This is a genomic window from Kushneria aurantia DSM 21353, from assembly GCF_000382245.1.
Classification (GTDB): Bacteria; Pseudomonadota; Gammaproteobacteria; order Pseudomonadales; family Halomonadaceae; genus Kushneria; species Kushneria aurantia.
The window spans coordinates 11,770-101,765 of record NZ_KB907875.1 but is presented as its reverse complement, the minus strand read 5'-3'; the positions used below and the strand labels follow the sequence as shown (position 1 = coordinate 101,765).

Here is an 89,996-nt window from a genome sequence, read left to right as displayed (position 1 = left end):
GATGAAAATTCTTGTAACCGGCGGTGCCGGCTTTATCGGTTCGGCGGTCATTCGCTATCTGATCAATGAGACCGAACACAGCGTGGTCAACGTCGACAAGCTGACCTACGCCGGCAACCTGGCCTCATTGGGTCAGTCGGCCGAGAGCCCGCGCTACGCCTTCGAGCGGCTCGATATCGCCGATGCCGATGGCCTCAATGCGACTTTCGAGCGCCATCGGCCCGATGCGGTCATGCATCTGGCCGCGGAGAGCCACGTGGACCGCTCGATTCACGGCCCCGCCGATTTCATTCATACCAACCTGGTCGGCACCGGCGTGCTGCTGGAGGCGGCGCGGCGCTACTTCGAGGCGCTGCCCGCCGCGCGCCGCGCGGCGTTTCGCTTCCATCATGTGTCCACCGATGAGGTCTACGGCGATCTCGACGGCCCCGAGGGGCTTTTCACCGAAGAGACCCCCTATGCGCCCAGCTCGCCCTATTCGGCCAGCAAGGCGGGCTCCGACCACCTGGTGCGCGCCTGGCACCGCACCTATGGGCTGCCGGTGCTGGTCACCAACTGCTCCAATAATTACGGCCCCTTCCATTTCCCCGAAAAGCTGATCCCGCTGATCATCCTCAACGCCCGCGCCGGCCGGCCATTGCCGGTATATGGCGACGGTGGCCAGGTGCGCGACTGGCTCTATGTGGAGGACCATGCCCGGGCGCTGGTGCGCGTGCTGGAAGCCGGCGAGGTGGGGGAGACCTATAACATCGGCGGCCACAACGAGCACCGTAATCTCGAGGTGGTCGAGCGCATCTGCGCGCTGCTGGAGGAGTTGGCGCCCACTCACCCCGAGGGCGTGGCGCGCTACGCTGACCTGATCACCTACGTCACCGACCGGCCCGGCCATGACAGACGCTACGCCATCGACGCGGAAAAGATCGAGCGTGAGCTGGGCTGGCGCCCGCAGGAGTCCTTCGACTCCGGCCTGCGCAAAACGGTTGCCTGGTATCTAAACAACGACGACTGGATTGCCGGTGTGACCAGCGGCGCCTACCGCGAATGGACCGAGCGCCAATATGGGGCGCCGCCGGGCAGCGGTACACCATAAGGGCAGCAGGCATCCAAAAGGACGGATCTTCCGATATGAAACGAAAAGGCATTATTCTGGCCGGCGGCTCCGGCACCCGGCTGCATCCGGTAACCCTGGCAACCTCCAAGCAGCTGCTGCCGGTGTATGACAAGCCGATGATCTACTATCCGCTCTCCACCCTGATGCTGGCGGGCATTGACGAGATTCTGATTATCTCCACCCCCCGCGACACGCCGCGCTTCGAGGAGCTGCTGGGCGACGGCCGCCAGTGGGGCATTCGCATCGAGTACGCCGTGCAGCCCTCGCCTGATGGTCTGGCGCAGGCGTTCATTATTGCCGAGGATTTCCTCGCCGGCGCGCCGAGCTGCCTGGTGCTGGGCGACAACGTTTTTTACGGCCACGACTTCCAGCCGCTGCTGGAGCGCGCCATGGCGCAGGAAAGCGGTGCCAGCGTGTTCGCCTATCATGTTAACGATCCGGAGCGCTACGGCGTGGTCGATTTCGATGAGAACGGCCGCGCTACGTCGCTGGAAGAGAAACCGGCGGTGCCGAAATCGTCCTATGCGGTCACCGGGCTCTACTTCTACGACAGCGACGTGGTCGAGATGGCGAAAAATCTCGAACCCTCCGACCGCGGCGAGCTGGAGATCACCGACATCAACCGGCTCTATATGGCGCGCGGCGATCTGCAGGTCGAGATGATGGGGCGCGGCTTTGCCTGGCTGGATACCGGCACCCACGATTCGCTGCTGGAGGCCTCGCACTTCGTCGCCACCCTCGAACATCGCCAGGGGCTCAAGCTCTGCTGCCCGGAAGAGATCGCCTGGCGCCGGGGCTGGATCGATACCGAGGCGCTGCTGGCGCTCGCCGCGCCGCTGGCCAAGAGCGGCTACGGCCGGTATCTGCAACAAACCGTCAAGGCGGAGCGACGCTGATATGCAGGCTATCGAGACCGAACTGCCGGAAGTCGTGATTCTGGCGCCGAAGGTGTTCGGCGACGAGCGCGGCTTTTTCATGGAGAGCTTCAACCGCCGCGCCTTCGAGGCGGCCACCGGCTGTCGGCGCGAGTTCGTGCAGGACAACCACTCGCGCTCGCGCGGTGGCGTGCTGCGCGGCATTCACTACCAGCTGGAACAGACCCAGGGCAAGCTGGTGCGGGTGACCCACGGCCGGGTGTTCGACGTGGCGGTCGATCTGCGCCGCGCCTCGCCCCGTTTCGGGCAGTGGACCGGAGTCGAGCTTAGCGGCGACAACCACCGCCAGCTGTGGGTACCGGAAGGCTTCGGCCACGCCTTTCTGGTGCTCTCCGAGCAGGCCGATTTTCTCTACAAGGCGACCGATTTCTATCATCCCGCCTCGGAGCGCTCGATTCGCTTTGACGACCCGCAGATCGGCATTGTATGGCCCGAGGCGCAGGCCGCTGAGATGGCCCTTTCCGACAAGGATCGCGCCGCACCGCTGCTGGCCGATGCCGAGGTATTCGAATGAGCAATGGCATGGAAACCGGTGAACCTCTCGACTATCTGATTCTGGGCGCCAACGGCCAGGTGGGGCGCGAGCTGAGCCGGGCACTGCAGCCCTTCGGCCACGGCCGCGCGCTGGGCCGCGCCGAGTGCGACCTGGCACACCCCGGGGCAGTGGCCGAGACGGTGCACCGGCTGAAGCCGAAGGTGGTGGTCAATGCCGCCGCCTGGACGGCGGTGGACCGCGCCGAAGAGGAGCCCGACCGGGCGCACCGCCTCAACGCCGGCGCGGTGGCGGAGCTGGCCGGCGCCTGTGCCGAAAGCGGCGCCGCACTGGTGCACTACTCGACCGATTACGTGTTCGAGGGCAGCGGCGAGACGCCGCACGGCATCGACGCGCCGCTGGCGCCGCGCTCGGTGTATGGCCGTACCAAGCTGGAGGGTGAGCGGGCGATCGCCGCCGCCGCTGCCAAAGCGATGGTGCTGCGCACCAGCTGGGTATACGCCGCCCATGGCCACAACTTCGTGCGCACCATGCTGCGGGTCGGGCGCGAGCGCGATCAGCTGAAGGTGATCGATGACCAGATCGGTGCGCCTACCTGGGCGGCCACCATCGCCGACACCACGGCGCTGGCACTGCACGACTGGCGCCGCAGCGGCTGGGCCGACGACCGCGCCGGTAGCTGGCACCTGACTGCCGCCGGCGCGGTAAGCTGGCACGGCTTTGCGGTAGCGATTTTCGAGGAAGCGGTGGCGCTCGGGATCATGGGCGCCGACGAGGTGCCGCAGGTGGTCGCGATTCCTTCCGGCGAATACCCACAGCCGGCGCCGCGTCCGGCCAATTCGCGGCTGGATATCGCGCCGCTGGAGCAGCGTTTCGAACTTCGCATGCCGCACTGGCGCGACGCGCTGCGCCAGTGTATGAGAGCGCTTGAGCATGGCTGACCGATAACGCCGGAGTGAATCAATGCGTGCACCACTTGTTCCCGTTATTCTCTCCGGCGGCGCCGGTACCCGCCTATGGCCGGCGTCGCGTAGCCACTACCCCAAGCAGTTTCTGCCGCTTCTGGACCCGCAGCGTTCGCTGTTACAGCAGACGCTGGGGCGGCTGACTGGATTCGATCGGCCCGAGGCGCCGATTGTGGTCTGCAACGAGGTGCATCGTTTTCTGGTCGCCGAGCAACTGCGCCAGGCCGGCATCGAGGGCGCCGATATCGTGCTGGAGTCGGCGCCGCGCAATACTGCGCCGGCAATTGCGCTGGCGGCGCTGCAGGCGCTTTCCCGATACGACAGCGCCCGGTTGCTGATAATGCCGGCGGATCACCTGCTGGAAGACGAAGCGGCACTGGCGATGGCCGTCGAGCAGGGCAGGGCGCTGCTCGATGAGGGGTATCTGGTCACCTTCGGTATTACGCCGCGCTCGGCTCATACCGGTTATGGTTACATCCGTTCGGGGCAAGCGCTCACTCACGGTATGGCGGTGAGCGAATTCGTCGAGAAACCGGATGCCGCGACCGCCGAGGGCTATCTGCAGGCCGGTGGCTATTTCTGGAACAGCGGCATGTTCCTTGTCGATGCCCGCGCGCTGCTCGATGCGCTGGCGCAGCACGCTGCCGCCGTGCTGGAAGCGGCGACGCTGGCCTGGCAGGGTGGTTGCCGGGATCTCGATTTTATTCGCCCCGATGCGACGGCCTTCGAAAGTGGGCCGTCGATCTCTCTCGACTACGCCGTCATGGAGCACACCGAGCGTGCCGCCGTGCTGCCATTGAGCTGTGGCTGGAGCGATATCGGCGCCTGGGACGCCGTATTCGAGGCCAGAAGCGGCCAGCGCGATGCGGCGGGCAATGTCACCGAGGGCGATGTGCTGCTGGAAGGCACGCGCGATAGTCTGGTCATCAGTCAGTCGCGGCTGGTGGCGACGCTGGGGCTTGCCAGTGTGATTGCGGTGGAGACCGAGGACGCCGTGCTGCTGGCGTCTCGCGACCGCATGCAGGACCTGAAGCAGATCGTGGCGCGCCTGGAGCAGGCAGAGCGCCCGGAGAGCCGCACGCACTCGCGCGTCTATCGGCCCTGGGGCTGGTACCGTTCGATGGTTCGCGGTGAGGGCTTTCAGGTCAAGGAGATCATGGTGCAGCCGGGCGAGGCGCTGTCGCTGCAGAAACATCATCATCGCGCCGAGCACTGGGTGGTGGTGCAGGGCACGGCCAGAGTGACCCGAGGCGACCGCGATGATCACTCCATGACGTCGTTGACGACCACTATGGTCGCCGAGGACGAGTCGATCTATCTGCCGCTGGGTACCGTTCATCGGCTGGAAAATCCCGGCCGCATCGCGCTGCGCCTGATCGAGGTGCAGACCGGGCGCTATCTGGAAGAGGACGATATCGTGCGTTTCGAGGATCGCTACCGACGCGACTCATGAGCCGCGCGCTTTTTACACAAAACGCTTTTTTACACAAAAACGGCGCCCCGCGGGGCGCCGTTTTGCGTGGCATGGGCCCGAAAGATTCGGGCTCCTGTCCCGGCTTCAGGGGTTGGCGCTCTCCTGACGCTCGCTGACGTCGGCGTTTTCGACATCACCTACCGGACCATCCACGGGGCCGTCGACATCGACGGCTTCGTCTGTCGGGTTGGTTGCTTCACCCACGTTGGCGCTGCTGCTGTCGCTCGGCGCGCTGTCGTCACCGCCGGGCAGGTTGGCGCGGATGAATTCCGCCTGGCCTTCAAGCTGCAGCATGTTGGCGGTATCGATGCGAACCTGGCGCAGCATTTCCGGGTTGTCGGCAAGCTGCATGCCCAGTGAGGGAATGATGTCGCGCAGGGTCGACTGCCACGCGTCGCTCTCGAAGCGGTCGGGGAAGACGCGGGTCATCAGGTTGAGCATGATCGGCGGTGCGGTGGAGGCACCCGGTGAGGCACCCAGCAGTGCCGACATGGTGCCATCCTCGGAGACCACCACTTCGGTACCGAACTGCAGGCGGCTGCCATCTTCGGTTTTCTTGATGATCTGTACGCGCTGACCGGCATTCCACAGCTGCCAATCGTCCGGGTTGAGGTCGGGGTAATACTGGCGCAGTGCTGCCAGGCGGTCCTCGCGGTCCTGCAGGACCTGGCCGACCAGGTAGCGCACCAGATTGAAGTTGTTCAGGCCCACCTTCATCATCGGCAGGGTGTTGCTGAAAGTCATCGACGAGAACAGGTCGGTCCAGGAGCCGTTTTTCAGAAACTTCGTCGAGAAGGTCGCGAAGGGGCCGAAGAACAGCGCTGGCTGGCCGTCGAGGAAGCGGCGGTCGAGGTGCGGTACCGACATCGGCGGCGAGCCCTCGGCGGCCAGACCGTAGGCCTTGACGTCGTGACGCGACACCACGTCCTGGTTGGTGGTGTAGAGGAAGGAGCCGCCCACCGGGAAGCCGGCGTACTGCTCGGCCTCGGGAATGCCGGACTCCTGCAGCAGCAGCAGCGCCGCACCGCCGGCGCCGTTGAAGACGTAGCGGCTGTTGACGGTGTGGGTATCACCGCTCTCCAGGTCGGCGATGGTGACGCGCCAGGTGCCGTCGTCGTTGCGGTCCAGCCCGCGCACTTCACTGTTCATGGTCAGCGAGACGTTGTTCTGCCGGGCTAGGTTATCGGCCATCTGACGGGTCATGGCGCCCCAGTTGACCTCGGTGCCGAGCTGCATGCGGGTGGCGGCCATCGGCGTGCCATCCTCGCGGCCATCCATTACCAGCGGCATCCACTCGGCCATGGTGGCGTTGTCTTCGGTGTACTCCATGCCGGCGTAGAGCGGGTTCTCCGACATGCGGCTGTAGCGCTCGCGCAGGAAGTCGATATTGTCCTGCCCCCACACCACGCTGACGTGCGGCACGTTGGAGATAAAGTCGTTGGGGTCGGGCAGAATGCCGCGCTCGACCTGGTGGGCCCAGAACTGACGCGAGATTTCGAACTGCTCGGTGACGCCGATGGCGCGTGAAATGTCCACGCCGCCGTCATCGGTAGGCGGGGTATAGTTCATTTCGCAGAAGGCGGAGTGCCCGGTGCCGGCATTGTTCCAGCCGTCGGAGCTCTCCTGGGCGATGCTGTCCAGCCGCTCGTAGAGATGGATGTTCCAGCCCGGCTCGAGTTCGTTGAGCCAGGTGCCCAGGGTGACACTCATGGTGCCGCCACCGATCAGTACGACGTCGACGACATCGTCGTCGCTGGACGTGTTCTGCTCGCCGGCGAGCGCGAAGCCCGGCAGCATGCAGAGATGCAGCCCCAGGGCTGCGGTGAGCTGTTTTCTCATGTCTCTCTCGGCTTGCTGTTCGATGTTATGTCGGGAAAGCGGGGCGTGCCACGTTGTCCCGAAAGCTGTTTGGCTGCGACATTTTAGCGCAGCGGCAGAGAGAGGGTCTGTGCAGTTAAATATAAAAATAGGTAGCGATACTTTTTTTAATAAAAAAACACACTTGAAGTAAAAAAGCCCGCTCAAGGCGGGTCTTGTTATTACACACGAGGATGTGGCGATGTGGCGTTTGTTGTGATGTGCTAACGAATCTCTACCCCGGGCTCGCGCGGCCTGGCGGCGCCCAGCGTCACCAGCTGGTGTTCGTCGTCACTCACCTCGGGGCGGCTGTCGAACACCCTGAAGCTCAGCAGCACGACGCTCAGCAGCATGATGGTCGCGATGGCAATCAGTGTCAGCATGGACAACATTGGCGTTCTCCTCGGTGGGCAATGCCGCCATGATGGGGGCGCCGGATGAACAGGGGATGTCCGCTGCGTGAAGTCTGCATGACAGCCATGAGAGACTTTTCCAGCAGCCGGTCAGCGTTAAGTCCGACAGGCTGCTGGGCGTCATTTCAGGCTATTCTGGAGGTTTACCCGGCCATGAGTTCGACCATGTCAGATACCCGCTCGCCGCTTTTGATTTTCACCGACCTTGACGGCTCTCTGCTCGACCACGCCAGCTATGACCACGCGCCGGCCGACGGCTGGCTGGCGCGGCTTTCCCGCGCGCAGGTGCCGGTCATCATCAACAGCAGCAAGACCGCCGCCGAAATCGCGCCGCTGCAGCTCGAGCTGGCGCTGACGGGGCCCTTTATCGCCGAAAACGGCGGGTCGATCCATCTGCCGCCTCACTGGCGCAACGACGGAGATGACGGTCAGCGCGTTGACCGCCACGGCTGGGGGCTGGAGCTGACCGGTGCTTCATATCAGCGTATTGGCGAGGTGCTGGAGCAACTGCGGGCCAGTGAGGGGCTTGCCTTTCGCGGTTTCAATGACATGGCGCTCGAGGAGGTGATGTCGCTGACCGGGCTGGGTGAGCAGGGCGCCAGCCTGGCGCGCCGGCGCGAGGCCACCGAACCACTGGTGTGGGAAGATAGCGACGAGGCGCTAAAGCGTTTTACGACGCTGCTGGGTGAGGCCGGGTTGGCACTGACCCGCGGCGGGCGCTTTTATCATGTCATGGGGGAAGGCAGCGGCAAGGGGCAGGCGATCGACTGGCTGGTGGCGCGCTATCAACAGCTTTACGGCGTGCGACCGCGCACGATCGGGCTTGGCGATGGCCCCAACGACCTGCCCATGTTGCAGGCAGTGGACGAAGCTGTTCTGATCCGGGGGGAGCATGATATCGAGATTGACGTTGAGGGTATCGGTTCGCTCTATACAACAAAGACGAAGGGGCCTGAAGGCTGGTCGGAAGGGCTGGACCACTGGCTGGCGGCCTGGCAGGGAGATGCGCCATGAGTGATTTCTATCAGAACGGTATTATCACCAATTTTCACAATCTGACGCGCCGTCCGCTGGAGGATATGGAGGGGGAGCTGCTCGGCTTCTCGAAGCGTCGGCCGATGGGGCTGATCCTGCCGTCGCTGTTTTCCGAGCTGGAGGGGCCGGCGCTGAGTCGTATCGTCGATGAGCTGTCGAAGGTGGCGTATCTCGGCGAGATTATCATCGGCCTTGATCGCGCCAGCCGCGATCAGTTTCTCTACGCTCGCGACTTTTTCTCGCGCCTGCCGCAGCGCCACCGTATTCTGTGGAACGACGGACCGCGCCTGCGGGAACTGGATGCCGAGCTGGCTTCCGAAGAGCTGGCTCCCCAGGAGCCCGGTAAGGGCCGCAATGTGTGGTTCTGCTCGGGCTACGCGCTGGCCTCGGGAAGCGCCGAGGCGATTGCGCTGCACGACTGCGATATTCTCACCTATGACCGTTCGATGCTGGCACGGCTGCTGTATCCGGTCGCCAATCCGAACTTCAACTACGAGTTCTGCAAGGGCTATTACGCCCGTATTGCCGACGGCAAGCTCAACGGAAGGGTCGGGCGGCTGATGGTGACGCCGCTTTTGCGCGCGCTGAAAAAGATTCACGGGCCGCTCGATTACCTTAAATACCTCGACAGCTACCGCTATCCGCTGTCGGGTGAGTTCGCCATGCGCTCCGACGTGCTCAACGACATTCGCATTCCCAGCGACTGGGGCCTGGAGATCGGCGTGCTCTCCGAAGTGCACCGCAACTACTCCACCAAGCGCCTGTGTCAGGTGGATATCGCCGACAATTACGACCATAAGCATCAGCCGCTGTCAGCGGAGGACGCCTCCAACGGGCTCTATCGCATGAGCACCGATATCGCCAAGGCGCTTTATCGCAAGCTGGCAACGCTGGGCGTGACGATGAGCGAGGCGCACTTCCGCACGCTCAAGGCGACCTACTACCGTACCGCGCTGGATATCATCGAGAACTACTACCACGACGCTACCATGAACGGCCTGCAGCTTGACCGGCACAGCGAGGAGCAGGCGGTCGAGTTGTTCGCCCAGAGCATCATGGAGGCGGGCACGACCTTCCTCGAAAGCCCGCGCGACAAGCCCTTCATTCCCAGCTGGAGCCGCGTGCAATCCGCCTTCCCGCGGATGCTGGAGCGCCTTTACGACGCTGTCGAGGCCGATAACAACGGGGATGTGTAGACAGGAAGGGCTGAAAGCATGCGTGGTGCGTTGTATATTATGGAAATATACATTTGGCGCCGGATATTCCTGACTCCTCGGCGCTGCCTTCGGGCGCGAGCGTCGGTTTTGCGTCCCACCCAAGCCCCACCACCACAGGATCGTGATCCGAGGCGCGGTAGGGGCTGTCGTCGTAGAGCGCCTTGATCTGTCGGTCGCTTTTGTTCTCGGTGTTGTAGTCGAGCGCCACCGGTTCGTCGGCATTAATGTGCCAGATGGTGGCACCGGTCACCTGCCCGAGCAGCGAGGGGCTGGCCAGCGCATGATCGAGTGAGCCCCACTGGCCGTTATAGCGCCAGGAGTAGCCATCATCGAGGAGGGTGTAGCCCTCGGCCTGCAGGGTGGTGATGGGATCTTCCATGGCGTAGCTGTTGAGATCGCCGATGATCAGGACGTCGCTGTCGCCGCTGTGGGTGGGGTCGCTGGCCAGCCAGTCGGCCAACTGCTGCGCGGCCTCGACCCGGGTGGGATTGTTGTTGCCCTGGCCGTCGCCGATGGCCGTCTCGCCGTTGACCACGCTGCCCTTCGATTTGAAGTGATTGACCGCTACCGAGAAGACCTCGCCACTGCCCGTGGGATCGTTGTAACGAAAGCTCTGTACCAGCGGGGCGCGGTTGGCAGTGGCGAAGGCGCCGCTGCTGTTGACGGCGGCGCTGCCCACCGGCGTAACGCTTGCCGCGCGATAGATCAGTCCGACGGCGATGGCGTCGTTGCCGGGGGAGATAACCGCGCCCTCGGCGTCGCGCGGGGTGATGTAGCGCCAGTCGGCTTCAGGGGCGGCGCCATTGAGCGCTGCCACCAGGGTGGCGATCGCGCTGCTGTCACCGTAGCCGTCGTTGGCGATCTCGTTGAGGCCGACGATATCGGCGCCGCTGGCGTTGATCGCCGCTACCAGTTTGCGCTGCTGGCGCGCCAGCTCCCGGGCGCTGTTGGCGCCGCGCGGCGTGTGCTGATAGCCGCTCGGGGTGGTGATCTCGTTGCCGGCGCGGTCGAGGGTGGTGAAGTAGTTGAGCAGGTTGAAGGAGGCGATCCGCAGGTCGGCATCGCCCAGCGCCTCGGCGTCGGGCTGCGCCGGTCGCGGGTTGGCGGGTTGGAAATCGAGCCCGCCGTCGTTCTGGATGCGCCACTGCTGAAAGGCGAAGTCGAGTACGCCGGTGGCGATTTCGAGGGTGTCGCCGCCGCGCAGGGTATTGTCGGCGGCGAGCGCGTCGCCGCCGCGGCCGTACTGAATCTGTTGCGGGTAGCGCGCGCTGCTGGCGTCGTCGAGGATGATCGAGCGGCTCGCGAGGCGGTCGAGCCAACGCTGATAGCGCGCCCGGTGTGGGGCGTGCTGCTGGGTGAACGGCGCAAGACGCCCGCCGGTGGAGAGGGTGACGCTGCCGTAGCGTGCCAGCTCGAAGGTGTCGGTAACGCTCAGGGGCATGCCGTCCATACCACCCACCTGCACGCGCATGCTCTCGAAGGCGGCGAGGTGTGATTTGTCGTCGATCGGCAGGCTGATCCCGGCAGCGGTGGGCAGCGGCTGGCGGCGGCCGGTAACCGCCAGTGCCTCGATATCGCCCAGCTGCGTCTTGCCGCGGAACTCTTCGACGCTGCCGGAGAGCCGCACGCGATCGCCCGTGGTGACGTCGGCGAAGTCGGTGTCATCGGGCAGGTAGACGAAGAGGCCCTCCGAGGTGGTGGCGTCGCCGTCGCTGTCGGTGTCCTCCTCCTGCAGGAAGAAGCCGTCGAGGCCGGCGCGCGCGTCCAGCGTGACGATCGCCTCGACGCTGACCCGTTCACCGACCATGGCGCTCTGCATACCGCTGCCCTGAAGGGTGGAGATCAACGCCACCGGGGGAAGATCCATAATTGCTCCCTGCGTCCTGCTGTCACTTTCCATGCAGCTGATGCGGCCCGCCGGTTCGAGTCTGCGAGCCGCATCGGTTATCGAACCCGGCGTAATGTAGTCGCGGAGACACGCCGATCACAGCAGCCGGGTTTTGCCCCGCCTTTCAGCGCGGCTGGGCGTCGTTGACCAGCCAGCAGCTGCGGTAGGGTTTGAGCACCGGATTTTCGCCGTAGGGTTCGAAGCGTCCCAGCAGGTCGCGCCACTCTTCGCTGGCGTAGCCGTCCGGCAGTTCGAGGCGCTGCGGCTTGTCGGTGACGTTATGAATCGCCAACAGGCGGCGGCCATCGGCCAGCGGCCCGCGCATGAAGGCGAAAAACTGCGGGCCGAGATGGAGAATTTTCTGTGCGGTGTCGGGGTGGAAGCAGGGCTCCTCGCGGCGCACGCGCAGACGACCGGTGAGCGCTTCGAAAACGATATGGGTGGGCGTGCTGTAGGCCTCAAGCTGCAGTTCCAGCGGCTCGCGCTGCCAGTGCTTGCGGTTGATGGCGCGCAGATGACCGGTGCGGGTGACGTTTTCGTGGTCGTTGAGAGTGCCCAGCAGGCTGTGGATGTAGACCGCCGGTACACCCTGAAGCCCCAGCATGATGGTCTGCGAGCAGATGAAGCGGGCGCTCTGCCAGGGGTCGGGGCCCTTGCGGGTGCCCTTGAGCGCATCGTAATAGGTGATGTTGATCTCGTAGGGCGAGTCCTTGCCGTCGGCACCGGTTTTCATGCTCACGAAACCGCCGAAGCGCTGCATCAGCTCCAGCAGCGCCTCGACATCGTGCTGCGGCAGCAGCCCCTCCAGAGCGCGCACGCCAACGCCGTCGTGGCTGGCGGTGAAGTTGAAGTAGGTGCAGCCGTCGGGCAGCGGCGGCAGCGTCGCGGCCCACTCGGTGAGCTGCTCGGCGTTGCCGGTGGTCAGGGTGTGCAGCACCAGTGGCGGCAGGGTGAACTGATACACCATGTGCGCCTCGTCGCCGTCGCCGAAGTAGCTCAGGTTTTCGTGATGCGGCACGTTGGTTTCGGTCAGCAGCAGGGCGCCGGGGGCGACGTGGTCGATCAGCGCGCGGATCAGACGCACGATGGCATGGGTCTGCGGCAGGTGAATGCAGCGGGTGCCCAGCTCCTTCCACAAGTAGGCGATGGCATCAAGGCGGATCAGCCGCGCTCCCTGGCGAATGTAGAACAGCAGCACGCCGAGCATCTCGATCAACACGTCGGGGTTGGCGTAGTTGAGGTCGATCTGGTCGTCGGAGAAGGTGGCCCACACGTGGCGCTGGCCGCGGCGGGTGTTGACCGGGACCAGCAGCGGCGTATTGCGCGGCCGGGTAACCGCGCTGACATCGGTATTGGGGTCCATCTCGATGAAGTAGTCGCGCCCGGGCTGGCTGCCGGCGAGGTAGTCGGTAAACCACAGCGATTCGCGCGAGACGTGGTTGATCACCAGATCAAACATCAGGTTGTAGCGCTCGCCGAGGTGGCGAATCTGCGGCCAGTCGCCCAGCCCCGGGCTGACCTCGCGGTAGTGAATGACAGCGAAACCGTCGTCGCTGCTCCAGGGGTAGAAGGGCAGGATATGAATGGCGCTGAAGGTGTCGCCCAGGTGGGTGCGCATGAAGTCGTCCAGCGCATCCAGCGGTTCGGTGCCATCTTCCTGCACCACGCTGTCGCCGTAGGTGATCAGCAGCTGTGTGCGCTCGCTCCATAGCGGTTTCGGGGCGCTCGCAAGCGCCTCGCGCTGGTTGTCGATCAGCGTCTGCAGGCGACGCAGAATTTCGCGGCTGCGCTCGCCGTAGACGAACTCGAGCTCGCTGGCGGCGCGTTCGGCAAATTGCTCCCTGGTCAGCGCGGTGACGGGGTGATGATCCGATGACATGGCGGGCTCCGGCTTGTTGTTGTCACGATGCGGTTGGCATAACACAAGCGAAGCGCGGCGCGAAATGAATTGCAACGCATGGCGGTAAAATAATCGGTTTTGCCCAGCGCCGGGCAAAAATAAATTGCGCCGCGACATCCCGTGAACGACACTTCTGGCCGACAACAGGAGGGGAGTATTCCCCCGCAGCGGTGTCGTCATCACGGTGTCTGCGCGTGCAGCACCCGGTGCCGCGGGCCTCGCCTTTGCCCTGCCGCTTTTTTCTGCGGCAGCGAAGGCCGGGGCGGAAGAGACCTCCGGTAAATCTACGGCCAGCGCAGGCAGTTTCACTCCGGTGAAGCCAGCTCGACCGCTGCTGGCCCTTGCCGGAGCGCTTATCATGAGTGTGCCCTTCTGGGTCTGGGGTGTCACGATCGCGGCCTTCGCCGCCATCTTCGTTTTCGATTTTTTCTCGCATGTGCGCAAGCCGCACGCGCCCTCCATGAAGGAGTCGGCGCTGTGGTCGGTGTTCTATATCACCCTGGCGCTTCTTTTCGGCGGCGGCCTGTGGCTCGTCTGGGGCCATCAGCACGGCGTGGAGTATTTCGCCGGCTTCATCACCGAGAAGAGCCTGTCGGTGGATAATCTCTTCGTTTTCGCCATCATCATGGCGAAGTTTTCAGTGCCCAGTATCTATCAGCAGAAAGCGCTGCTGATCGGCATTGTGATGGCGCTGATCATGCGCGGCATCTTCATCGCCGTGGGTGCGGCGGCGATCAATGAGTTCAGTTGGGTATTCTATATCTTTGGCCTCTTTCTGCTCTATACCGCCTTCAAGCTGGGCGTGGAGAGCCTGCGCGGCCATGGCCCCAACGAGGATGAGTTCGAGCCCAACGCACTGGTGAAGTTCGCCGAGCGTCATCTGCCGGTAACCCAGCAGTTCCACGAGCAGAAGCTTTTCGCCCGCGAGAACGGCAAGAGGGTAGTGACGCCGCTCTTTCTGGTGGTATTGACGTTGGGGATGACCGACCTGCTGTTTGCGCTCGACTCCATCCCCGCGATCTATGGCCTGACGCAGGAGCCCTATATCGTCTTTACCGCCAACGCCTTTGCGCTATTGGGCCTGCTCCAGCTCTACTTCCTGCTCGGCGGACTGCTTGATCGGCTGGTCTATCTGGGTATCGGGCTGTCGCTGGTGCTGGGCTTTATCGGCGTCAAACTGGTGATGCACGCTATGGTCGAGAACAACCTGGCGTTCATCAACGGCGGTCAGCCGCTGGAGTGGGTGCCGCACGTGTCGATCGTCTTCTCGCTGTCGGTGATCGTCGCCATCCTGGTGGTGACCACACTGGCCAGCCTGATCAGGAGCCGGCGTGGCAAGGCAGCACCGACTGAAAAGTCGTAGCGTGGGTCTGTCGTGCCACGTCAAAAAGCCGTCGACTGACGTCAAATAGCGGCGGCGGCGCGCGCCGATACTGGGTGTTTACCACAGCCCGGAGGTGCGCCTTGAACCCCAACGTTATTCTCACCTGTGCGGTGACCGGCGCCGGCGATACGCCGCAGCGCAACAGTGCGGTGCCCGTCACGCCCGAGCAGATCGCCCGCAGCGCCATCGAGGCGGCAAAGGCGGGCGCCAGTATCGCCCATATTCACGTGCGTGATCCCGATACCGGCGGCGTCAGCCATGACAGCGCCCATTTTCGCGAGGTGGTCGAGCGGGTGCGCGCCGCCGATACGGATATCGTGCTCAACCTGACCGCCGGCGGTGGCGGCGATCTTTTCCCCCAACTGACCGGCGGTGAGCTGCGTGCCGGGCCCGGCAGCGATCTGCAGACCCCCGCCGAGCGCCATGCGCCGGTGGGCGAGCTGCTGCCGGAGATCTGTACGCTGGACTGCGGCAGTCTCAACTTCGGCGATATGGTCTATCTCAACAGCGCCGACTGGCTGCGCGAGCAGGCGGCGCTGGTGCGTGATGCCGGCGTCAAGCCGGAGCTGGAGTGCTTCGATACCGGCCATGTTCGCTTCGCCCGTCAGCTGATCGAGGAGGGGCTGATCGACGACGAGCCGCTGTTTCAGCTCTGTCTCGGTATTCCCTGGGGCGCCGAGGCGGACACTCAGACCATGCTCACCATGCGCGATCGGCTGCCGGCCAACGCCCACTGGGCGGCCTTCGGTATCGGCCGCATGCAGATGCCGATGGTGGCCCAGGCGGTGTTGCTGGGCGGCCATGTACGGGTCGGGCTGGAGGACAATCTCTATCTCTCGAAGGGAGTGAAGGCGGACAACGCCGGGCTGGTAGAGAAGGCTGCCGGTATCGTCGAGGCGCTCGGCGCGAGGGTCATGACGCCTGCCGAAACCCGTGCTCGGCTGGGGCTGCGCACCCCGGGAGGTAAGTTATGAGCGGGCAGGAGAAGGCCCTGAAGACCCTGGCCGTGGTGGGCTGTGGGGTGATCGGTAACGGCTGGGCGGCGCGTGCGCTGGCGGCGGGTCTCGATGTGCGTGCGTGGGATCCCGATCCGGCAGCGGGTGAGCGGCTGTATGCTGCCATCGATACCGCCTGGCCGGCGCTCCAGCGGCGCGGACTGGCCGAAGGCGCCAGCCGCGATCGGCTCCATTTCACGACCGACCTCGAACAGGCGCTGGAAGGCGCCGATCTGGTGCAGGAGAACGCCCCCGAGCGTCTCGAACTCAAGCAGACGCTGCTGGCGCGCCTTGATGCCGAACTGCCGACATCGGTGCCGATCGGCTCCTCGACTTCGGGTATCAAACCCGGCGAGCTGCGTGCGAAATGCCAGCGCGCACCACAGCGCGTACTGGTGGCGCATCCTTTCAATCCGGTCTATCTGCTGCCACTGGTCGAGCTGGTCGGCGGTGAGCAGGGTGCCGACGCAGCGCTGCAGAAAGCCGAGACCTGCTATCGGCAGCTGGGTATGCGTCCGCTGCGGGTGCGTCGCGAGATCGAGGGGCATATCGCCGACCGCCTGATGGAGGCGCTGTGGCGCGAGGCGCTGCACCTGGTCAACGACGGTGTGGCGACCACCGAGGAGGTCGATGCCGCCGTGGTCTACGGTGCCGGGTTGCGCTGGTCGCTGATGGGCACCTTTCTGACCTTTCACCTGGCCGGCGGCGAGGGGGGCATGCGCCATATGCTCGAACAGTTCGGTCCGGCGCTGCAGCTGCCCTGGACGCGACTGCAGGCGCCCGAGCTGACCCCCGAGCTGATCGAGCGGGTCGCCGAGGGCTGCGAGTTTCAGGCCGCAGGTCGCCCGGTCGCCGAACTGGAGGCGCGTCGCGACCGCTTTCTCACCGAGCTGCTGGCGGTGGTCGAGCGCTACTGGCCGGAAGCCGAAGGGCTGGAGGGGCGTATCTGATGGCGATAACGCTCATGAGCCGGCCGGTTCTGCCGGCCTGGGTCGACTACAACGGCCACATGAACGATGCCGCCTACGCGCTGCTGTTCTCGTATGGCGTCGAGGCACTGATGACGGAAATTGGCCTCGATGACAGCGGCCGCGCGCAGCACGGCTACACCCTCTACACCCTCTACACGCTGGAGACCCATCTGTGCTACCTGAAGGAGGCGTATGAAGGCCAGCAGGTGACGATCGGGATGACGCTTCTGGACCTTGATGCCAGGCGGCTGCAGCCCTTTTTCACCCTGCATGATAGCGAGGGTGAGGTTCTGGCCACCAGCGAGCAGATGCTGATGGGAATCGATACCGCCAGTGGCCGCCCGGCGCCCTTTCCCGACGCGGTGGCCGCGGCCATCGAGCGGCTGCCGCGCTGCGCGGTGGAGGAGTGGCCGAAGCAGGCCGGGCGACGTATCGGCATACGTCGCTGACGGGGTAGAGGAGCCGCTACGCCGCCCGGGGCCGAGTGGCTTCTCGATGCGTTGGCGTGTCGGCAGTCTGTGCGATAGCGCCTGGTGAACCCGAGGTGTCTCCCTGGATGGACGTTTTTAATGGACGTTGAAACCTTTATCGAGCACCTCTGCGACCCCGCCGATGCGGTGGATAACTCCCTTGCGCTGCGTCGTGAGCGCTATGAGCAACTGCATCGGCGCTTTCGTCCGTCCGGGCCATCCGCGGTTGAGGTGGTCGATAGCCGGGTGGCCGGCGTTGCGGTGCGCCGCTTTTGTCCGGTCGGTTGCCCGGCCGGGGGTGTGGTCTATCTGCACGGCGGCGGCTGGAATCTCGGCTCGGTGGAGAGTCACCATGGCATTACGCTGGATCTGGCCGTGCGATTGAATCGGGAGGTGGTCAGTGTCGATTATCGACGCCTCCCCGAGGTGGGCTATGCGACGGCGCTGCAGGACTGCCGTCGTGTGGTGTCCGATCTTGACCCGCTTGCCATTGCAGGGGACAGCGCCGGGGGCCGATTGGCGATCGATGTGGCCTGTACCGGCTTCTGGCGGGGCGTGCTGGGGCTGGTCTATCCGCTGGTGGGAACGCCTTCAACCACGACACTGGGAGATGATGCGCCGCTATTGACGCGCCGCGAGGTGCTGACGCTGTGGGAGACCGTGTGCGACGAAGTACCTGCCTTCCCCGCCGAACGGCCGCCGGCCGAGGCTATCGAGGTGCTGGCCGTCGAGCACGACCCGCTGACACCTTCGATCGAGCGTGCGGTAGCGCTGTGGCGTTGTGCCTCTGCAGCCGTTGGCTACCGCTGCGCGCCGAACATGGTGCATTCATCTCTGCATGCCCACGCTGAACTGGCGGAAATGAACGCGGCCTGGCAGGACTTCTGCCACTCCCTTGGCCGTCGTCTGGGCGATAAATGAATCGATAAAGGCTCCCCGGCGAAGTCAGGGAGCCCGCGGCGGTCAGTCCATCATCTTTTCTCTGACGACATCGATCGCGGCTTCGCCGCTGCGGCTTGTCACCCCATCCAGCCACTGGGCAACGGTGTCGGGATGGTTGCGAATCCACTCGCTGGCGACCTCGTCTGCGGGGCGCTCCCTGTAGTTGTATTCGTAGACCCAGTCATTTTGATCCTCGATGGCAACCCTGTACTGCGACAGAAAGCGATAGAGGTTGGGCGCTTCGGCTTCCAGACCACGGCGTGCCAGTGTCCAGACGGTGCTGGTGATGCTGGCAATACCGCTGTCGTCGGCGTCCTTCAGGTAGTAGAGATCGTAGCTGACGTTCATCCAGTGAGGTTCCCAGCCCACGAAGGTGATCCACTCCCGGTTGCTTATTTTCTGTTGAGCCAGCGCGAGCATGGCGGCTGTAGAGCTTTCGTTCAGCTGCCAGTCGCCCAGCCCCGCCCTGTTGTTGTCGATGGCGGCGAGAATGGCATCGTTAATACCGGTGCCGGCTTCGATACCCTGAATCTCGGCGTTGAAGCGGTCACGATAGCGGTTCAGGTCGGCGACACTGTCGACGCCGGCCTCATGGACATACTGCGGTACTACCAGTCCCGATTCGGCATCGCTGATGTTTTTGGCCACCTGGACCAGTGTTCCCTCGTCAAGATGTGGCCGGGTCATCTCTTCCTGAACCGGATACCAGTTACCCAGATAGACATCCAGCTGATCGTTGGATAGGGCATTGATAATCACGCTGACTGCCAGTTCGTTTTTCTGTGTCCGATAGCCCAGGGCCTGCAGCAGTTGAGAGGCGATCTCGGTCTTGACCGTGACCCCCGGCCAGGGCGATACCCCGAAACGCAGGGTATCGATATCGGCTTTTGCCGGGGCTATAGCAACGAAAAAAAGCGCAAGCGCGCTCAGTAGTTGCCGGATGCGCGAGTATCGAGTCATGTCAGGGGTTCCCTCATTGATGTTGGGTGTTGTTGGCTTGCACCGATGGGTTGCAAGGGTTGAGGGTATTCAGGCTAGCGCTTTGCCGAGAGAGGGCCTGACGCAGGGCGACGTGCAATTGACGCCAGATGACGTATTGGCCATGTAGATTGATGCGGCGCGGTGTTATCGAGGGGCTTTTGACGTGTCCGGGTGTTGTTGGCGCCGAAAGTCCCTGGGCGATATGTCGTGTTGACGCCGAAAAGCGTGTGAAAAGGCCGCCGTCGAGGTGAAGCCACAGGCCAGTGCAATATCGGTGATGTTCATGGTGCCCTCCGCGAGCAGGCCGCGTGCGTGGGCCAGCCGCAGCGCCAGATACCAGGCGCCCGGCGTGCTATTCAGCCGCTCGGCAAACAGGCGTTGCTGCTGGCGCCGTGAAATGCTGGCCCGCTGCGCCAGTGTGTCCAGTGGCAGGGGCTGTTCGATGTGACGCTCCATCAGAGCGATTGTGTCGACCAGGGGGCGGTCGTGCAGGTTGAGACGTCGTGCAATCGACAGGCGCTGCTGATCGTCCTGACTGCGCAGTCGGTCGTGAATCAACTGCTCCGCTACTGCGTGAGCAAGCGCTTCGCCATGATGGCGGGCAATAGCGGCCAGGCTCATGTCCATGGCTGCTGCGCCACCGGCACAGAAAAAGCGCCGTTCGCCCAGTTCGTAGAGCGCTTCACCAGCCTGCAGGTGCGGCCAGCGCTCGCGGAAGGCGGGCAGGCTTTCCCAGTGCAGGGTGACGTGATCATCGGCGCTGATCAGCCCGGCTTCGGCAAGCAGGAAAGCGCCGGTATCGATACCGCCCAGCCGGCAACCGGCACGGTCGAGCCGATACAGCCAGCGTACCAGGCGATGCGGGAGCGTCGGCAATGGCGCGAAGCCGGCACAAAGCGCCAGCGCTGTCGGTGTCTCGCCGCTACCGGCCGCAGCATCCACCATCAGGCGCATCTGGTTCGAGGCGGTCACCGGCGTGCCGTCGATGCTGGCAAGCGTCCACCCATAGAGGGAAGCAGCGGCGATACGATTGGCGATACGCAGGGGTTCGACGGCGGAGAAAAAAGCCATCATCGAGAAGCGTTCGATGAGCAGGAAGGTAATATGTCGCTCTGCCGGATCAGGGATGGGCATGATGGTGTCCTGTAAACCGCCCCGCAGAGGGGACGGTCGTATCGGCGGGTTCTCTGATCACCAGCAGGGTGAGCGCGCCCGGCATGGCGGTCGTGAAGCTGCCGAAGTGGAAGCCGCGGATGCGCGTTACTGCTCGAAATCCGCCGCGATGCGGCGCAGCATGCGCAGTTCGGCTTCGCCGGCGGCTCTGTGGCTATCGCTCTCCGCTGTCATTGCAACGCTTCCTCGACGGCCGGCAGGCCGGGCTGGCCGTCGCGGGTCTCGACGCCCTGCAGAAATTCGGCGACCCGTTCGGGATTGGCCTCGATCCAGTTGTGGGCGACGACCTCGACCGCCTGCTCCTTGAGGCCGTAGTCGCGAATGAAGGCGCTCTGTTCGTCGGCGCTGAAGGTGACCTGGTCGAGGAAGTGGGTCAGGTTGGGATTGGCGTCGCTGAAGGTGCGCGCGAGGATGGTGCGCACGTCGCTGCGCCCCTGGTTGGGGCCGTAGACCTCTTCGGGATCGGCGAGGATATGCATGTCGTATTTCAACGCCATCCAGTGCGGCGTCCAGCCGTAGAACACCACCCACTCCTCGCGGTTCCAGGCGGCGTCGACCGCCGACAGCATGCCGGGCGTCGAGGATTCGATCAGATTCCAGTCGCCCAGTCCGTAGGTGTCGTTGGCGATCGCATTGCGAATGAAGTCGCTGGTCGTGGAGCCGCTCTCGATGGCGTAGAAGTTGGCGCCGAAACGCTCGCGGTTTTCCGGGTCGTCAATCTGTGTGGCGCTGGTCACGCCGGCGTCGTAAACGTAGCCGGGTACCGCGAAGCCCATTCTCGCGCCGTCGACGTTGTTGCCCAGATCGACGATCTGATTGTCCGCCATGGCAGCGTCATAGCTCTCCTGCTGGGCCGGCAGCCAGCCGCCGAGAAAGGCGTCGGCGTCGCCGGTGCCGAGGGCGCGATAGCCGACAGTGCTGCTCATATCCAGCCGTTCGCTGGCGTAACCGAGCGGTTTCAGCAGCTGCGAGACGATCTCGGTCTTGACCGTGACGCCGGGCCAGGGCGGCACGATAAAACGCACCTCGTCGGCCTGATCGGAGGCCGCTGCCGACAGTGGCAGTGCGGCGCTCATGATGCTCATTGCCAGTGGGTAGATGAGTTTATTGAACTTCATTCTTTCTCCTTTGCTTTGTCGGTTTTCGTTTTCGCAGAATGGTCGTTCGCGTCTTCCTTTCTTCTGCTTGCGTGGGGATGGATACCCTGCTCGCAACGGCTTCAGGCGTTGTGCTGTGGTTCGTTGTCGAAGGGCGGGCGTGACAATACTCTTTCTACCATGGGGCGAAAATATTCCAGTGACAGGGTGTCGTAATCGGGGTCGAAGGCGCACTGATCCCATTCGTCGCAGAAGCGTACTGTGCGTGCATAGGCCGGATGCTCGCGATAGGCCTCGCGAGCGTGGGGATCCTGGCCGTAGAAGTGGCGGTAGTGATAGCCCTGAAAGAGTTCGTGATGGCGCACCATCCACACATTGAGTGGGTCGACGAAGGGCTCGAGAATACCGGCGGCGATCTCGGCATGGTTGTCGGGGGCGAGATCGTCACCGATGTCGTGCAGCAGTGCACAGACTACCGTCTCTTCGTCGGCGCCGTCACGCAGTGCCCGCGTCGCGGTTTGCAGGCAGTGGGTATAGCGGTCGACCGGGTAGCCGTGGTTGTCGCCCTTGAGGCGCAACAGGTGCATCAGCACGCGATCCGCCGCACCGCTGCGGTACTGTTTGAAGTGGTGGTCAATGATGGACCAGTCCTGCGCGCTGCTGTGATCGAAACGGGTGAAGGTGGCCTGTTTCATGATATCGCTCCCGTGACGGCCGCTGCTGTCGATTGCGCCTGCTTGAGTAGATGGTAGCGGCTCAGGGTGGTGTCGCGGTCGACATAGCCCTGACGCAGATGGCGTTCGCCACCTTCCAGAATGAAGGCCGTGCGACCGTGCAGCAGTCGGTAGTTGTCCATGATCAGCAGCTCACCCGGCTCGAGGCGCAGATGCAGGGTGAGTTCAGTAGAGGTGATCAGGGCGTGAAAACGCTGGCGGGCGGCGTAATAGCGCTCCAGCACCTCCGGCTCCAGCGCCGGCAGGTGCTCGGTGCGATTGTTGTAGCGCACGCGCCAGACCTGGCCATGGGCATTCTCCTCGATCAAAAAGCCCTCGTTTTCGAGCCAGCTGCTGGCGTCGCGATAACGAAAGCGCACTGGCGTGCGGGTCAGGCAGCGGTACGCTTCGGGGTAGCGTTCGCGTAACAGCTCGGCGGCGCGAAAGCCGTCCACCAGGGTACTGTCGCCGCCTGCGGCGGCGTTGCGCAGGCAGTGCAGCCAGATGTAGCCGGGGATCGGTTCGCGGTAGGGGTTGTCGGTATGGGGCTCCAGTCCGCGCCGGGTCATGGTCAGATCGTAGGCGTTGGCGGTCGATTTGACGTCGGCGATGCCGCCCCAGTTGGTGCGGCGAATCGGGCCGATCCGGTCGAGCAGCGGCTGCATGCCGTCCTCCTCGACGGGCACGCCGCTGACCCGGGCGAAGCCGTAGACGCTGAGCTGTTCGAGCAGGGTGCTCAGCGACCGGTCGTCATCGACGGCGGCGTCGAAGGCGGTCGCCGCCGGCGGCTGCAGATCGCCGCTCCAGCGCTGCTGTTCGCGGTGCGCGGCGCGTGGCGTCGCCAGCAGGTCGGCAATCGGCATTTCGGTGGTGTGCCGGTCGCTGAAGGCCAGCTGCAGGGTGCGGTTGTTGATGCTGAGCCGTTCGATGCGCAGATCGAGCGGTAACTCAGCGGCTTCGATCAGACGCTGTCCGGTGGTGGGGTCGAGGGTCTCGCTGTCGGGCGCGTTTTCACGCAGCCACAGGGCGGAAAATATCTGCTGCCGTTTGCCTTCGCCCAGTTGCAGCCGTCGTCCGTCGTCGAGTGACGCTATCTGCACTGCTGTCGTGCGTGCCGTATCCATGCTGCTCTCCTCGCTGTCGGTAATGTCCCGCGGTGAAGCGATCAGGGGGAATCTGCCGCCAGCTTCACACTGATGCTCACCGCCGATTTGAATTTATCGGTCGTTTTTTTGATGATTGACGTCATCGATCTGAAGTGATTACCGGAGCGCCATGCTGACCAAAACCGATCTGCCCCCGCTGCTGTCGCCTCGCGAGGCGGCCATTACGCTCGATGTCTGGCTATTGCCGAAGTTCTCGATGCTGACGCTGTTCTGCCTGCTGGAGCCGCTGCGCGTTGCCAATCGGCTGGGACGGCCGCTCTTTGCCTGGCGGCTGCTCTCCAGCGACGGTGAGCCGGTGGTGGCCAGCAACGGGGTGGGAATCGATGCCGACGCTGCCTTCGACGACGTGCCGCGCGGTGACATGCTGGTGGTGGTCGCCTCCTTCGAGGCCGAAGCCGCGGTTTCGGCCCGTCATCACGCCCTGCTGCGACGCACCGCGGGGCGTAACATGCCGATCGCCGCACTGGATACGGCGCCCTTCATCCTGGCCCGCGCCGGCGTACTGGAGGGGTATCGGGTAGCGGTGCACTGGGAGAGCCTGCCGGCCTTTCTGGAGGATTTTGCCCACCTCAACGCCGGTGCGGCGCGCTATATCATCGATGGCAAGCGGCTCACCGGCGCGGGGGGTGCGGCCGGCATCGACATGATGCTGAGCTGGATCGAGCAGGGCTGGGGCCAGGCGCTGGCCGATGCCATCGCGCGTCAGCTGTTGCACCAGCGCCAGACCTCGGAGGAGAGCCCCGGCCAGGCGCTGGTGGGGGAAGGCTATACGCTGGAGCGCATGCCGACGCCTCTGGCGAAAGCGTTGGCAATCATGGAAGCGACCACCGCCAGCCCCCTGAGCATCGCCGAGCTGGGCCAGCGGGTAGGGCGCTCGCCACGTCAGCTGGCGCGCCTCTATGATCAGTATCTGCATATGGCGCCGCGTCAGTGCTATCTGGTACTGCGCCTTGATCGCGCACGGCGCATCCTGATCGACAGCCGCATCAGCGTGACCCAGGCGGCGCTGGCGACCGGTTTCGAGCATGTCGCCCATTTCAGCCGCGCCTACCGTCAGCGCTTCGGTGAGCCGCCCAGCGTTACGGCGGGCAGGTCGCGCAGCGACACCTGAAACCGCATCCAGCCTGCTGCATTGCCACGCTCGTCGGGTTATTCGGCTTCGACCCGCGCGCGCCGCCGGGCGCGTGCCAGCATGCGCAGCCGCGAGCGCACTTCGTCGCGCTCCAGGTAGCAGCCCCTGAGCCAGCGGCTGCCCCCCTCCTGACCGGGGTCGAAGGCGTCGCGGCCGTGCAGCAGTCGGCGGTTGTCAAAGATGACCAGGTCGCCGGGCAGGTAGTTGAAGCGCATGGCGAATTCGGGCTCGCCGAGCAGACGTTGAAACACCATCAGCGCCGCATAGGCCGCCTCCACCTCGTCAAAGGGCACCATCAGCGGGCCTCTGAGAAAGTCGGCGGTGCGGATTTCGCTGCAGTTGCCGGCGTCGTCGAGGGCGATCAGCGGGGCGTGCCAGACGTAATCGCTGCTGCGCGCGGTATTGGCGAAGCACCACTTCACCCGGGTGAGTGTTTCGAACTGGGTGGGATAGTCCTGGCGCATTCTTTCGGCGACGGCGAAGCCGTCCAGCATCACCGCGCTGCCGCCGCTGGTGTCGTTTTTCAGGCAGTGCAAAAGCTGCAGGCCGGGCTGATATTCGCGTGTCGGCAGGTCAACATGGGGCGGCAGGGCGATGGCCGTATAGGCGTTGGAGTCCGGGTCGGGTTTGGAGCGCACGTCGAACAGGGCACCGAAGTTGGTCGGGCGCGGTATGCCGATGCGGTGTGCGATGGTGTCAAGGCTCTGCTCGCGGGTTGGCAGCCCGCGCAGCCGCACGATACCGTCGCGCATCACCGCACCGAGGGCCTCTTCGAGCAGTGGATCGACCTCCTGCGGATCGCTTTCGCGCTCCAGCCAGCCGCTGGCGTCAAGGCTGAACGGTTCACCGTGATCGGCACCGCGCCAGGGCACCGCGCTGGCAAAGGGAGTGTCGTTGCTCTGTTCATGGGAGTAGTCGTGGGCGCGCAGCCAGCCGGGGTGAAAGCGCAGCTCGATCTGCTCGGGAGCAAAGGTGACGCTGAGCGCACCGGCGTCGTCGAGGTGAGCGCTGTCGATCACGGGCCACTCCGAAAGGCGTGAAAGATCGAGGATGCGCTCACGGGTGGCGGGGTTGATCGTACTGTCATCCGCGGCGTTTTCGCGTAGCCAGATGCTGTGATAATGGCTGCGCCGGCCGTCGCTCCAGACGAGTGTCAGGGTACGCGACGCATGATGAACGTCGGTGATGGTGTGTTCGATCGGCCAGCTGTCGAAATCCGGGGTGGCGGGCAGTGGCGTTGCGTTGGAGGACATCGGTTGAACTCTCAATGGCTGGAAACTCCAGCCACCATAGAAAACCGGTGCCGGGCACTATTGATTCAAAAGGACGTCTTTTTACGTTGGCAGGACATGCCGGGACGAGGAAGGGGTTTCATCGGCAGGCGGCGAGAACCCGCCGCCCCACAATCAGGGGGCGGGCTGTGACCCTGTGCTGTCTTATCTTTTGATCATCCGGTAGGCAAACAGCAGAATCAGCGCACCCAGAATGGCGATCACGAAACTGCCGAAGTTGAAGCCGCTGACGCTGCCAAAGCCCAGCGCGGTACCGATCCAGCCACCGACTACCGCGCCCAGAATACCCAGCACGATGGTGACAATGAAGCCGCCCGGGTCCTTGCCCGGCATCAGCAGTTTGGCGATGGCGCCAGCGATCAGACCGAAGATGATCCACGCGATAATGCCCATTGAAGGCTGCTCCCAGCTGTCGTGTTGGCCGGCCGTATCGGCCTTGCTTGCGATCGGTGGCTAACCACCCGCCCGATCATTAACGCCCTGCCCGCGGAAGGCGAGCAGGGCGCATTGATAAAATAGCAGAGTGCAGTGGGTTCAGCGCAGGCGATGCTGCGGATGAAACACCATCCAGATGGTCAGCAGCGCCACCGCACCCAGTGCGCCGATAGCCGCAGCCGTCATGCTGTGCAGATCGAAATGCAGCTCGGCGGCCAGTCCCAGGAGGGTGGTGGTGAAGCCGAAAACGACACCCCCGAGGGTGGCCATGCCGGCACTGCCCAGATAGCCGACGCTCAGCCGTCGTGGAATGACGGTATTGGCCAGCATTCCCACCGCGATGCTGGTGAATATCCATGAGATCAGATTCATGACGTTCTCGTTTGCCAAAGTGAAAAAGCCGGTGCCCGGTGCCTGCGAGCCTGGCCCGAGGGACAGCCCTTGAGCCGATAGGCTGCTTTTTAGGGTAGTGCTGCTGTGCCGGGCCTACAACCCGGGTTGGGGAAGGCTTCGTCGATTATTCGTCAATGAAGGCGCCTGCTTGCGAAGGGTGAGATGGCGAGGCCGCCCGCCTTCGTTTCCGAACAGCAGGGAAAACGTTACAATATTTGCCTACAGGCATCGCTGTGCGGAGCATTCCTGCCCCATCCTGCGCTGCCACAGCATGACGGCTTTTTCTTCGAACGCCACGCCGACGGGGCAGGCGGCCATTTGCCCTGATGAGCCGACGCCCTGCGGCAGGATTAAAGACACGACTCATGCATTGCCCCTTTTGCGGTGAGCAGGACACCAGAGTGACCGACTCGCGGCTGGTCGCCGATGGCGATCAGGTACGCCGCCGTCGTCAGTGCCTGGCCTGCGGCGAGCGCTTCACGACGCACGAGGCCGCCGAGCTGGTCATGCCGCGAGTGGTCAAGGCCGACGGCTCGCGGGAGAGCTTCGAGCCTGCCAAGCTGCGCGCCGGTATGCTGCGGGCGCTCGAAAAGCGTCCGGTCGCCAGCGAGGATATCGAGGCCGCCATCGAGCGTATTCGTCAGCGCCTGCGTGCCCGCGGGGAGCGCGAAATCAACGCGCGTGCCATCGGTGAAGAGGTGATGACCCAACTGCGCGGGCTCGATCAGATCGCCTTCATCCGCTTTGCCTCGGTCTATCGCCGCTTTCAGGATATCGACGAGTTTCGCGCCGAGATCGAACGTCTGTCCGGCGATCTGTCGTCGGAGGCCTCGGTAGCCCGTGACGAGACGGGAGGCTCGCCGTCCGATGAGCGTTGAGGAGCAGGCGGGCAACTGCGATCTGTCGCAGGGAGGGCAGTCGCATCGCGATATGCGGCGCGGCGAGGACTATATGGCGCGCGCCCTGCATCTGGCGCGGCGTGGTCTCTATACTACCGACCCCAACCCGCGGGTGGGCTGCGTGCTGGTGCGCGGTGGGCAGGTCGTCGGCGAGGGCTGGCACGAACTGACCGGCGAGGCCCACGCCGAGATACACGCCCTGCGCGCTGCCGGTGAGGCGGCGCGCGGTGCCACGGCCTACGTCACCCTCGAACCCTGTTCCCACTATGGCCGCACCGGCCCCTGTGCCAAGGCGCTGGCCGAGGCGGGCGTCGCCGAGGTGGTGGCCGCCATGCGCGATCCCAACCCGCAGGTCTCCGGGCGCGGTATCGCCATGCTGGAGGCGGCCGGGGTCGCTACCCGAGTGGGCATGCTGGAAGAGGACGCCCGCGCCCTCAACGTCGGTTTTATCTCGCGTATGTCGCGCTCGCTGCCCTGGGTGCGGCTGAAAATGGCAATGAGCCTTGACGGCCGCACCGCCATGGCCAGCGGCGAGTCCAAATGGATCACCGGCGAGCGCGCGCGGCGCGACGTACAGCACCTGCGCGCGCGCTCCAGTGCCATACTCAGCGGCGTTGCTTCGGTGATGCGCGACGACAGCCGCCTGACGGTGCGCGCCGAGCAGCTCGACATCCGGCTTCGTTGCAGCGCTACTCGGGTGAGTCACGAGCGCGGCCTGCGTCAGCCACTGCGGGTGATCGTCGACTCCACCCTGTCGCTGCCCACCGCCTCGCGCTGTCTGAGCGAGCCCGGTCGTAGCCTGGTGGCGACGGTGTCGCCGGGCGGCCCCGGGGCGCTGGAGCAGCGCGATCATTTTCGCCGCCGCGAGGCGCTGGTGGCGGCCGGTGCCGAGGTGGTAACGCTGCCGGCGGCTGCCACGGGACAGGTCGATCTGGAGGCGCTGATGCGCTATCTGGCCGATACCGAGCAGTGCAACGAGGTGCTGCTGGAGAGTGGTTCGCGACTTGGCGGGGCGATGCTCGACGCCGGCCTGGTCGACGAGCTGGTGATCTATATGGCGCCTGTGCTGATGGGCGATCGGGCCCGCGGTCTGCTGACCCTGACGGGGCTCGAGACGCTGTCGCAGCGCCGTCGGCTGAGTATCGACGATGTTCGCGCTTTCGGCCCCGACTGGCGTATTATCGCGCGCCCGGTTGGCGATTCGCAGGCGCCGTGAGCGTTACAAGCATCGCGATGGCCTCGTCATCGCGACTTCAGTTGAAGCCATACAGCTGGGCCAATACAGAGGAGCGGCCGCCGGCCGATAGCCGCAATGAGTGAACAGACAGCCAGCCGACTGGCCAGCGTCGAGGCGCTGGTCGAAGAGATTCGTCAGGGGCGCATGGTCATTCTGATGGATGACGAGGATCGCGAGAACGAAGGCGACCTGATCATGGCCGCCGAGTGCGTCGAGCCCGCTCACATCAACTTCATGGCCCGTTACGCCTGTGGTCTGATCTGCCAGCCGATGCTGCGCGAGCGCTGTGAGCAGCTGGGGCTGGCGTTGATGGTCAACGACAACGGCTCCGGCTTTGGTACCCGTTTTACGGTATCGATCGAAGCGGCCAGCGGAGTGACCACCGGCATCTCCGCCGCCGACCGGGCGCGCACCGTGCAGGCGGCGGCGGCGCGCAACGCTCGCGCCGCGGATATCGTGCAGCCCGGCCATATCTTTCCGCTGATGGCCGAGGCGGGTGGCGTGCTGCGCCGCGCCGGCCACACCGAGGCGGCCTGCGACCTGGCCGAGATGGCCGGCTTCGAGCCCACTGCAGTGATCTGCGAAGTGATGAACGATGACGGCACCATGGCGCGGCGCCCGGAACTGGAGCGCTTCGCCGCCGAGCACGGGATTAAAATCGGTACCATCTCGGAGCTGATCCACTACCGTATTCACAACGAGCAGACCGTCGAGCACCTCGAGTCGCACCCGGTCGAGACCGAGGCCGGCAGCTTTCAGCTGCACTGCTTCCGCGACCGCATCCAGGGCTGCCACCATCTGGCGCTGGTCAAGGGCTCGCCGGAGAGCGAACGGCCCACTACAGTCAGGGTGCACGTCGCCGATGCGCTGCGCGATCTGCTCGGCCTGCGCCGCGAGGGCAGTCAGAGCTGGTCGTCGCAGGAGGCGCTGGCCGAGATTGCCGACAGCGAGGCGGGGGTGCTGGTGCTGTTGGCCGACCAGCATGGCATGGTCGATTTCCGCGAGCAGCTCGATCTTTATCTGCAGCGCCGACCGCGCGCACGCGAAGTGAACGCCGATGGTACCGGCCACTATGTCACCGTGGGTACCGGGGCGCAGATTCTGCGCTGCCTCGGGGTCGGGCAGATGCGCCTGCTCAGTTCGCCGTGGCGCTTTTCGGCGCTGGCCGGGTACGGTCTCGAAGTGGTCGAGCAGGTCGGCAGCCGGGATGAGAGCCGTAGCCAGCCGGCCGCGGATCGCTGACCCCGGGAACGCCAATCATGGCGCCATATAACCATATGCTGCCGAACCGCTATGGCAGCATGCAGCGATAGCGACGAATTGAAAGGAAAACTATGCAACCGATTGCACAGCTGGAAGGGCGCTTCGACGACGTCGATGGCCGCTACGTCATCGTGGTGGGACGCTTCAATCACCATGTGGTCGACTCGCTGGTCGAAGGCGCCGTGGATGCGCTGGTGCGCCACGGCGTCGACGAGGCCAATATCGACCTCGTTCACGTGCCCGGCGGCTGGGAGCTGCCGCTGGCCGTGCAGCGTGCCCTCAATCGGCTGGCGCCGGACGCGGTGGTGGCGCTGGGCGCGGTGATTCGCGGCGGCACGCCGCACTTCGAGCACATTGCCGGGCAGTGCAACGCCGCCCTCAATCGCCTGCAGCTCGACTACGACACGCCCATCGCCAACGGCGTGTTGACCGTCAACTCCATCGAGCAGGCGATCGAGCGTGCCGGCACCAAGGCCGGCAACAAGGGCTTCGAGGCCGCCATGGCGGCAATGGAGATGGTGTCGCTGCTGCGTCAGATGGGAGGCGACATGCCTGCTGACAGCTATGGGGGTGAGGCGTGAAGGACGCCCCCCGTGTCCCTTCGAAGCAGCAGCAGGCACGCCGGGCGGCTCGCGAGCTGACCGTGCAGGCGCTTTACCAGTGGCAGATGACCGGTACGGCGGTCACCCGGCTGGAAACCGAGTTTCGCGCCCAGAGCGCCGATGACGACCTCGAACCGCACGAGAACTGGGTTCAGGTCATGAAGATCGCCGATCTGGCACTCTTTCACCAGCTGCTGCATGGCGTGACGAGCTGCTGTGGCGAACTCGACAGCACCATCGCACCGACGCTTGACCGCCGGCTTGATGACCTTGACGGTGTCGAACTGGCGATTCTGCGGCTGGGTGCCTACGAGCTGGCCCACCGCCCGGAGGTGCCCTATATCTCGGTTATCAATGAAGGCGTCGAGCTGGCGCGCATCTTTGGCGCTACCGACGGGCACAAGTACGTCAACTCCATTCTGGACCGGCTGGCGGGTGAGCTACGCCAGGTGGAAGTGCAGGCCCGCCGACAGCGCCGTGAGCGTGACTGAAGGTGACGTCGGCGCCGTTCGTCATCCCATGGAGACCCGAGGCCAATGAGTGACCCGTGCCTCCCCGGCGAGTTCGAGATCATCAGACGCTACTTCATGCAGCGTCAGCGCGACGACGCCGGTATCGTGCTGGGGCAGGGTGATGACTGCGCGCTGCTGTCGCCGACGCCCGGCTGCCGGCTGGCGGTGAGCGTCGATACCTCGCTGGCCGATGTGCATTTCCCGCTCGAGGCGCCGGCGGAGGCGATCGGCCACCGGGCGCTGGCGGTCAACTTGAGCGATCTGGCCGCCATGGGCGCCCGGCCGCGCTGGTTCGTGCTGGCCTTGACGCTGGCGGAGGTCGACGAAAGCTGGCTGGCCGACTTCGCCCACGGCCTCTACAGCCTGGCCCGGCAGCACGATATCGCCCTGGTGGGCGGCGATATCACCCGCGGACGCGAGCTCTCCATGACCATCACCGTGCACGGCGAACTGCCCGCAGAGGCGGGCATTACCCGCTGCGGGGCAAGACCCGGCGACCTGCTGGCGGTCACCGGAGCGCTGGGCGGTGCCCACGGCGGTCTGCGTGCCTGGTTCGATGGCGAGCGCTCGGCAGACAATCCCCTGCTTGACGCCTACCTTCGTCCCCGGCCGCGGGTTGATGCCGGTATCGCGCTGCGCGACCTGGTCAGCGCCGGGCTGGATATCTCCGATGGTCTGCTGGCCGATCTGCGTCATCTCTGTGACGGCGCCGGCACCGGCGCCCGGCTCGATGCCGAGGCCATTCCGCTGGCGCCCGGGCTGGTCGCGGCACTGGGCGCCGACCAGGCGCTGCAGGCGGCGCTGGGCGGCGGCGACGACTACCAGCTGTTGGTCGCGCTTCCCCCGCAGAACGAGGCGGCGGCACGCCGGGCGCTGGGCGGGGCGTTGCACGTGATCGGTCATGTGACCTCCGAACCGGGCATTCAGGGTGTCAGCCTGAAGAGTCCGGGTTGGCAACACTTCTATAACAGTGCGTCCGGGAGCGGCGCCGCGCCGAACGGCCACGGAGAGCATCCATGAATCGCGCTCCACCTTCCGTCTGGCGCCGTCCGGTGCACTTTCTGGCCTTCGGGCTGGGCAGCGGTGCAGCGCCCTTCGCGCCCGGCACCTTCGGCACTCTGGCGGCGATTCCCTTCTACTGGCTGATGTCGACCCTGCCGCTCGGGGTCTACCTGATGGTGCTGGGCGTGGCGGGACTGATCGGCATCTACCTGTGCGATCGCACCTCGCGCGATCTGGGCGTGCACGATCACTCCGGCATCGTCTGGGACGAGTTCGTCGGCTACTGGTTGACCATGGCGGCGGTGCCCTTTTCATGGCAGACGGCGCTATGGGGTTTCATCATTTTTCGCGTTTTCGATGTCATCAAACCCTGGCCGGTGCGCACCGTGGATCGTCGCGTTACCGGCGGCTTTGGCATCATGCTGGACGACGTGCTGGCGGGCATCTATGCCTGGAGTGTGATGCACGTCTGGCTGTGGCTTAACTGATCTGCCATGGGCGGCAGGACTTGAGTAGACGACACCGATGAAGGCACGGAAGCAGGGACGCTGGAAGCGTCGGGTAGTAACAGGGGGCGGCGTCGTGTTGCTGCTGGCGCTGGTGCTGTGGCTGGGGGCGCTGGGCTACAGCCGTCATGAAGTCAGGGCACAAATGGCCGAGACCGTCGCGCGGCTCGATGCGCTGGATGGCATCAGCGCCAATAACGTCATCAAGCGCGATGGTTTTTTCTCCGCTGATGGCCAGCTGCGGCTGACACGCAGTGACAGGACCAGCGAGGAGAGTCCGGCGCTGGTGCTGGACTGGCAGCTGCGCTATGGCGTGCTGCGCACCGCCCTGTCGGGCAGAGCTGATCTGGTCGAGGCGGGCGGCCGAGCACTCTTTGCCGATGAACTCTCTCCCGGCGAGCGTGTGAGCTTCAATGCGCGCTTTCAGCATCTCGAGCGGAGTGCTCGGCTGACCGTCGAGGCACCCGCGACGCTGGCCTGGCAGCAGCGTGATACCGCCCTGACGCTTGATAATGCTGCCGTGTCGTTCGAAAGCGATGGTCAGGGCAGCCGGCTTGCGGTCGATTTTTCCGCCCTTGACTATCGCAGCCCGGTGCGTCAACTGAGCCTCGGGGCGCTACACTGGTCGACCCGCTTGCACGCCGCCGATAGTGCGGCCCCCGACAACAAGGGTGAGATCGGTCGCGAGGACCGGCTCGACGTCGCCAACCTGCACATCACCCGCAGCGGTGGTCTGCCGCTGTCGGCCGAGGAACTGCACTTCGAGGGGCACACCCTGCATGACGGTCAGCAGCTGCGCTATCCGTTCAGCATGGCACTGGACAACGCTGCCGTGTCACAGCAGCAGGTCGGCAGCGCGACGCTCGAGGCCGAACTGGCTCGTATCGACGAGCAGGCCGCGCGTGAGTTGGTTGCGCTGGCAGGGGGCGAGCTGGCCGCGCGATGGCAGTCCGGGGCGCTGCTCGAGGGAGGCGTGCTGTCACTGATTCGCCCCTGGCAGGACAAGGTCTTTGCGCTGCTGTCCGATTCACCGCAGTTGCGTGTCGACGCGCTGACGGTCGATAGCGGCATGCTGGGACATCCGCTGCGGCTCGAGGGTGCACTGACGCTGGAGGGCGACGATGTGCAGCGCCTGAGCTTCGCGCAGCTGCAGACCTCCTGGGGACGCTCGGCGTTTCGCCGTCGGCTCAACGGTGACTTCGTCGTGCACAACGCACCGCCGCTGCTGGCGCTGGTAGCGGGCCAGCAGCCGGGACAGGAAACGCTGGAGCTGAGCATCCGCGAAGGCGCCCTGTTGATCAACGGTGAGCCCTGGCTGCTGCTCGATCAGGGTTTCTGACGCCGGTTATGGCCTTCCTGTGGCCGCCCGTACTGCCGGGTCGAGCGCGCAATACATCGGTTGCCTGCCATGCTCTGTGCAGGCAATCGACCCGGCCGGTCTTGATAAAGCCATCTCCCGCCCGCATTGCCCGGTTATCGACCGGGTATTCGAGGTGACCGGATGTTGCCGAACTCCTCCTCTTCGAACGCCTGCCAAAACAGCTATCAGGACGCTCCATGAGTGAAGAAAATCAGTCGGATTACGTGATCGAATCCGAGGATGAACAGGGTAATGCAAAGGCGCAGGCGATGGTGCCCGCCAGTGAATATCTGCCCGAGCGGCTCTATCTGCTGCCGATCCACAATCGGCCCTTCTTTCCGGCCCAGGTGCAGCCGCTGGTACTCAATCGCAAGCGCTGGAACGAGACGCTCGAGAAGGTCGGCGAGACCTCGCATCATATCGTCGGGCTGGCGTTTATCGGCGATACCGGGGCCGATCCGGCGCCGGGTGAGTTTCCCGTTACCGGCACGGCGGTGCGCGTGCACCGCTCTGAAAGCAATGACGAGCAGCTACAATTCATCGCCCAGGGGCTGCGCCGTTTTCGTATCAAGAAGTGGCTCTCCGACCAGCCGCCCTATCTGGTGGAGGTGCAGTATCCCCACGAGCCGGTCGAGAAGCAGGGCGACGAGACCCGCGCCTACGCCATGGCGATCATCAACGGCATCAAGGAGCTGTTGCCGATCAACCCGCTCTATGGCGAGGAGCTCAAGCACTATCTCAACCGTTTCAGCCCCAACGAGCCGGGGCCGCTGACCGATTTTGCCGCGGCCATCACTTCGGCGCGCGGTCCCGAGCTGCAGTCGGTGCTGGAAACACTGGCGGTGCTGGAGCGCATGCAGGTGGTGCTGCCGCTGCTGCGCAAGGAGATCGAGGTAGCCCAGCTGCAGAGCGAGATTTCCGAGCAGGTCAACGCCCAGATGCAGGAGCGCCAGCGCGAGTTCTTTCTGCGCGAGCAGCTCAAGATCATCCAGAAGGAGCTGGGCATCTCCAAGGATGATCGCGAAAACGATGTCGATACCTTCCGCGAGCGCCTCGAGGACAAGATGGTGCCGGAGCGGGTGCAGTCGCGCATCGACGACGAGCTGGGCAAGCTGTCGGTGCTGGAGACCGGCTCGCCGGAGTACGGTACCACCCGCAACTACCTCGACTGGCTGACGTCGCTACCGTGGGGCATCACTTCGGACGATCAGCTCGACCTGGCCCACGCCCGCCACGTGCTCGACCGCGACCACGACGGCCTGCAGGACGTCAAGAGCCGCATCGTCGAGTTTCTCGCCGAGGGCGCCTTCAAGGGCGATGTGGGCGGTTCGATCCTGCTGCTGGTGGGCCCGCCGGGCGTCGGCAAGACCTCGGTGGGGCGCTCGATTGCCGAGGCGCTGGGGCGTAAATTCTACCGCTTCTCGGTCGGCGGCATGCGCGACGAGGCGGAGATCAAGGGCCACCGGCGCACCTACATCGGTGCCATGCCGGGCAAGCTGGTGCAGGCGATGAAGGAGGTCGAGGTCGAGAACCCGGTGATCATGCTCGATGAGATCGACAAGCTCGGCCAGTCCTTTCAGGGTGACCCGGCTTCGGCGCTGCTGGAGGTGCTCGATCCGGAGCAGAACGTCGATTTTCTCGATCACTATCTCGACGTGCGCATGGACCTGTCGAAGGTGCTGTTCGTCTGCACCGCCAACCAGCTCGACACCATCCCGAGCGCGCTGCTCGACCGCATGGAGCAGATACGCCTGTCCGGCTATATCGCCGAGGAGAAGATGGCGATCGCCAAACACCACCTCTGGCCGCGGCTGCTGGAGCGCGACCGTATTCCCAAAAAGCGTATCAACCTGACCGATGCGGCGCTCAAGCACGTTATCGAGGGCTACGCCCGCGAGTCCGGCGTGCGCCAGCTGGAGAAGCAGCTGCACCGCATCGTGCGCAAATCGGCGGTCAAACTGCTGGAGGAGGACCAGGAGACGGTCAAGGTCTCGGTCAACAATCTGGAAGATTTCCTCGGTGCGCCGCTGTTTCGCAAGGAGAAGGTGCTCAAGGGCACGGGCGTGGTCACGGGCCTTGCCTGGACCTCGATGGGCGGCGCCACTCTGCCGGTGGAGGCGACCCGCGTGCACGGTCTGCAGCGCGGCATGAAGCTGACCGGCAAGCTGGGCGAGGTGATGCAGGAGTCGGCCAACCTGGCCTACAGCTTCGCGCTGGGACATCTTCAGGAGTACGGGGCGCAGCCCGGTTTCTTCGACTCCGCCTTCATTCACATGCACGTACCGGAGGGCGCCACCCCCAAGGATGGCCCCTCGGCGGGCGTCACCATGACCACGGCGCTGCTGTCGCTGGCGCGCGGTCAGGAGATCGGTCGGCCGCTGGCGATGACCGGCGAGATCACGCTCACCGGCCAGGTGCTGCCGGTGGGCGGGATTCGCGAGAAGGTGATCGCCGCACGTCGCAGCGCCATCTTCGAGCTGGTGCTGCCCGATGCCAATCGCCGCGACTTCGAGGAGCTGCCCGACTTCCTCAGGGAGGGCATGACGGTGCACTTCGCCAAAACCTACCAGGACGTTTCGAAGGTGGTGTTCGGCTGAAGACGGTTGTCAGGTGATGAAAAAGCGGCGCTCTGCGAGGGGCGGCGCTTTTTTTACGCCTCGCTGCAGCGAGGCGGCAAAGGCTGTCAGCGCGCTGCCAGCGCCTCGAAAAGTCGCGCCATGGCTTCGGCGCCGGGGTCGGTCACGCCTTCCAGGGCGTCACCCGGCACCTGGCTGGCGCGCCCGGCGCCGGCGCGGGTCATGGCGGCTGTCGCCCTGGCCCCTTCGCGAGCCGCCCGGGCTGCGTCCTGCAGGCTGGCGTCCGCCTCGAGCGCCTCGACGGCGGGTATCAGGGCGTCGAGCAGGGTGCGATCGCCGCGTTCGGCGCCGCCATAGTGCTGCATGCGCGCCACGCCCTCGGCCAGCGCGGCGGGCCAGCCTCTTTGCGCTTCCAGCGCGCTGCAAGCGGCGCTCATCAGAATCGATACCAGCACGCCGCTGGAGCCGCCCATCGAGGCGGCGAACAGCTGCCCCAGTTCGCTGGCGAGGCGGGCATCCTCGCCGGTGGAGAGACGATCTTCGTCGAGCGCTGTCAATACCGCTCCTGCGCCGGCGGCAAAGGTGGCGCCGGCATCGCCGTCGCCCACCTTCGCATCCAGTCGATCAAGCGCCTCCTCGCTGTCGCGCAGTACCTGCGCCAGCCGCTTTATCAGCGCCGCGCGCTCGGCGTCGCGGCGACCGCCACCGCTGGCTTCGGCTTCGCTGAAGCGTGGCGTGAAAGTAGTGGCCTGTGCCACCGGACGCGGCGCCGCCCAGCCGACGGCGGTCGTCTGCGCTTCGAGGGCTTCGCGACGTGCGTCGCTAAGGGGCAGGGCGGTCAGCGAAAAGCCATGCATATCCAGCGATGACATCATCGCGGCCGGGCCGATCAGCAGCGCGACCCGTTCGATGCCCCACTGCTGCAGGCACTCCCGGGCCAGAAGCTGCATCTCCTGCGGCGAGCAACCGCCCAGATTGTTGAGCAGCAGAACAAAGGGGCCGTCGTCGCCGCTGTCGAGCGTTGCCAGCAGCTGCTGGACCGCCTCGTGGGCATCGTGTGGATCGATGTGGCGTGCGCCGGGCTCGTTGTGAATGCCCAGCCCCAGCTCCGGAGAGCGACGTTTTTCACGGGCGTTGCCGGGCAGGGTGGCGCTGGAGAGTGCCATGCCCAAAGAGCGCAGTGCGGTGGCGGTGTCGCGGGCGGCTGCCAGTACCGTTTCAAGGCTGTCGCCGCGGCCGGCGTGGAAGCCCGCTATCTTGTGTACCAGCAGGGTGCCGGCCAGACCGCGCGGCTGTTCGGCATCGGGCAGGGCGACATCGTCGGCAACGATCACCGTCTCGATCCGGTAGCCCTCTTCACGGGCACGCTCGGCGGCCAGCCCGAAGTTGAGCCGGTCACCGGTGTAGTTCTTGATAATCAACAGGCAGCCGGCTTCGCCGCAGCAGGCGCGGATGGCAGCCAGCACCGCCTCGACGCCCGGGGAGGCGAACAGATCGCCGGCTACCGCGGCGGTGAGCATACCCTCACCCACGAAACCGCCATGAGCGGGTTCATGCCCGGAGCCGCCGCCGGAGATGAGGGCGACCTGCTGACATCCCTCGCGTCGGGGCTGCCAGTCGCGACGCATCACGATGCGCGCGGACGGGTCGTTGCATAGCGTAACGGGGTTAAAAAGCGCAAGGCCTTCCAGCATCTGATCGACAAGCTGGCGCGGCTGGTTGTAGAAGCGGTCCATGGCAACTCCGCATAGAAATGGGCGATGCTGCCAGCTTAGCTTTTATAGCGGCGTTGCCAATACGCCATGGTGATAAATCAGGCGCGCCACGGGCCACTCGAAGGCACCGCGATCCGGGGTTGGGTCGAGGGGGCCGGGGCGGGTCTCCGGCGGGCAGTGGGGCAGGGCCTGTGTCAGTCTGTCGATTGCCGCCATGCCGCTGGCGTCCGCCGTTATCCGCTGCCACCACTGACGATGCACCGCCCTGACCCTGACCGGTATGCGCGAAAGTCCCAGGTGCTGGGCCATGGCGAGACGATGAAGGCCGCGGTTGATCTTGACCAGACGGCCGTCGCGAGTGACCGCCACGCCCAGTTCGTCCTTGCCCAGCCGGCTGTCGAAACCGTTGCGGGCCATATGGTCCATATAGCCAACATAGCGCTGCAGCCAGTCGACGATCTTGTCGTCGCTGTCGAGTCGTAGCCCCTCGAGCGGGACAAGATGGGGGTGACCGGCCTCCAGCCGGGCGTGCAGCTCGGCAAAACGGTGGGTGTGGCGCAGATCGTTGCGATGCTCATCCAGCTCGCTGATAAAGCGATAGCGCGAGCCGCGGCGCAGATCGCCGCGGCTGAGATCCCAGTCGCCGTCCCAGATAAAGGCGGAAGAGGAGGGGCGCACATTGCCCACGCCCTTGAAGTCGACGTTGCGGATCAATTCGCGCGGGTCGACCCAGACCGTCAGCGCATCTTCCAGCCGCCGTTCAAGTTCGCGGCGCGGCAGGCCCATGCGCTCCAGCCTCGCCCCGCCGGGGCGATGGTCGAGCCAGCGCTCGAACCAGCGCTTCTCTATTGCCTGGCCAAGGGTGCGCTGAACGCGCAGCTTGACGCTCTCGCGCAGGCGCACTCGGAAAGTAGCTGTCGCCAGACGGCGGTGGCCTTCGAGCGGCCCTCCGGCAGGAGGTTGAAAACCGTGCAACATGGCGTCCACTAAAGTGAAACATGACAGTAATAAATCAAGGTCAAGTTTAGCGTTAGTGTGCTAACGATCGCCATAGAAAAATTAAAAAAATATTATGTCTTCTGAGTATCAGTCTCCACTGACCGGCAATTCGAGAAAGGCCCGCATGATACGGGTATCGCGAAAGCGCTCGATCAGTTCCGGATCGGCATTTATGTCCGGAGGATGGGCCAGTCCCTCACGTATACCGGCAGCCAGCCCCTCGATGCTGTTGTCGACCACCAGGCGTGCCTGATCGTTGATCAGCACATTACGGATGCCGCCCGGCGCATCGACCGCCACGCAGGGCGTGCCGCAGATCATGCTTTCCGCCAGTACGATGCCGAAGGCCTCGCTTTTCGAACTGAGTACGAACAGTCGAGCCTGTTTCATCCAGGGGTAGGGATTGGCGCGGCTGCCTATCAGGTGGACGCGATCACCCACGCCCAACGCATCGATCAACTGCTCGATGCTTTCCCGCATTGGCCCGTCGCCGACGATCACCAGGTCTTCCTCGATGTCGGCGGCCAGATAAGCGCGGATCAGCAGGTCCTGACGCTTGACCTGCGACAGGCGCGACACGTGAACGACGTAGGGCCGCTTCGGCAGCTCGACGCTTTCATCGGCCAGTGACCGGATCGCTTCGATATCGCAGGGGTTGCCGATCGTCGCCCAGCGCCGCGGTTCGATGTCATGAAAGGCGAGCTGTTTTTCCAGCTGCTGGCGCACATTGGGGGTATTACAAACCACCTGTTTGTGCTGGTACAGGCGGCGCAGATAAATGCCCTTGAGGCGACCGCCGTAGTCTCCCGGCCATGACACCGTGACCTGCCAGAGTCTGGGGTCGTGCCACGACCAGACGGTTTCAAAAGCGCCCTGGCCGCGCATGATGATGCGATCGACCGGGCCATGCTGGCGCTCCAGCTGCTCGACGAACCGCCTGAGATAGTAGCCCCCGTAGGCGCCTCGCCACATGAAACCGGAGCCGGGCAGCAGCGGCTTGAGCAGGGCGCGTGTCAGCAGATCATGAATCAGCCCGATGCCGGTATGGCGAAAGCGCTTGTCGAAATCGACGCGATGCAGGGTCACGCCCGGGTCGGGCAGCAGCTCTTCGTCGCCGCCCTTGAGCACCAGTACATGAACATCGTGCCCTGCACGATTGAGCACATTGGCCAGATTGATGGTGACGCGCTGAATGCCGCCAATGTTGAGTCTTCTGACGACCAGCAGGATGCGCTGTGTCATGGCTTCTCCTCCTGCAGCAGTGTCGAGCGGTCGGCTGTCAGCTCGTCGAACAGCTTCCTGGCGAGTTCCGGGAAGTGCGCCAGGCAGTCAGCCAGCTGCCGGTCGTTGCCGCCGCCGGCGACGTTTTCACGGTGCAGGGGCGCCAGTCGCGCTGAGCGAGTGGGCGGAAACTCGGCGTTGCGCTCGCCGAGACGATAGCAGCGTGTGCCGCGTTTCAGCGAGGCGAGCTTGAACCAGATGTCATCGGCACTGGGGGCCAGACGCAGGAAGCTGTCGCTGTCCTGTGCCATGGGGTCAAGACTGCCGGGCGGGTAGAGAACCCCACTGTTGCCGGTGGGCATCAGGGCAAGAGCCGGCTCTTGAGCGGCATCGGCGCCCGCTGCACGTGAGGCACCATAGCTGATACGACCCGATCCGGGCGGTGATTCGCTGAGCAGATGGCCGCGATGGCAGATGATGCAGCCGGGGTGGCGCCGAGCGCCTGCCAGTAGTTCGGACAGCCATCGGCGAGGGTAGATGACATCGTCATCGGCGGTAACGATAGTGGCCTCGGGTGAGTCGGCGAGAGCGTGAACCAGCTTGTCGTAGGAACGATAGTCCTGCGCTGTGATCACGATTTCGAGCCCGCGCCTGACCAGTCGATGTAGCGTGGCAGGCAGTTGGCCGATACGTGTCATGTCGCTTGCGGAGATATAAAGTCGCAGCGTGAAGTCATTGATCTCCTGCGCCATGATCGACTCAAGCGCGATGTACACTTCGTGAATTCTGGGCGGGTGAGTGGTCATTGACACCACCAGTCGGCGATTGGTCTCGAGACCACGCCGTGCCAGACGATTGCGGATCGCCATCCGCGGCGACAGTATTCGGGTGAGCAGCTTGCGCTTTTTTCGCGCGGAAAGAATGTTCGTCACGCTTGAAGAAGTCCTGTCCGACAACGGCAGGCGGCCAGGTTAACAGCATCGCCGCGAGCTGTCATGCGTCGCTGATGGCCCGGTTGCTTGCCGCAAAGCATCCCGGCCCTGCACTGCTCGTAGCGGTTTTGGCGTTGCCGCCGCAGCTTGAATGGCGGCGCTATAAAAGCGCCGTCATTTATATCGCGCGCCACTTTTTGATAGCCACCTACTATTTCGCCAATTATTTGACAGAAGCGATACAGAAGAATAACTTTATCTTCGTTAGCTGACTAACATTAAGTCTGAAAACTACTGGGCCGCTGCTGATGCGCTCTCCCGAACCCGGACTTGATGCCATGCGTCAGCACAGCAAGAGCAAGACCCCTGCCAGGGTGGCGGGGTATCGCCATAAATCAGGAGAATACCGATGAAAAAAGTTATCGCTGCTGTCACCTTCGCTGCATTGTCGCTGCCCGCCATGGCTGCCAGTCTGGATGGCCATGAAGGGCAGCAGGGCAGTCTGGATACCGGTCGTCAGGGCCATTCGGCACAGATGGAATCCACTCATGTGCAAACGGATGCCGCAAAAACTCGAGCGAGCGTGACCGAGACCGGTCGCCAGAGCCATTCGGCGCAGATGGAGACGACCCGCATGTCGACCAATGGCGCTTCGGGTGAAGCCTTTCACGTAATCGAGACCGGTCGTCAGGGCAACTCCGATCAGATGGCATCCACCGAGCCCATGCAGGATGATGCCGACCTGTAATCCTGTTGGCATGCTATATCGGCGGCGGTTCCGATCCATGCCGATGAGAGGCCGACAGCGCCCGCTGCCGGCCCCGGATCGATGACAAACCCCGCAAAAGTTTTGTGAAAACCTGCAGGAGAGGATCGGAAACAGCCTGAAACGAGGGTTATTCGCCAGGGATGGCGAATTTAGCGTCCATGGACGGGTTTATAGCGCCCTCGTGGAAGGCTTTTCCGATCCGGTGGTAGTGCCAAAGGCACTTTGCCAGTCGTCCCGGTCCGGCATTGCCAGCTGCCGGCCTTTTGTTTTTATCGATGAAGTGAGATGCAGAGGCCGAGAGAGAATCTTGTGCGTGGCTGATTAGCTGTACAATTGTTTGACAAGCAGTGAGCCTTGCACCATGATTGCAATCGTATGACATGACGGTTACGGGTCAGTGCCCACCGTCGTCAGATTTCGTCAGGGAAGACGGTCGGTAGCCCGGTGCTGCCGCTGAGTAAGGCAATGGAGAGGTGTCGCCAGGAAGGTAGGCACCGCTAATCAGGCATTCGAACTAAGGAAGGAACCATGAAAAAGCTGCTTGCAACCGTATTTTGCGCCGCGTTTACGCTTCCCGTAATGGCTTCCAGCATGAGCAGCACCGAAGCCAACACGGATGAAACGCCAACCAGCCGTCAGGGCCAGTCGGCACAGATGGAGTCGACCAACCCCAATGCCAGTAGCGGCACCACTACCAACATGGAAGAGACGCCGACCGGACGTCAGGGTGAATCGGCTCAGATGGAGTCCACCAATCCCGACGGCAGCGCCGGCACGTCAACCACCATGGATGAGACCGATACCGGTCGCCAGGGACACTCCGCTCAGATGGAATCCACCGAGCCAATGGACGAGGACAGTGCCAACCAGCAGTAACGCTATCGCCGTTCGAACCGGCAGCTAAACTGGTGCAAAGGCAGGACCGGCAGCTCACGCTGCCGGTCTTTTGCGTCTGGGGTACTGTCATCCGCGGCCGTATTACCAGAACATGGGGTCGGGAGACTCCTGGCGCTCTCTGAGCCGCTCGCGGGCGATAAAAAGGGCGGCGATCGCCCGCCCTTCATGAAAGTCGCCGCGGGCCAGCAGGGCGCCAATATCCTCGATTGGATAGCGCTCGACCTGCAGCGGTTCGGGCTCATCACCCGGCAGACTCTCTTCATAGAGCCGCGTGGCCATCAGCACCTGAATGCGATGGGTCATGTAGTTGGGCGCCAGCGTCAGCTCCATAAGTGGCTCGATGACGTGGGCGCCGTAGCCGCACTCCTCGCGCAGCTCACGATTGGCGGCGGTAATAATGTCTTCGCCGGGATCGACCACGCCCTTGGGCAGTGTCAGAGTGTACTCCTCGATACCGGCGGCATACTCTCTTATCAGCAAAACGTGATCCGGGTCGGGCATCGCCACCATCATGACCGCGCCGGCCCCCTGGCCGTTACTGGTGACACGCTCGAAGGTGCGCTCTGCACCGTTGGAGAATGTAAGTTCCAGCGACTCGATGGCAAACAGCCGGCTTTTGGCGAGGCAGCGACGTTGCCCGATATCGGGGGTGCCCATTAATGGCATGGCATCATCTCCGCAGGTGGCAGGTATCGACGCTCGAAACGCTCGATATTCATGATGACAGCTTATCGTATCGTCATGGCTTTGAAAGTATTTGCCGGACAGTGTTGCCCGACTGTGGCGGCGTTCTGGGCTTGAGGCCGGCGACGCTGCCCCCATATTGCACTGCAGGTAACGACGCGAGGTGTTATGAGCGAACAGGTTCGACTCGACAAGTGGCTCTGGGCGGCGCGCTTTTTCAAGACCCGTGGTCTGGCCCAGAAGGCAATCGAGGGCGGCAAGGTGCACTACAACGGCGCGCGCAGCAAGACCAGCAAGCTTGTCGAGGTAGGGGCGCTGTTGACCATTCCACAGGGGTGGGACCGCGCCGAGGTCGAAGTGGTGGCGCTCGACGATCGGCGCCGTAGTGCTCCCGAGGCACAGGGGCTCTATCGTGAAACCGAGGCAAGCTGCGCGCGCCGTGCCCGCGAGGCCGAGCTGCGCCGCATGGATCGCAGCATGCAGCCCCCCAAAGGGCGGCCCGACAAGCGTGAGCGTCGCTCCATCCAGCACTTTCAGCGCCACATGCACGACGAACAGGGCAACTGATTGCTGCGCACCGCACCAGACCGCAGGTCACCATCATTCCCGCATTTTTCACATCATGTCCTGCACGGGACGAACGGTATCATGGATCACATACAGCGCTTTCTTTTTGACCACACCAACGTGCGCGGTGAGATAAGCCGCGCAGACGACACCACTATCGAAGTGATCGAGCGTCACGGCTACCCGGACGTGGTCAACCGCCAGCTGGGCGAGATGCTGGCGGCGGTGTCACTGCTTACCGCAACCGTCAAGCTCGACGGTACGATGACGCTGGAGGTCAAGGGCGGCGGTCCGGTCAATCTGCTGATGGTGGAGTCCAACCCGGGCCATGCCGAGGGGGGCCAGCGGCTGCGCGCGATTGCGCGCTTCGATGAGGGGCAGGCGCTACCTGCCGAGGGCGCATCGCTGCGCGATCTGGTTGGTGATGGTCATATCGTGATGACGCTCGACCCGCGCGAAGGACAGCGCTATCAGGGCGTCGTGGATCTGGAAGCGGATTATCTGGCGGGGTGTCTGGAGCGTTATTTCGAGCGCTCCGAGCAGCTGCCCAGCCGGCTCTGGCTGGCCTCCGGTGACGGCCGAGCGGCCGGGCTGATGCTGCAGGTGATGCCCGAGGACACACGCAACGAGGACCCCGATGCCTGGCCGCGGCTCGGCATGCTGGCCGATACCCTCAAGGATGACGAGTTGCTCGGGCTGGCGCCGCAGGAGTTGCTGGTACGTCTCTTCCACGAGGAGCAGGTGCGGGTATTCGAGCCCGATAGCATCGGTTTCGGTTGTACCTGCACGCGCGAGCGTTTTGCCGCTGCCCTGCATCAGATTGGCGCCGATGAGCTGCGCAGCGTGGTTGCCGAGCAGGGTGAGCTATCGGCAACCTGCCATTTCTGCAATACCCGTTACGCTTTCTCGGCGGCCGAGGTCGAAACCCTGATCGAGTCGCCCGATTCGCCGCCGCCGACGCTGCATTGAAGGCGCGCCAGGCCGAGGTTTGACAGCTTCTGTGCGTTTTACATCAGGTCCATGTCAGTCTCGTGATGGCCGTGCATTTTACCCACTGGCCGTTTTTGTAATAATACACTCCATCGGGACTACATGAGGTGCGCCTTGGGTCCAATGCATGGCGAAGCAGAGCGTGCCTTCATGCCCGAACGCAACCGACCGTGGTGCTATGACAGTGGTGCTATGACAGTTGCGAGCGATATGGCCGGGTTATCGGTTGACGCTCGACCACGGTGACGGATAACAACGGCCTCAAGGCTCAACGAGAGAGAAAAGGGCACAGCCCGAGACATTTTATGACGACCAAAACGACGCGTTCGCAGAACGCCGATGACGGTCCGGTGCGCAACGCCTGCGCTGCCGAACTGATCGAACACGCCATCAATCGCGGCGAGGCGCGGCTGGCCGATAACGGTGCGTTGGTCGCCGAGACCGGCAAACGTACCGGCCGTTCGCCGCGCGATCGCTTCATCGTCGATGAGCCTTCCACCAGCGACGAGATCGACTGGGGCAGCATCAACCTTCCTTTCGACACCGGTCATTTCGATGCGCTGTGGGAGCGTATTGAGGACTATCTGGCCGACAAGCAGGCCTTCGAGTCCGAGCTGCACGTCGGTGCCGACCCGGAGCACTACCTGCCCATTCGGGTCACTACCCAGTATGCCTGGCACGGCCTTTTTGCGCGTAATCTCTTCGTGCGGCCCGAGCAGTTCAATCCGCGCGACAAGCGTGAGTGGCAGATTCTCAGCGCGCCCGGGTTTGTCTGTGAGCCACAGCGCGATCACACCGCATCGGACGGCTGCGTGATCATCAACTTTGCGCGCCGCCGGGTGCTGATCGCCGGTATGCACTATGCCGGTGAGATGAAAAAGGCGATGTTCACGGTGCAGAACTTTCTGCTGCCGGAGAAGGACGTGCTGCCCATGCACTGCAGCGCCAACGTCGGTGAAAACGGTGAGACCTCGCTCTTTTTCGGCCTCTCCGGGACCGGCAAGACCACGCTTTCCGCCGACCCTGAACGTTATCTGATCGGCGATGACGAACACGGCTGGGGCGAGGGCACGGTATTCAATTTCGAGGGTGGCTGCTATGCCAAGACCATCGATCTTACCGAAAGGAACGAGCCGATCATCTACCGCGCCATCCGTTTTCCCACCGTGCTGGAAAACGTGGTGCTCGATGAGCAGCATCAGCCGCGCTATGACGATGACAGCCTGACTCAGAACGGTCGTGCCGCCTATCCACTGGAGCATGTCGAGCGGCGTGTCGAGGACAACCGCGCCGGCGAACCCGCCTCGATCATCTTTTTGACCTGCGATATGAGCGGTGTGCTGCCGCCGGTGTCGATCCTCTCCAACGAGGCGGCGGCCTATCACTTTCTTTCCGGCTACACCGCGCGGGTGGGATCGACCGAAATGGGCGGCAGCAGCGCGCTGGAGGCGACCTTTTCGACCTGCTTCGGGGCGCCTTTCTTTCCGCGTCCGGCGCGGGAGTATGCCGATCTGCTGATCAAGCGCGTCGAGGCTTTCGGGGCGCGCGTCTATCTGGTCAATACCGGCTGGACCGGTGGCACCAGCGGCGAAGGCGGCGAGCGCTTCAGTCTTTCCACCACTCGGGCGGTCATTCGCGCCATTCAGAGCGGTGCCCTCAAGGGCGTGGAGACCACCACCATTGCCGGGCTCAATCTCACCGTGCCGACCGCCGTTGACGGCGTCGAGTCGCAACTGCTCGATCCGCGCAAGGCATGGGGCGACGAGCAGGCCTGGCAGGCGCAGGCGCAGTCGCTGATCAAAAAGTTCGTTGACAATTTCGAGCGTTTCGAAGGTGTCGACAGCGCCATTACCAGGGCCGGGCCGAGCCCGCTCTGAACGCTCGCTCACCTGAGCGCAAGGCGGCGCCCCCGGAGGCGCCGCCTTTTTCATGGTGCGCCAGGCATGGCGCGCAGCGTTATACCCGGCACTGTTCCGGCACAGGTGGTGCTGGCCGGATGCCCGTGGGGTGAAAGCCCCCGGGAGCACTTTCTACAGTCGGTTGCGCGAAAGATTTTGCATCAATAGTATGAAGATTGATGTCAAAGAGGGCGAGATGATGGCAACGATACGCAAGACCATTACGCTTACAGAGCAGCAGGATGCCTGGATTACGGCGCAGATCGAAACGGGGCGCTATACCAACGATAGCGAAGCGATCCGCGATCTTATTCGACACGAGCAGGAGCACGACGCCAGACGCGAAGCTCTCCGCCTTGCCCTTTACGAGGGTGAACAGAGCGGCGAGCCGGAGTCGTTCGATTTTGCGGCTTTTAAACAGCGCCAGATCGAACAGCATGGCTGAATACCGGCTCACTCCGGAAGCGCAGCGTGATCTGGATGAGATTTTCACTACAGCCTCAGCGAATGGGGGTTGGCGCAGGCCTTACACTACATCGATCGGATAGAAGCGGCCTGTAGCCGGCTGGCTCGAACACCTCTCGAAGCGCGCGACTGCGCCACGATTTGCCCTGGTTACCGGCAGTGGAGGATTGAGCAGCACAGTCTCTATTTTCGCCCAACAGCATACGGCATCGCGATTATTCGTATTCTGCACCAGCGTATGGAGCCCGCCCGCCACATGCTTTAGATGTTCAGTCCCGCACTGTGGTACCCTGGCGCCACTTTTGGGCCATGGACAGGGTTGCATGACGCTTACATCTTCGATTGCGGCACGTCTTGCCGCTGAGCTCTCCACTCAGGCCGGCAGCACCGTGAGTACCGACCAGGTTGCGGCGACGGTGGCGATGCTCGACGACGGCGCCACCGTTCCCTTTATCTCGCGCTACCGCAAGGAGGCCACCGGTGGGCTCGATGACGGTCAGCTGCGCCAGCTGGAGAGCCGCCTGCACTACCTGCGCGAGCTCGATGAACGCCGTGCCACGGTGATGGCCTCGATCGACGAGCAGGGTGGGCTGGATGCGACCCTGAAGGCGAAGATCGAGGCTGCCGAGACCAAACAGGCGCTCGAGGATCTCTACCTGCCGTGGCGCAAGAAGCGTCGCACCAAGGCGCAGATCGCCCGTGAGGCGGGGCTGGAGCCGCTGGCTGATGCGCTGCTGAGCGATCCCGCTCTCGACCCGGAGACGACCGCGGCGGGCTATGTGGATAGCGAAAAAAGTGTCGCCGATACGAAGGCGGCGCTGGACGGCGCCAAACAGATTCTGATGGAGCGCTTCGCCGAGACGCCGGAGCTGGTGACGGCGCTGCGCGAGCGGCTGTGGCAGGAGGCCGAGCTGGTCTCTACCGTGCTGGCCGGCCACGAAAGTGACGGGGCGCGCTTCGCTGACTACTTCGACCACCGCGAGAAGCTGGCGAAAACCCCCTCGCACCGGGCGCTGGCGATGTTTCGCGGCCGCCAGGAAGGTGTGCTGGGGCTGGCGCTGAAGCTGCCCGACGAAGAGGACGCGGCGATTCATCCCTGCGAAGTGATGATCGCCCGGCATATGGGGATCAGTGACCGTGGCCGAGCGGCGGATCGCTGGCTGCGTGAGGTGGTGCGCTGGAGCTGGCGGGTCAAGCTCTACACCCACCTGGAGAGCGATCTGTTCGGCCAACTGCGCGAGCAGGCCGAGGAGACCGCTATCGGCGTCTTTGCCGCCAATTTGCGCGACCTGCTGCTGGCGGCGCCGGCGGGCGCGCGCGCCACTCTGGGGCTCGACCCGGGGCTGCGCACCGGCGTCAAGGTGGCGGTGGTCGATGCCACCGGTCGGGTGGTCGATCACACCACCATCTACCCGCATGCGCCGGCCAAACGCTGGCGCGAGGCGCTCGATACCCTTGCCGAACTGTGCCGACGCCACGGCGTGGGGCTGGTGGCGATCGGCAACGGCACCGCCAGCCGCGAAACCGACCGGCTGGCCGCCGAGCTGCTCGAGCGTATTGGCGATCCCGCCCTGGTGCGGGTGACGGTCAGCGAGGCGGGGGCGTCGGTGTACTCCGCCTCGGAGGCCGCCGCCCGTGAGCTGCCGGCGCTGGATGTCACCATTCGCGGTGCGGTCTCCATTGCCCGCCGCCTGCAGGACCCGCTTGCCGAGCTGGTCAAGATCGAACCCAAATCGATCGGCGTGGGGCAGTATCAGCACGATGTCTCGCAGCTCAGGCTGGCGCGCTCGCTGGATGCGGTGGTCGAAGACTGCGTCAACGCCGTGGGGGTCGACCTCAATACCGCCTCCAGTGCGCTGCTGACCCGTATTTCGGGGCTCAGCGCGGGGCTCGCCGATAACATCGTCGCCTGGCGCGACAGCCACGGCGCCTTTGCCAATCGCCGCCAGATGCTCGAGGTGGCGCGGCTGGGGCCCAAAACCTTCGAGCAGTGCGCCGGTTTCCTGCGCATTACCGGCGGCGACAATCCGCTGGACGCTTCGGCGGTACACCCCGAGGCCTATCCGCTGGTCGAGCGCATTGCCGAAAGACACCATCGTGCGCTCGGCGATCTGATCGGCGATGGTGCCTTTCTGCACGGCCTGAATGCCGGCGACTTCGTCGATGAGCGCTTTGGCCTGCCAACGGTCAGCGATATTTTCAAGGAGCTGCAAAAACCCGGCCGCGATCCACGCCCCGAGTTCCGCGCCGCCCGCTTCGAGGAGGGGGTCGAAAAGGTCAGCGACCTGGCTCCCGGCATGATTCTCGAGGGCGTGATCACCAATGTGACCCACTTCGGCGCCTTCGTCGATGTGGGCGTTCACCAGGACGGCCTGGTGCATATTTCGGCGCTGTCGCATCAGTTTGTCGATGATCCGCGCTCGGTGGTCCGGGCAGGCGATATCGTGCGGGTCAAGGTGATGAGCGTGGATCAGGCGCGTAATCGCATTGGCCTGTCGATGCGACTGGACGACACGCCGCCGACGCCGGGTGAAGAGGGCGGGACGGCCAGCGACGCTCGCCGCTCGCGACGAGAGGGGGAAAACCGCAAGCAGAAAGGCCAAAAGGACGATGGTCACAAAAAGGGCGGTGGCAAGCGTCGCGAGCCGGAATCAGAGGTCGGCTCGCTGGGTGCCGCGCTTTTGAAGGCGGGGGCCGGTTCGAAGCAGCGCCATTGAGTTGCTGGCGAACTTCTTCGCACCGTTTCATAATGCACCAGCAGGTTCTGATGGTCGGGCGCGGCCATCTGCGACGCAAACCGTGACGGAGCCGGTCGCCAGGTTGACCGGGCAAGATGCCCCGGATTCCCCCGTCGGCTGTCGCTCCCGAAAGAATAGGTGTTTACCTTGTCCGAGCAATTCACACGCCGTATCAATGGATTGAAGGCGCCGGCCGGCGAAGGGCTGTTTGCCCGCATTCGCCGTGGTATTGAAAAGGAAGGTCTTCGTGTGGACGCTTTCGGGCGTATCGCGGCGACGGCGCATCCCCATGCGCTGGGCTCCAAGCTGACGCATCCCTACATTACCACCGACTACTCCGAATCGCTGCTGGAGTACATCACGCCGGTGTTCTCGCGCCCCGCGGATGCGCTCGAGTTCCTTGCCGACCTGCACCGCTACAGCTATCAGAAGCTCGGCGATGAGCTGATCTGGCCGGCCAGCATGCCCGCCCGGCTCGATGGCAACGACAGCGTACCGATCGCCGACTACGGCAGCTCCAATGTCGGCACCATGAAGCGTGTCTATCGTCACGGGCTCGACGTGCGCTATGGGCGCATCATGCAGTCGATTGCCGGCATTCACTACAATTTTTCTCTGCCCGACGAGATGTGGCGCTATCTGCAGGAGATCGATGGCCAGCAGGCGGTGTCGCCGCAGGCTTTTCGCTCGCGTAGCTGGTTCGAGCTGATCCGCAATTTTCGTCGCCACAGCTGGGTGCTGATGTATCTGTTTGGTGCCTCGCCCGGCCTTGACCGCAGCTTTCTCGAGGGTCGCGATGCCGGCCTCGACGCCCACGGCGAGCGCACGCTGCTGTCGCCCTGTGCCGCCACGCTGCGCATGAGCGATCTGGGCTATCAGAACCGCGTGCAGTCGCAGCTGCGGATCTGTTTCAACTCGCTGGAGAACTATATCGGCACCCTGCGCCATGCCATCGTGACGCCCTGGCCGGGCTATGAGCGCATCGGTGTCGAGGTTGACGGCCGCTGGCGGCAGCTCAACGCCAACATGCTGCAGATCGAAAACGAATACTACAGCGACATTCGCCCCAAGCGTGTGGCCTGCCACGACGAGACCCCCACCCAGGCGATGGAGGCGCGTGGCGTCGAGTACATTGAAGTCCGCTGTCTCGATCTCGACCCGCGCAAGCCGTTGGGCATCGACGAAACGCAGATCCATTTCCTCGATACCTTTCTGGTCTGGTGCCTGCTGTCGTCCAGTCCCTGGATTCCCGACGACGAGTGTGATCGTCTCGATGACAATCGAGCGCGGGTAGTGCGCCAGGGGCGCGACCCGGCGCTGCGACTGGAGAGCGAAGAGGGTACGACGCTGCTATCCGACAGGCTGCGTGAGCTCTTCGACAGTCTCGAGCCGGTGGCCGAGCTGATGGACAGCGGGCTCGAAACGTCTTCGCACTGCGACGCGCTGGAAGCACTGCGGCCGCTGATCGATGATCCCGAACTGACGCCGGCAGGTCAGATGTATCGTGAGATGAAGGCGTCCGGCAGCGATTTCGTGGACTGGTCGCTGGCCCGCGCCAATGAGCACGCGCGCTGGTTCCGTGAAACGGAGATGGACCCGGCGCGCAGGGCGTTGCTCGATGAGATGGTGGAAACCTCGCATCAGCAGCAACGTGACACCGAAGCGGCAGACGATGTCGATTTTGCCACCTTCCTGTCACGCTATTTTGAACACGCGCGCCGCATGAAGGTCAGTGAAACGGCTTGAGAGCGTCACCAGGCGTCAAGGAAAGCAGGCATGTCGTCATTTTCAAATCTATCCGCACGGGGCTGGTGCATCATCGGATCGGCCTTTTGCGTTTTTATGCTGGCGTTTGCGCTTTTTCTGCAATACGCCTTCGATCTGGCCCCCTGTCCGCTCTGTATCTTTCAGCGCGTGGCGGTGCTGGCCGCGCTGGTGCCGCTGATAGTGGGCGCACTGCACAATCCGAAGGGTGTCGGCGGTGTTGTCTATGGCGTGCTGGCGCTGGCGGGGTCGGTAGTGGGTGCTTTTATTGCCGGCCGCCATCTGTGGTTGCAGGGGCTGCCGGCGGATCAGGTGCCCAGCTGCGGCCCGGGGCTTGACTACATGCTCGAGGCGCTGCCGCTTCAGCAGGTGTTGGCGACGGTACTGTCGGGTTCCGGGGAGTGCGCCGAGATCGATGCCAGCTGGTTGGGCATTTCGCTGCCGGGTTGGACGCTGGTGGGCTTCGTGGTGTTGTCGTTGATGACGCTCGCGTTGATCGTAACCTCCTGGCGGCGCGGCGCTCGACGCCGTTAAAGCCGTAGTCAGCGTGTACCGCCGGCCAGTATCAAAAAGGCCCGCCCCTTGCAGGGGCGGGCCTTCTGGTTTTTCAGTGCGGTCGTGCGGGACTAGTCGGCACCATCCTGCTGCGCTTCCTTGCGCTTCTCCTCGTCGAGGTTCTCACCGTGCGAGGACTTTTCCGGCGCCATCTGCGGGTCCTGATCAAGACTGCGAAGCTCGACTTCGCCCATCAGCAGGTCACGTTCGAAGGCCTCCTTGTCGATGTTGAAGCCGAGATACTGCTGGGCCAGATACATGTCCTTTTCGGCGTTGCCCAGACAGCTGGTGCCGCCGGGCGAGGGCGTCATGTTGAAGACGATTCCGGTGCCCGGGTCGATCTTGGCTTCGCCCATCATCAGTTTTCTGGCCGTCTTGTCGATCAACTGCGGGCGGACGCCGCCAAACCCCTTGGCGAACGCCACCTGCTCGGCGCGCAGGCTCGGTACGATGGTCCTGATGCTCTGATAAAAGAGCTTTTCGCGCAGCACCGGCACTTCGTAGAGGAAGTTCTTGAACACGTAGTTGCGAATGTCGCGCACCTTGAGCAGATCCCAGAAGACCTTCGCGACGCTCGAGTCGAAGCGAAAGACGCGCAGAAACTCGGTGAAGGTCTTGCTGTTGTAACGCTCCAGCAGCGGCAGCATCAGCGCCGTGGGGCCGAAGCGGGTCTTGTTTTCGACCAGCACGTCGGGGTCGCCGTGGACCGCAGCAAAGGGAAGATTCTCGTTCTGGATGGTGTAGACCTTGCCGTTGAGCACCTTCGGCGTGAAGTAGAAGGAGCCGGCCATCGGCAGGCAGGACTTGTCGAGCCCGTAACCCATCTGGTGAGCGAACAGCAGCGAGTGGCCGCCGGCCGCAACGACCACGTAGCGTGCCTTGAGCGTGCCCTTGTTGGGGGTGGTGATGTGAAACAGATCGTCCTTCTTCTCGATCCCGTGAACCGGCGTCGAGAGGTGCATGTCGCAGGCCATGCCTTTCTTTGCGGCGTCTTCCTCGGCGCACTTGACGAAGGCTTCCGACAGGGTGGTGTAGTCGACCGCGGTGTACTCATCGGAGGAGCCCAGCGCCAGAATCGGCTCGTTGGGGTCGCGCCCCTCGACCACCTTCGGCTCCTGCTCGGCGATATCGTCGCGCTCCATCAGGCGCATCTTCGGGAAGAGCTCCCGGAAGGATTCATAGCGCTGGCGCAGGAAATCGCACTGCTTCTGACCGACGCCGAGCACCATCTTGGGGTAGCGGTAGATGATGCGGTCGCGCTCCTCGGCCGGCAGCTTGGTGCCGAAGTTGATCACCATGCCGGCGGTGCGCTTGGTGGTGCGCGCCTTGTCGAGGCTGTAGTTGGTCTCGATGTCGCCGCAGTGGATGGTCTGACTGTTATTGCGGCCATGGGAGTTGACGATGGCCACCCTGTCATACTTCTCGACCAGACCGATGGCGTTCAGATCGGTGTAGCGGGCCAGTTCATGGAGCAGGGCAGTACCGGATACACCGCCCCCTACGATAAGAACATCATAAGTCGTTTCAGACATGGCTTCTCACGCTCGATTTGATGCGAGATGGAGGCCCCGGTCCGCCGCTCGCTGACGGGGACACTTCAGGGTCGATGAAATGATTATAGGGAATCTGACTACGCCTCGCGATCCCGCAGGCTGATGATTCGCCAGCCGCGCTCGCGAGCAGTGGCCGCCAGCGCCTCGTCGGGGTCGACGGCGACCGGGTTGTCGACGCGCTCCAGCAGCGGCAGATCGTTTTGCGAATCGCTGTAGAACCAGGCCTCATCAAGGTTTTCACCCTGCTCGTCCAGCCACTGTTCGAGACGAGTGATCTTGCCTTCCCGGAAACTGGGTACGCCGCTGACGCGGCCGGTGTAGCGGCCATCCTCAAGCTCCGGCTCGACGGCGATCAGCTCGTCGATGTTCAGGCGCCGGGCGATCGGTTCGGTAACGAAGCGGTTGGTGGCGGTAATGATCAAAAGTCGGTGGCCGCGCTGGCGATGGCGCGCCAGCAGTGCCTCGGCGCGCGGCTGCACCATGGGTTCGATGCGGTTGGCCATGAACTGGCGGTGCCAGCAGTTGAGCTGTTCCATGCTGTGCGCGGCCAGCGGCTGCAGGGCGAAGGCCAGGTAGGCGTTGATATCCAGCCGGCCGGTCTCGTAGTCGCGATGAAAACGCTCGTTCTCGCGCTGAAAGTATTCGCGATCGACGACGCCGAGCTCCACCAGAAAATCGTTCCAGGCGTGATCGCTGTCGCCTGCCAGCAGTGTGTTGTCGAGATCGAAGATGGCCAGTGTCAAGCTGTTCTCCCTGCTGGTCGAGGAGGTCAATCGTTATTTCCCGATTATGTCAAAAACGACCTGCCTCGGCTACGCACCACAGTATTGCGTGACGGGTCAAGGCGCGTATTGATGCGGTTTTGCGCTTTGTGGAAGAATGCTGGTAATCAATCTTTTAAAGGTGAAAGTCGTGATCGACCCCGACGGTTTCCGACCCAACGTTGGCATCATCATAGCCAACTGCGGCGGTCAGGTGCTGTGGGCACGACGGGTAGGACAGAATGCATGGCAGTTTCCCCAGGGCGGTATCAAGGAGAACGAGTCGCCTCATGACGCCCTGTATCGAGAGCTGAAAGAGGAGATCGGCCTGCACCCCGGAGACGTTGATATACTGGCCTGCACCCGCGGCTGGCTGCGCTATCGACTGCCACGAGGACTGATCCGTACCCACTCGCGCCCTCTCTGCATCGGCCAGAAGCAGAAGTGGTTCCTGCTGCGCATGCGCTGTCAGGAGTCGAGTATTCGGGTGGATACCACGCCCACGCCGGAGTTCGATGGCTGGCGCTGGGTGAGTTACTGGTATCCGCTGGGGCAGGTGGTGTCGTTCAAGCGCGATGTCTATCGGCGCGCGCTGCGTGAACTGGCGCCCCGCATGCCCGACGAACAGCTGGAAAGACGCGGCTGAACCGGCGCGTGCCTTCAAAAGCCGTGTGCCCTGTGCCGCAACAGGGCCGGACCGGCAGCATGGAGAGCGCTGCCGGTCATTGCCATCGATTCGATGACCAGGGATGAAAACGCACCGCCATGCTCGAGATTCTTCGCCGCATCGTTCAGGAGGTCAACGGGGCTCGCACGCTGGATGCGGCCCTGTCGATCATCGTGCGCCGTATCCGCAAGGCGATGCAGACTGATGTCTGTTCGGTCTATCTTCGCGACGGGCAGCGTGACCATTTCATTCTGATGGATACCATCGGGCTCAATACCGCCGCCATCGGTCAGGTGACCATGCGCCCGGGTGAGGGCTTGGTGGGGCTGGTGGGCCAGCGTGAGGAGCCCCTGAATATCGAGGAGGCGCCCAGCCACAGCCACTTTCGCTACTTTGCCGAGACCGGTGAGGAGCGCTATTCGAGTTTCCTGGGCGTGCCGATCATTCACCAGCGCCGCGTACTCGGCGTGCTGGTGGTGCAGCAGCGCGACAAGCGCCTGTTCGACGAGGGTGAAGAGGCCTTTCTGATCACCATGGCGGCGCAGCTGGCCGGCGTGCTGGTGCATGCCCTGTCGACCGGTGAGCTGGCGCGTCTCAACGACGCCGAAAGCCAGGTGATGCTCAGCGGCATCGCCGCCGCCCCCGGCATGACCATTGGCGAGGCCTTCGTGGTGGTACCGCCGGCCAATCTCGATGCGGTGCCCGAGCGTGTCCCCGAGGATGTCGAGGCGGAGGTGCTGCGCCTGCGCGAGGCGATCGACTGTGTGCGCAGCGATATTCGCCGCGCTGCCGAGCGGCTCGCCAGCCGCATCTCGGCTCAGGAACAGGCGCTGTTCGATGTCTATCAGCAGATGCTGGGGGATGCGGCGCTGGGCCAGGAGGTCGAAAAGCGCATTCGCGAGGGGCACTGGGCGCCCTGGGCGCTGGCCCGGGTCGTGCAGCGCCATGTTCAGTATCTGGAGAAGGTCGACGACAACTACCTGCGCGAGCGCGCCGCCGATGTCCGCGATCTGGGCCGACGGGTGCTGTCGCATCTTCAGACCGAGAGCGAGGAGCGCAGCCCGGTCTATCCTGACCACACCGTGCTGGTAGGCGATGAGATCAGCGCCGCCCAGCTCGGCGAAATTCCTCGCGAAAAGCTGGCCGGGCTGGTTGCGCTGCGCGGTTCCAGTACTTCCCATGTGGCGATACTGGCGCGGGCGATGAACATCCCGGCGGTGATGGGCATGAGCGATCTGCCGCTGTCGCGCATTGCGGGCACGCCGATGATCGTGGATGGCTATCGGGGGCGTCTGATTCTGCGCCCCGAGCCGGAGCTACAGGGCCGCTACGAGAGCATGATCGAGGAGGAGCGCTCGCTGATCTCGATGCTGGAGAGCGAGCAGTCGCTGCCCAGCGAGACCAGCGACGGCCAGCGCATCCGGTTGATGATCAATACCGGCCTGGCCGTAGAGATGAGCGGTTCACCGGTGGCGCGCATCGACGGTGTCGGGCTCTATCGCACCGAGGTGCCCTTCATGATGCACCAGCGCTTTCCCGGCGAGCAGGAGCAGGCGCGTCTCTATCGTGAGCAGCTCGCCGGTTTTGCGCCGCTGCCGGTGGTGATGCGCACACTCGATATCGGTGGCGACAAGTCGCTGCCCTATTTTCCCATCGAAGAGGACAATGCCTTTCTCGGCTGGCGCGGGCTGAGGGTGACGCTCGATCACCCCGAGGTGTTGATGGTGCAGCTGCGTGCCATGCTGCGCGCCGCCGAGGGCCTCGACAATCTGCGCATTCTGCTGCCGATGGTCACTACCTTCGAGGAGGTCGAAACGGTCAGTCGACTGCTCGACCGCGCTCTCGAGGAGCTGCGCGAGGAGGGCCTGAAGGTACAGCGACCGCTGCTGGGGATCATGATCGAGGTGCCGGCAGTGATTTATCAACTGGAAGCTTTTGCCGGCTGTGTCGATTTCTTTTCGGTGGGCAGCAACGACCTGACCCAATATTTGCTCGCCGTCGACCGCGGCAATGCCCGGGTATCGGCGCTCTACGACGCCTTTCAGCCGGCCGTTCTCCGGGCGCTGGCACAGATCGCCCGCGACAGTCGGCGCCTCGGCGTGCCGGTATCGGTATGTGGCGAGCTGGCGGGAGACCCGGTCGGTGCGCTGCTGCTGGTCGGCATGGGCTACCGGGTACTGTCGATGAACGCGCCCAACCTCTCCCGCGTACGCGCTGCCATCCGCCGGGCATCACTGTCCGGCGTTCGCGAGCTGGTCGACGAGGCGTTGTCACAGGAGTCGCTGGTGCAGACGCGGGCGCTGATCTTCGAACGCATGGAGGCATGGGAGCTGGCGCACCTGTTGCCGCACCGCGACTGAAATCTGCTCTTGCGGCCCTTTGGGCCAAAGGATTTTGAATGTCCGCAGACAGGGTGCCTTCGTGCTAGACTCGCCGCCTTTCAGAGCACCGGGTTGAATGCCCGGCAGGTAACCGCTGCAAGGAAGCGTTCATGCTGCATCATCCTCAATTCGATCCTGTCGCGATTTCGCTGGGTCCGCTGGCGATTCACTGGTATGGGCTGATGTACGTCATCGGCTTCGCCGGCGCCTGGTGGCTGGCGCGCCGACGCGCCCACAGGTTGGGGATCACGAAGGACCAGGTCGGCGACATGATATTCTACGGCGCTATTGGCGTCGTGCTGGGCGGCCGGCTGGGCTATGCGCTGTTCTATGGCTGGGATCAGATCGCCGCCGATCCGCTCTGGATCGTGCGCATCTGGGAAGGCGGCATGAGCTTTCATGGCGGGCTGATCGGGGTGCTGATCGCCGCGCTGCTGTTTGCTCGTCGTCATCGGCTGGCCTTTTTTCAGCTCACCGATTTCGTTGCGCCACTGGTGCCGATCGGGCTGGGCGCCGGGCGGTTGGGTAACTTCATCAACCAGGAGCTGCCGGGACGGGTTACCGATGTCGCCTGGGGCATGATCTATCCGCTCTATGGCCCTGAACCGCGCCACCCCTCGGAGCTTTATGAGTTCGCCCTCGAGGGCGTAGTGCTGTTTGCCATTCTATGGACGGTGTCCCGTCAGCCGCGTCGGCGGGGGTTGATCTCGGGGCTCTTTCTGCTGCTCTATGGTATCTTTCGCTTTTTCGTCGAGTTCTATCGCCGTCCCGATCCGCAGCTCGGCTTCATCGCCTTCGACTGGCTGACCATGGGGCAGTTGCTCTGCCTGCCGATGATGATTGGCGGCGTGGTGCTGATCCTCTGGTCGCGCCGACAGGATGTCGACCGCCCGGCCGCCGACTCGACCGCAGGAGCCTGATCGCCATGCAGCCCTATCTGGACCTCATGCGCCAGGTGCTCGAACAGGGCGTGGATCGCAACGACCGCACCGGCGTGGGTACCCGCGCGGTCTTCGGCCATCAGATGCGCTTTGATCTGGCCGACGGCTTTCCGCTGCTGACCACCAAGAAACTGCATCTGCGCTCCATCATCCATGAGCTCTTGTGGTTTCTGAGCGGCGACACCAACGTGCAGTACCTGCGCGACAACGGCGTCTCCATCTGGGACGCCTGGGCGGATGAAAACGGCGAGCTGGGGCCGGTCTACGGCTATCAGTGGCGCAGTTGGCCGGCACCCCAGGGAGGGCATGTCGATCAGATCAGCCGCGTGCTGGAGCAGATCAGAACCCATCCCGAGTCACGTCGGCTTATTGTATCGGCGTGGAACCCGGCGCAGATCGAGGAGATGAAGCTGCCGCCCTGTCATGCGCTGTTTCAGTTTTTCGTCGCCGAAGGGCGGCTCTCCTGCCAGCTCTATCAGCGCAGCGGTGATATCTTTCTGGGCGTGCCCTTCAATATCGCCAGCTACGCGCTTTTGACCCATATGGTGGCGCAGGTGTGCAATCTCGCCGCGGGAGAGTTCATCCACACCCTGGGCGACGCCCATCTCTACTACAACCACTTCGACCAGGCGCGCCTGCAGCTTGAGCGAGCGCCGCTGCCACGGCCGCGGCTGGTACTCAATCCGAAGGTCGACGATCTGTTCGCCTTCCGTTTCGAGGATATCGCTATCGAGGGCTATGCTCCCCATCCCCATATTCGCGCCCAGGTGGCCGTATGACGCAGCACAGCGGCAGTCACGGCGAGACGCTGGTTCCTGTCGCCATGATCGCGGCGATGGCGCGCAACCGTGTCATTGGCGCCGACGGCGCCATGCCCTGGCATTTGCCCGAAGACCTGAAGTTCTTCAAGGCGGCCACGCTGCACAAGCCGGTCATCATGGGGCGCGCTACTTTCGCCTCGATCGGTCGGGCGCTGCCGCAGCGGCTCAATATCGTGGTCAGTCGCGATCGCGGCTTCATCGCCGAGGGCGTGGAGATTTGCCACGACCTCGACAGTGCGCTTGCACTGGCGGACGATCGGGCGCTGCTCGATGGCGTCGATGAGATTATCATCATGGGCGGCGGCGAGATTTATCGTCAGGCGCTGGAGCGAGCCAGCCGGATTTACCTTACCGAGATCGCGCTCGAGGCCGAGGGCGATACCTTTTTTCCGGCTCTCGGCAGCGACTGGCGAGAAGTCGAGCGTGTCGCAGGCTCGCCGGCCGAAGGACAGCCGGCCTATGATTTCGTACGCTACGAGCGCGGTGCCGAGGTGGACCCACAGGATGGGTAGCTGACATTGTGAGCTGTCGATAGATTGGCGCGTGTTTAAAATCCCCGGGCGGCCGTCCGGGATCGGGGGATAAAGCTGTGAGCGATCAGGTAAGCGACATGCTGGCGGCGCTGGAGTGTGAGGCGCAGGGAGTCAACGAGCGCCTGGCGCAGGCACGCGCCCGCATCGCGGAGCTGGAAGCGCGTGCCAGTGAGCTGGAGACGCGCAATCGTGAGCTTGAGGCGCAGCTGGCCAGTGCCGGCCGCAGCGAAAGCGAGAACGGAGCCAGTGTACCGGAGGAGGGCGAGGAGCTTCGCCACAAGACTGTTCAGGCTGCCGCCGAGGGCAGCGGCATGGCGCTCGATGCTGAAGCTACGCCACCCGAAGGTGCTGGTAGTTCTATAGCTCAGGGCGAGGCGCCTTCCCCCCAGGCGCTTTTGAAGCAGTGGTACCGCCGCTATCCGGAAACCTTCTTCGAGCGTCATACCCGGCCCCTGGCGGTCGGCATCCACGAGACGCTGGCAGCGCGCGAACCCTTTGATGAAAAGCTGATTCGGCGTGCGCTGGCGGGCTATGTCAACTTGCCGCGTTACCTCAAGGCGGTGCGCAGTGGCGTAGCGCGAGTCGATCTGGATGGCAGTGACGCCGGCGTTGTGGGCGATGACGACGCTCGCCATGCGCGCGAACAGCTCAATACTCTAAAGGCGCGTCAGGAAGCGCGTGAGACGGCACAGCGGCAGCGCCGCATGGCGCACAAGATGTCGCAGCTGGCGAACAGACATGAGTAAAAAGCGTTACCGTTTCTGTTAACAGACAAATGAAATGGCCCGCCTTTTGCTCAGCTCAAAAATGAAATGAATGTCGCCGCAGATGTCGCCAACTCACTGACAATACGACCTTTGGCTGACGCTTCCTGTGCGCCAATCCTCCTTCATCACCTGTTGGTCTTCCCGCTGTCATTGGCCTTTCATTTTTTTATTGCAGGATGCCTTCTCGACCTCGTTCGGCGAGTAGCACGCAAAGAATGAAAACACTGTTTTTTTCTTGTTGCGTTCGCCAAAAAGCCGGTATATGGTAGCCCGGCGAGCAACACATAATAACCAAAGCCGCTCGAACGCCGCCGGCGTCGAGCCGCTGTCCAACCGGACAGATGATCGAACAGTTAGCCAGTCAAAGGAAAATCACGATGAAAAAGACGATTCTTGCAACTGCAATCGCCGGCGCGCTCGGCACCGTGGCAATGGGTGCTCAGGCGGCCACCGTTTACAACCAGGACGGCACCAAGCTTGACGTTTACGGTAACGTCCAGATTGGCGTTGGTAGCTTCAAGACCGACATCCAGGATGATGGCAGTGTCGACAGCGAAAGCGATATTTTTGATAACGGTTCGACCGTTGGTTTTCGCGGTGAGCACGTTATCAGCCCCAGCCTGACCGGCTATTTCCGCGCCGAGTTCGAATATGACGCTGATGAAGCCAAGAACAGCAATGGTCTGGGTAACGGTGACCAGGCTTTCCTCGGTCTGACCGGCGACTTCGGTGATGCCCGTGTCGGTTCCTGGGACCCGCTGCTCGACGACTGGATCGAGGATCCCGTCTCCAACAACGAATATTTCGACCTGAACGACGCCGGTGGCCAGGCCAGCGACTCCAACTTCAAGGAAGGCAACAAGGTTGCCTATACCTCGCCGATCCTGAACGGCCTGCAGTTCTCGGTGGGTACTCAGTACTATGGCGACGGTGAAGACCAAATCACCGTAATTGATTCTCTGGGAGGCGCCGGTAGTGTCACTACCCCGAGCGACAGCAACGCTTCGTTCTTCGGTGGTCTGCGCTATATGGTCGGCGGCTGGACCTTCGCTGCGGTCTACGACAACCTGAAGAACTACAAGTATGTCGATAGCACCGGCGACGAAAGTGACTTCGGCAAGCAGTACGGTGTCAACGCCAACTGGGAAGCCACCGACAACGTGCGTGTCTCCGCCAAGTGGGAGCGTTTCGACGGTGATTTCGCCAGCAACGATAACGTCGACTACTACGGCATCGGTACCCGCATCGGCTACGGCTACGGCGATGTTTACGGCGCCTACCAGTACGTCGACGCCGAAGAAAATGCGGTCATCCTGACCAGCGATACCCTGGTCACCACCAATGGTGACGAGAGCTACAACCAGTTCGTGCTGGGCGGCACTTACAACCTCAGCAGCCAGATGTACGTTTGGCTGGAAGGTGGCGTCTACGATCTGACAGAAGACTACAACGACGGTGTTGCTACCGGCGTGACCTACAGCTTCTAAGCTGTATGCTCGACACCCGAATCCTCGCGATTCGAACAGACCGGCTCCCGAGGGGGCCGGTTTTTCTACGTTGGTCCCTTTCTTCAGTCGCTATAGTGTAGCGTGCGCAACCGTTGTCGGCCGCTTCACGCCCTGCGTCAGGCGGGGTGAATGCGCCATGAGCCGAACAGGACGTTATGCGCTAGACTATCGGTTGCTTATCAAGCTATCGATCTATCCGGTCCCCGCCGTCCGGTAGGTACGTTTCCTGGCAGGATGCCATGACACCAGCAACAAGGAGCCGTCGTGTTACTGCGTGAACTCTCCTTTGGCGGTATTCTCGTCAGCCCGATGCTGGTCTTTGTGCTGGCATCGCTGCTGATTGCGGCCGTCCTGCGTACGGCCCTGCATCGGACGGGGCTGACGCGCTGGATATGGCAGGAGGCCTGGTTCGACGTGAGTCTATTTGTCATCGTGCTGGCGCTGGTCGTCCGCTTTTCAACCCTCGTGTCGTAGAAGTGAAATTCTGAATGCGTACCTTCATTCGCGTCCTGATGACTCTGGTGCTGGCGGCCGTCGCCATCGCACTGGGGGTATGGCTCTGGAACTACTATATGACCACCCCCTGGACGCGAGATGCGCGGGTCAGAGCGGACGTCGTCACCGTTGCCCCCGATATCTCCGGCTGGGTCAGCGGATTGAGCGTACACGACAACCAGTTCGTCAATGCCGGTGACGTGCTTTTCACTATCAACCGGGAGCGCTACCAGGCCTCGTTCGATCAGGCGCAGGCGCGGCTCGATAACCAGCAGTACAACTACGAGCTTAATCTCAACGATTACCAGCGCCGTCAGCATCTCGGTGCCAATGCCATCAGCGATGAAGCGCTGGAGACGGCAAGGCTCAATGCGCAGATTGCGAAGGCTCAGCGTGATCTTGCCCGGGCGCAGCTCGAAAGTGCGCGCATCGATTTGCAGCGCAGTGAAGTGAAGGCACCGGTGGATGGCGCGATCGTCAATCTACAGCTGCGCGAGGGCAATTATGTCAGCCAGGGGCAGGCCCAGCTGTCGATCGTGCGTCAGGGCTCGTTCTACATTACGGCCTACTTCGAGGAGACCAAAATCCCTGCCATCGATATCGGTGACGAGGCGAGCGTCTGGTTGATGGGCAATAACGAAGAGATGCACGGTCACGTAGCCGGTATCGGCCGTGGTATTGCCAACAATAACACCACTCCCAATGGTGAGATGCTGCCCCAGGTGCAGCAGACCTTTACCTGGGTACGCCTGTCGCAGCGCATCCCGGTGGATATCGTCCTCGATCACGTTCCCGATGATGTTTTCCTGAGTGCCGGTATGACGGCCAGCGTGCGTATCGAGGACGCTGATGGCCAGGACGGCAATGCCGAGAATCAGCCCGGTGGCATGGGGACAGGCAGTGAGCAGGCCGGTCAGCCTCGTTTGCATCCGGGCCGGACGCCCGGTGAACGGCAGGACGGCTGAGCGTGGCGTTGGGCACCTGGGGCCGGGTCTATCTCACGCCGAATGCGGACACGCTCAAGTTTGCCGCTCGCGGCGTGGTGGCCATGGCACTGGCACTCTTTCTGGCCATGCAGATGCAGCTCGATCGTCCCTACTGGGCGCTGATCTCGGCGGTTTTTCTACAGATCAGGCCGCAGAGCGGGCTGGTGATCGAGAAGGGTGTGTGTCAGATCGGCGGCACGCTGATCGGTGGCCTGGTAGGCATTACGGTCATGGCGCTGGCCATGCAGATGCCGGCGATAGCGCTGATGTTGTTGATGGTATGGGTCATGCTGTGTGCCACCGCCTCGGCGCTGACGCGTAACTTCAATTTGACCTACGGCTTTGCGATCAGCGCGGCCACCGCCATTCTGGTAGTGGTGCTGACCGTTGTCGGCAGCAACTCCAGCAGCGGCGTTTTCGATATCGCGGTGGCGCGCGTCAGCGAGATCGTATTGGGTGCCAGTTGTGCCACTCTGGTCAGCATGCTGCTGTGGCCGGCGCGTGTTCGCAACGTGATCGACGGCCATGCCGGGCGCGTAATCGACCAGACCTTCGAAGCGCTGATCATGAACCTGGATCGCGACGTGCCGATGCGCGAGGCACGCGAAAAAATCGTCTCCGCGCTGGGGGCGGCGCTGACGCTCAACAACGACAGTAGCGCGGTGATTTATGAAGGCCCTCACGGGCCCGGCAGGGCCAGAGCCGCCTGGCTGCTGACTCAGCGGGCGCTGTCGATGATGGCTGAAATGCAGACCTATGGGCGGCTGGTGCGCGAGCAATCATCGCTGGTCAATGACCGCTTTGATGCCGCTCTGGACGATATCCGTAACACCATGGAGCGTGTGCGCTGGCGGGAGACATGGAGCGAGCGGCGCCGAGAAATTCAGGGACTGCGTCAACGCCTTCAGCAGTCATCGCTGCATCACGAAGGATCGCCGCTGGAGCGGCGGCTGGCGCAGGGCCTGCTGGTGCTGCTCAACTACGCCTACGTGATGATCGAGGCGCATCATGCCATCCGCAACGTCGACAATACGCGCCTGCGCGCTACTCGCCTGGCGCGCCACCGCGATTACATGCCGGCACTTGTGGTGGGCATGCGCGCCGGTCTGCTGTTTGCCGTCGGTGCGGTGATCTATGTGGCGACCCAGTGGAGTTCCGGTGTGCTGATGATGGTGCTGCCGGTCATCTTCGGTGTCATGTTTGCCTCCTTTCCATCCCCTACCGCGATGCTCAAAAACGTTATCAAGGGCGCCACGGTTGGCATGGCGGTGTCGCTGGTGTTCGGCAATATACTGCTGGCGCAGGCGCCTCGCGACTTCGAAATGCTGATGCTGGTGTTCGGTCCGCCGTTTTTTCTGGGCCTGATGGCGATGGCCAACCCGCCGATACTGGCGCAGGGTCTTGGCTTCTGCATCGTTTACACCATCCTGACCATGCCCAGCAACAATATGAGCTTCGATATTGCCGGTTTTGCCAATCGTGCACTGGCGATCGGGCTGGGTCTGCTGGTGCTCTACACGGTGTTTCGGATCGTACCCTCGGCCAATAGCCTGGTCATGCGCCGCCGAGTGATTCGTGCCACCACCGAGGATCTCTGCGCGCTGTGGCAGCGCACGCGGCGCCACTCTCGAGAAGAGGCCGGCAACTGGTTCAACGGCCGCATGATCGAGCGCGTCCAGCGCCTTGCCAACATCGACAGCCAGCTCCCGGAAAATAGCCGTTTTCTGCTCGATCTGGGCATGACCGGGCTTAACCTGGGTCATGTAATATTGGCCAGCTACCGTCGTATTACGAGCTTCGACAAGAGTGACGAAACGCTCGGATTGCTGCGGCAGTGGCAGCGAGCGCTGGCTCTGGCATACCAGGCCTGCGCCTGGGGAGATTTCGATGAGCGCTTCAGCCATGCCAGCCGGACGCTGATGGAGCGACTGCGCCATCACGGCGAGATGCCGGATGAGCAGATCGATCTGATCGAGGGTATGATCAACCGATTGGACATTACCCTGCACCGCTTCGCGCGGGTCAGCAGCGGTCAGGATGATCGCGGCAGTCGCAGCGGGCCAGCGGAGAGCGCTGACGCTCGCAGTGGCTGAGCCGTCAGGGCTTGAAGGCCGGCCGGATGGGGCCGGCAGGATGCCGGCTGCGTTAAAACATGTCAGCGATCGTCGTCCCGCTCTCTTCCCGTCCGTGCTTTTCTCTTCATGCAGGCGGTTGTCAGCCGCCGGCTTTTGCGCGAGCCTTGCCGACCAATGTAACCCTCCTGGAGTGCGTATCATCAATGTCTCACCATTCCCGGGACGCCACTGGACAAGGGGCGCCGCTGGCCGAGCGCTCATCGCTCTGGCTGTTTGGCTACGGCTCACTGATCTACAAGGCCGGTTTTGATTTTCAACAGCGCCGCCCGGCCCACATTCGCGGCTGGCGGCGGCGCTTCTGGCAGGGCTCTCACGACCACCGCGGCACCCTGTCAAATCCCGGCAGGGTGGCCACCCTTGTAGCCGAGGAGGGCGCAGTGTGTCACGGCATGGCGTATCGTATCGGCCCGGAGGTGCTGGCCGGGCTCGATATCCGCGAAAAAAACGGTTATCGGCGCTTCATGACGCCGCTGTGGTTTGACGACGGCGACAGCCGGGGGACTACTTCAAAAGATGAGGGTGACGACGAGGCGCTGGTCTATATCGCCACCGAAGGCAACGAGGCGTGGCTGGGAGAGGCCAGTGCACCGGAGATCGCCGCGCATATCTCCGCTGCGGTGGGACCCAGCGGTCCCAATCGCGACTATCTGCTGTTGCTGGCACAATCGCTGCGGGAAATGGGCCACAACGACGCTCACGTTTTTGCTGTCGAGGAGGCATTGCTGGCGCTCGAGGGCCGTCGTCATACCACGGGCTGACCGAGCGTCAGAAGACGAAGCCCGACAGGCTGCTAGAAGGTCTCCCACTCATCGTCCTGCTGCGTTGATCGGCTCTGCGGTTTTGGCTGATGCCCGGAGGCGGTGCTGCGGTTCTCGCTGCTGTGCTGGCGGCTGCTTTGCGTGGCATACGTGCGTTCATCGCCGCTGCTCTGCTGCTGGCCGGTGCGCTGCGCAGCGGGGAGGGCGGCGCTTGCGGCGTCGTGCTGGTCGGTGGTGCCATGGGTAACCGATTGTCGAGGGGCACCGCTTTGCTGCTCGCTGCCCGGCGGCAGGCTGAAGGTCACCACGGCGTTACGCAGATTGGCGGCCTGGCGCTCCAGCTCGCCGGCGGCTCGAGCCGCACTTTGCACCAGCTCCCCGTTTTGCTGGGTGACCTTGTCGATCTGCGACACCGCCTGGTTGACCTGGCTGATACCGCTGCTCTGTTCCTGAGAGGCCGAGGCGATCTCGCTGATCAGTTCGCTGACACGCTCAATCGATTCGACCACGTTTTTCATAGTGTCACTGGCCTGCTCGACACGGGTCGAGCCGGTGTCGACACGCTGTATCGAGGTGTCGATCAGCTCGCGAATATCGGCCGCGGCGCTGGCCGAGCGTCCGGCCAGCGCACGTACCTCGCTGGCGACCACGGCGAAGCCCTTGCCCTGCTCGCCGGCGCGGGCCGCCTCCACCGAGGCGTTGAGCGCGAGGATATTGGTCTGAAAGGCGATGGAGTCGATCAGGCCGACGATCTCGCCCATCTGCCGGGCGCTGTCGTTGATTCCTGCCATGGTCTGGCGTACCTCACCGATCGACTCATCGCCGCGGCGCGCCGTTTCGGTGGCCTCTCGCGCCAGGCTGCTGGCCTGGCGGGAGTTGTCGGCGTTCTGGGTGACGGTGGAGGTGAGCTGCTCCATGCTGGCGGCGGTCTGCTCCAGCGAGGCCGCCTGCTGCTCGGTTCGCGATGACAGGTCGGTGTTGTCACTGGCGATGCCGTGGGCATCCTTCTCGATATGAGCGCTACTGGTGCGCACCGTGCTGACGGTTGCCACCAGACTCTGCTGCATGGCGCCCAGGGCTTCGAAAAGGCGGCCGATGTCGTTATCGGCACCGTGCGGTGGGATAGTGGAAAGATCGCCGCCTGTCATGCGCTCAAAACAGCTTACCAGACGTTCCAGCGGGCGGATCACGTTGACCGTTACACCTCGCATCACCACAGCCGACATCAGCAGGGTGGCGACGATAGCGGCGATCATCAGGCTGCGCAGCAGGGCGGCCGTCGCCGCAAAGCTGGCCGGCGCTTCGCTTTCTGCCGCAGCCAATAGCTGAATATGCTGCTGGGCAGCGCTCAGGCTGTAGAGACCGAGACCCCCAACGCCGATGACCACGGCGACAAAGAAGGCGATTACCAGCATCCAGCTGCTGCGCACGGTCAGGTTATTAATGAACTTCATCGATAGCCCACTCTCTCTGGTTGCCACGGTCGAGGTTACAAACCGCGATGGCTCAGGGTCTTTACAGTTCGTAGTAGGGCTATCGGCGACATTGTCGAAATCTTTATGAGTTCGGACTACGCTGCTTTGTTCGTCAGGCGCCTGCACAGGCCTTGCAACAGAGAAATCAAGGTGTCGAAATTAAAGCCACGATTCATTTGGCCGCTAGTATCGTGGGCACTAATTATCAGCATGGTGGTTGTCCATGACACTTTTTCGCCACGACCCTGCCAGTCGACCGTCACTTGATCAGCTATTGCGCGGCGTAGCGCATGCGACGGGTTGCCGGCGCAGCGTTTTCTATCGCCTTGACGGTCAGGTGGTGTGTCACTTCGGCAGGTCGGCGCCCGAAGATCTCCGCGCCTGCGTCTGCTTGAGTCGGTAATGGTCAACGCCAACGACGCCATCGTGATCACCGAGGCCGAGCCCATCGATGCCCCCGGCCCGCGGGTGGTCTACTGCAATGCCGCCTTTACCCATACCACCGGCTTTCAGCCCGAGGAGATCATCGGACGGACGCCGCGCATATTGCAAAACGCCAACACCTGCCGTGAAACTCTGGACCGGATTCGTCAATCGCTGTCGGTGTGGCAGCCGGTCGAGGCCGAGCTGCTCAATCAGCGTCGCGACGGCAGCGAGTTCTGGGTCGAGGTGAGTATCGTGCCGGTGGCCAATGACAGCGGCTTTTTTACTCACTGGGTCGCAGTGCAGCGCGATATTACCGACCGCCGTCGCGCCGAGGAGATCGAGCGTCTGCTGCGCGATGGCAGTCACCGCTGAGTGTGCCTGCAGCGTTTTTTATCCCGGTATGGCGGTTATCAGAGTCACGATCAGCATCAACGACAGCGCCGCCAACAGCGTCTGCAGCGTGATCACACCCGCCATCAGCTGACTGTCGCCGCCCAGCTGGCGGGTCAGCACATAAGCTGCCGGTGCCGTGGGCAGCGAAAAGAACAGCACGACGAGCGTACGCTCCATCGACGGCAGCTGGAGCAGCATCGCCACCGCCGCTGCCAGACAGGGAATCAGCAGCAGTCGGATCGTGCTGGTAATGGCCAAAGTGGCGATTTCGCCGCCGAGCTGTTGGGGCCGCAGTGCCGCCCCCACGCACAAAAGCCCCAGCGGCAGGCTGGCCGCGGCGGTCAGCGACAGCAACCTGTCGACGCCGCCTCCCAGCTCACCGCCTGCCAGATTGAACAGCGCGCCGGCCGCGCAGGCGAGAATCAGTGGGTTTTTGACGATCGGTCGCAGCAAACGCTTCGCCGAGGTTGTCTCGTCGCCGGTCAGTGCCACCACCGACAGTACATTGACCATCGGTACCAGCAGCGCCAGTACCACCGCCGCCAGCTTGAGCCCCTCGCCACCGAACAGGCTGGTCACTACCGCCAGACCCAGATAGGTATTGAAACGCAACGTCCCCTGAACCATGACACCAAAGCGTGCCGCAGGCCAGCGCCAGTGACGGCGCAGGCTCCAGAGCGTCAGTGAACACAGTGCCAGTATCAACCCTATGGCCGTCAGTAAACGGGGTAGGGCGGAGTCGTCGAAAGGGGCGTCGGCGAGGCTTGAAAAGAGCAGCGCAGGAAACAGCACGAAATAGTTGAGTCGCTCGGCACCCGGCCAGAAGTGTGGGTCGGGCAGGCCGCGTCTCATCAAACCGTAGCCGGCGACGATCAGGGCGAAAATGGGCCACAGCGCGGTAAGCAGTTCCTGCATGACGAGAGGGAGTCGAGTTGAAGTGAAGCGTTATTGTAGGCGACAGGCGTTTTCGCCGTCATGCCATCTTCGCCTGATCGAAAAGTTCGACCGCGCCCCTGAAGGCGCGGTCGATGGGTTTTCCGAGGCCGGGTTTCCGAGCTCAGAAGGTCGCCCACTCATCGTCGTTGTGCTTTGCCGAGTCGCTCTGTTTTGTCGAGCGGCTCCGGTAGCTCTCCGACTGATGGGTCTGGGCACTGCGCTGGCTCTGGTGCTGTGAAGCGTGTTCGCCGTGATGATCGGACTGGCGACCGCTCTTGTGCTCCGCCTGGTAGCTGCCGCGGTGCGAAGATTGGTTGCCGTGATTCCCGGATGAACGACCGCTGCCGGACGGGCGCTGGTCGCTGACAGCATGACGCGGCGTCGTGGCACTACCACCATGAGCGATAGCGGGGGTGTACTGTGACTGTCCGCCGTTTTCAATGTTGAAAAAGAGCATCAGCTGTTTGAGCGTTTCGGCCTGCTGCTGCAGAGAGTGGCTGGCGGCGGCGGCTTCCTCGACCATGGCAGCGTTCTGCTGGGTGGTGTTGTCCATCTGAGCGATGGCGACATTGGCCTGCTCGATACCGGAGGACTGCTCCTTGCTGGCCGCGGCGATCTCGGAGACGATGCCGCTGACGCGTTTGACGCTCTCGACGATCTCCTTGAGCGTATCACCCGACTGATGGACCAGTTTGGAGCCACCTTCTACCCGTACCACACTCTCCTCAACCAGCTGCTTGATATCGCGTGCGGCGGTCGAGCTGCGCGAGGCGAGGTTGCGCACTTCGCCGGCCACCACGGCGAATCCGCGCCCCTGCTCGCCGGCGCGTGCCGCTTCCACCGAGGCGTTGAGCGCCAGCAGATTGGTCTGGAAGGCGATATCGTCGATCAGCCCGACGATATCGGCGATACGCCGGCTGGAAGCGTTGATCTCCTCCATGGCGGCCATCGCCCGGTCGGCTACTTCACCACCGCTGGTCGCCTGGTCGCTCACTTCGTTGGCCAGTTGGCTGGCGTGACCGGCATTGTCGGCGTTCTGGCGCACCGTGGAGTTCATCTCCTCCATCGAAGCGGCAGTCTCCTCGAGACTGGCGGCCTGATCCTGGCTGCGTCGCGACAGATCGTTGTTGCCCGAAGCGATCTGGCCGGCGGCGACGCTGACTGAATCGGCGCCCTGGCGCACCTCGGTGACGATACCGGTGAGACGCTCATCCATACGCCGGAAGGCGGTCAACAGACGACCGATCTCGTCGCCTCGACGGGTTTCCGGTACCACGCTGAGGCGCCCCTCTGCCATGGCATTGGCGGCTTCCTCGACGCTGCGCAGCGGGTTGACGATGCTGCGAGACAGCAGATAGCCCAGCAGCGCTGCCAGCAGCACGGCAATGGCGCCACCGCCAATGCTGACCCACAGCAGCATCTGGCGTCTGCCGCTGGCGGCCTGAACACGCTGGTCGCTGAGGGCATCTTCTGCGCTGATCATCTCGTCAAGCACGGCGCGCATGCCGTCCATCATCTCCTTGCCCACTTCACGCTGCTGGAAGTTGACGACGTCGTTCATGCTGGTAGTGCCATTTACCACCTGTCGGCGGGCTTCAAGCGCCGGCGTCACTTCGACCTGCTGCCACTGCTGCTCGAGTTCGCCGAGGCGTGCCAGGCGCTGCTGCTGAGCCGGATTGTCGCTGGTCATGTCGACCAGTTGCGTATGACTGCTTTCAAAATCCTTTTGCCCCTGGTTATAGGGTTCCAGCGAGGCGTCGCGACCGGTCAGCAGAAAGCCGCGCTCACCGGTCTCCATATTGATCAGTGACGTGGTGAGTACCTGCATCTTTTGGAGTACATCGTTACTGTGGCTCACCCAATCGGAAGCGCGCTGCAGCGCCTGGATGTTGATCATGATGGTGGCCACCAGGGCGATCATGATGGCGACGATGGCGCCGAAGCCCAGATAGAGTTTTTTGCTGATATTGATATTTTTCATGGCCGATGCTGTGTCCCCTGACAGGTTATATTCTGGCTGTAACGAATGCGCTGCAAATCTCCCTGATTCCGGGCCGCGCCGCGTACTGGCCTTCGAAAACCAGGGGGCGTGCCGGAGAGCAGGTCTTTTATCGGCTGTGTGTCAGACAATCTTGAGACGCGGGGATCCAACCCGGGGTGCTTTTCCGCCTCGGCAGGGCAGAACATCCCGGAAGTTTGTGCGCGCAAAACCGTTGCACCCCCGACGCGGCGCGGCCATCATTGACAGCCTTGCCGCAGCGCCGCGAGGCGGGCGGCACAATGACCGGAGTGACTATGGTTTGCAGGCGTTATCATGGCCTGCTGCCGAGCCTGCGAATTAAATTCATGACCGATCCGGAACATCTGACCCATGAGCAAAGTTCTGATTATCGGCGCCGGTGGCGTCGGCGGCGTGGTAACCCACAAGTGCGCCCAGCATCCCGATATCTTCAGCAACATCTGCCTGGCCAGCCGTAACGAGGCAAAGTGCCGGGCGATCGCCGATCAGCTGCCGCGCGCCATCGAAACGGCGCAGGTGGACGCCGACGACGTCGAGGCGCTGGTAGCGCTGATCGAGAGCTTCAGGCCGGACATACTGATTCACGTGGCACTGCCGTATCAGGACCTGACCATCATGGCGGCCTGCCTGCGCACCGGGGTGCCCTATCTGGACACCGCCAACTACGAGCACCCCGACGAGGCGAAGTTCGAGTACAAGGAGCAGTGGGCCTTTCAGGAGCGCTACCGCAAGGCCGGCAACATGGCCACCCTGGGCTGCGGCTTCGACCCCGGCATGACCAACATCTACTGCGCTTACGCGCAGAAGAATCTCTTCGACGAGATTCATACCATCGATATTCTCGATGCCAATGGCGGCGACCACGGCTATCCGTTCGCGACCAACTTCAATCCCGAGATCAACATCCGCGAGATTACCGCCAACGGGCGCTACTGGGAGCGCGGTGAGTGGAAGGAGACGGCGCCACTGGCCGAGAAGCGCACCTTCGATTTCGACGGCATCGGTAAGAAAGATCTTTATCTGCTTTATCACGAGGAGCTGGAATCGCTGTCGCAGAACATCAAGGGACTGCAGCGTATCCGCTTCTGGATGACCTTCTCGGAGAAATATCTGACTCATCTGCGGGTGCTGGAAAACGTCGGCATGACCTCCATCGAGCCGATCAGCGTCAACGGCTGCGAAGTATCACCGCTGCAGTTTCTGAAATCGGTGCTGCCCGATCCCGGCTCGCTGGGGCCGCGCACTCATGGCAAAACCAACATCGGTGTGATCGTCGACGGCGTGAAGGATGGCAAGCGGCGCAAGGTGCATATCTATAACATCTGCGATCACCAGGCCTGCTACCGCGAGGTGCAGTCGCAGGCGATCTCCTATACCACCGGGGTGCCGGCGGTAACCGGCGCAATGCTGATGCTGGAAGGCCTGTGGCGGGGCGAGGGCGTCTTTAATGTCGAGCAGCTCGACCCCGACCCCTTCATGGCGCGCATCGGCGAGATGGGGCTGCCCTGGCAGGTGGTCGAACTCGACCCCGAGCAGGATCCGCTGGCGTGACAGTAAGCACTTACGAGGTTACCGGCTTCGATATCCACGCCTGCCCGTCACCCGCCTGGGTGGTGGATGATGCCCTGCTCAGGCGCAATCTTGAGCTGTTGGCCCGGGTGCAGCGCGACAGCGGGGCGAAGATTCTGCTGGCGCTGAAAGGGTTCGCCCTGTGGGACTGCTTTCCATTGATCAGCCGCTACCTGGTGGGCACCACCGCCAGCGGCCAGGACGAGGCGCGCCTCGGTGCCGAGACCTTCGGCGGCGAGGTGCACGTCTACTCGCCGGCCTTCACCGAGACGGAGATGGCGGTGGTGCTGCGCTACGCCGATCATCTGAGCTTCAACTCGCCCGGTCAGTGGCGGCGCTTTCGCGACACCGTCGCCGCGGCGCCGCGGCGTGTCTCCTGTGGCCTGCGGGTCAATCCCGAGCACTCCACCGGCGCGGTGCCACTCTACGATCCCTGCGCGCCGGGCTCGCGGCTTGGTACCCGGGCGGCGAACCTTGAGCCCGGGGGTCTCGACGGCCTCGAGGGGCTACATTTTCACACCCTCTGCGAGCAGAACAGCGACGCTCTGGAGGCGACGCTTGCAGCCTTCGAGGCGAAATTCGGCGAGCATCTCGGCGCCATGCGCTGGGTCAATTTTGGCGGCGGTCACCACATTACCCGCGATGACTACGATATCGCGCGACTGCTGCGAGTGATCGGCGATTTTCGCGCGCGCTATCCACATCTCGAGGTCTATCTGGAGCCCGGTGAGGCGATCGCGCTCAATACCGGTTATCTGGTCGCCAGCGTACTGGATATCGTCGCTACCGACGTGCCGACCGCCATTCTGGATACATCGGCCACTGCGCACATGCCGGACGTGCTGGAAATGCCCTATCGTCCGGAGATCATCGGCGGCGCCATGCCCGGTGAAAAAGCGCACACCTACCGATTGGGCGGTACGACCTGCCTGGCGGGGGATGTGATCGGGGACTGGTCATTTGACGCGCCGCTGGCGATCGGTGATCGGCTGGTGTTTACCGACATGGCGCACTACACCATGGTCAAGACCACCACCTTCAACGGCATTCGCCTGCCCGCCATCTGCCGGGTCAGCGAGCAGAGCCGAGAAGTGCGTACGATCAGAACCTTTGGCTATGTGGATTATATGCAGCGATTAAGCTGACGGGATGATGGCATATCCGGCAGGAGCCCGGGCATGTTCCCGGGCCGATGTTGACGGCCCTGCCAAAAATACATCGCCCCACTCATTTGAGCGGGGCGATGTGTTTAACAGACGCTGGCTTCAGTCTACCGGCCGGCTGCTCTCCTTTGCCTCTCCCATCCGTCGACGCAGTATTGGGCCGACGATGTAGGGCAGTATCAGGCCGATGATCGCCACGATCCACAGACCGATCGACAGGCCGCTGCTCCACAGCGCCGTCCAGTCGCCGTCGGAGATATCCAGGGTATGGCGCAGGTTGCTCTCCATCTCCGGCCCCAGCAGCAGGCCGAGAATGATCGGCACCATGGGAATCTCCAGCTTGCGCAGGAAGTAGCCGAACACCCCGAAGGCGACCATGAAGTAGAGATCGAACGCCGAGTTGCTGATCGAGTAGATGCCCACGAAGGCCACCATGGTGACGATCGGCAGCAGATACATCGGCGGTACCGACAGCAGCTTGACGAAGATACCCACCAGCGGAATGTTGAGCACCAGCAGCAGGAAGTTACCGACCAGGAGCGCCGCGATGACGCCCCACACGATATCGGCGTGCTGAGTGAACATCAGCGGCCCGGGCGTGATGTTCATCGAGATCAGCAGCGCCAGCAGTACCGCAGTGGTGCCGCTACCCGGTACGCCCAGGGTCAGCATCGGTACCAGCGCACCCGAGGAGGCGCCGTTGTTGCCCGCCTCCGGGCCGGCCACGCCGCGCGGGTCGCCCTTGCCGAAGTAGCCCCTGCTACCGACGATCTTCTTCTCGATGGTGTAGCCGACAAAGCTGCCCAGCGAGGCGCCGGCGCCCGGCAGCACGCCGGAGATAAAACCGAGAATACCGCCGCGAATGCTGGACGGCAGGATCATGCGAATGTCCTTCCACGACATCTTCAGCCGGTTGACCGCCATCTGCGCCTTGCCGCCGCCGGCATGCTCCTCGATGAAGAACAGCAGCTCCGAGATGGCGAACAGACCGACAATGGCGATGATGAAGTCGACCCCTTCATAGAGCTCCAGTATGCCGAAGGTGTAGCGCTGGGTGCCGGTGGAGTCGATTCCCACGGTGGCGATTGCCAGCCCGATGGCGGCAGCCAGTATCGTCTTGACCGGATTCTTGCCGGTAATCCCGCCCAGGGTGGCAAAGGCCAGCACGAACAGCGCGAAATACTCTGCCGGGCCGAAGGTCAGTGCAAAGCGCGCCAGAATCGGTGCCAGGATGATCAGGCCAATGGTGGCGATCAGACTGCCGATAAAGGAAGCGATCGCCGAAATGGCCAGCGCTTCCGAGGCCTTGCCCTGCTGTGCCATCGGGTAGCCGTCGAGACAGGTCATCATCGCCGGCTCGTCGCCGGGAATATTGAGCAGAATCGACGAGATACGCCCGCCGTACATCGCCCCGGCATAGACCGAGGTGAGCATGATCAGTGCGGTTTCCGGTGGCAGACCGAGGGTAAAGGCGAGCGGGATCAGGATGGCGACCCCGTTGGCTGGCCCCAGCCCCGGCAGTGCACCGATCAGGGTACCCAGGAAGGCACCGATCAGGGCGAACAGCAGGTTCTGCGGCGCCAGCGCGACGGCGAAGCCGTCCATCAAAAAACCGAGCGTCTCCATCAGAGCCCCTCCAGCACATCAAGCACGCCGGTCGGCAGCGCCAGACCGAGTGCAAGGGTAAACAGCAGATAGACCACGACACCGGATACCGCGCCAACGATATAGGCGCGCAGCGGCGGCGCGCCCATACGCCAGCACAACGTGCCGATCGCCAGCAGGGTGGCGAGAATGAACCCCAGCGGTTGCAGCAGCAGGGTGTAGGCGATCAGTACCACTACCGCCAGCAACAGCTCCAGTGCGGTGCGCGTGGCCGGCCAGTGGTTGTCCGGGTCCGGTCGCACGATCAGGTAGAGACTGGAGAGCGCCATGACCACCGCGATCACGATCGGAAAGGTACCCGAGTCCACTGCCTCCGAGCCGCCGAAGGGCTCGGGAAACTGGGTGGCCGTCCACCCGTAGGCGACGGCCACGACCAGAATCAGAATGCCAAAGATGCGATCATTGATGGTCATTACTGAATCAGCCCGATTTCCTGCGACAGGGAGCGAATATCTTCGATCTGGTCATGAACGAAGGTTTCGAACTCCGCGCCGGTAGCGTGGAAGGGCATCAGGCCGTTGTTCTGCATGACCTGCTTCCATTCATCGCTTTCATAGACGGTATCCATGGCGTTGATCCAGTACTGCTTCGCCTCTTCGGAGATATCCGCCGGCATGTAGAAGCCGCGCCAGTTGGGGCCAACGGCATCAATACCCTGCTCACGAGCGGTGGGGATATCGCTGAATTCACCGGGCAGGCGTTCTTCGGAGAGCACGGCCAGCACACGCAGGTCTCCGGACTCCATGAAGCCCTGGGCTTCGGTGATATCGCCGCTGAAGGCATCCACATGGCCGCCGACGACCTGCGTCAGCGCCTCGCCGCCGTTGTTGTAATAGAGATAGGGGATGCGAGGTAGATTATCGACGCCGGCCGCCTTGGCCGCGATCAGCACCTTGAGATGATCCCAGCCGCCCTTGGCGCTGCCGCCGGCAAACTTGACGCTGCGCGGGTTCTCCTTGAGCGCATTCATCAACTCGTTGAGGTTCTGGTACTCGGAGTCATCGGCGACTGCGATTACGCCGTAGTCGGCACCCAGCGCACCGATCCAGTTGACCATGTCGGCGTCCATGCCCTGAAACTGGCCCTGCGCGAGTCGTGTGGTGGTGGCGGTCGAAGCGGCGACAATCAGATGGTCGTCACCGGCGCGTTTGCTGACCGTGTGAGCGAAGGCGACGCCGCCGCCGGCGCCCGCCATGTTGATGGTCTGCACGTTACCCGGCACCAGGTCGAGCTCTTCCAGCACGTTGCCGACGCTGCGGCAGGTGAAATCCCAGCCGCCGCCCGGGTCGGACGGGGCGATACACTCCACCTTGCCGGAGGGCTGATAGCCATCGGACGCCTGGGCGCCGAGCGGCAGTGCCGCGACGCCGGCCATGACAACAAGCAGAGACAGTGTCTTTTTCATTTTGAACTCCCCATTAGTTTTGTAACCAAACGGTTTTTTTCATTCGTGAGTGAAGCTATAGAGCCGGCATGGCGGGCGTCAACGGCCAAAGAAGAATGCGCGACCAAAGTTGTGTGGGCTATCGCAGCGAAGCTTGCAGAAGTGAAAGGTTGGGATTTTCTGAAGGGTGTGACGTCGGGTGCATGGGGTTTCAGCGGCCGCTGAAAAGTACTTTGATCAATGTCCGGGCTGGCCCTGTCAAGATGACACATTCGTGTTATTTGTGTCAGCCAGCGAAGCACTACCATATACAGATGTGACGATATGGTCCGCGATTCAATAATGACCTTAACCATTCCTTTATGCTTTGCGAGAAATGATTCCTCGACCAAAGCACAATATCGACCAAGGTATAAATCCAGATCTTGCTAAACATATTGACAGCCGTTTTTTGTTACTGATGCGTTTTATGAAGAAAACAGGTCATCGCTGAGTCAAACCGTTATTTTTACATGTTGTTGATTTTTAAGGATGTGGAGTAATTCATTGATCACTTTCAGTCAATCTCGGATATACGACCTTGGTCTAAATTTTTTCTTTTTTAATGATTAAAAATTTCTGTTTTAACTGTAAAGAATTATTCGCTTTAATTCAGTTTTTTTATACCTTTTACTGGCGTCAGCTCGCTCAAAGGAGATAGATTTCATGAAACTCAAGGCTCTTGGTATCGCGGCAGCGCTCTGCTTTTCCTGTTTCGCGGCATCTGCTGCGCTGGCGGATTATCCCGAAAAAAGGATTAATCTGATCGTCGGTTTTGCCGCCGGGGGTGGCACTGATGTCATGGCACGTACCACGGCGCCCTTCATCGAAAAATACCTGGGCGATGACGCCACCGTAGTGGTCAGAAACATGCCCGGCGCCAGTGGACAGATTGGCGTAACCGCAGTGGCCGAGGCCGCTCCTGACGGCTACACCATCGGCACCTACAACCTGCCCGGCATGATGGCGCGCACCCAGGACCGCGATGCCGATTACAGCGCCGACAGTTTTACGTATCTGGCCAATATCGTGAATGACCCCAACGTCATCGTTACACCACGCAGCAGCGATATCGACACCATGGATAAGCTGGTCGCAGCCGCAAAGCAGCGGGACGGCGGCGTCACCGTGGCAATGTCGAGTCTTGGTGGCGACGATCATTTCTTTCTGCAGCGCGTTTCCGAAGTCACCGATGCGGAGTACACCATTGTTCCCTTTTCAGGTTCGGCGCCGGCACGCAGCGCGCTGATGGGTGGCCATGTCACCATGGGTATCATCAACCTTTCTGAAGTGGTCAACTTCCGTGACGAACTGAATGTGCTGGGCATTGCCACTCGCGAGCGCGCCGATATGGCGGACGATATTCCCACCTTCGTCGAGCAGGGATACGACCTCGTCAGTGGTGCGCTGCGCGGCTTTGTGGCGCCCGCCGATCTGCCAGATGACGTGCGCGACAGCCTGCTTTCGGCCTTTGAGCAGACTTTTGAGGATTCCGAATTTCAGCAGGCGATGCGCCGTTCGGGCAATCCCACCGAACTCGCTCTTGGAGACGATTTCCGTCAGCTCAACGCTGAACAACTCGAGCTCGCCGAGCGGGTGTGGGCAAACGACCCCTGGAAGTAAAATGCCTCCCCTGTGTCCGCCTGCCGGCCACGGCGCAGGCGGGCCGGGGCCGGAAGTATCCCTACCTCGACCCCTGGCTCGGCGCAAGTCGGCCTGATGCCTCTCGACAGGAATCGACATGTCCAACACTTCCCATAGCGAGACAAACTCGCGTGTTCGTCCTGACGACCAGAGCGGCGGCGAACTTTCGAACGACGGTCGGAATGGCGGTATCCATCCCGATATTATTGCTGGTGTCGTGATCGTCATCGCCTCGGCGTTACTGCTAACCCGAACCAGCAGCATGCCGGCAATGAGTGCACTATTGCCTGTCACCATGCTGGTTCTGCTGCTGGTTCTGGGCACTGTGCTGATGGCACGCGTTTTCCTGCGCCGGCACAGCGCGTTGGGTCCTGTGCCCAAATATCAAATGTTTACCAATCTCCGGCGTTTTCTGGGCGTCGTTGTCTCGATCGTGGCCTACATTGCCGGCGTGGCGCTGGTCGGTTTCTATACCACCACGGCAATCATGATTCCGATCGTCGCATGGTGCTTCGGTTATCGAAGCCTCAAGGGACTACTGCTCGCCGATGTCATCTTTGTTGGCGGTATCGCGATGATCTTCGTGTTTCTCATGGGGCAGGAACTGCCCGCTGAATTCTTCATACGCTGAGGGAGAAACGTTATGTATGGCAATCTGCTTGATGCACTCCCAGCAGTGCTCTCCTTTGGCAACCTCGCAGCAGTAGTCATCGGCGTGTTGTCCGGCATCTGCATCGGCGCGCTGCCGGGACTGAGCGCTACCATGGCAATCTCGGTGCTGATTCCCTTTACATTTGGCATGGACCCGCTGGTGGCGCTGGGTATGATGGCGGGCATCTACAACGGTGCCATGTACGGCGGCTCGATTCCCGCCGTGCTGCTGCGCATTCCCGGCACCCCGGCAGCGGTGGCTACCAGTTTTGATGGTTACCCGATGGCGCAGCAGGGGCGGGGCGGCTATGCCCTGCAAGTGGCAGTAGTCTCCTCGGCCATCGGCGGTATCGTGTCGGCACTGGTGTTGATGCTACTGGCGCCACCGCTGGCACAGGTGACACTGCTGTTCGGCCCGGCGGAGATTTTCTGGGTTGCCGTATTCGGCATGTCGGCAATCGTTTTCCTGCTTGGCGGCGATGTTATCAAGGGTTTGATCAGCGCTACCTTCGGGGTTTTCGTATCGATTATCGGTATCGATAGCATCACCGGCTACGACCGCTACACCTTCGGCCATCTGGAGCTGCTCGACGGCATCAATATCGTGGTACTGTTGGTAGGGCTCTACGCGCTGCCGCCGGCCATCGCACTGCTGGAAGAAGTGCAGGACTTCGACACCAGCAACACCGGCCGACTCAATACCGTCAGCATCTGGAAGGCTATTCCCGGCATGCTGAAGTACTGGAAAACCTGGCTGCGCTCCTCGGTAATCGGTGTTTTCGTCGGCATCCTGCCGGGCGCCGGCGGGTCAATGGCCGCCTTTCTCAGCTACAACGAAGCGCGCCGCGCTTCCAGCAATCCCGATGAGTGGGGCAAGGGTGAACCTGAAGGGGTAGCGGCTTCCGAAACCTCCAATAATGCCGATACCGCCTCGGCGCTGATTCCGGCGTTGACGCTGGGCATTCCGGGTACCGCGGTGGCGGCGGTAATGCTGGGTGGCCTGCTGATTCACGGCCTGCAGCCGGGGCCGATGCTGTTTCGTGACAATCCGCAGATCGTTTTCGGCTTCATGTGGCAGTTCCTTTTTGCTGCCATTTTGCTGATCGCGCTGGGCGGGGCGCTGGCGACCAACACCTTCGCCAGAGTGCTGCGCCTGCCACGGCCGCTGCTGGGAGCGCTGATTATCGCGCTGGTATTCATTGGTGTCTATTCGATCAATAACCGCATGTTTGATGTTTATCTAATGCTCGGTTTTGGCGCCATCGGTTACTTCATGGACAAGCTTAAGTTCCCATTGCCGCCAGTGGTTCTCGGTCTGATACTCGGTGGTTTCGCCGAGCAGAATCTGCGCCTGGCACTGCGCATCGGCGGCGGTGACTGGTCGATTCTGGCAACCAGTGTTACGGCGAAGATCATCATTGCGCTGACGCTTTTCGTGGTGGTCTATCCACTGATATCGCGCTGGCTGCGTTCGCGTAAAAGTACCCCCGCCTGATAAAGGATAAAAAAAGCGGTGACATTCATAATGCCACCGCTTTTGGGTTGTGTTTAAAGAAAACGTCACGCTATTCAAAGCACAATAATGCGTTTTGCTTTACCTGAAAACGCCGAATTCGCCTGCCATTTCTGCCAACTGATTGTGCATGGCGATCAAGAGCTCGGATTTTGCCGAGCTGGTGCGCTGGACCGTACCGATCTGGCGATAAATCTGAGGATTTCCGAACGGCATTTTCAGCATGTCGCGGCCATTTTCGCGTACCGCGATATCCGGCACGATGCCGACGCCCAGACCTGCCGATACACATTCTACGATTGCCGGGACGGTATCGATCTCGGCGATGTCATGGGTTCTGATATCCTGCCGTGCCAGTTCGTTATCGATCAAAATAGCCAGCGGAACGTTGCTGGCAAAACGTACCAGCGGCATGGTTTCCAGAAGATTTCTGACCGACATGACGGGCGTATCCGGCGGCGCAATTACTACCAACGGCTCGCGCAGGAAGGGCGACCAGAGCAGATCACGTGAAACGCCGGCATGTTCAGCGACGATGGCCATATCGAGACGGCCGGCGTTGACATCATTTAAAAGCGTCGTCGACATACCCACGCGAAGATTAACGTGCAGCTCCGGGTAGGTTTGCCGCAACGCCACGATAGCGCGTGGTAAAAGACCGATTGTGCTAGTACGTACAGAGCCGACAGCAAGCGTACTGGAAACGCTATTGCCTTTTAATTGATTGCGCGTTTCCTCCACCGTTTTAAGAATATTTTTGGCCATCTCCAGCAGTTGAAGGCCATGTAGATTCAGGCTGGGCGGGCGCGTTTCGCGATTAAAAAGGGGAGTGTCCAGCTCCTGCTCAAGCGCATGGATCTGCTGGCTTACTGCCGACGGCGTCAGATTGACTTCTGAAGCCGCCTTGGCAAAGGTTCCCTGCTCTGAAATGGCAATCAGAGTGCGCAGTTGTCGAGTGTCCATATCGCCCACCGCCTGGTTAAGAATTTCTTCACTGGACAGATAATATTATTCGCTTTAGTACAAAAAATCTATCTGTATTCTGTCTCTAAAGAGAGCGCGATAGACATCCTTTAAGAGGGATATCGCATTTGACAAAAGTCGATATTGAAGAAGGGAGACAAAAGAGTTGATCATGCCAAATACCATCCTGGTAACAGGCCCTCATCTCGCCAGTGAGGCACGTAGCATTGCTGAAAAAGCGGGCTACTGTATCGTGCATATGCCTGCTTACCCCTCTGAACAGACTCTGGTCAATTACATCGAGCGACATGATCCGGTCGGTGTGGTGTCAAGAATGGGTAATTTCGGCGCCGGAGCGATCAAAGCTGCCAGATCATTGAAGGTAATCTCCAAGCACGGAGCCGGGGTCGACAATATCGATGTGGTAGCTGCTACCGCCAACAATATCCAGGTCATTCGTGCCGCCGGCGGTAATGCCGTTTCGGTGGCAGAGCATACCCTTGCCATGATCATGGCAAGGGTCAAACAGTTGGCACCGCTCGACAAGGGCATGCGCCAGGGGCGCTGGGAGAAGGCCGGTTTCGTCGGTCGCGAGCTTGCCGGCATGCGGCTGGGTCTGATCGGCGCCGGTGCCATTGCCGGCGTAGTGGTCAGACTGGCGCACGGGCTGGGTTTTAAAATCGCCGTTTACGACCCCTACGCCTCGGCGCAGGCCATCGAAGCGCTGGGCGTTGAGCGTATAGATGAGCTGGAAACACTGCTTGAGTGTTCGGATGTCGTCAGCCTTCACTGTCCACTGACCGATGCCAGCCGGCATCTGCTTAACGCCGAAACCCTGCGCCTGATGCCATCCGGCAGCTATGTGGTCAACACCTCGCGCGGTGGACTGATCGATGAGCAGGCCCTGTTGGAGGCGCTGGACAGCGGCCATATTGCCGGTGCCGGCCTCGACACCTTCGAGCAGGAGCCTCCCGCCGAGGTGAGCCCGCTGATGCGTTCCGACCGCGTGATTCTCAGCCCGCACGTAGCCGGTGTCACTGCCGAAGCCGGCACTCGAGTCGGCATTCTTGCGGTGGAGGGTATAGTCGATCTGCTCGCCGGCAGAACGTTGGCCGCGAACCGTTTGATCAACGACGTCTCGCTTCAAGCGCAGCAGAGCGCCTGAACGCCGGACGACGTCAAAAGCGCCGATTTGCAAGTCTTGAATGGGAGGGTATTGAAATGACGATCGGAAACAGAGTACTGAGCCGCCAGCGCTGCGTGGATGCAGAAACCGTTGCCGCTTTTGCGGCGCTGCCGGTGGCCGTTATCAGCGACAGCATGTCGCGAGTTTTCGCCGGTGGCGCCAACCTGCGGCCAATGCATCGTGACGGCGTGCTGGCCGGCCCGGCGCTCACCGTGCGCAGCCGCCCCGGTGACAACCTGATGCTGCACAAGGCTATCGATATGGCTGAGCCGGGCGACGTGATTGTCTGCGACGCCGGTGGCGATATCACCAATGCCCTGATGGGCGAGCTGATGCTGGCTCATGCGGTCAAACGCGGTGTCGCGGGTTTCGTGCTTTACGGCGCGATTCGCGACATCGACGGCTTTCTTGAAGTTAACCTGCCGACCTATGCCGCCGGCGTGACGCACCGCGGCCCTTATAAGCACGGCCCGGGAGAGATCAACACGCCAATCAACCTCGGCGGCATGGTGGTCGAGCCCGGTGATCTGGTAGTCGGCGACAGTGACGGTGTTCTCACTGTACCCTTCGACGGCCTTCGGGAAATACTCGAAGCGGCTCGTGCCAAGCAGGCCGCAGAAGAGAAACAGATGGCCGCGATCAAGGAGGGCAGGGTGGACCGCTCGTGGGTAGATCGTGCGCTCGAGGCATCGGGGTGTACGTTTCAGTAAGCCGGGCGGGCCTCGGCGCTCTCATGAAATCCAGCTTGTTTTGGTGTGCGCTTCGTGGCTTGACTTTACATTGCGGCTGGCGAATTGGTGGAGCATGCCGAAATCGCTTTGAAAACGGTGATAGCGATCTACTTTGCCGATCCGCACAACTTATGGCAGCGGAGGCTCCAGGCGAATGACCGCGCCAGACACTGGGCTGGCGCAAGTAGCTTGAAGTTTACGCTAAAGCGCTCAAGAAATTCGTCGCCATCTCACCAGGGCTCCAGACGCCACCCCTGTCCGGTGGCGCTGAGCCTGTCCGTCAGTTCAAGGTTGTCGAGAAAGGCGTCGTCGTGAGAGACCACCACCAGTGCGCCGCGATAGCCGCGCAGCATGGTTTCCAGCGCTTCCAGCGACGCCAGATCGAGATGGTTGCCGGGCTCGTCCAGCAGAAGCAGCGGTGCCGGCGGCTGTGCATAGAGCACGCAGGCGAGCGCTGCTTTCAGCCGCTCGCCGCCGCTGAGCAGGCCACCGGGTCTGGTAATCCGGTCGGCGTCGAGGTCGAGCTGTGCCAGCCGCATCCGCAGTTCACCGGCGGCCGCTTCAGGGCTGACTTCCCGTAGCTGATCCAGAACCGAACGGGTGGCATCCAGCTGGCGCAGGGACTGGTCGAGATAGGCGCTATGCGCAGGTAGTCGGCACTGGCCGGAAGCAGGTTGAAGTTCGCCGGCCAGTACCCTCAGCAGAGTGGATTTACCACAGCCGTTGGGGCCGACCACGCCCAGCCGCTGTTGGCCTGCCAGGCGCAGGTCGAGACTATTCTCGGCATCCTCGGGGAAAGGTAATGTGACGGCCTCCAGTGACACTATGACGCTTCGAGCTGGCGGCGACATCCCGCTGTCATGTACCCGGATGCCGGCTTCGCTTTTGATCTGTTGGCGTGCCTGATCGACATCGTCAGCCGCCTTCTGGCGAGCCTCCTGTTGTCGCTGCTGCAGTCTGCCCGCCGTAGCGCCGCTTCTCTCTTTCTGGCCATCCAGCAGGATTTTGGCCTGGTTGGCATGCTTTCCCTGCCGCTGGCCGCGTGCCTGCCGCCGCTGCTGACGTTCGCGCTGCTGCTGAAGAGATTTTTCCGTCTTTGCGCGTTCTCGTTTGGCGTTTTCGGGGCGCTTAAGGGCGTTATGTCGCTCCTGCTGGCGGCATGCCGCATAGAAGCCATGATGGCCGCCGTAACGCTGCAGGCCGCTTGAAGAGAGTTCCACGATGTTTGTCATGCTGTCCAGCAGCCGGCGGTCATGGCTGACCACGACCAGTCCATACGGCCAGCGGCCGAGCCACTCGATCAGCGCCTGGCGGCTCTCCCTGTCCAGATGATTGGTGGGTTCATCCAGAATCAGGAAATCGGCGCGGGAAAGCTCGGCGCCAATCAGGGCGGCACGCATTGCCTCGCCGCCACTGAGCGCTGCGATGGGCCGATCGGGATCGAGGTGGCCCAGCCCGTGACGTTCCAGAGCGTGTTGCAGGCGCTGACGAAGGTCCCAGTTATCGCCTGCGAGATCGAAATCATGCGATGCAGTGCTGCCTGCTTCGATGCGGGTCAGGGCGTCAAGTGTGGTGTCCACGCCGATCAGCCGGGCCAGGCTGCCATGGGCAGGGCGGGCGACCTGTTGAGCGAGATAGTGTACTTCGCCTGAGCGTCGGCAGTGACCGGAGGTCGGAGCGATCTGCCCGGCCATGATGCGCGCCAGTACGGTCTTTCCCATACCGTTGCGGCCCACCAGCCCGGTTGCCCGAGTATCGAAGTGTTCACCGAGTTCACGAAAGAGTGTCCTGCCATCCGGTAGCACGCAGGCGATCTCTTCGAGGGTAATGAAGGGGTTCGTCATGGAAAACTCCATTAATGCCAGTAGCTCCCCCGGCTGGGGGCAGGTGGAGACTGGCCGTCAGAACGACGGCGGCATCAATGGCGCATTGGACGAATACCTCATGACGGGAAATATGTTCTGAGTCTATAGCGAAGCGTCAGGGCCAGGCAAGTTGTCGGCGGCGGCGCGTCATAACGTCGCATCTTGCCACGTTCATTTTTGCTGAAAATATGAGGTAAGATTTTAAAAATCTTCCTTTTACAGCTAATCATGCGAGCGTGAATATTTAACGGGCGATGTAAATAGCGACATCTTTCAGGGTCAATTTTTCGCTATAGAGGCCGATAAGCATCGAGTTTGAAATCAATTGAAAGGTCCATGGATGGCGGTGTCCTTCGGCCCGGCATTCACCTTCATTCGTGGACCTGTCTCGCCTGGAGGCCGGGGCGATACGCCGCCTGGGCAGCGTATCGTCCCGGCCGGCAGCGGGCATCCGGTTTATTTTTCAGGCTGATGTGGGAGAGACTTGCATGAATCCATCGACGCTGATCGGCATCGTCGCCAGTGTATTGCTGCTGGTGACTGTCGTCTTCCTGACAGCGGAATCCGCCGAGCTTTTTATCAATTTACCGGGGCTGGCGATCGTGCTGACCGGTACCCTGGCGGCCACCTTTATCAGCTATCCCCTGAAAGAGGTAGTGCGTGTGGTACGCCTTGTGGGTGTGGTGTTCCGGCGTGAAAATACCTATGTACAGGATGACATCAACGAACTGGTCAAGATGTCACGGCTCTGGTTTCAGAGTGATATTCATGCGGTCGAGGAGGAGCTTCAGTATACCCAGAACCCCTTTCTTCGCTCCGGTATTCAGATGTTGATCGCCAACGTCAAGACAGACGAAATCTTTGCCGTATTGCGTTGGCGCATCGCCCGGCTCAAGGCGCGCGAGCATGCCGAAGCGCAGATTTTTCGCACCATGGCAAATTACTCTCCGGCCTTCGGCATGATCGGTACCCTGGTGGGGCTGGTCAACATGATGGCGGTCATGGAGGCCAGCGACCTGTCGTCCATCGGGCCGCAGATGGCAGTGGCACTGCTGACGACCTTCTACGGTATTCTGCTGGCCAACCTGCTCTTCAAGCCGGTTGCCGTGAAACTCGAACGTCGCACCGAAGAGCGCCTGATTACCATGAATATGGTGCTGGAAGGTATCTCCCTGATCACCAAAAGGCGTCAGCCCTCCTTTATCGAGGACACCCTCAACACCTTCGTGGCCAGCTACCGTGACGAGATTCGCGATCCCAATGTGAAGCAGCGTCCGGTAGAGGAGTGACATCATGCTCGATCACGAAACAGAGCGGGTGCTGGAGCCTTCCACCGATGCAGGCGAGGCCGAAGAGGGCTGGCTGACCAGCTATCTCGATATGCTGACGCTGCTGATCACTTTCTTTGTGCTGCTGCTGACCCTGATTCCGCAGGGCAGCGGCGAAGCCGATGACAACAGGCGCGTCGGGCTGGCCAGCGACGCCTCGTCGCTGGCCCAGCGCGCCAGCGGCCTTCAACCTGCCCATCAGGGGCTGCATCCCCGCTTCAGCGGATTGAAGATGCAGGGCGTCAGCGTACTGACGGGGCGCGAAGGCATCACGCTGCGTATCGACAATAGCCTGCTGTTCGGCAGCGGTGAGGCCAGCCTGACGACGCGGGGGCAGGAAGTGATCGCCAGTCTGACCGATCAGCTGGCGAGTTTTGACGGTCAGATTTCGGTAGAAGGGCATACCGATAACGTCCCCATCGATACGCTCCGTTTCCCCTCCAACTGGGCGCTTTCGTCAGCCCGTGCGATTGCCGTTGTGCGCTACCTGCAGAGCATGGGGATCGCCCCCTCCCGCATGCGTGCGGTGGGCTATGCCGACACCCGGCCGGTGGAAAGTAATGACACCCCCGAGGGTCGCGCTGCCAACCGGCGCGTCGAGATACTGCTCAGGCAGCAGGTGGCGGAGTGAGCAACTGGCTAATGTGAGGGAATGTGCGCCGTGGAAATAGCTGCTGCTGTTATTGGTAGTCGTTGAGAGGGCAGAACAAACGCCAGGGCCGCCCACCTTGCCTGGACTGCTCCCTTGTTGACGGGGCCGTCAAGATGAGTGAGACTAGTTTCACGACTCAACCCTGTACGCAGCGATTCAGTTCGCTGGCAGTCGGGGTGAAGAAACCGGCCACCGTGCCGGTTTCTTCGTTTCCAGGGGGCTTATCTCTTGCAGATCTTGCGGACTGCCTTCTTCATCGACGGGTACAACGTGTTCTATGGGCTACTGGCAGGCACGTCGTACAAGTGGCTCGATCTCCCGTCCTTGCTTGGTGCCATCATTCACGAGCACGATCCCCGCGGCCAAGTGGCAGAGATCCACTACTTCACCTCTCCCGTGCAATCTGCTTTAGCCACACGCGGCCTGCAGTCCAAGCAAGCCCAGGATATCTATGTCCGGGCACTCAAGGCCCGTGTGGTGTAAAGGTCCACTGGGGCCGCCATCGCCTGGACCACCGGAAGGCTCCGCGCTTTGTCTCCAGGAAAGTGCCGGCCTCTCGACAAAACCAGGTCGATATCTGGAACCTCGAAGAAAAGGAGACGGACGTCCGGATCGCCATCGCGATGTACCGCCTCGCGGCGAAGCAGTGCTGGGGAGACGCTCCAGAAGATCGGATCCAGCAGATCGTCCTGGTGTCGGGGGATACGGACCAGGCGCCGGCCCTGGAGGCGATCCGGGCAGACTTCCCACACCTACGCGTCGGTATCATCGTGCCTCACCGTAAGGGGGGCGAGCGGACCCTGCCAGGCTCTCTGCGGAACAACGCCGACTGGATGCGTCGCCGCATCTCCAGCGAAGAGCTCGAAGCGCACCAGTTCCCTGAGCGCGTGCACACGCGCAAGAAACCAGCCGACAAGCCTGATTACTGGTAGAGTTGACTCCATGTCCGCTGGCATGGGAGGGGAGCGCAATGCAGACACCACCAGACGACTACGCCCCACCTGAGCACATCGCAGTCCTGATCCCGCCTTATTCACGAGGGCGGGATAAAAACGAAGATGACGAGTGGTTTTCTCCTGTAGAATCAATCTGTTCCAGCCAGAACAAGATTCAGGAGGACCACTCGCCATGGGTGAAAGCCTATCTCCCTGGACTCCGTCCTGCAACGGGTCCATCCGCGTTGAGCTCGACGGCCAACGCACCACCAGCGACAGCGGCGCCCTGCTGCTGCGTGAAGCCCTCGATAACAGCGGCGTGATCGAGGCGCTCGAGGACAACCTGGTCGACCCGCGCCACCCGCTGCGTATCCGCCACTCGCTGGCCGGTCAGCTGCGCCCCCTGGTATTGCAGCGAGCGATGGGATGGATCGACCTCGGCGATACCGACACCCTGCGTCGTGACCCGCTCTGGCAGCTGGCCTGCAGCGATGCGCGCGGGACGACGCCATTGGCACAGGATCGACCGTCTCGGGCCACGCTGTCGCGGTTACTGACGTGCCCGGGCC

The 89,996-nt window shown here is 62.7% G+C and carries 84 protein-coding genes and 1 pseudogene; 58 read left to right on the top strand and 27 right to left on the bottom strand.

Annotated elements, in window-relative coordinates; all coding sequences use genetic code 11:
* Position 1: 1 nt before the first annotated feature.
* From rfbB to H146_RS0111270, 5 genes are read left to right on the top strand one after another with little or no spacing between them, the layout of a single operon-like run.
* Entirely contained in the window at positions 2–1,090 is a 1,089-nt protein-coding gene (gene rfbB, locus H146_RS0111290) for a dTDP-glucose 4,6-dehydratase (protein ID WP_019951086.1), read from the top strand.
* A gap of 35 nt (positions 1,091–1,125) precedes the next feature.
* Positions 1,126–2,007: a glucose-1-phosphate thymidylyltransferase RfbA gene (gene rfbA / locus H146_RS0111285; protein ID WP_019951085.1), complete on the top strand. Its 882-nt coding sequence runs from the start codon at positions 1,126–1,128 to the stop codon at positions 2,005–2,007.
* A 1-nt stretch (position 2,008) separates the two neighbouring features.
* Positions 2,009–2,560 (top strand): dTDP-4-dehydrorhamnose 3,5-epimerase, encoded by a 552-nt coding sequence (rfbC, locus tag H146_RS0111280; protein ID WP_019951084.1) that lies wholly within the window; start codon positions 2,009–2,011, stop codon positions 2,558–2,560.
* 8 nt (positions 2,561–2,568) lie between these two features.
* Positions 2,569–3,480 carry a dTDP-4-dehydrorhamnose reductase gene (gene rfbD / locus H146_RS0111275; protein ID WP_019951979.1) on the top strand — a complete coding sequence of 304 codons (912 nt, stop codon included), beginning with the start codon at positions 2,569–2,571 and terminating at the stop codon, positions 3,478–3,480.
* Between the two features lie 22 nt (positions 3,481–3,502).
* Positions 3,503–4,957 carry a mannose-1-phosphate guanylyltransferase/mannose-6-phosphate isomerase gene (locus H146_RS0111270; protein WP_019951978.1) on the top strand — a complete coding sequence of 485 codons (1,455 nt, stop codon included), beginning with the start codon at positions 3,503–3,505 and terminating at the stop codon, positions 4,955–4,957.
* Between the two features lie 105 nt (positions 4,958–5,062).
* Here the strand turns inward: H146_RS0111270 and mqo are convergent, their stop codons facing one another.
* The gene (mqo, locus tag H146_RS0111265) at positions 5,063–6,817 is read right to left on the bottom strand and encodes a malate dehydrogenase (quinone) (protein ID WP_019951977.1); all 1,755 of its coding nucleotides are present in this window, start codon (positions 6,815–6,817) and stop codon (positions 5,063–5,065) included.
* A gap of 242 nt (positions 6,818–7,059) precedes the next feature.
* Entirely contained in the window at positions 7,060–7,227 is a 168-nt protein-coding gene (locus H146_RS21400) for a hypothetical protein (RefSeq protein ID WP_019951976.1), read from the bottom strand.
* Between the two features lie 186 nt (positions 7,228–7,413).
* Between H146_RS21400 and H146_RS0111255 the strand changes: the two genes are divergently transcribed.
* Both H146_RS0111255 and H146_RS0111250 read left to right on the top strand, forming a co-directional pair.
* On the top strand, positions 7,414–8,262 hold the full coding sequence (locus H146_RS0111255) for an HAD-IIB family hydrolase (protein ID WP_019951975.1): 849 nt from the start codon (positions 7,414–7,416) through the stop codon (positions 8,260–8,262).
* Positions 8,259–9,479 carry a glycosyltransferase family protein gene (locus H146_RS0111250; RefSeq protein WP_019951974.1) on the top strand — a complete coding sequence of 407 codons (1,221 nt, stop codon included), beginning with the start codon at positions 8,259–8,261 and terminating at the stop codon, positions 9,477–9,479. Before H146_RS0111255 ends, H146_RS0111250 begins: the two co-directional genes overlap by 4 nt.
* Positions 9,480–9,516: 37 nt before the next feature.
* On the opposite strand, the gene H146_RS19180 is transcribed toward H146_RS0111250, so the two are convergent.
* Both H146_RS19180 and H146_RS0111240 read right to left on the bottom strand, forming a co-directional pair.
* Positions 9,517–11,367, bottom strand: a complete 1,851-nt coding sequence (locus H146_RS19180; RefSeq protein ID WP_019951973.1) for an ExeM/NucH family extracellular endonuclease — start codon at positions 11,365–11,367, stop codon at positions 9,517–9,519.
* 145 nt (positions 11,368–11,512) lie between these two features.
* Positions 11,513–13,267: a sugar phosphorylase gene (locus H146_RS0111240; RefSeq protein WP_019951972.1), complete on the bottom strand. Its 1,755-nt coding sequence runs from the start codon at positions 13,265–13,267 to the stop codon at positions 11,513–11,515.
* 379 nt (positions 13,268–13,646) lie between these two features.
* Between H146_RS0111240 and H146_RS0111235 the strand changes: the two genes are divergently transcribed.
* From H146_RS0111235 to H146_RS0111215, 5 genes are all read left to right on the top strand, one after another.
* A complete protein-coding gene (locus tag H146_RS0111235; RefSeq protein ID WP_019951971.1) occupies positions 13,647–14,651 on the top strand; it encodes a TerC family protein in 1,005 nt (334 codons plus the stop codon).
* Positions 14,652–14,752: 101 nt separating this feature from the next.
* Positions 14,753–15,646, top strand: coding sequence for a beta-keto acid cleavage family enzyme (locus H146_RS0111230; protein ID WP_019951970.1), 894 nt, complete (start codon positions 14,753–14,755; stop codon positions 15,644–15,646).
* On the top strand, positions 15,643–16,617 hold the full coding sequence (locus tag H146_RS0111225; protein WP_019951969.1) for an L-carnitine dehydrogenase: 975 nt from the start codon (positions 15,643–15,645) through the stop codon (positions 16,615–16,617). The genes H146_RS0111230 and H146_RS0111225 overlap by 4 nt, the downstream gene beginning before the upstream one ends.
* The gene (locus H146_RS0111220; RefSeq protein ID WP_019951968.1) at positions 16,617–17,087 is read left to right on the top strand and encodes a thioesterase family protein; all 471 of its coding nucleotides are present in this window, start codon (positions 16,617–16,619) and stop codon (positions 17,085–17,087) included. The genes H146_RS0111225 and H146_RS0111220 overlap by 1 nt, the downstream gene beginning before the upstream one ends.
* Positions 17,088–17,207: 120 nt before the next feature.
* Positions 17,208–18,029: an alpha/beta hydrolase fold domain-containing protein gene (locus H146_RS0111215; protein ID WP_019951967.1), complete on the top strand. Its 822-nt coding sequence runs from the start codon at positions 17,208–17,210 to the stop codon at positions 18,027–18,029.
* 42 nt (positions 18,030–18,071) lie between these two features.
* Here the strand turns inward: H146_RS0111215 and H146_RS0111210 are convergent, their stop codons facing one another.
* From H146_RS0111210 to tmpA, 5 genes are all read right to left on the bottom strand, one after another.
* Positions 18,072–19,010, bottom strand: a complete 939-nt coding sequence (locus H146_RS0111210; RefSeq protein ID WP_019951966.1) for an ABC transporter substrate-binding protein — start codon at positions 19,008–19,010, stop codon at positions 18,072–18,074.
* Between the two features lie 165 nt (positions 19,011–19,175).
* The gene (locus H146_RS0111205; protein ID WP_019951965.1) at positions 19,176–20,165 is read right to left on the bottom strand and encodes a GlxA family transcriptional regulator; all 990 of its coding nucleotides are present in this window, start codon (positions 20,163–20,165) and stop codon (positions 19,176–19,178) included.
* Between the two features lie 209 nt (positions 20,166–20,374).
* The gene (locus tag H146_RS0111195; protein ID WP_019951964.1) at positions 20,375–21,322 is read right to left on the bottom strand and encodes an ABC transporter substrate-binding protein; all 948 of its coding nucleotides are present in this window, start codon (positions 21,320–21,322) and stop codon (positions 20,375–20,377) included.
* Between the two features lie 101 nt (positions 21,323–21,423).
* Positions 21,424–21,996 carry an HD domain-containing protein gene (locus H146_RS0111190; protein WP_019951963.1) on the bottom strand — a complete coding sequence of 191 codons (573 nt, stop codon included), beginning with the start codon at positions 21,994–21,996 and terminating at the stop codon, positions 21,424–21,426.
* Entirely contained in the window at positions 21,993–23,138 is a 1,146-nt protein-coding gene (gene tmpA / locus H146_RS0111185) for a 2-trimethylaminoethylphosphonate dioxygenase (RefSeq protein ID WP_019951962.1), read from the bottom strand. The genes H146_RS0111190 and tmpA overlap by 4 nt, the downstream gene beginning before the upstream one ends.
* Positions 23,139–23,289: 151 nt before the next feature.
* Here tmpA and H146_RS0111180 point away from each other — a divergent pair, with 151 nt between their 5' ends.
* On the top strand, positions 23,290–24,291 hold the full coding sequence (locus tag H146_RS0111180; protein ID WP_019951961.1) for a GlxA family transcriptional regulator: 1,002 nt from the start codon (positions 23,290–23,292) through the stop codon (positions 24,289–24,291).
* Positions 24,292–24,329: 38 nt separating this feature from the next.
* Here the strand turns inward: H146_RS0111180 and H146_RS0111175 are convergent, their stop codons facing one another.
* The 3 genes from H146_RS0111175 to H146_RS0111165 all read right to left on the bottom strand — a co-directional run bounded on the left by H146_RS0111175 (position 24,330) and on the right by H146_RS0111165 (position 26,411).
* A complete protein-coding gene (locus H146_RS0111175) occupies positions 24,330–25,565 on the bottom strand; it encodes a TauD/TfdA family dioxygenase (RefSeq protein WP_019951960.1) in 1,236 nt (411 codons plus the stop codon).
* A gap of 183 nt (positions 25,566–25,748) precedes the next feature.
* On the bottom strand, positions 25,749–25,997 hold the full coding sequence (locus H146_RS0111170; RefSeq protein WP_019951959.1) for a GlsB/YeaQ/YmgE family stress response membrane protein: 249 nt from the start codon (positions 25,995–25,997) through the stop codon (positions 25,749–25,751).
* 141 nt (positions 25,998–26,138) lie between these two features.
* Positions 26,139–26,411 carry a hypothetical protein gene (locus H146_RS0111165; protein ID WP_019951958.1) on the bottom strand — a complete coding sequence of 91 codons (273 nt, stop codon included), beginning with the start codon at positions 26,409–26,411 and terminating at the stop codon, positions 26,139–26,141.
* Between the two features lie 386 nt (positions 26,412–26,797).
* On the opposite strand from H146_RS0111165, the gene nrdR reads away from it, so the two are divergent.
* The 9 genes from nrdR to lon all read left to right on the top strand — a co-directional run bounded on the left by nrdR (position 26,798) and on the right by lon (position 36,410).
* A complete protein-coding gene (gene nrdR / locus H146_RS0111160) occupies positions 26,798–27,310 on the top strand; it encodes a transcriptional regulator NrdR (protein WP_026351924.1) in 513 nt (170 codons plus the stop codon).
* Complete coding sequence (gene ribD, locus H146_RS0111155) at positions 27,300–28,547, top strand: bifunctional diaminohydroxyphosphoribosylaminopyrimidine deaminase/5-amino-6-(5-phosphoribosylamino)uracil reductase RibD (protein WP_019951956.1); 1,248 nt, start codon at positions 27,300–27,302, stop codon at positions 28,545–28,547. Before nrdR ends, ribD begins: the two co-directional genes overlap by 11 nt.
* Positions 28,548–28,643: 96 nt before the next feature.
* Positions 28,644–29,810 (top strand): bifunctional 3,4-dihydroxy-2-butanone-4-phosphate synthase/GTP cyclohydrolase II, encoded by a 1,167-nt coding sequence (ribBA, locus tag H146_RS0111150; RefSeq protein ID WP_019951955.1) that lies wholly within the window; start codon positions 28,644–28,646, stop codon positions 29,808–29,810.
* Between the two features lie 92 nt (positions 29,811–29,902).
* Positions 29,903–30,412 (top strand): 6,7-dimethyl-8-ribityllumazine synthase, encoded by a 510-nt coding sequence (gene ribH / locus H146_RS0111145; protein WP_019951954.1) that lies wholly within the window; start codon positions 29,903–29,905, stop codon positions 30,410–30,412.
* A complete protein-coding gene (gene nusB, locus H146_RS0111140) occupies positions 30,409–30,924 on the top strand; it encodes a transcription antitermination factor NusB (RefSeq protein WP_019951953.1) in 516 nt (171 codons plus the stop codon). The genes ribH and nusB overlap by 4 nt, the downstream gene beginning before the upstream one ends.
* A 45-nt stretch (positions 30,925–30,969) precedes the next feature.
* Positions 30,970–31,965, top strand: a complete 996-nt coding sequence (gene thiL, locus H146_RS0111135) for a thiamine-phosphate kinase (RefSeq protein ID WP_019951952.1) — start codon at positions 30,970–30,972, stop codon at positions 31,963–31,965.
* Positions 31,962–32,435 (top strand): phosphatidylglycerophosphatase A family protein, encoded by a 474-nt coding sequence (locus H146_RS0111130; RefSeq protein ID WP_019951951.1) that lies wholly within the window; start codon positions 31,962–31,964, stop codon positions 32,433–32,435. Before thiL ends, H146_RS0111130 begins: the two co-directional genes overlap by 4 nt.
* A gap of 37 nt (positions 32,436–32,472) precedes the next feature.
* Positions 32,473–33,792, top strand: a complete 1,320-nt coding sequence (locus H146_RS0111125; protein ID WP_083920846.1) for a DUF945 family protein — start codon at positions 32,473–32,475, stop codon at positions 33,790–33,792.
* Between the two features lie 218 nt (positions 33,793–34,010).
* Positions 34,011–36,410 (top strand): endopeptidase La, encoded by a 2,400-nt coding sequence (gene lon / locus H146_RS0111120; protein ID WP_019951949.1) that lies wholly within the window; start codon positions 34,011–34,013, stop codon positions 36,408–36,410.
* 86 nt (positions 36,411–36,496) lie between these two features.
* Here the strand turns inward: lon and H146_RS0111115 are convergent, their stop codons facing one another.
* The 4 genes from H146_RS0111115 to H146_RS0111100 all read right to left on the bottom strand — a co-directional run bounded on the left by H146_RS0111115 (position 36,497) and on the right by H146_RS0111100 (position 41,256).
* Positions 36,497–38,125, bottom strand: a complete 1,629-nt coding sequence (locus tag H146_RS0111115) for a dihydroxyacetone kinase subunit DhaK (protein WP_019951948.1) — start codon at positions 38,123–38,125, stop codon at positions 36,497–36,499.
* 42 nt (positions 38,126–38,167) lie between these two features.
* Positions 38,168–39,082: a hypothetical protein gene (locus H146_RS19175; protein WP_156826788.1), complete on the bottom strand. Its 915-nt coding sequence runs from the start codon at positions 39,080–39,082 to the stop codon at positions 38,168–38,170.
* Positions 39,083–39,190: 108 nt separating this feature from the next.
* A complete protein-coding gene (locus H146_RS19170; protein ID WP_019951946.1) occupies positions 39,191–40,345 on the bottom strand; it encodes a glycosyltransferase in 1,155 nt (384 codons plus the stop codon).
* Positions 40,342–41,256 carry a hypothetical protein gene (locus tag H146_RS0111100; RefSeq protein ID WP_019951945.1) on the bottom strand — a complete coding sequence of 305 codons (915 nt, stop codon included), beginning with the start codon at positions 41,254–41,256 and terminating at the stop codon, positions 40,342–40,344. Before H146_RS0111100 ends, H146_RS19170 begins: the two co-directional genes overlap by 4 nt.
* Positions 41,257–41,258: 2 nt before the next feature.
* Here H146_RS0111100 and H146_RS19165 point away from each other — a divergent pair, with 2 nt between their 5' ends.
* The 3 genes from H146_RS19165 (at position 41,259) to H146_RS0111085 (ending at position 42,901) form a co-directional block, all read left to right on the top strand.
* Complete coding sequence (locus H146_RS19165) at positions 41,259–41,528, top strand: hypothetical protein (protein ID WP_033195655.1); 270 nt, start codon at positions 41,259–41,261, stop codon at positions 41,526–41,528.
* Between the two features lie 137 nt (positions 41,529–41,665).
* Entirely contained in the window at positions 41,666–42,004 is a 339-nt protein-coding gene (locus tag H146_RS0111090) for a hypothetical protein (RefSeq protein WP_019951943.1), read from the top strand.
* 549 nt (positions 42,005–42,553) lie between these two features.
* The gene (locus H146_RS0111085; RefSeq protein ID WP_019951942.1) at positions 42,554–42,901 is read left to right on the top strand and encodes a hypothetical protein; all 348 of its coding nucleotides are present in this window, start codon (positions 42,554–42,556) and stop codon (positions 42,899–42,901) included.
* 102 nt (positions 42,902–43,003) lie between these two features.
* Here H146_RS0111085 and nudE read toward each other — a convergent pair whose 3' ends face one another.
* Positions 43,004–43,579 carry an ADP compounds hydrolase NudE gene (gene nudE, locus H146_RS0111080; protein ID WP_019951941.1) on the bottom strand — a complete coding sequence of 192 codons (576 nt, stop codon included), beginning with the start codon at positions 43,577–43,579 and terminating at the stop codon, positions 43,004–43,006.
* Positions 43,580–43,774: 195 nt separating this feature from the next.
* Between nudE and H146_RS0111075 the strand changes: the two genes are divergently transcribed.
* From H146_RS0111075 to H146_RS0111045, 8 genes and pseudogenes are all read left to right on the top strand, one after another.
* Entirely contained in the window at positions 43,775–44,173 is a 399-nt protein-coding gene (locus H146_RS0111075; RefSeq protein ID WP_019951940.1) for an RNA-binding S4 domain-containing protein, read from the top strand.
* A 78-nt stretch (positions 44,174–44,251) separates the two neighbouring features.
* Positions 44,252–45,142: an Hsp33 family molecular chaperone HslO gene (gene hslO, locus H146_RS0111070; protein ID WP_026351922.1), complete on the top strand. Its 891-nt coding sequence runs from the start codon at positions 44,252–44,254 to the stop codon at positions 45,140–45,142.
* A 326-nt stretch (positions 45,143–45,468) separates the two neighbouring features.
* Complete coding sequence (locus H146_RS0111065) at positions 45,469–47,040, top strand: phosphoenolpyruvate carboxykinase (protein ID WP_019951938.1); 1,572 nt, start codon at positions 45,469–45,471, stop codon at positions 47,038–47,040.
* A 190-nt stretch (positions 47,041–47,230) separates the two neighbouring features.
* On the top strand, positions 47,231–47,506 hold the full coding sequence (locus tag H146_RS0111060; protein WP_019951937.1) for a type II toxin-antitoxin system ParD family antitoxin: 276 nt from the start codon (positions 47,231–47,233) through the stop codon (positions 47,504–47,506).
* 57 nt (positions 47,507–47,563) lie between these two features.
* Positions 47,564–47,791, top strand: a pseudogene (locus H146_RS22480) (type II toxin-antitoxin system RelE/ParE family toxin); the annotation flags it as partial.
* Positions 47,792–47,849: 58 nt separating this feature from the next.
* Positions 47,850–50,243, top strand: a complete 2,394-nt coding sequence (locus H146_RS0111055) for a Tex family protein (RefSeq protein WP_019951936.1) — start codon at positions 47,850–47,852, stop codon at positions 50,241–50,243.
* A gap of 168 nt (positions 50,244–50,411) precedes the next feature.
* The gene (gshA, locus tag H146_RS0111050; RefSeq protein WP_019951935.1) at positions 50,412–52,010 is read left to right on the top strand and encodes a glutamate--cysteine ligase; all 1,599 of its coding nucleotides are present in this window, start codon (positions 50,412–50,414) and stop codon (positions 52,008–52,010) included.
* Positions 52,011–52,040: 30 nt separating this feature from the next.
* On the top strand, positions 52,041–52,562 hold the full coding sequence (locus tag H146_RS0111045; protein WP_019951934.1) for a disulfide bond formation protein B: 522 nt from the start codon (positions 52,041–52,043) through the stop codon (positions 52,560–52,562).
* 92 nt (positions 52,563–52,654) lie between these two features.
* On the opposite strand, the gene H146_RS19160 is transcribed toward H146_RS0111045, so the two are convergent.
* Positions 52,655–54,115 carry an FAD-dependent oxidoreductase gene (locus H146_RS19160; RefSeq protein ID WP_019951933.1) on the bottom strand — a complete coding sequence of 487 codons (1,461 nt, stop codon included), beginning with the start codon at positions 54,113–54,115 and terminating at the stop codon, positions 52,655–52,657.
* 98 nt (positions 54,116–54,213) lie between these two features.
* Positions 54,214–54,879, bottom strand: coding sequence for a histidinol-phosphatase (locus H146_RS0111035; RefSeq protein WP_019951932.1), 666 nt, complete (start codon positions 54,877–54,879; stop codon positions 54,214–54,216).
* 169 nt (positions 54,880–55,048) lie between these two features.
* Between H146_RS0111035 and H146_RS0111030 the strand changes: the two genes are divergently transcribed.
* From H146_RS0111030 to H146_RS0110980, 11 genes are all read left to right on the top strand, one after another.
* A complete protein-coding gene (locus tag H146_RS0111030; protein WP_083920847.1) occupies positions 55,049–55,543 on the top strand; it encodes an RNA pyrophosphohydrolase in 495 nt (164 codons plus the stop codon).
* A 119-nt stretch (positions 55,544–55,662) separates the two neighbouring features.
* The gene (gene ptsP / locus H146_RS0111025) at positions 55,663–57,924 is read left to right on the top strand and encodes a phosphoenolpyruvate--protein phosphotransferase (RefSeq protein WP_019951930.1); all 2,262 of its coding nucleotides are present in this window, start codon (positions 55,663–55,665) and stop codon (positions 57,922–57,924) included.
* Positions 57,925–58,055: 131 nt separating this feature from the next.
* Positions 58,056–58,865 carry a prolipoprotein diacylglyceryl transferase gene (gene lgt, locus H146_RS0111020; RefSeq protein ID WP_019951929.1) on the top strand — a complete coding sequence of 270 codons (810 nt, stop codon included), beginning with the start codon at positions 58,056–58,058 and terminating at the stop codon, positions 58,863–58,865.
* A 5-nt stretch (positions 58,866–58,870) separates the two neighbouring features.
* Positions 58,871–59,665 (top strand): thymidylate synthase, encoded by a 795-nt coding sequence (locus tag H146_RS0111015; protein ID WP_019951928.1) that lies wholly within the window; start codon positions 58,871–58,873, stop codon positions 59,663–59,665.
* Positions 59,662–60,219 (top strand): dihydrofolate reductase, encoded by a 558-nt coding sequence (locus H146_RS0111010; RefSeq protein ID WP_019951927.1) that lies wholly within the window; start codon positions 59,662–59,664, stop codon positions 60,217–60,219. The genes H146_RS0111015 and H146_RS0111010 overlap by 4 nt, the downstream gene beginning before the upstream one ends.
* 77 nt (positions 60,220–60,296) lie before the next feature.
* Positions 60,297–60,986 (top strand): ProQ/FINO family protein, encoded by a 690-nt coding sequence (locus tag H146_RS20255; protein WP_019951926.1) that lies wholly within the window; start codon positions 60,297–60,299, stop codon positions 60,984–60,986.
* A gap of 398 nt (positions 60,987–61,384) precedes the next feature.
* The gene (locus H146_RS0111000) at positions 61,385–62,494 is read left to right on the top strand and encodes a porin (RefSeq protein ID WP_019951925.1); all 1,110 of its coding nucleotides are present in this window, start codon (positions 61,385–61,387) and stop codon (positions 62,492–62,494) included.
* Positions 62,495–62,779: 285 nt separating this feature from the next.
* Positions 62,780–62,989, top strand: a complete 210-nt coding sequence (locus tag H146_RS0110995; RefSeq protein ID WP_019951924.1) for a DUF1656 domain-containing protein — start codon at positions 62,780–62,782, stop codon at positions 62,987–62,989.
* 14 nt (positions 62,990–63,003) lie between these two features.
* Positions 63,004–63,975: an efflux RND transporter periplasmic adaptor subunit gene (locus H146_RS0110990; RefSeq protein WP_019951923.1), complete on the top strand. Its 972-nt coding sequence runs from the start codon at positions 63,004–63,006 to the stop codon at positions 63,973–63,975.
* Positions 63,976–63,977: 2 nt separating this feature from the next.
* Complete coding sequence (locus tag H146_RS0110985) at positions 63,978–66,089, top strand: FUSC family protein (RefSeq protein ID WP_026351920.1); 2,112 nt, start codon at positions 63,978–63,980, stop codon at positions 66,087–66,089.
* Positions 66,090–66,274: 185 nt separating this feature from the next.
* The gene (locus tag H146_RS0110980) at positions 66,275–66,889 is read left to right on the top strand and encodes a gamma-glutamylcyclotransferase (RefSeq protein ID WP_019951921.1); all 615 of its coding nucleotides are present in this window, start codon (positions 66,275–66,277) and stop codon (positions 66,887–66,889) included.
* Positions 66,890–66,921: 32 nt separating this feature from the next.
* Here H146_RS0110980 and H146_RS19150 read toward each other — a convergent pair whose 3' ends face one another.
* Positions 66,922–68,343 carry a methyl-accepting chemotaxis protein gene (locus H146_RS19150; protein WP_019951920.1) on the bottom strand — a complete coding sequence of 474 codons (1,422 nt, stop codon included), beginning with the start codon at positions 68,341–68,343 and terminating at the stop codon, positions 66,922–66,924.
* A gap of 363 nt (positions 68,344–68,706) precedes the next feature.
* Between H146_RS19150 and H146_RS0110970 the strand changes: the two genes are divergently transcribed.
* Complete coding sequence (locus tag H146_RS0110970; RefSeq protein ID WP_281169615.1) at positions 68,707–69,162, top strand: PAS domain-containing protein; 456 nt, start codon at positions 68,707–68,709, stop codon at positions 69,160–69,162.
* An 18-nt stretch (positions 69,163–69,180) separates the two neighbouring features.
* Here H146_RS0110970 and H146_RS0110965 read toward each other — a convergent pair whose 3' ends face one another.
* Together H146_RS0110965 and H146_RS19145 are read right to left on the bottom strand one after the other, a co-directional pair.
* The gene (locus H146_RS0110965) at positions 69,181–70,098 is read right to left on the bottom strand and encodes an AEC family transporter (protein ID WP_019951918.1); all 918 of its coding nucleotides are present in this window, start codon (positions 70,096–70,098) and stop codon (positions 69,181–69,183) included.
* 142 nt (positions 70,099–70,240) lie between these two features.
* A complete protein-coding gene (locus H146_RS19145) occupies positions 70,241–72,100 on the bottom strand; it encodes a methyl-accepting chemotaxis protein (protein ID WP_051091005.1) in 1,860 nt (619 codons plus the stop codon).
* Positions 72,101–72,490: 390 nt separating this feature from the next.
* Between H146_RS19145 and H146_RS0110955 the strand changes: the two genes are divergently transcribed.
* Together H146_RS0110955 and nspC are read left to right on the top strand one after the other, a co-directional pair.
* Positions 72,491–73,690: a saccharopine dehydrogenase family protein gene (locus H146_RS0110955; protein WP_019951917.1), complete on the top strand. Its 1,200-nt coding sequence runs from the start codon at positions 72,491–72,493 to the stop codon at positions 73,688–73,690.
* Complete coding sequence (gene nspC / locus H146_RS0110950) at positions 73,687–74,853, top strand: carboxynorspermidine decarboxylase (protein ID WP_019951916.1); 1,167 nt, start codon at positions 73,687–73,689, stop codon at positions 74,851–74,853. The genes H146_RS0110955 and nspC overlap by 4 nt, the downstream gene beginning before the upstream one ends.
* 120 nt (positions 74,854–74,973) lie before the next feature.
* Here nspC and H146_RS0110945 read toward each other — a convergent pair whose 3' ends face one another.
* Genes H146_RS0110945 through H146_RS0110935 form a run of 3 tightly spaced genes read right to left on the bottom strand, consistent with a single transcriptional unit; the run spans position 74,974 to position 77,941 of the window.
* Positions 74,974–76,497, bottom strand: a complete 1,524-nt coding sequence (locus H146_RS0110945; protein ID WP_019951915.1) for a tripartite tricarboxylate transporter permease — start codon at positions 76,495–76,497, stop codon at positions 74,974–74,976.
* Positions 76,497–76,949 (bottom strand): tripartite tricarboxylate transporter TctB family protein, encoded by a 453-nt coding sequence (locus H146_RS0110940; RefSeq protein WP_019951914.1) that lies wholly within the window; start codon positions 76,947–76,949, stop codon positions 76,497–76,499. Before H146_RS0110940 ends, H146_RS0110945 begins: the two co-directional genes overlap by 1 nt.
* Positions 76,949–77,941: a Bug family tripartite tricarboxylate transporter substrate binding protein gene (locus H146_RS0110935; protein WP_019951913.1), complete on the bottom strand. Its 993-nt coding sequence runs from the start codon at positions 77,939–77,941 to the stop codon at positions 76,949–76,951. The genes H146_RS0110940 and H146_RS0110935 overlap by 1 nt, the downstream gene beginning before the upstream one ends.
* A gap of 684 nt (positions 77,942–78,625) precedes the next feature.
* Between H146_RS0110935 and H146_RS0110930 the strand changes: the two genes are divergently transcribed.
* From H146_RS0110930 to H146_RS0110920, 3 genes are all read left to right on the top strand, one after another.
* Positions 78,626–79,582 carry a Bug family tripartite tricarboxylate transporter substrate binding protein gene (locus H146_RS0110930; RefSeq protein ID WP_019951912.1) on the top strand — a complete coding sequence of 319 codons (957 nt, stop codon included), beginning with the start codon at positions 78,626–78,628 and terminating at the stop codon, positions 79,580–79,582.
* A 118-nt stretch (positions 79,583–79,700) separates the two neighbouring features.
* Positions 79,701–80,234 (top strand): tripartite tricarboxylate transporter TctB family protein, encoded by a 534-nt coding sequence (locus H146_RS0110925; protein WP_019951911.1) that lies wholly within the window; start codon positions 79,701–79,703, stop codon positions 80,232–80,234.
* Positions 80,235–80,246: 12 nt separating this feature from the next.
* On the top strand, positions 80,247–81,749 hold the full coding sequence (locus H146_RS0110920) for a tripartite tricarboxylate transporter permease (protein ID WP_019951910.1): 1,503 nt from the start codon (positions 80,247–80,249) through the stop codon (positions 81,747–81,749).
* 99 nt (positions 81,750–81,848) lie between these two features.
* Here H146_RS0110920 and H146_RS0110915 read toward each other — a convergent pair whose 3' ends face one another.
* The gene (locus H146_RS0110915) at positions 81,849–82,730 is read right to left on the bottom strand and encodes a LysR family transcriptional regulator (protein WP_019951909.1); all 882 of its coding nucleotides are present in this window, start codon (positions 82,728–82,730) and stop codon (positions 81,849–81,851) included.
* 172 nt (positions 82,731–82,902) lie between these two features.
* Between H146_RS0110915 and H146_RS0110910 the strand changes: the two genes are divergently transcribed.
* On the top strand, positions 82,903–83,895 hold the full coding sequence (locus H146_RS0110910; RefSeq protein ID WP_019951908.1) for a hydroxyacid dehydrogenase: 993 nt from the start codon (positions 82,903–82,905) through the stop codon (positions 83,893–83,895).
* A gap of 56 nt (positions 83,896–83,951) precedes the next feature.
* Positions 83,952–84,626 (top strand): RraA family protein, encoded by a 675-nt coding sequence (locus tag H146_RS0110905; protein WP_019951907.1) that lies wholly within the window; start codon positions 83,952–83,954, stop codon positions 84,624–84,626.
* A 251-nt stretch (positions 84,627–84,877) separates the two neighbouring features.
* On the opposite strand, the gene H146_RS0110900 is transcribed toward H146_RS0110905, so the two are convergent.
* Positions 84,878–86,491, bottom strand: coding sequence for an ABC-F family ATP-binding cassette domain-containing protein (locus H146_RS0110900; protein WP_019951906.1), 1,614 nt, complete (start codon positions 86,489–86,491; stop codon positions 84,878–84,880).
* Here H146_RS0110900 and H146_RS22325 point away from each other — a divergent pair.
* The 6 genes from H146_RS22325 to H146_RS20250 all read left to right on the top strand — a co-directional run.
* Positions 86,490–86,612 carry a hypothetical protein gene (locus H146_RS22325; RefSeq protein WP_019951905.1) on the top strand — a complete coding sequence of 41 codons (123 nt, stop codon included), beginning with the start codon at positions 86,490–86,492 and terminating at the stop codon, positions 86,610–86,612. The two genes, H146_RS0110900 and H146_RS22325, sit on opposite strands and share 2 nt — an antisense overlap.
* Before the next feature lie 388 nt (positions 86,613–87,000).
* Complete coding sequence (locus H146_RS0110890) at positions 87,001–87,801, top strand: motility protein A (RefSeq protein WP_019951904.1); 801 nt, start codon at positions 87,001–87,003, stop codon at positions 87,799–87,801.
* A 4-nt stretch (positions 87,802–87,805) separates the two neighbouring features.
* Complete coding sequence (locus H146_RS0110885) at positions 87,806–88,471, top strand: OmpA/MotB family protein (RefSeq protein WP_019951903.1); 666 nt, start codon at positions 87,806–87,808, stop codon at positions 88,469–88,471.
* Between the two features lie 249 nt (positions 88,472–88,720).
* Positions 88,721–88,975, top strand: a complete 255-nt coding sequence (locus H146_RS21880; protein ID WP_211213319.1) for an NYN domain-containing protein — start codon at positions 88,721–88,723, stop codon at positions 88,973–88,975.
* A 62-nt stretch (positions 88,976–89,037) separates the two neighbouring features.
* Complete coding sequence (locus H146_RS21875) at positions 89,038–89,424, top strand: NYN domain-containing protein (protein ID WP_211213318.1); 387 nt, start codon at positions 89,038–89,040, stop codon at positions 89,422–89,424.
* A 157-nt stretch (positions 89,425–89,581) separates the two neighbouring features.
* On the top strand, positions 89,582–89,996 hold a 415-nt coding region (locus H146_RS20250; protein WP_211213322.1), incomplete at its 3' end, for a transposase.

Bases quoted from the DNA above. Each gene is read 5' to 3' on its own strand.
- rfbB (WP_019951086.1), top strand. From the start codon at position 2: ATGAAAATTCTTGTAACCGGCGGTGCCGGCTTTATCGGTTCGGCGGTC.
- rfbA (WP_019951085.1), top strand. From the start codon at position 1,126: ATGAAACGAAAAGGCATTATTCTGGCCGGCGGCTCCGGCACCCGGCTG.
- rfbC (WP_019951084.1), top strand. From the start codon at position 2,009: ATGCAGGCTATCGAGACCGAACTGCCGGAAGTCGTGATTCTGGCGCCG.
- rfbD (WP_019951979.1), top strand. From the start codon at position 2,569: ATGGAAACCGGTGAACCTCTCGACTATCTGATTCTGGGCGCCAACGGC.
- H146_RS0111270 (WP_019951978.1), top strand. From the start codon at position 3,503: ATGCGTGCACCACTTGTTCCCGTTATTCTCTCCGGCGGCGCCGGTACC.
- mqo (WP_019951977.1), bottom strand. From the start codon at position 6,817: ATGAGAAAACAGCTCACCGCAGCCCTGGGGCTGCATCTCTGCATGCTG.
- H146_RS21400 (WP_019951976.1), bottom strand. From the start codon at position 7,227: ATGTTGTCCATGCTGACACTGATTGCCATCGCGACCATCATGCTGCTG.
- H146_RS0111255 (WP_019951975.1), top strand. From the start codon at position 7,414: ATGTCAGATACCCGCTCGCCGCTTTTGATTTTCACCGACCTTGACGGC.
- H146_RS0111250 (WP_019951974.1), top strand. From the start codon at position 8,259: ATGAGTGATTTCTATCAGAACGGTATTATCACCAATTTTCACAATCTG.
- H146_RS19180 (WP_019951973.1), bottom strand. From the start codon at position 11,367: ATGGATCTTCCCCCGGTGGCGTTGATCTCCACCCTTCAGGGCAGCGGT.
- H146_RS0111240 (WP_019951972.1), bottom strand. From the start codon at position 13,267: ATGTCATCGGATCATCACCCCGTCACCGCGCTGACCAGGGAGCAATTT.
- H146_RS0111235 (WP_019951971.1), top strand. From the start codon at position 13,647: ATGAGTGTGCCCTTCTGGGTCTGGGGTGTCACGATCGCGGCCTTCGCC.
- H146_RS0111225 (WP_019951969.1), top strand. From the start codon at position 15,643: ATGAGCGGGCAGGAGAAGGCCCTGAAGACCCTGGCCGTGGTGGGCTGT.
- H146_RS0111220 (WP_019951968.1), top strand. From the start codon at position 16,617: ATGGCGATAACGCTCATGAGCCGGCCGGTTCTGCCGGCCTGGGTCGAC.
- H146_RS0111215 (WP_019951967.1), top strand. From the start codon at position 17,208: ATGGACGTTGAAACCTTTATCGAGCACCTCTGCGACCCCGCCGATGCG.
- H146_RS0111210 (WP_019951966.1), bottom strand. From the start codon at position 19,010: ATGACTCGATACTCGCGCATCCGGCAACTACTGAGCGCGCTTGCGCTT.
- H146_RS0111205 (WP_019951965.1), bottom strand. From the start codon at position 20,165: ATGCCCATCCCTGATCCGGCAGAGCGACATATTACCTTCCTGCTCATC.
- H146_RS0111195 (WP_019951964.1), bottom strand. From the start codon at position 21,322: ATGAAGTTCAATAAACTCATCTACCCACTGGCAATGAGCATCATGAGC.
- H146_RS0111190 (WP_019951963.1), bottom strand. From the start codon at position 21,996: ATGAAACAGGCCACCTTCACCCGTTTCGATCACAGCAGCGCGCAGGAC.
- tmpA (WP_019951962.1), bottom strand. From the start codon at position 23,138: ATGGATACGGCACGCACGACAGCAGTGCAGATAGCGTCACTCGACGAC.
- H146_RS0111180 (WP_019951961.1), top strand. From the start codon at position 23,290: ATGCTGACCAAAACCGATCTGCCCCCGCTGCTGTCGCCTCGCGAGGCG.
- H146_RS0111175 (WP_019951960.1), bottom strand. From the start codon at position 25,565: ATGTCCTCCAACGCAACGCCACTGCCCGCCACCCCGGATTTCGACAGC.
- H146_RS0111170 (WP_019951959.1), bottom strand. From the start codon at position 25,997: ATGGGCATTATCGCGTGGATCATCTTCGGTCTGATCGCTGGCGCCATC.
- H146_RS0111165 (WP_019951958.1), bottom strand. From the start codon at position 26,411: ATGAATCTGATCTCATGGATATTCACCAGCATCGCGGTGGGAATGCTG.
- nrdR (WP_026351924.1), top strand. From the start codon at position 26,798: ATGCATTGCCCCTTTTGCGGTGAGCAGGACACCAGAGTGACCGACTCG.
- ribD (WP_019951956.1), top strand. From the start codon at position 27,300: ATGAGCGTTGAGGAGCAGGCGGGCAACTGCGATCTGTCGCAGGGAGGG.
- ribBA (WP_019951955.1), top strand. From the start codon at position 28,644: ATGAGTGAACAGACAGCCAGCCGACTGGCCAGCGTCGAGGCGCTGGTC.
- ribH (WP_019951954.1), top strand. From the start codon at position 29,903: ATGCAACCGATTGCACAGCTGGAAGGGCGCTTCGACGACGTCGATGGC.
- thiL (WP_019951952.1), top strand. From the start codon at position 30,970: ATGAGTGACCCGTGCCTCCCCGGCGAGTTCGAGATCATCAGACGCTAC.
- H146_RS0111130 (WP_019951951.1), top strand. From the start codon at position 31,962: ATGAATCGCGCTCCACCTTCCGTCTGGCGCCGTCCGGTGCACTTTCTG.
- H146_RS0111125 (WP_083920846.1), top strand. From the start codon at position 32,473: ATGAAGGCACGGAAGCAGGGACGCTGGAAGCGTCGGGTAGTAACAGGG.
- lon (WP_019951949.1), top strand. From the start codon at position 34,011: ATGAGTGAAGAAAATCAGTCGGATTACGTGATCGAATCCGAGGATGAA.
- H146_RS0111115 (WP_019951948.1), bottom strand. From the start codon at position 38,125: ATGGACCGCTTCTACAACCAGCCGCGCCAGCTTGTCGATCAGATGCTG.
- H146_RS19175 (WP_156826788.1), bottom strand. From the start codon at position 39,082: ATGTTGCACGGTTTTCAACCTCCTGCCGGAGGGCCGCTCGAAGGCCAC.
- H146_RS19170 (WP_019951946.1), bottom strand. From the start codon at position 40,345: ATGACACAGCGCATCCTGCTGGTCGTCAGAAGACTCAACATTGGCGGC.
- H146_RS0111090 (WP_019951943.1), top strand. From the start codon at position 41,666: ATGAAAAAAGTTATCGCTGCTGTCACCTTCGCTGCATTGTCGCTGCCC.
- H146_RS0111085 (WP_019951942.1), top strand. From the start codon at position 42,554: ATGAAAAAGCTGCTTGCAACCGTATTTTGCGCCGCGTTTACGCTTCCC.
- nudE (WP_019951941.1), bottom strand. From the start codon at position 43,579: ATGGGCACCCCCGATATCGGGCAACGTCGCTGCCTCGCCAAAAGCCGG.
- H146_RS0111075 (WP_019951940.1), top strand. From the start codon at position 43,775: ATGAGCGAACAGGTTCGACTCGACAAGTGGCTCTGGGCGGCGCGCTTT.
- H146_RS0111065 (WP_019951938.1), top strand. From the start codon at position 45,469: ATGACGACCAAAACGACGCGTTCGCAGAACGCCGATGACGGTCCGGTG.
- H146_RS0111060 (WP_019951937.1), top strand. From the start codon at position 47,231: ATGAAGATTGATGTCAAAGAGGGCGAGATGATGGCAACGATACGCAAG.
- H146_RS0111055 (WP_019951936.1), top strand. From the start codon at position 47,850: ATGACGCTTACATCTTCGATTGCGGCACGTCTTGCCGCTGAGCTCTCC.
- H146_RS0111045 (WP_019951934.1), top strand. From the start codon at position 52,041: ATGTCGTCATTTTCAAATCTATCCGCACGGGGCTGGTGCATCATCGGA.
- H146_RS19160 (WP_019951933.1), bottom strand. From the start codon at position 54,115: ATGTCTGAAACGACTTATGATGTTCTTATCGTAGGGGGCGGTGTATCC.
- ptsP (WP_019951930.1), top strand. From the start codon at position 55,663: ATGCTCGAGATTCTTCGCCGCATCGTTCAGGAGGTCAACGGGGCTCGC.
- lgt (WP_019951929.1), top strand. From the start codon at position 58,056: ATGCTGCATCATCCTCAATTCGATCCTGTCGCGATTTCGCTGGGTCCG.
- H146_RS0111015 (WP_019951928.1), top strand. From the start codon at position 58,871: ATGCAGCCCTATCTGGACCTCATGCGCCAGGTGCTCGAACAGGGCGTG.
- H146_RS0111010 (WP_019951927.1), top strand. From the start codon at position 59,662: ATGACGCAGCACAGCGGCAGTCACGGCGAGACGCTGGTTCCTGTCGCC.
- H146_RS0111000 (WP_019951925.1), top strand. From the start codon at position 61,385: ATGAAAAAGACGATTCTTGCAACTGCAATCGCCGGCGCGCTCGGCACC.
- H146_RS0110990 (WP_019951923.1), top strand. From the start codon at position 63,004: ATGCGTACCTTCATTCGCGTCCTGATGACTCTGGTGCTGGCGGCCGTC.
- H146_RS0110980 (WP_019951921.1), top strand. From the start codon at position 66,275: ATGTCTCACCATTCCCGGGACGCCACTGGACAAGGGGCGCCGCTGGCC.
- H146_RS19150 (WP_019951920.1), bottom strand. From the start codon at position 68,343: ATGAAGTTCATTAATAACCTGACCGTGCGCAGCAGCTGGATGCTGGTA.
- H146_RS0110965 (WP_019951918.1), bottom strand. From the start codon at position 70,098: ATGCAGGAACTGCTTACCGCGCTGTGGCCCATTTTCGCCCTGATCGTC.
- H146_RS19145 (WP_051091005.1), bottom strand. From the start codon at position 72,100: ATGAAAAATATCAATATCAGCAAAAAACTCTATCTGGGCTTCGGCGCC.
- H146_RS0110955 (WP_019951917.1), top strand. From the start codon at position 72,491: ATGAGCAAAGTTCTGATTATCGGCGCCGGTGGCGTCGGCGGCGTGGTA.
- H146_RS0110945 (WP_019951915.1), bottom strand. From the start codon at position 76,497: ATGGAGACGCTCGGTTTTTTGATGGACGGCTTCGCCGTCGCGCTGGCG.
- H146_RS0110940 (WP_019951914.1), bottom strand. From the start codon at position 76,949: ATGACCATCAATGATCGCATCTTTGGCATTCTGATTCTGGTCGTGGCC.
- H146_RS0110935 (WP_019951913.1), bottom strand. From the start codon at position 77,941: ATGAAAAAGACACTGTCTCTGCTTGTTGTCATGGCCGGCGTCGCGGCA.
- H146_RS0110930 (WP_019951912.1), top strand. From the start codon at position 78,626: ATGAAACTCAAGGCTCTTGGTATCGCGGCAGCGCTCTGCTTTTCCTGT.
- H146_RS0110925 (WP_019951911.1), top strand. From the start codon at position 79,701: ATGTCCAACACTTCCCATAGCGAGACAAACTCGCGTGTTCGTCCTGAC.
- H146_RS0110920 (WP_019951910.1), top strand. From the start codon at position 80,247: ATGTATGGCAATCTGCTTGATGCACTCCCAGCAGTGCTCTCCTTTGGC.
- H146_RS0110915 (WP_019951909.1), bottom strand. From the start codon at position 82,730: ATGGACACTCGACAACTGCGCACTCTGATTGCCATTTCAGAGCAGGGA.
- H146_RS0110910 (WP_019951908.1), top strand. From the start codon at position 82,903: ATGCCAAATACCATCCTGGTAACAGGCCCTCATCTCGCCAGTGAGGCA.
- H146_RS0110905 (WP_019951907.1), top strand. From the start codon at position 83,952: ATGACGATCGGAAACAGAGTACTGAGCCGCCAGCGCTGCGTGGATGCA.
- H146_RS22325 (WP_019951905.1), top strand. From the start codon at position 86,490: ATGGAAAACTCCATTAATGCCAGTAGCTCCCCCGGCTGGGGGCAGGTG.
- H146_RS0110900 (WP_019951906.1), bottom strand. From the start codon at position 86,491: ATGACGAACCCCTTCATTACCCTCGAAGAGATCGCCTGCGTGCTACCG.
- H146_RS0110890 (WP_019951904.1), top strand. From the start codon at position 87,001: ATGAATCCATCGACGCTGATCGGCATCGTCGCCAGTGTATTGCTGCTG.
- H146_RS0110885 (WP_019951903.1), top strand. From the start codon at position 87,806: ATGCTCGATCACGAAACAGAGCGGGTGCTGGAGCCTTCCACCGATGCA.